The sequence below is a fragment of the Burkholderia sp. BCC0419 genome, assembly GCF_902830285.1.
Lineage (GTDB): Bacteria > Pseudomonadota > Gammaproteobacteria > Burkholderiales > Burkholderiaceae > Burkholderia.
Genome location: NZ_CADESR010000001.1, coordinates 2962080 through 3045727 on the forward strand (window position 1 = coordinate 2962080; position 83648 = coordinate 3045727).

Here is an 83648-nt window from a genome sequence, read left to right on the forward strand (position 1 = left end):
GCTGATCGAGCCGAGATTGATGATCGCGCCGCCGCCCTGCCGCTTCATGTCGTCGATCACCGCCTGCGCGGCGAAGAACTGGTGACGCAGGTTCACCGCGATGCCCGCGTCGAACGACGCGGGCGTCACGTCGCCGATCGCATGGCGCGTGTCGTTCGCCGCATTGTTCACGAGCACCGCGATCGCGCCGATGCGCGCGCGGATCGCGTCGATCGCCCGGCGCAGCGCGTCGATGTCGGTCAGGTCGCACGACAGGAACAGCGGCGCATGGCGCACGTGCGCGAGGCGTTCGGCCAGCGCGGCGCCGGCCGCCGCGTCGAGGTCGACGAACGCGACGCGCGCGCCCTGTTCGGCGAAGTGCTCGACGAACGATGCGCCGATGCCGGTCGCGCCGCCCGTGATCAGCACCGCGCGATCCTCGAGGCTCGGGTAGCGCGCGAAGCGCGCGGCGTGCGCGGCGTGCGGATCGGGCGCGGAAGTGTCGATGGTCATGCGGATCGTCTCCGTGGAAACTGGTCGGTCAGTCGCGTACGCCGCGGTTCTTCAGCTGGTCGAGCAGCACGGCCGCGAGCAGGATCGCGCCGCGCACGAGGTACTGGTAGAACGCGTCGATGTTCAGCAGGTTCATCACGTTCTCGACGGTGCCCATGATCAGCACGCCGATCACGACGCCCGAGATCGTCGCGCGCCCGCCCATCAGCGACACGCCGCCGAGCACGCACGCGGAGATCACGTTCAGCTCGAAACCCTGCGCGGCATTCGGCTGGCCCGACGTGATGCGCGACGCGAGGATCACGCCCGCAAGCGCCGTCACCGCGCCCTGGATCAGGAAGATGTACACGCGCGTGCGTTCGACGTTGATCCCCGCGAGCCGCGACGCTTCCGGATTGCCGCCGATCGCGAGCGTGTTGCGGCCGTAGACGGTCTGGTTCAGCAGCACGCCGAACCCGATGAAGCACAGCAGCGTGACCCAGATCGGCAGCGACACGCCGAACATCGACATCCCGCCGAGCGCGATGAAGGTATCCGACGACACGCCGACCGCCTGCCCCTTCGACACGATGAAGCCGAGCCCGCGCACGATCTCCATCGTCGCGAGCGTCGTGATCAGCGCGTTGATGCGCAGGTACGCGATCACCGCGCCGTTCACGAAGCCGATCGCGGCGCCGGCCGCGACCGCCGCGACGATCGCGACGAACGTGTTGTCGGTCGCGTTCAGCACCATCGCGCACAGCACGCCGGAGAACGCGACGGTCGAGCCGATCGACAGGTCGAAGTCGCGCGACGCGAGGCAGAACATCATCGTGCACGCGACCATGCCGATCTGCGAGATCGACAGCGCGAGGCCGAGCATGTTGTCGATCGAGAAGAAGTGATCGACGGTCAGCGACATCGTGATGAACATCACCGCGAAGATCGCGATCAGGCTGTATTCGGTCAGATGCTGCCACCACTTCTGGCGGTCGCTCTGCTGGGGAACCAGCGCGTCGGCCGATGGCTTCACGGCGGCGCTGGCAAGGTTTTCGTTGACTTGCATGGCGTGTCTCCTGCTCCTGCATCGCGCGGCCCGCGCCGCGCGTGTTCGATTCGAATGTCCCGGGCTTGTCCGGACGTAGCCGGCCGCGTCAGGCCGCCTCGACCGCGCTCGTCTGCGGCAGCGCGAGGTTCAGCACCGCGTGCTCGTTCGCCTCGGCGCGCGGCAGCTCGCCGGCGATCCGGCCTTCGCGCATCACGACGATGCGGTCGGACACGCCGAGCACTTCCGGCAGTTCCGACGACACCATCACGATCGCGCAGCCGCGCTCCGCGAGCCGGTAGATCACGTCGTAGATCTCGTGCTTCGCGCCGACGTCGATGCCGCGCGTCGGCTCGTCGAGGATCACGACCTTCAGGTCGGGCTCCGCGAGCCAGCGCGACAGGATCGCCTTCTGCTGGTTGCCGCCCGACAGGAAGCGGATCTTCTGGCGCCGGTTCGGCGTCTTGATCTTCAGCCGCTGGATGAAGCGGTCGGCCGTTTCGCTTTCGGCCTTGCCGTTGATGAACAGCCCCGCGCGCAGCGAATGGCGACGGCAGCTGATGTTGATGTTCTCGGCGACCGACGCGATCGCGATGATCCCTTCTTCCTTGCGGTCCTCGGGGCACAGCACGATGCCGTGACGGATCGCGTCGCCGGTGCGCTTCACGTCGATGCGCTTGCCGTCGAGCGTCAGCACGCCCGCGCGCCGGCGGTCCGCGCCGTACACGAGCCGCATCAGCTCGCTGCGGCCCGCGCCGACGAGCCCGAAGAAGCCGACGATCTCGCCCGCGCGCACCGAGAAGCTCGCGGGTTCGCGCAATGCCGGGCCGTCGACGCCTTCGGCGGAAAACCGCACGTCGCCGAGCGCGCGCGGCGCGTAATGGTAGATGTCCGCAATCTCGCGCCCGACCATCTCGGCGACGAGCCGCTCGCGCGGCACGTCGGCCAGCGCTTCGTGCGACGCGATCTTGCGCCCGTCGCGGAAAATCGTGCACGCATCGCACAGCCGGTAGATCTCGTCCATCCGGTGCGAGATGTAGATCAGCGCACGGCCCTGCGCACGCAGGTCGTCGACCAGCTTGAACAGCACTTCGGTCTCGCGATGCGACAGCGAGCTCGTCGGTTCGTCGAGCGCGATCACGCGCGCGTTGCGCATCAGCGCCTTGCAGATCTCGACCATCTGCCGCTGCGCGATCGACAGCCGCCCGAGCCGCGCGTCCGGATCGAGATCGACACCCATCTCGGCGAGCCGCTCGCGCACGTAACGCTTCGCCTCGCGCTTCCTCACCCAGCCGAACGCGTTCGGCAGGCGGCCGAGCAGCAGGTTTTCCGCGACCGTCAGGTCGGGCACGTACTGCAATTCCTGGTGAATCACCGCGATGCCGGCCGCGATCGACGCGGCCGCACTCGCGAACTGCACGGGCTGGCCGTCGACCAGCACGCTGCCCGCATCGGGCTGGTATTCGCCGCCGAGAATCTTCAACAGCGTCGACTTGCCCGCGCCGTTCTCGCCCATCAGGCCATGCACCTCGCCCGCATGCACGTCGAACGAAATGCCGTCGAGTGCGCGCACGCCGGGAAATACCTTGCCGATATTGTCAAAACGCAGTGCCGCTGACACGTCGTCTCCCCACTTCCAGATCGATCGACCGCCGGCCGCCGCGTCGCCGCGGCAGCCGGCGGGCCGCTTACTTCGACGCGAGCCCCATCTCCTCGCGCACCTTCGACACGTTGTCGCGCGTCGCGAGCATGCCCGTCGTCAGCGTCAGCGGCGGCGGCGCCTTGCCCTGCGTGATCCACGTGTACATCAGGTCCGAGGTTTCCTCGCCGTGGCGCTTCGGGCTGATGATCACGGTGCCGTAGAAGCCCGTCGGCTGCGGCTTCTTGAATTCATTCAGCGCCGAATCGGAGCCGCCGATGCCGATGCCGATCATGTTGTCGGCCTTGAAGCCGCGCCCTTCGGACGCGCGCACCGCGCCGAGCACGGCCTCGTCGTTCAGGCCGTACGCGACCCAGTGCTTGAACTGCGGGTTCTTCGTGAGCGCGATGTTCGCCGCGTTGAACGCGTTTTCCGTATCGGTCTTCGCCTGCGGCGCCGCGATCACGTTCGCCTTCGGGAAGCCGGCGGCGACCAGCGCGTCGGTCGCGCCGCTCGTGCGGTCGTGCGCGGTCGGCAGCTGCTCGTAGGTGATGTCGATCGCGCCGACGTCCTTCATGTCCCAGCCGCGCTTCTTGATCTCGGCCGCGATGCCGTCGCCGACCTGCTTGCCGATGTTGTACGCGGAGATCCCCATGTGCGGCACCGCGTCGATCGGCTTGCCCGCGCCGTCGACGAGGCGGTCGTCGACCGTCATCATCTTCAGGTTGTGCGACTTCGCCTTCGCGACGATGCCCGGCCCGAGTTTCACGTCGGGCGTGCAGATGATGAAGCCCTGCGCTTTCTGCGCGGACAGGTTGTCGATCGCGCTCATCACCTTCTCGCCGGACGGCGCGCCGATCTTCACGAGCGTGAAGCCCTTCTGCTTCGCGGCGATCTCGGCGAATTTCCATTCGTCCTGGAACCACGGCTCTTCAGGCTGCTTCACCAGGAAGCCGATCTTGACCGGGTCGGACGCGTGCGCAACCGGGCTGCCCATCACCACCGCCGCCGCAGCGGCCAGCGTTACGAACGTTCTGCGTTTCATCTCCAGTGTCTCCTTGTTTTCATCGAACAGGATGCAGCCGCTTGTTGGTTTCGACGCAGCGTGCGCGCGGCCGTCGCACGTGCGGTCTTTCGAATCGTTACGTCAATCGTGTCAGTCGTGATACAGCGCCGCGCGCCCGCCATCGACGGTGATGCACGCGGCATTGATGAACGGCGCCTCGTCGGACGCCAGGAACACGGCCGTCATCGCGACCTCCTCCGGGCGGCCGATCCGCTTCATCGGCTGCAGCGCGAGCGTCTCGGCGCGCGCGGCGGCCGGATCGGGCTGCGCGTCCCACCAGTCGCGCGTCAGCTGCGTCTCGATGTAGCCCGGCGCGATCGCGTTCACACGCACGTTGCGCGCCGCGTATTCGATGCCGAGCGCACGCGTGAGGCCGAGCACGCCGTGCTTCGCGACCGGGTACGGAAAGCAGCCCGGGATGATCCTGAATGCATGCGTCGACGCGATGTTCACGATGCTGCCCCGGCCGCGCTCGACCATGCCCTCCAGCGCCGCGCGGCAGCCGTGCCACACGCCGTCGAGATCGACCGCGAAGCAGCGCCGCCAGTCGTCGTCGGTCATCGTCAACGGATCGGCGAACACGTTGATGCCCGCGTTGTTCACGAGCACGTCGAGCGGGCCGAACGCCGCTTCGGTCTGCTCGATCGCATCACGCACCGCCTGCTGCCGCGCGACATCCGCGTGCAGCGGCAGCACGCGCGCGCCGTCGCATTCATGAGCAATCGCGGCGGCCGTGTGCTGCGCCTGCGGGAAGTCGAGATCGACGAGCGCGACGGCCGCGCCTTCGCGCACGAACGCGCGCGCGATCGCGGCGCCGATGCCGCGGCCCGCGCCCGTCACCATCGCGACCTTGCCCGCGAGGCGGCCCATCATGCGGCTCCGCCGCGCGCGACGCGCAAGCCGGCCTGGAACGCGCGCGCATTCGCCGCGGTCGTGTCGGCCGACTGGCCGGGGCGGTACAGCGCCGAGCCGAGCCCGAAGCCGTTCGCGCCGGCGTCGAGGAACGGCTGCATGTTGTCCGGCGCGATCCCGCCGACCGGAATCAGCGGCACCGCGCGGTCGATCACCGCGCGCCATGCCTTCACGACGATCACGCCGAGCTGCTCGGCCGGGAACATCTTCAGCACGTCGGCGCCGTTCGCCAGCGCCGCGAACGCTTCGGTCGGCGTCGCGACGCCCGGCGCGCTCGCCAGCCCGCGCTCGCGTGCGCGGCGGATCACGGCTGCGTCGCTGTGCGGCATCACGATCAGCGCGCCGCCCGCGTCCTGCACGCGGTCGACGTACTCGGCGCGCAGCACGGTGCCCGCGCCGACGATCGCGTCGTCAGGCAATGCGCGCCGCAGCGCCGCGATGCTGTCGAACGGATCCGGCGAGTTGAGCGGCACCTCGACGATCCGGAAACCGGCTTCGTAGAGCGCGCGGCCGTGATCGGCCGCTTCGGCGGGCGTGATGCCGCGCATGATCGCGATCAGCGGGCACGCATCGAACGCGCGCATCAATGCGGCGTGGGGCGTGTACGGCGCGGGCAAGGTCAGGTCGGACGGCATCGAAGATTCCTCTGCAAGCAGTTCAGTGGTCGGCGCAGACGGGCTCGCCGTCCGCGCGCACGAGCCCGGCGCGCGACGCGATCCGCCACAGGCCGAGTTCGGTCGCATGCGGGGCGACGCGCGCATGCACATGGCCGAATACCCGGAGCGCATCGACGTAGCGCGAACACAAGCCGTCGTCGCCGATCAGCAGCAGCGGCTGGTCCGCGAGCGCGATGCCGCGCTCCGCGAGCATCGCGTCGAGCGCATTGAGCTCATGGCCGATCAGCAAACCGGACAGGTAGTCGCCCTGCGCATCGGGTGCGAGCCGGTCGGTCAGCCCCAGCGTGCGCGTGCTGAAAATCGTCGCGAGCAGGCCCGTGCGCTGCGCGCCGCGTGCGACCGCCACGCCGCGCAAGAACGCGGCGCGATCGGGCGATTCGCCCGCGCGCATCGTGCGGCCGAGGATCGTGTGGTCGCGCAGCACCGCGAACAGCTCGCCGGTCATGAAGGTCTGGAAGCGTTCGATCAGCCCGTCCTTCACCCACGCCCATTTCGCATGCGTGCCCGGCAGGCCGATCAGTACCCCTGAACGATCGGCGCCAAGCGTGGGATCGCTCGCGAGCGCGCCGACGATCTGCGTTTCTTCGCCGCGCATCACGTCGGGCAACTCGCCCGTCGCGATCACGCCCGGCACGATCGAGACCGTCGCGCCGCGCGATGTCGTCACGGTGATGAGGCCCGCGACGAGCGCGTCGGCGCCGGCCGGCACCGCGACGTACGGCGCCTCGCGCCAGCCCTGCGCGCTGCCGACCATCCCGGCGGCGAGCACCGGCAGGCCGGGCGTACGGTCGAGCCAGTCGCCGCACGCTTCCTCGAACACCGCGTCGAACGCACGCGCGCCGCCGCCCGGCACGTGCATCACGCCGGCCGCCCGGCTGCGCGTGTCGATCGGCACGCCGTGCGCGTCGTACAGATACGCGCGCAGCGACGTGGTGCCCCAGTCGAGTGCGATCAGCGACGGGGAGGCGGAACTGGCATCCGGAACAAGCCGGGTCGAAGTCGTCATCGTTTGATCCTGCGGGTACCCTGCGGCGGGCTCCAGCCCAGTTCCGCGGAAATGGCTCGCGCTTCGCGCTGCACGAGCGGAATCAGTTCGTCCATGCGGTCGTGCGGCATGTACGGAATCGTGCTCGCAACCGACACCGCCGCGACGATCGCGCCCGACGCGTCGCGGATCGGTGCGGCCACGCAGCGGATCGACGCCTCGTTTTCCTCGAGATCGAACGTATAGCCGCCGGCCGCGTAATGGGCCATGCGCTGCAGGAACGCGCTCGTCTCGGGCCGGTTGTCGGGCTTGAAATTGACGCCGGCCAGCGCGCGCCGCGCGGCTTCGAACAGCGAGCGCCACAGGTCGGGATCGAGGTCGAGCATCATCGCCTTGCCGATGCCGGTCGACGCGAGCGGCATCCGGTGGCCGACGCGCGAGCGCATCTCGAGGCCGCGCGTGCCGGGAATCTTGTCGATGTACAGCACGTCGTCGCCGTCGCGCACGCCGAGATGGATCGTGTCGAGCGTCGCTTCCGCGAGCGCCTCGAGATGCGGACGCGCCACCGCGGTGAGCGGCATCTGCTCGAGCGCGATCGTGCCGAGCTCGATCAGCTTCGGGCCGAGCAGGTAGCCGCCCTGCACCTGGCGCAGATAGCGCGCCTGCACGAGGCTGCTGACGAGCCGGTGCGTCGTGCTGCGCGTCGTGCCGAGCGCGGCGCCGATCGCACGCATGTCGCGCGCGCCGTTCGCGATCGCCTCGAGGATCGCGAGGCCGCGCAGCAGCGTCTGCGTGCCGGCCTGCTGCGCGGCGAGGTCGAGCGGCGTGCTGGTCGCGCCGATGCTGTCGGTCAGCGACGCATTGACCGGCATCGCGCGCCGGGCGTCGAGGGCAAGGGAGTCTGGCATCTTGGTCATGGGGCGGGGCTTCTTCAACGGAATCGGTGAAGCCGTTCGCGCGGCGCCGGAACTGCGTCCGATGCGGCGGCGTAGCGGCGATCGATGCACCGAGTAAAGCGCCCGGCGAACTTCATGGAAGGTGTCTCCGTGTGCGACGGGCGCCGCGCGATGCGTGGGTCCGAAGCTGTCGATGTGCTTCGGATTGTAGGAGCGCACGCACTCGTCTCCAATATTTGAATGCGTTGTCCAGATAATGAGAATTCAGGCGAAACCGGCTGCGGGCTCGACGCCCCGGTCGCGCGCCATGCGCACGGGGGCGGAACCCGCCGTGTCGCAGGTTCCGCCCCCGTTTGCTCACCGCGACCCGCGCTTACTGCTGGCTCGTGCTGCGCGCCTGCATGTAGCGCTGTACGTCGGCGAACGACACGCGGCCGTTGCCGCCCGCGTCGATCTGCCGGAAGTGGTTCGCGACATAGCCGAGGCCGGCCGCGCGCGCCTGCGACTCGGTGATCGAACCCGTGTTCTGCGTGTCGGCCGCGCTAAACTGCCGCGCGAGCTTGCGCACCACCTGCGCATGCAGCGCGGCGCCGGTGGTCTGCGTACCGGCGGTCGCGTGCCGCGCGGCCGGCGGCACGTACGGATCGCCGAGCTGTGCCTGGCGCGCACGCGCCGGCGCGGCGGCGTCGCTCGCCTGCGCGAACGCGGAGAGGGATGCTGCGGCGCCGACGCATGCGAGCGCCGCGGCAACGACGATGAAACGATTCTTCATGTCAGGCTCCAGTCTGGAATGAGGTCGTCGACGGCCGGCGAGCGGCGCCGCCGGGGCGCCTGTCGCCGGCGTGGCGCAATCAGTGCGCGGCCGCGCTGTAGAAGGTCACGAGGTCGGCTTTCTCCTGCGGACGCGACGTATCGTCGAGATAGACCATGTGCCCGCCCTGATAGTCCTTGATCGTCAGGTTCGGTTGCGTGCCGAGCCGCGCGAGGTCGAGCTCGGTCTGGTAGAACGGCGTCGCGATGTCGTGATAACCGTTCAGCGACAGCACCTTCAGCGCTGGGTTCAGCGTCAGCGCCGCGGCCAGATCGGGGATCGTGTCGGGCATCGCGAGGCCGTCGTGCGTCCAGTCCCACGTGTTGATCGCATTGCTGCTCACCGAGTAGGCCGACTGCGCGGTGTACTTCAGCTCGTTCGGCAGGTAGCTGCCGATCGTGTCGGTGAACGGCTTCGTGATGAACGAGCTGGACGGATCGCCGTCGGCCGCGAGCGGGCTCGATAAGGGGACGTTCACGCGTGCGTCGTAGCGGCCGATCAGCGTGCCCGGCACCAGCGACAACTGGAAGCTGTTGTCGAAGAAGGTCGGGACCACGTTGAAGTCCGCCTTCCACAGCGCCTGCTTCACGCCGGTCGAATTCGCCATCGTCGTGACGAGATTCGGCGGCGGCGGCGTGTGGCTCGCGAGGTACGCGTTCACGGCAGGCGCGTAGCTGCCGGCCGTCAGCAGGCGCATCTGGTCCGCATACTGCGGCAGGTTCGACGGGTTCGGGTTGTCGAGCTGGTAAAACGCGCCGACCGTGCCGTACGACGGCACGAAGCCCGCGCAACTCACCGGGCTCGACCCGTTGTTCGAGTTGCCGACATAGTCGCTCGCCATGTCGCAGTTCGTGTTGTAGTTCAGGATCGACGACTGCAGCACGATGCCGTCGAGCTTCACGCCGGCCGTCTCGAGCAGGTTCGCGAGCACGTCGGTGCGCGGCGTGCCGTACGACTCGCCGAACAGGTATTTCGGCGAATCGTTGCGCTGGTTCACGCTCAGGTAGCGCGTCACGAAATCGCGGAACGCGCCGGCGTCCTGATCGACGCCCCAGAACGTCTGGTTCGTGTTCGGCGCGACCGCTTCCGAGAAGCCGGTGCCGATCGCATCGACGAACACGAGGTCGGTCGTGTCGAGCAGGGTTTCCTGGTTGTCGACGAACGGGAACGTCGACGTGTTCGCGTTCGGGTCGCCGGTCTGGATCCGGCGCGGGCCGAACGAGCCGAGGTGCAGCCACACCGAGGCCGAGCCGGGGCCGCCGTTGTACAGGAACGTGACGGGCCGCTTCGCCGCGGGCGCGTTGTCGGCCGTATAGGCGACGTAGAAGAACGATGCTTCGGGCGCGCCCGTCTGCGGATTGCGTGCGACGAGGTGGCCGGCGGTGGCCGTGTACCGGATCGTCTTGCCGTTCAGCGTGATCTGGTGGTGCGTGACGGCCGCCTTCTCGAGCGCGGCGGATGCGTCGAGCGACGCGGTGGCGCTCGACGAATAACTGTTCGGATCGTTGTACGCGCGGTCGACCTGACCGGCGGGATCGGCTGAATTGGCGGCGCTCCCGGCAGCGGACGACGTCACGTCGTCGTTGCAGGCCGTCAGAATCAGCGAAGAACACACCACTCCCAACAACAGCTTCGCTTTGCTCGCTGGCATCGTTGCGTTCCTTCTCTCGGATGTTTTTTGTGTCGAGCAGCCGGATAAGCCGCCCCCCGCCTCGATTGCGGCCGATAAGCCGAGGCGCTGGCCAATATACGCGAGCCCGTCAGCTTTGAAAAATTTTGAAATATTTGGCGCGCAGGCGGTGCAGCGCACACCTTTCAGGAATGCTTCGATTCGCGAAACGTTGCATTTCACGTCGCTTTCATCGACTTTCGCGTTTACCCGCGACGACTAAAAAAGCACCGATTTCGTGCGATGCCGGCCAATAAAACCGCGCGGTCGCCGGCATTGCTCAGTAAAGCGAAATAGATGGATTCGTCTAAATGATGTGGCCCGAAATGGCGGCGACACGCATGCGCTGCAGCGCAGCAATCGCGCATCAACGGCGGAACGGACAATGCAACGGCGCGGGCGCGCCGCTTACTCGGATTGCGGCAGCTCGGCCGCGCCCATCCGGCGCGCGATGACCGCCGCACGCTGCGCCTGGTAGGCCGAGCCGCGATGCGCATCGAACCAGCGCGGCTTCGGCAGCATCACCGCGAGACGCGCCGACTGCCACGCGCCGAGCCGGCTCGCGGGAATCTTGTAGTAATAGCGCGCAGCCGCTTCGGCGCCGTACACGCCGCGCCCCCATTCGACCGAATTCAGGTAGATCTCGAAGATGCGCTCCTTGTCGAGCACCGTTTCGAGCATCCACGTGATGATCAGCTCCTGCCCCTTGCGGATGTAGCTCTTCTCGCGCGACAGGAACAGGTTGCGGGCGAGCTGCTGCGTGATCGTCGAGCCGCCCGCGACGATCCTGCCGCGCGCCTTGTTCTTCTCCCACGCCTGCAGGATCGCGTCGACGTCGTAGCCGTTGTTGGTCGCGAAGGTCGAATCTTCGGAGGCGATCAGCGCACGCTTCAGGTTGCGCGAGATCTGGTCGTACGGCACCCACTGGTGCCGGATCTGCGCGGGCGGCGTGTCGTGCGACAGCCACCACGCGTCGGTACGCATGAACGCGGTCGAACCGGGATTGATGAACGACCATAGCGCGATCTGCGCGAGATAGAACAGTTGCGTCGCGAGCCATGCGCCCGCGAACACCGATCCCGCGTAGACGATCCAGCGAGCGACGCTCACCGTCCGCGTGCGCTGCGTGCCGCTCACCGCCACCACGTGCCGCGCTCCGTTCAGCTCGCCGCGAGCGCCTGGCGCAGCGCGGCCAGCACCGGTGCGCCGTCCGGCCGCACGCCGCGCCAGATGAAGAACGATTCGGCCGCCTGCTCGACCAGCATCCCGAGCCCGTCGGCCGTGCGCGCGCCGAGCGACGCCGCGTGCTGCATGAACACGGTCGGCTGCGCACCGTACATCATGTCGTACGCGAGCGTGCCCGCGCCGAACGCGGCCGCGTCGCATTCCGGCAGCGCGGCATCGAGGCTGCCGGCCGTCGCATTGATCACCACGTCGTACGGTTCGGCCCGCACGACGCCGGCGCCGCCGCCCGCGAGCGTGCAGCCTGCATCGTGCGCGGCCTGCATGAACTGGCTGACGAGCGCTTCGGCCTTGCTCGCGGTGCGGTTCACGATCGTGATCGACAGCGGCGCGCGGTCGAGCAGCGGCAGCACGACGCCGCGCGCGGCGCCGCCCGCGCCGAGCAGCAGGATGCGCGCCCCCGCGAGCGACACGCCGAGATTCGCTTCGATGTCGCGCACGAGGCCGACGCCGTCGGTGTTGTCGCCGTGGAGGCGGCCGTCGGCGTCGATGCGCAGCGTGTTCACCGCGCCTGCCGCCGCCGCGCGCGGCGACAGCGTGTCGGCAAGCGCATGCGCGTCGAGCTTGAACGGCACCGTCACGTTCGCGCCGCGACCGCCCTCGGCGACGAACGCGCGCACGGCGGCCTCGAAACCGTCGACCGGCGCGAGCCGGTGCGTGTACTCGATCGGCTCGCCGGTCTGCGCGGCGAATTGCGCGTGGATGAACGGCGACTTGCTGTGCGCCACCGGGTTGCCGAACACGACATAGCGGTCGGCGCCGCTCGTCGACGCAGTTGCGTTCATGATGTGCGCCCCTCTTCGCCGTCGTTGCCGCTCGCGGCTTCGCCGCCCTCTGCCGCCGCGTCGCCCGATTCGGCCAGCGCTTCGGCCTCGGCTTGCGCCGACGTGTCTTCCGCGTCGACCAGCGTGTCGTCGCCGCCTTCGGCGTCATCCTCTTCGTCGGCCGCGTCGCCGCTCGTCACGGTCGGCGCGTCGAGCACGTTCAGCAGACGCACCGATGCCTCGATCGTCAGCTCGTCGAGCGACATCACGTCGAGCAGCACGCGCGTGCCGCGCGCATGCACGCCGAGCCCCGGCACGTGCAGCAGCAGCGGGATTTCCTCGAGGCGCACGAGATCGCCCTTCACGACGCTCGCGACGACCTGCTTCTTCTGCTCCTGCGCAAGCCAGCGCAGGCACCAGAAGTACTCCATCCGGCGCTGGTAGTCGGCGTAGGCCGTGTAGGTATCGTCGAAGCCCTGCACGACCGCGTAGAGATCGGCGTCCTTCGGCTTGAACGGCGCGGCGAGCTTCGCGGTGACGCCGTGCTGCACGCACGCGAGCAGTTGCCACTGGTTCACGAGGTCGACGTAGCGACGCAGCGGCGACGTGCTCCACGCGTACTGCGCGACGCCGAGGCCTTCGTGCGGCGCGGCCGTCGTCTGCATCCGCGTGCGCTTCGGGCCCGGCGCGCCGAAGCCGCGCTGCGAGCGATAGATGCCCGGCACCGTGTGGTCGTGCAGGAACGCGCCCCAGGTCGAGTTCGCGAGGATCGCGAGCTCCGACACGATCAGGTCGAGCGGCGAGCCGCGGCGGCGCGGCGTGATCGACACGTGCTCGCCTTCGACGTAGAAGTTGTAGTCGGTGTTGCGCTGCACCTCGCGCTTCAGGCCGTAGCCCGCACGCGCGACCTGGCGCTTCTCGAACAGTGCCTGCGCGAGCGGCCACAGCACGGCGATGTCGTCCTTGTGCGGGTAGTCGCCGGTGCCGGCCGCGAGCGTCTCTTCGTTGACGAGCTCGTCGAGCGTGTTGTGGCGCAGGTTGTTCTTCACGAACACGAGCTCGGCGCGCGTCTCGTTCGCGACGATGTCCTGCGTCTCGCGGTTGACGATGATGTACAGCGACAGCGCCGGGCGGTAATCGCCCTCTTTCAGCGTGAACACGTCGACGACGTCGTCCGGCAGCATCGTGATCTTGTCGCCCGGCATGTAGACGGTCGACAGGCGCGTGCGCGCGATCGCGTCGACCGGATCGCCGCGCACGATGCCGAGCGCCGGCGCCGCGATGTGCACGCCGATCCGCACCCGGCCGTCGGACAGGTGCTCGACCGAAAATGCGTCGTCGATTTCGGTGGTCGTGATGTCGTCAATCGAGAACGCCTCGACGTTCGCGCGCGGCAGGTCGTCCGGCAGCGGGCCGACCGTGACGGGCGGAAAGCCCGTGCCGTGCGGAAAGAATTCCGCGAGGAAGCGCGCTTCGTGCAGCGCACGCGGCGACTCGATGCCGCCGCAGTCGAGCATCAGCCGCGCCGGCGACACGCCGCGCGCGCCGGCCGCCGCTTCCATCGCCTTGTATTCGATCGCGTTCTTGTCCGGCCGCGTCAGCAGCCCGAGCACCTTGCCCGCGAACGCTTCCGGCAGCTTGCCGGCCTTCAGTTCCTCTTCATACTGCACCTGCACGAGCGCCTGCTGGCGCTTGCGCTCGAGCGACGCGAGCGCCATCTTGAGCTGCTCTTCCGGCGCGCGCTGGTACTGGCCGCGCCCCTTGCGGCGGAAATAGACGGGCGAGCCGTGCAGCCGCAGCACGAGCGCCGCGCGCTCGACCGGGCCGTACGCCGCGCCGAAATATTCGGCGGCCAGCGCCGTATAGGCGAACTCGTCGGCCGGCGCGCATTCCCACAGGAAGTCCAGGTCGATCTGCTGCGCGGCCGTGTCGGCCTCCTGCATCAGTTCGCCCGCGGCCGGCTTGTCGAATTCGATCAGCACGTCTTTCGCGCGTACCTTCGCGCGCCGCCCGCCGGGCAACTCGACCTGAAATGCGTCGCCCTGGCGCGACAGCACGCTGCCCGCCTTGAAACTGCCCGATTCCTCGAAGAAAACGTTCACTCAGTACTCTCGTTCAGACTGCCGGACGCCGCGTCGGCGGCGCCGCATGATGATGGGAATTTGATCGGCACACGGCCGGTTTATGACGTCTTTCCGTCGCAAAACGCGAGAACGTCGTCGACATAGTCGGCAAATTCGCTGATTCCGTGATCGCTGCCGTCGATCACGCGGGTTTTCGCACCCGGGTAATGGGCGAGCATCTCGCGATAATCGAGCACTTCGTCGCCGGTCGCCGCGAACAGATAGTAGCGGTCGGCGCGCGTGATCGCCGGCACACGCAGCGCGTCGAGTTCGTGCAGGTGACGGCGCTCGACGAGGATCGTGCCGCCGCCGTGCCACAGCGGCTGTTCGCCCAGATGCTGCTCGAGATCGCGCTGCGGCACGATCGCCGGATTCAGCAGCACGGCTTTCCAGCCATGCTTTTCGGCCAGCCACGTCGCGTAATAACCGCCGAGCGAGCTGCCGATCACGGTCACGTCGCGTGCGCCCGCGACCTCGGCTTCCGCGACCGCGATCGCCTCGAGCGGCGACACCGACAGCGACGGGCACCGCCACTCGCCGGTGCGGCCGAGTTCGGCCATGCGTGCGGCGAGCAGCCGCGACTTCTGCGATTCCGGCGACGACCGGAAGCCGTGCAGATACAGGATCACGTGCGGCTCCCGAGCGCGTCGAGCAGCTTCTGGTGCACGCCGCCGAAGCCGCCGTTGCTCATCACGAGCACGTGGTCGCCCGGACGCGCGGCCTCGACCACCGCCTTCACCAGCAGATGCAGGTCGTCGAATGCGCGGGCATGGTCGCCGAGCGGCGCGAGCGCTTCGGCGAGATTCCAGCCGAGCGCATCGCGCCCGGTCGGCGCGCCGTAGCCGAACACGAGATCGGCATCGGCGAGGCTCGCCGGCAATTGCGACTTCATCACGCCGAGCTTCATCGTGTTCGAGCGCGGCTCGAGCACCGCGAGGATGCGGGCATTCTGGCGGCCGATGCGCGCACGAAGGCCGGCGATCGTGGTGTCGATCGCGGTCGGATGGTGCGCGAAATCGTCGTAGACGGTCACGCCGTCCACGCTACCGCGCACTTCCATGCGGCGCTTCACGTTGCGGAACGATGCGAGCGAAACGGCCGCCTGCGCGGGCGGCACGCCGACGTGGCGTGCGGCGGCGATCGCCGCGAGCGCGTTCATCCGGTTGTGGTCGCCCTGCACCTGCCACGCGACTTCACCGACGCGCTCGGCGTGCGAATACACCGCGAACCGCTCGTCGACCGGCACGCCGTCCTCCGCCGGCAGCGCCTGCCAGCCGCCGTCGACACCGAAGCGCTCGACCTCGCTCCAGCAGCCGCGCGCGAGCACGCGCTCGAGCGCGTCCGAGCGGCCGTTCGTGACGATGCGCCCGACGCCGGGCACGGTGCGCACGAGATGATGGAATTGCGTTTCGATCGCGGCGAGATCGGGGAAGATGTCGGCGTGATCGAATTCGAGGTTGTTCAGCACCGCGGTGCGCGGCCGGTAATGCACGAATTTCGAGCGCTTGTCGAAGAATGCCGTGTCGTACTCGTCGGCCTCGATCACGAAGAAGCTCGAATCGGTGAGCCGCGCGGACACGCCGAAGTTCAGCGGCACGCCGCCGATCAGGAAGCCCGGGTTCAGGCCGGCGTCTTCCAGCAGCCACGCGAGCATCGACGACGTGGTCGTCTTGCCGTGCGTGCCCGCGACCGCGAGCACCCATTTGCCGGCGAGCACGTGCTCGCCGAGCCACTGCGGGCCCGACACGTAAGGCAGGCCGCGATCGAGGATCGCCTCCATCAGCGGATTGCCGCGCGTGACGACGTTGCCGATCACGAACAGGTCCGGTTTCAGGTCGATCTGCTCGGCGCCGTAGCCTTCGATCAGCGTGATGCCCTGCGCCTCGAGCTGCGTGCTCATCGGCGGATAGACGCCCGCGTCGCAACCCGTCACCGTGTGGCCCGCCTCGCGCGCGAGTACGGCGAGACCGCCCATGAAGGTGCCGCAGATGCCAAGAATGTGGATGTGCATAGATGAATGCTTTCGCGCCGCCGGGCGCCGTCGATTCGGAAAGGATGCGTGTTGCGGCGCGCCGGCGAGGCCGTGCGGCCGGCGCCCGGCCAACGACCTGGCCGCGACACAAAGAGCAGTATTGTAACTGACGGCCTGCGATGCCCGGCGGCCCGAACGATGCGCGCGAACGGTGCCGGCACCCTCGGGCGGCAGGCCGCCGCACCCGTGCTCGGGCGCCGCGACGATCGAGTATGATTGCCGGATCATGTCTCGCAAACCTCTTGTCGACCCGCGGCGCGTCCGCGAGGAAATCGCCCAGTCCGCCGCCCGTCTGATCGCGGAGGACGGCCAGGACTATGCCGGCGCGAAGCGCAAGGCCGCGCGCCAGTTGCTGGGCGATTTGCGCGTGGCCGGCGAATGGCTGCCGGATAACGACCAGATCGAGGAAGAACTGCGCGAGTACCTCGCGCTGTTCCAGAGCGACACGCAGCCGGACGAACTGCGCCGCCTGCGCGAGATCGCGCTCGACTGGATGCGCCGGCTCGCCGAGTTCCATCCTTATGTGACGGGCGCCGTGCTGAACGGCACCGCGAACGCGCATTCGGATATCCATTTGCAGGCATTCACCGACAACCCGAAGGACGTCGCGATCTACCTGCTGAACCAGAACGTCCAGTACGACGTGTCGGAGACGCGGCATTTCGCGGGCCGCGGCGACGTCGAGACGCTCAGTTTCCTGTGGCGCCCGCGGCGCGACGTGGACGCGATCGGCATCCATCTCGCGCTCTATGCGAGCGACGACCTGCGCGGCGCGGTCAAGGCCGACGCGCGCGGCCGCGTCGCCCGCGCGGACGCCGCCGCGCTGCGCGCGCTCGTCGAGGCGAGCCAGGCCCCTTCCAAACCGGATTGACGTCCTCCTCCGCCTAAAGGCAGAGGATTCCCACACCTGGCGATGCACGTCCGCATCGGAGAATGTTCAGCGCAGCGTTGGTATCTCGATCATGCTCGACACCACAGTCACTGCAGACCCACTCCCTTATTCTCAGTCCCGCGATACCTTTCGGCCGCGTCGTGCTGTCTTTCGACCCGCACGCCGAGCAGAACTGGGTAGAACCGCTTTCGTCGACTTCCTCGAACAGGGCCCCGTGCGCGATCGCTTTGTAGCGGAGCTTGTTTCGGAAGGACGACCAGGATGCGTCGTAGATGCTCTTCGCCATCCTGGTTCTGGCGAGTTTGACGGCAGATACGTTGCCAACCGCGATGTAATCGAAACGCCGCACCAGATCGAGCGCGAGCTTATGCTGGAAATCGGCACGGGCATTTGCCATCTTGGCGTGCAACTTCGCGATATGCCGCTTGTGCTTGTGCGCACGCTGCGCCTTCGCCAGCTTTTCCGCCGCTCGTCGACCGAACGGGTCATTGGGCAGCTTCTCGCCGGTCGAAAGTGTGGCGAAGGTGATCCTAACCCGTGGAAGAAGCTGCCTGTCAACCCCACTCCTTTCCTTCCCACCATCAATGGCGGGGTTTCTCGGAGCAAATTCTGATGATGAAACGCATGTTGGCGCTCGCGGTGGTCGCGGCCGCCGCCGTCGCCGGCGGGCTCGCCGCCGGCCATTGGTTCCGTGGCACGACCGACGATGGCGTCGCCGTCGCCGCGCCGGCCGCCCACGGCAACCCGGTCGACCAGCTGTGGGCGTCGTCGCTGACTGGCGTCGACGGCAAGCCGGCCACGCTGGCTGCCTTCAAGGGCCAGAAAGTCGTCGTCAATTTCTGGGCGTCGTGGTGCGGCCCGTGCGTCGAGGAGATGCCCGAGCTGGTCGCACTGTCGCACCAGTACAAGCAGAAAGGCATCCGTTTCGTCGGGATCGGGGTCGATTCCGAGCAGAACGTGAAGAACTTCCTGCAGAAGGTGAAGGTCGACTATCCGGTTTTCGTCAGCGGCTATGCGGGCGCCGATCTGGCCCGAAATTTCGGAAATACCGCCGGCGCGCTGCCGTTTACCGTCGTCATCGACGAAACCGGCAAGATCCGCGAGACAAAATTGGGACAAATCCAACCGGCCGAGCTGAAAAAGACGCTCGACGCGCTGTAATCGGCCCGAACGGCGGCCTGCGCGTTGGCGGCGATTTGCAGGTCGATCGCCGCAATTTCGCGTGAATTCGCCGATACTTTGCTCCCGCACCGGTAATTCTTGCAGGGCCGGCGCGCCTGGCCGTTCGGCAAAACTAGACAAATTTCTCTAAATAGCGCTAAAGTTCGCGCAATTCCGCAGAAATAGAAGCGACCATGACACGATTGCTGGTGCTGCACGGCCCCAACCTGAACCTTCTCGGCACCCGGGAACCGGAGGTGTACGGTCGCGTCACGCTCGCGCAGATCGATCAGGCGCTTGCCGCGCGCGCCCGGGAAGCCGGCGCCGAACTGTCGTCGTTCCAGAGCAACCATGAAGGCGCGCTGGTCGACCGCATCCAGGCCGCGCGGGACGAACAGACCGATTTCATCCTGATCAATCCGGCCGCCTATACGCATACGAGCGTTGCGATCCGGGACGCGATCGCCGGCGTTGGCATCCCGTTCGTCGAGGTTCATTTGTCGAACGTGCATCGCCGCGAAGCGTTCAGGCACCACTCCTACTTTTCCGACCAGGCCGAAGGCGTGATCTGCGGGCTCGGCTGGAAAGGTTATCTGTACGCGCTCGAGTACGCGCTGGACAAGCTGCAAGGCGCGTCGCGCGGCTGATTTCGCGATCTAGATTCAGCGCCGGCCCCTAACCGGCGCTTTCACGTATTGAAAGGGGAATTCCCGATGGATCTTCGTAAGCTGAAAACTCTGATCGACCTCGTTTCCGAATCCGGCATCTCCGAGCTGGAAGTGACGGAAGGCGAAGGCAAGGTGCGCATCGTCAAGAACGCGCCGCCGGTCTACGTGCAGCCGACGGCTGGGTATGCCCCGCAAGTCAGCGCGCCGGCTCCGTCGGCCGCGTTGCCGACCGAAGGCGCCGCGCCGGCAGCCGCACCGGCCGTCCCGCAGGGCCACGTCGTGACGTCGCCGATGGTCGGCACGTTCTATCGCGCGCCGTCGCCGGGCGCCGACCCGTTCGTGCAGGCCGGCGACACGGTCAAGGAAGGCCAGACGATCTGCATCATCGAAGCGATGAAGCTGCTCAACGAGATCGAGTCGGACAAGGCCGGCGTGATCAAGGAAATCCTCGTCGAGAACGGCCAGGCCGTCGAATACGGCCAGCCGCTTTTCGTGATCGGCTAAGCCCGCCGCGCGGCCCTGCCGGCCGCGCGCCGCCGATGCTCGCCAGGCGCCGTTCGCGCGCCCCTCGAAGAGACGAATACTCGCTATGTTTGAAAAAATCCTCATTGCCAACCGCGGTGAAATCGCGCTGCGCATCCAGCGCGCGTGCCGCGAACTCGGCGTCAAGACGGTGGTCGTCTACTCGGAAGCCGACAAGGAAGCCAAGTACGTGCGCCTCGCGGACGAAGCCGTCTGTATCGGCCCGGCCCCGTCGAACCTGAGCTACCTGAACATGCCCGCGCTGATCAGCGCCGCGGAAGTCACCGATGCCGAGGCGATCCACCCCGGCTACGGCTTCCTGTCGGAGAACGCCGATTTCGCGGAGCGCGTCGAGCAGTCGGGCTTCACGTTCATCGGCCCGCGTCCGGAAACGATCCGCATGATGGGTGACAAGGTCACCGCGAAGCAGACGATGATCAAGACCGGCGTGCCGTGCGTGCCGGGCTCGGAAGGCGCGTTGCCGGACGATCCGAAGGAGATCGTCAAGATTGCGCGCGCGATCGGCTATCCGGTCATCATCAAGGCGGCGGGCGGCGGCGGCGGGCGCGGGATGCGCGTCGTGCACACCGAGGCCGCGCTCGTCAACGCGGTCAACATGACCCGCGAGGAAGCCGGCCGTGCGTTCGGCAACCCGCAGGTGTACATGGAGAAGTTCCTCGAGAACCCGCGCCACATCGAGATCCAGGTGCTGTCGGACGCGTACAAGAACGCGATCTGGCTCGGCGAGCGCGACTGCTCGATGCAGCGCCGCCACCAGAAGGTGATCGAGGAAGCGCCGGCGCCCGGCATTCCGCGCCGCCTGATCGACCGCATCGGCGACCGCTGCGCGGACGCGTGCAAGAAGATGGGCTACCTCGGCGCGGGCACCTTCGAATTCCTGTACGAAAACGGCGAGTTCTACTTCATCGAGATGAACACGCGCGTGCAGGTCGAACACCCGGTATCGGAACTGATCACCGGCGTCGACATCGTGCAGGAACAGATCCGCATCGCGGCCGGCGAGAAGCTCACGCTGCGCCAGCGCGACATCCAGTTCCGCGGACATGCGATCGAATGCCGGATCAACGCCGAAGATCCGTTCAAGTTCACGCCGTCGCCGGGCCGGATCACGTCGTGGCATACGCCGGGCGGCCCCGGCGTGCGCGTCGACTCGCACGCCTACAATGGCTATTTCGTGCCGCCGAACTATGATTCGATGATCGGCAAGCTGATCACCTACGGCGCGACGCGCGAGCAGGCGATCAGCCGGATGCGCATCGCGCTGTCGGAAATGGTCGTCGAAGGCATCCAGACCAACATCCCGCTGCACCGCGAGCTGATGATCGACGCGAAGTTCGTCGAAGGCGGCACCAGCATCCATTACCTCGAAAACCGGCTCGCGCAGAAGCAGCAGGTCGCACCGGAAGAAGCGTAAGCATGAGTTATCGCGAACTCGTCGTCGAACTGGCCCGCGAGCATGCGGAGGCCCTGTCCGACGCACTGCTCGATCTCGGCGCGCTGTCGGTGTCCGTCGAAGATGCCGACGCCGACACGCCCGACGAACAGCCGCTCTTCGGCGAGCCGGGCCTCGTGCCCGATCGCACCGCGTGGCAGCACTCGCGCGTGGTCGCGCTGCTGTCGGCCGACCATGAGCCGGCCGTGCTGCTCGCGGCGGCCGCGAACGAAATCGGCATCGCCGAGACGCCGAAGTTCGTCGTGCGCGAAGTCGAGGAGCAGGACTGGGTGCGGCTCACGCAGTCGCAGTTCGAGCCGATCCCGATCGGCGAGCGGATCTGGGTCGTGCCGTCGTGGCACGATGCGCCCGATCCTGATGCGCTCGTCCTCGAGCTCGACCCCGGCCTCGCGTTCGGCACCGGCAGCCACCCCACCACCCGTCTGTGCATGGAGTGGCTCGAGCAATCGGTGAAGCCCGGCCAGTCGGTGCTCGACTACGGCTGCGGCTCGGGTATCCTCGCGATCCTCGCGAAGAAATGCGGGGCGAACCCCGTGATCGGCATCGACATCGATCCGCAGGCAGTCGAATCGGCGCGCCAGAACAGCGAACGCAATCGGGCGGAAGTCACGTACGGGCTGCCCGATGCATGCCCGGACGGCGAATTCGACATCGTTGTCGCGAACATCCTGTCGAACCCGCTGAAGCTGATGGCATCGATGCTCGCATCGAAGGTCAAGCCGGGCGGGCGCATCGCGCTGTCGGGCGTGCTCGCGCGCCAGGCGGACGAAGTTGCGGCCGTTTATGCGCGCTACGTCGACATCTCGGTCTGGCGCGAACACGAAGGTTGGGTATGCCTCGCCGGAACCCGCCGCGAAAGCCATTAGAATAGCGCTGTCCTTCACTCTGGCCAGCAGGCCGCCCGGCTCGACATGCTTCTTGCGACGCGCTGCCCTCATTGCGAAACCGTCTTCCGGCTGCAGCAGGAACAGCTCTCGCTGCATCAGGGGCTCGTGCGCTGCGGGCATTGCCACGAAGTCTTCAACGCTTCCGAATCGCTCGTTCCCGAGTATGCGCAGCAGCCCGAGCCGGCCTTGACGGAACCGGCTGCCGCGCCGCATGGCGGCGACGCATACCCGCCGGCCGCCCCGGCTCGGCTGTTCGCCATCGACGCGCCGCCCGAATTGCGGACCGACACCGATTACAAGCCGGAAGGCTGGGACATGTGGGCGCCGTGGCTCGACGCCGGCGTCGATCCGTCGCTGCAGCACAGCGTCGAGACCGTGCGCACCGAGCCGCTGATACCGCTCGCGCTGCCGTCCACGGAAGCCGGCGTCGTCCACCTGTCGGGTACGCCCGCGCCGTTCGCGACCTCTCCGGCCGAGCTCGATTCATCGGCTGCCGTCGAGCAACCGGCCGAACCGCATTCGCCGCAAACGCGGCACGATCTGCACGAAACCGAAGAAGCCGCGCCCGCGCCCGTCGAGCACGACCCGCGCGAGCCCCGCTTCGTCGCCCATCTTCCGGCGGAAACGGAAATCGCCGCCGAACCGGCCGAACCCGTCGGCCACGCGCCCTTCGCCGTGCCGGACGACGAACGCGCACCGCGCGAACCGCGCTTTGCGTTCACGCCCGCACCGGCCGTCACCGACGCCGAAACCGCGTCGGAACCCGATACCTTCGCCCGGCACGACATGGCCCCGGCCGCAGCGGCAACCGATGAACCGGCCGCCCAACCTGCCGTCCAACCGGTCGTCCCGTTCCCCGCCGCCCTGACCGACGACGATCGTCCGCCCTTCGCCGTCACGCGCGAGACGCGCGCGCCGCAGCGACGCGGGATGCTCGGCGGCTTTTTCGGCGGCCTCGTCGCGGCCGCGCTGGTCGGGCTGCTCGTCGTGCAACTGGCGTGGTGGCAGCGCGAGACGCTGATGATCTACTGGCCCGTCACGCAGGGCTGGTTCCGGCAGGCCTGTGCGCCGCTCGGCTGCACGGTCACGCCGCCGCGCGCGATCGACGGGCTGCGGCTCGACGCGACCGACCTGCGCCAGCTCGACGGGCCGCGCGAGCTCGAACTGAAGGTGCCGCTGACGAACCGCTACCGCGTCGCGCTCGCGTACCCGTCGCTCGAACTCACGCTGCTCGACGACACCAATCACGTCACCGTGCGCCGCGTGCTCGCGCCGCGCGACTACGTGCGCCCGGGCACGCCGATCGACGCCGGGCTGCCGCCCGGCACGACGCAGACGATGGTCGTCCGCCTCGAAACGAACGGCACGCCCGCCTCGAATTTCCGCGTCCAGATCTTCTATCCGTGACGCGCCGCGGCGCGCCTACGCGCCGTCTCAACCCGCGCGCCCGAGCGGCGCGCTATTTCGGAGCACGAACATGAGCAAAGTTACGCTGGGTGGCAACCCGATCGATCTCGCCGGCACGTTCCCGGCCGTCGGTGCACAAGCCGCCGATTTCAAGCTGGTCGGCAAGGACCTCGCCGACCTGTCGCTCGCCAGCTTCGCCGGCAAGCGCAAGGTGCTGAACATCGTGCCGAGCCTCGATACGCCGACCTGCGCGACGTCGACCCGCAAGTTCAACGAAGCCGCGTCGTCGCTCGACAACACGGTGGTGGTGGTCGTGTCCGCCGACCTGCCGTTCGCCGCCACGCGCTTCTGCACGACCGAAGGCCTCGAGAACGTGGTGACGGCATCGACGTTCCGCACCGGCCGCGCGTTCGCGAACGCATACGGCGTCGACGTGACGAGCGGCCCGCTGAACGGCCTGACCGCACGCGCTGTGGTCGTGCTGGACGCGCAGGACAAGGTGATCCACGCGGAACTCGTCGGCGAAATCAAGGACGAGCCGAACTACGATGCAGCGCTCGCCGCACTGAAGTAAGCTTTCTTCCGCTTTCCCCTGCCGCGCCGCGCCCTTCGCGCGGCGTTGTCGCGCAGGGCCCCTCATTTCTACAGGAACGCACACCTTGGCTACGCTGATTTGCGGCTCGATCGCCTACGACTCCATCATGACCTTCGAAGGGCGGTTCCGCGAGCACATCCTGCCCGACCAGGTGCACCTCATCAACCTGAGCTTCCTCGTGCCGACGATGCGCCGCGAATTCGGCGGCTGCGCGGGCAACATCGGGTACGCGCTGCACCTGCTCGGCGGCGACGCGCGCATCATGGGCACGATGGGCGCGCTGGATGCGCAGCCGTATCTCGACCGGCTCGACCAGCTCGGCCTGCGCCGCGACCACGTTCGCGTGCTGCCCGATACGTACACCGCGCAGGCGATGATCACGACCGATCTCGACAACAACCAGATCGCGGCGTTCCACCCGGGCGCGATGATGCAATCGCACCTGAACCACGCGGGCGACGCGCCGGACATCAAGCTCGCGATCGTCGGCCCGGACGGCTTCGACGGGATGGTGCAGCACGTGGAAGAGCTCGCCAAGGCCGGTGTGCCGTTCGTGTTCGATCCGGGCCAGGGCCTGCCGCTGTTCGACGGTGCGACGCTGCGCCGCAGCATTGAACTTGCGACCTATGTCGCGGTCAACGACTACGAGGCCAAGCTGGTGAGCGACAAGACGGGATGGTCCGAAGATGAAATCGCCAGCCGGGTCGACGCTCTCGTCATCACGCGTGGCGAGCACGGCGCGACCATCCGCCACAAGCAGGGTGCGGAGCAGATTCCGGTCGTGCCGGCCGAGCGCATCGCCGATCCGACCGGCTGCGGCGACGCCTTCCGGGGCGGCTTGCTGTACGGCATCGAGCATGGCCTCGACTGGGCAACCACCGGCCGCCTCGCAAGCCTGATGGGCTCGCTCAAGATCGCCCATCAAGGGCCCCAGACTTACGTACTGACACGCGCCGAAATCGACGCACGCTTCGAGACTGCATTCGGTTACAGTCTCAAATGAATATTGTGGGAGAGCAAAGATGTTGACGAAAAAAACCCTCACGCTCGCGGCCATGCTGACGGCCACGCTGACCCTCGCCGGCTGCTTCACGGCACCCGGTTCGGCGGATGTCTATAGCGTCGGCCAGGCGCAGCGCGAACAGACGGTCCGCATGGGCACGGTCGAAAGCGTCCGTGCGGTGCGCATCCAGTCCGACGGCGGCGGCAGCGCGATCGGCACGCTCGGCGGCGGCGCACTCGGCGCGGTCGCGGGCAGCGCGATCGGCGGCGGCAAAGGCTCGATCCTGACGGCGATCGCCGGCGGCCTCGTCGGGGCGGTCGCGGGTAACGCGGTCGGCGAAAACCTCAGCACGGCGAACGGTGTCGAAATCACCGTGCGCCTCGACAACGGCGATCTGCGCTCGATCACGCAGGCGGCAAACGGCGAAGCGTTCCGCGCCGGCGAGCGCATACGCCTGCTGTCGAGCGGCGGCGTCACGCGCGTCACGCACTAACCGGTATCCTCAGCACGCGGCGCAAGCCGCAGTCGAACGCATGTGCGAAGCCGCACATGCGTTTTTTTTCGTCCGCCCGTTCTTGTCCGCGCGCGCGTCGGCCAGCCCACCGGCGACCCATACGGACGAAAAAAATCCCGCCACCTGAGCCAGATGGCGGGACTGATTGAGTAGCGCTACTCAACCCACGGACACCACGTGAGTGTCCGGGTGATGCTGCTCAGCCGCGATTACGGACGGCTGCCGGTCGGGAACGGCCATGCTGCTGCCGGGTTGAGCGCGGTCTTCACGCCCGATGCCGGCGCAACCGATGCGGTCGACGCGGTCGTTGCCGGTGCAGCCTTCTTCACGACGGCCTTCTTCGGCGCAGCAGCCTTCTTCGCCGGTGCGGCAGCCTTCTTCGCAGGGGCAGCCTTCTTGGCGGGCGCAGCCTTCTTCGCGGCAGCCTTCTTCGCAGGCGCGGCCTTCTTGGCAGCAGCCTTCTTCGCCGGCGCAGCCTTCTTGGCAGCAGCCTTCTTCGCCGGTGCGGCCTTCTTCGCAGCAACCTTCTTCACTGCGACTTTCTTGGCTGCAACCTTCTTCGCGGCGGCCTTCTTGGCCGGTGCTGCCTTCTTTGCAGCAACCTTCTTCACCGCGACTTTCTTCGCTGCGACCTTCTTGGCTGCAACCTTCTTCGTTGCGACCTTCTTGGCTGCGACCTTCTTTGCAGCGGCCTTCTTCGCCGGTGCTGCCTTCTTCGCGGCAACCTTCTTCACCGCGACCTTCTTCGCAGCAACCTTCTTCACTGCGGCCTTCTTCGCCGGAGCAGCAGCCTTCTTCGCAACGGTCTTCTTGGCAGCAACCTTCTTAGCAGCCGGTTTCTTCTTGGCAGTAGCCATGTTGTTCTCCTTCAGGTTCAGATGAGAGTCAGTTCAAACTACACCCTTCGTCAAAACCCGCTTCCCGCGGACGCTGTTCAGGACGTGCGCTTCGAAGCGGGCTATTCATCGGCGTACGCAGGTACCGCGCGCTTACGCTAATGAATACGGTATGGCGCGCGTGACCGCCCGGCCTCGCGCGCCAAATCAAGTCGGTAGCCGGCGCACCTCGCGCCGCTACCCCTAATCGCTTGATCAAGCGGACCGCCACACGGCCGTCCGCTTTTTCCGGAGGGAAGTTTGCCCATCCCACTGAAGGGTTCGCAAAGTGCCTGTCGTATCGTTGGGCCGTTAAGGCACCGGGCATGCTTTGCATCAGGCGTTCTTGCTCCTAAACCTTGGGCCGGGGCCGAGAGGCGACCGGCTGCTCCATCATGTAACGGGTTCGCTGCTGCGGGTTATTCCCAGGACAGCGCGCCCCCCGTCTGATACTCGATCACACGCGTCTCGAAGAAGTTGCGTTCCTTCTTCAGGTCGATCATCTCGCTCATCCACGGGAACGGGTTTTCCTCGTTCGGATACAGCGGGTCGAGGCCGATCTGCTGGCAACGGCGGTTGCTGATGAAGCGCAGATAGCTCTTGAACATCGACGCGTTCAAACCCAGCACGCCGCGCGGCATCGTGTCTTCGGCGTAGCGGTATTCGAGTTCGACAGCCTGCTTGAACAGCTCGCGGATCTCGGCGCGGAATTCCGCGGTCCAGAGATGCGGGTTCTCGAGCTTGATCTGGTTGATCAGGTCGATGCCGAAGTTGCAGTGCATCGACTCGTCGCGCAGGATGTACTGATATTGCTCTGCAGCACCCGTCATCTTGTTCTGGCGGCCGAGTGCCAGGATCTGCGTAAACCCGACATAGAAGAACAGGCCTTCCATGATGCAGGCGAACACGATCAGCGACTTCAGCAGCTTCTGATCCGCTTCGAGCGTGCCGGTCTTGAAGGCCGGGTCCGTCAGCGTATGAATGAACGGGATCAGGAATTCGTCCTTCGCGCGGATCGACGTGACCTCGTGGTACGCGTTGAAGATCTCGCCTTCGTCGAGACCGAGCGATTCGACAATGTATTGGTACGCGTGCGTGTGGATCGCTTCTTCGAACGCCTGGCGCAGCAGGAACTGCCGGCACTCGGGCGCCGTGATGTGGCGGTACGTGCCGAGCACGATGTTGTTCGCCGCGAGCGAATCGGCCGTCACGAAGAAGCCGAGGTTGCGCTTCACGATGCGGCGCTCGTCCTCGGTCAGACCGTTCGGGTCCTTCCACAGTGCGATGTCGCGGGACATGTTGATTTCCTGCGGCATCCAGTGGTTCGCGCAACCGGCCAGATACTTTTCCCACGCCCACTTGTACTTGAACGGCACCAGCTGATTGACGTCAGTCTGGCCGTTGATGATGCGCTTGTCGGCGACATTGACCCGCGCTTCCGTACCGCCGGCGGGAACAGCCGATGCTTGCGGCGGCACCGCAAGATCGCCTTCGAAAATGTCGCGGACCTGATGGGCGGCAGGCGACGCAGCCTGCATTCCGACAGCCACTCCTGCGGGGGCGCGCATCGCATTGTGCTGCGCTCCGCTCGCGGGAGTTACGGCAGTCTTCTCGTCATCCCAGTTGAGCATAAATTCTCACCATCAATTTAGAACGGTTTGTACCATCTTTTCCTGAGCGATAAAAGGGTTCGCTCACGAAAAATCCTTTTTTCGATTCGCGTTGCGACCTCGATACAACACTTTGAGCAACGCATCGTCGTTCATGCAGCGCGCGATGTGAGTCGCGCTTGTATCGCGAGGTGCGCTCGACGCATCGAACGCTGATCGAAACGCGACGCCGTCGGGGATGTTTCGATCGCTTGTCGCTGCCTGCAACGCAGGTGTCGCGTTACAGATTCCTTATCATTTTTTTAGTTGAGAGCGGCGCACACTTCAACCTCGATCGGTCGTCGTGTGCGCCGCGCGGGCCTGCTTCTCAGGTCAGGCGCGCTGCGTTACTGGCACGCTTCGCATTCGTCGAAGCCGGGATCGCCCGGACGCATCGTGCACACCGGACCGTCTGCTTCGACCGGCGCGAGTGCCGGCGCCGCGTTGAGCGCACCCGACGATGCATCGCCGCCTGCCGCACCGAAGCCGCCCGCTGCGCCTTGCGCGCCGCCGCTGCCCGAGCCGCCGCTGCCTGCACCGCCCGTCGGCACTGCGTTCAGCGCGCCGTGTGCGACCGTCGACTTCTCGACGTGCGTCGCCGCCATCGTGCGGAGATAGTAGGTCGTCTTCAGGCCGCGCAGCCATGCGAGCTTGTAGGTCTCGTCGAGCTTCTTGCCCGACGCGCCGCCCATGTAGATGTTCAGCGACTGCGCCTGGTCGATCCACTTCTGGCGACGCGATGCCGCTTCGACCAGCCACGTCGGGTCGACCTCGAACGCGGTCGCGTAGATCGCGCGCAGGTCGGCCGGGATGCGGTCGATGCGCGACAGCATGCCGTCGAAGTACTTCAGGTCGGCGACCATCACTTCGTCCCACAGGCCGCGTTCCTTCAGGTCGCGGACGAGATACTCGTTCACCACCGTGAATTCGCCCGACAGGTTCGACTTCACGTACAGGTTCTGGAAGGTCGGCTCGATACAGGCCGACACGCCGATGATGTTCGAGATCGTCGCCGTCGGCGCGATCGCGACGCAGTTCGAATTGCGCATGCCGTGCGTGGCGATCCGCGACCGCAGCGTCGTCCAGTCGAGCGATTCCGACGTGTCGACCTCGACGTAGCCGCCACGCGCTTCGGCCAGCAGCTTCAGCGTGTCCTGCGGGAGGATGCCGCGATCCCACAGCGAGCCGCGGTAGCTCGAGTAGCGGCCGCGTTCCTCGGCCAGTTCGGTCGACGCGTGGTACGCGTAGTAGCAGACGGCTTCCATCGAACGGTCGGCGAACTCGACTGCTGCTTCCGACGCGTACGGCGTACGCAGCAGGTGCAGGCAGTCCTGGAAGCCCATGATGCCCATCCCGACCGGGCGGTGCTTCAGGTTCGAGTTACGCGCCTTCGGCACCGCGTAGTAGTTGATGTCGATCACGTTGTCGAGCATGCGCATCGCGACGCTGATCGTGCGCTTCAGCTTGTCGTGGTCGAGCGCGTAGCTGCCGTCGGCCTGCTTCACCAGGTGGGCGACGAGGTTCACCGAACCGAGGTTGCACACCGCGATTTCGGTGTCGCTCGTGTTCAGCGTGATTTCCGTGCACAGGTTCGACGAGTGGACGACGCCGACGTGCTGCTGCGGCGAGCGGATGTTGCACGGATCCTTGAACGTGATCCACGGGTGGCCCGTCTCGAACAGCATGCCGAGCATCTTGCGCCACAGCTGCGCCGCCGGGATCTTCTTGAACAGCTTGATCTCGCCGCGCGCGACCTTGTCTTCGTAAGCCGTGTAAGCCTTCTCGAAATCGGCGCCGAACTTGTCGTGCAGGTCCGGGCAGGTCGACGGCGAGAACAGCGTCCAGTCGGCGCCTTCCATCACGCGCTTCATGAACAGGTCGGGAATCCAGTTCGCCGTGTTCATGTCGTGCGTACGGCGACGGTCGTCACCGGTGTTCTTGCGCAGCTCCAGGAACTCCTCGATGTCGAGGTGCCACGATTCGAGGTACGCGCAGACCGCGCCCTTGCGTTTGCCGCCCTGGTTCACCGCGACGGCCGTGTCGTTCACGACCTTCAGGAACGGGACCACGCCTTGCGACTTGCCGTTCGTGCCCTTGATATGCGAGCCGAGTGCGCGCACGCGGGTCCAGTCGTTGCCGAGGCCGCCGGCGAACTTCGACAGCAGCGCGTTTTCCTTCAGCGCTTCATAGATGCCGTCGAGATCGTCCGCGACCGTCGTCAGGTAGCACGACGACAGCTGCGAGCGGTGCGTGCCCGAGTTGAACAGCGTCGGCGTCGAGCTCATGAAGTCGAAGCTCGACAGCACGTTGTAGAACTCGATCGCGCGCGTTTCGCGGTCGATCTCGTTCAGCGACAGGCCCATCGCGACGCGCATGAAGAATGCCTGCGGCATTTCGATGCGGGCGCCTTCGACGTGCAGGAAGTAGCGGTCGTACAGCGTCTGCAGGCCGAGGTAGCCGAACTGCAGGTCGCGGTTCGCGTCGAGGGCTTCGCCGAGGCGCTTCAGGTCGAACTGCAGCAGCTTGTCGTCGAGCAGGCCGGCGTCGACGCCGCGCTTCAGGAACTGCGGGAAGTATTCGGCGTAGCGGGTCGACATATCGGCCTGCACGACTTCCTCGCCGAGGATCTCGCGACGGATCGTGTGCAGCAGGATGCGGGCCGTGACCTGGCTGTACGCCGGATCCTTTTCGATCATCGTGCGCGCCGCGAGGATCGCCGAGTCGTAGACCTGGCTCATCGGCACGCCGTCGTACAGGTTCTTCACCGTCTCCGCGACGATCGGGTCAGGGTTAACCGCAGCGCCGAGGCCGTCGCACGCCGACACGATCAGCGCGCGCAGCGCGTTCAGGTCGAGCGGGCGCGTGACGCCGTTGTCGACGACGTTGATGCCGGTCGACTCGCCGCCCGCTGCCGCCGCTTCCTCGCCCGCATGCTGGCGCTCGAGGTGACGCTTCTCGCGATACAGCACGTACGCACGCGCGACGTTGTGCTCGCCGCCGCGCATCAGCGCGAGTTCGACCTGGTCCTGGATGTCTTCGATATGGAACGTACCGCCGTTCGGGCGGCTGCGCACGAGCGCGCGCACGACGTTGTGCGTCAGTTGTTCGACCTGCTCGCGTACGCGCGCCGATGCCGCGCCCTGCCCGCCATTGACGGCCAGGAAAGCCTTGGTCACCGCGATCGCGATCTTCGAAGGTTCGAACGACACCACGCTGCCGTTGCGGCGGATCACCTTGTAGTCGGCGAACGTGGCCTGCGGCGCGAGCGCCTTCGCGCCCTGTTCGGTCCCGCCGAGCGGACGGCTCGAGGCGCTCTCGTACTGGGACGTCGCGTTGTCGGTGGTTTGCATGTGCAAAGCTCCTGGTGTTGGATGGTGCGGAGAGAACCGCGGATTAAAACGAACGCTGCGCAATGCGGTGCGCGAGCGGTAAGAGGCGAGCGATGCGCCGGGGAAGCCGGTTCGGTCGATGCGCGACAACCCGGCCGGTCGTGTGCTTCATCATGTATACCCTGCCCCGTCGATGTTCGCTGCGCTGATCGCGACGCCCGGACCGCCCGGCCTGACGCGCCGCCCTGAGAACCCTGTCCGCCGACGTTGCCCGCCGGCCGGTGCCGCTCGGGTTTCCCCTGCGACACACACTATATCTAGTACAGAAATGCTCAGCTGGCACCAAGTATAGTGGACATTCGGAGGACGTCCAAACGGATAATTTGCGATAGAGGTCTTGACATCGCTCACGCGCAGACACGGCAAGGCATTGGTCGGAGAAAAAACTTTCTCCGCTCAAAAAACCCCGCGATCAGTGCTGACGGAAAGGAAAGTATTCGGCGGAAAAACCGGCATCGCTCGCGAAGCGTTGCCAATCGAAGTGCGGGCCCGGGTCGGTCTTGCGGCCCGGCGCGACGTCCGAGTGCCCCGCGAACGCGTCGACCGGATAGCGCGCGGCGAGCGCGCGGGAGAGCGCGGCGAGCACCGCGTATTGCGCATCGTCGAACGGCACGTCGTCCGCGCCTTCGAGCTCGACGCCGATCGAGAAGTCGTTGCAGCGCGTGCGGCCGAAGTACTCGGACGAGCCCGCGTGCCACGCGCGCTCGTCGCACGACACGAACTGCACGAGCTCGCCGCCGCGGCGAATCAGGAAATGGGCGGACACGCGCACGCCGCGCAGGTGGCTCTGGTAATAGGGGTGCGCATCGCAGTCGAGGCGATTCAGGAACAGCGCCTCGATCGCGTCGCCGCCGAATTCGCCGGGCGGCAGGCTGATGTTGTGGACGACCACGAGCGTCGGCACCGCACCCGCGGGCCGCACCTCGAAGTTCGGCGACGGCGCATGGCGCGCTTCGCGCACCCAGCCGTTCGCGTCGACCGACAACACCGGCGCGTCGCTCATCGCGCGTCGCGGCCGTCCACGCGCGCGGCGTGGCGCCGCGCATGCTCGGCGCTGCAGAAGTATTCGCCGCTCGCGGCGACGGCGTCGCCCTTCGGCGCATGCACGCCGCATTCGGCGCAGCGCACCATCGGCTCGGGCAGCGACCGCGCGTCGCCGTTCGGGCGCGCGGCACCCGCGCCCGCACCGGCGCCGGACGCACCGTCGTAACCGGCGCCGCGGCCGGCGCGTGCCTGCGCCTGTTCCTGCGCGTGACGCAGCTTGCGCGCGAGCCACGAACCCGCGAAGAAGAGAAGGATCAGGAGAAGAATCTGTCGCATCGGAAACCTGCGGTCAAACCACGGAGCGGTGCAGCAGCACCTCGAAAACGAACCGGCTGCCGACATACGCGAGCAGCAGCGCGGCGAACGACACGAGCACCCAGCGCGCGGCACCGCGGCCGCGCCAGCCCGACGTCTTGCGGGCCACCAGCAGGCCGCCGAACATCAGCCACGACAGGATCGCGAACACGGTCTTGTGATCGAGCCGCAACGCGCGCGCATCGACCTGCTCGCTGAACAGGATGCCCGACGCGAGCGTCAGCGTCAGCAGCACGAAGCCGGCGCCGATCAGGCGGAACAGCAGCTTCTCGAGCGTGAGCAGCGGCGGCAACGTTTCGAGCCAGCTCGCGATCCAGCCCGTCGAGCCGTCGCGCCCGCCGCTGCGCAGCGACTGCAGGCGCCGCTCGACCATCAGCATCAGGATCGCGTGCAGCGCGGCGATCGCGAACAGCCCGTATGCGATGTTCGCGATCAGGAAATGCAGCTTGAACAGCGGCGCTGCGGCATAAGGAAGCACCCGCACGCCGCCGAACACGAGCGGCAGCAGCGACGCGCCGCACGCGAGCGGCAGCACCAGCAGGCGCAGGCTGTCGAGCGGGAAGAAGAAGCTCTCGATCCAGTAGATGCCGGCGCCGAGCCAGAACATCGCGGACAGCGCGAACGCGAAGCCGAACACCATCGCGTCGTTCGGAAAGATCGTCATGTGGAGCAGCACGCCGTGCGCGAGCAGCGCAGCGAACAGCAGCGCGCGGCCGGCCCCGCTCATCCCGGACGCGGCGGACGCGGGAACCGGCACGGCCGGCACGCTCGCGACGAGCGGCGTCGCGCCCTGACGGTGCGCGCGCCAGCCGGCGACGGCGAGGCCGCCGTACAGGAATGCGGTGAGGGCATACAGTACAATATCCATGTTCGAAGTTTACACTAGGCCCCCTTCCCGCGACGGCTCCCTTTGTTCGGTCCGCCGCGCCTTCGGGCCCCACTGTCCATCGCTCCCCATGCTCGACAATCTCACTCAACGGATGGCGCGCGTCGTCAAGACGCTGCGCGGCGAAGCCCGGCTCACCGAGGCGAACACGCAGGAGATGCTCCGCGAGGTGCGTCTCGCGCTGCTGGAAGCCGACGTGTCGCTGCCGGTCGTCCGCGAATTCATCGCCAAGGTCAAGGAAAAGGCGCTCGGCGAAGAAGTGATCAGCAGCCTGTCGCCGGGCCAGGCGCTCGTCGGCGTGGTCCAGAAGGAACTGACCGCCGTGATCGGCGGCGACTACGAAGGCAAGGCCGCCGAGCTGAACCTCGCGGTCACGCCGCCCGCCGTGATCCTGATGGCCGGCCTGCAGGGCGCGGGCAAGACCACGACCGTCGGCAAGCTCGCGAAGCTGCTGCGCGAGAAGTACAAGAAGAAGGTGCTCACGGTGTCGTGCGACGTGTATCGCCCGGCCGCGATCATGCAGTTGAAAACGGTGAGCGAACAGGTCGGCGCCGACTTCTTCCCGTCCACGCCGGACCAGAAGCCCGTCGACATCGCGGTCGCCGCCGTCGACTGGGCGAAGCGCCACTACCATGACGTGCTGATCGTCGACACGGCCGGCCGCCTCGGCATCGACGAAGCGATGATGCAGGAAATCGCCGCGCTGCACGGCGCGCTGAAGCCGGCCGAAACGCTGTTCGTCGTCGACGCGATGCTCGGCCAGGACGCGGTCAACACCGCGAAGGCGTTCAACGACACGCTGCCGCTCACCGGCGTCGTGCTGACCAAGCTCGACGGCGACTCGCGCGGGGGCGCCGCGCTGTCGGTGCGCCACATCACGGGCAAGCCGATCAAGTTCGTCGGCGTCGCCGAGAAGCTCGACGGCCTCGAGGTGTTCCACCCCGACCGGATGGCGAACCGGATCCTCGGCATGGGCGACATCCTCGCGCTCGTCGAGGAAGCGCAGCGCGGCGTCGATGTCCAGGCCGCGCAGAAGCTCGCCGACAAGGTCAAGAAGGGCGGCGATTTCGACCTGAACGATTTCCGCGCGCAGATCTCGCAGATGAAGAACATGGGCGGCCTGTCGTCGCTGATGGATAAACTTCCCGCGCAGTTCCAGCAGGCGGCGGCCGGCGCCGACATGGGCCAGGCCGAGAAGTCGATCCGCCGGATGGAAGGCATCATCAGCTCGATGACGCCCGCCGAGCGCGCGAAACCCGAAATCATCAAGGCGACGCGCAAGCGCCGCATTGCCGCCGGCGCGGGCGTGCCGGTGCAGGAAGTCAACCGGATGCTGAACCAGTACGACCAGATGCGTACGATGATGAAGAAGCTGAAGGGCGGCAACATGCAGAAGATGATGCGCGGCCTGAAGGGCATGATGCCCGGCATGCGCTGATTCCGCCCGTCGGCCGGCGCGCGGGTTTTTGCCGTAGCGCGCGCCTGCCGTTCTGCCTCATCCTTATTTGTATACCGACTGCCCGCCAGAACACATGAACCGCGAAGAAGCCCTCCACATTTTCGACCACTCCGAAGAGATCGTCTCGGCCGACGCCGTCAACGCGTCGATCTCGAAGATGGCCGACGCGATCCGCGCCGAGATCGGCGACGCGTTCCCGCTCGTTCTCTCGGTGATGGGCGGCGCCGCGGTGTTTACCGGGATGCTGCTGCCGCATCTCGATTTCCCGCTCGAATTCGACTACATCCACCTGACCCGCTACCGCAACACGACGCAGGGCAGCCCGGAGATGCACTGGCGCGTCGCACCGCGCGAATCGGTGAAGGACCGCATCGTGCTCGTACTCGACGACATCCTCGACGAAGGCGAGACGATGGCCGCGATCCGCGACCGCATTCTCGACATGGGCGCGCAGCGCTTCATGTCGGCCGTGCTGTGCGAGAAGACGCTCGCGAAGGCGAAACCGCTGCACCCCGACTTCTGCGGTTTCTCGGTGCCGGACCGCTACGTGTTCGGCTGCGGGATGGACGCGAAGGGCTACTGGCGCAACCTGCCGACGATCCGCGCGCTGACCGCGAACGTCTGATCGCGGCGCTGCCCGCTCTCTACCCGCCATATAAATAGAAAGCGGCGCCCCGGTTTCCCGGAGCGCCGCTTTTTTGTGCGCGCGCCGCCTGCCCTATAACTGGTGCACGAACGCGCGGATGCCCGCCAGCAGCATCTCGACCGAGATCGCGACCAGCACGAGGCCCATCAGCCGCTCGAACGCCGCGACCGTCCGTTCGCCGAGCCACTGCTGGATCCGCTCGGCCAGCACCAGCGTGATCGCGCAGACGATCATCGTGACCGTCAGCGCGCCGACCCACTCGAGCATCTTGCCGGGCGCCTGCGACGTCATCAGCATCACCGTCGCGAGCGCGGACGGCCCGGCCAGCGCCGGAATCGCGAGCGGCACGATGAACGGCTCGCCGCCCGCGCGCGGATCGCTGCCGAGCGCGCCGTCCGGATGCGGGAAGATCATCCGCAGCGCGATCAGGAACAGCACGATCCCGCCGCCGAGCCGCAGCGACAGGTCGGTGAGGCTCATCATCCGCAGGAAGCGGTCGCCGACCAGCATGAAGAACAGCAGGATCACGAACGCGATCCCCACTTCACGCAGGATCAGCTTCACGCGCCGCTCGCGCGGCACATCCCGCATCGCCGTAATGAACAGCGGGATGTTGCCGAGCGGATCCGTGATCAGCACGAGAAGCACGGTGGCCGACAGGAACGTGTATTCCATCGTGTCGCCCGGTCGCCGCGCTTAGTGTGCGAGCGCGGCGCGGATCTTCTCGGCGACCGCCGCCGCGGCCGTGTCGGCCGGCAGCAGCGTCGCTTCGGCATCGCGGCGGCCCTGGTACTCGATCTTGCCTTCCTTCAGGCCGCGCTCGCCGATCACGAGGCGATGCGGCACGCCGATCAGCTCCCAGTCGGCGAACATCACGCCCGGGCGCTCACCGCGATCGTCGAGGATCACGTCGATGCCGGCCGCGACGAGTTCCGCGTACAGCTTGTCGGCCGTCTCGCGCACCATGTCGCTGCGGTCATAGCCCATGGGGCACAGCACGACCTCGAACGGCGCGATCGACTCGGGCCAGATGATGCCGCGGTCGTCGAAATTCTGTTCGATCGCCGCGCCGAGAATACGCGTGATGCCGACGCCGTAGCAGCCCATCAGCATCGGCTGCGGCTTGCCCGACTCGTCGAGGAACGTCGCGCCCATCGCTTCCGAGTACTTGGTGCCGAGCTGGAACACGTGGCCGACTTCGATGCCGCGACAGATGTCGATCGCGCCCTTGCCGTCCGGCGACGGGTCGCCCTTCTTCACGTTGCGCACGTCGGCGACTTCCGGCTCCGGCAGGTCGCGGCCCCAGTTCACGCCGGCGATGTGATAGTCGACCTCGTTCGCGCCGACGACGAAGTCGCTCATGTTCGCGACCGTGCGATCGGCGATCACCTTCACCGGCTTCTTCGTGGCGACCGGGCCGAGGTAGCCCGGCGGCGTGCCGAACCACTCGACGATTTCCTGCTCGGTCGCGAAGCGGTGGTTCTTCAGGCCCGGCAGCTTCGACACCTTGATCTCGTTCAGGTCGTGATCGCCGCGCAGCATCACGAGCCAGATGGTCGGCTCGGCGCCTTCGTTGTCGGTCGCGAGCACGATCGACTTGATCGTGCGCTCGAGCGGGATCGACAGCAGTTCGGCGACGGCCTCGCACTTCGCCTTGCCGGGCGTCGCGACCTTTTCCATCGCTTCGGCCGGCGCCGCGCGCTCGGCAATCAGCGGCAGCGCTTCGGCCGCCTCGACGTTCGCCGCGAATTCCGACGTCGGGCAGTACGCGATCGCGTCCTCGCCGGTATCGGCGATCACGTGGAACTCGTGCGAGAAGTTGCCGCCGATCGAGCCGCTGTCGGCCGCGACCGCGCGGAACTCGAGGCCGAGGCGCGTGAAGATGCGCACGTACGCGTCGTACATCTTGCGGTACGACTCGTTCAGGCCCGCCGCGTCCTTGTCGAACGAGTACGCGTCCTTCATGATGAATTCGCGGCCGCGCATCACGCCGAAGCGCGGACGGATCTCGTCGCGGAACTTCGTCTGGATCTGGTAGAAATTCACCGGCATCTGCCGGTAGCTCTTGATCTGGTTGCGCGCGATGTCGGTGACGACTTCCTCGTGCGTCGGCCCGATCACGAAATCGTTGTCCTTGCGGTCCTTGAAGCGCAGCAGCTCGGGGCCGTACTGCTCCCAGCGGCCCGACTCCTGCCACAGCTCGGCCGGCTGCACGGCCGGCATCAGCAGCTCGATGGCGCCCGCCCGGTTCATTTCCTCGCGCACGATCGCCTCGACCTTGCGAATCGAACGCAGGCCGACCGGCAGGTAGTTGTAGATGCCGCCGGCGACGCGGCGGATCATGCCGGCGCGGACCATCAGCTTGTGGCTGACGATCTCCGCGTCGGCGGGTGCCTCTTTAAGGGTGCCGATAAAGAAACGGGAAGCTTTCATGCGGACGGTTCCAAAAACGGCGCCCCCAGGCGGGGCGCCCGAAAAAGTTTCAAGGTGAAAAAGCGACGCGCCGCGAACGACGATGGCGCAGATGACGTAGCAGACTAATCAGGGACAATTCAGCCGGTGTACCCCGTGCGGATTCGCTCCGTCACGGTGCGCAGCGCCCGTTATCTGTTTATAATCAAAGCAATTTTAAAGGATTCGAAGGTGGTTGTATGCTGGATCGTGAAGGCTTTCGCCCGAACGTCGGCATCATCCTCTTGAACGCGCGCAACGAGGTGTTTTGGGGCAAGCGGCTCCGCGAGCATTCCTGGCAGTTTCCTCAAGGTGGGATCAAGTACGGCGAGACCCCCATGCAGGCGATGTACCGGGAACTGCACGAGGAAACGGGCCTGCATCCGGAACACGTCAAGATAATCGGCCGCACCCGCGACTGGTTGCGTTACGAGGTGCCTGACAAGTTCATCAAACGCGAAGTACGCGGTCATTACCGCGGCCAGAAGCAGATCTGGTTCCTGCTGCGGATGGTTGGACGCGATTGCGACATTTGCTTGCGCGCGACCGACCACCCGGAGTTCGATGCGTGGCGCTGGAACGAGTATTGGGTGCCGCTCGATGCGGTGATCGAGTTCAAGCGGGATGTCTATCAGTTGGCGCTGACGGAACTGTCGCGCTTCCTGCGCCGCCCGGCGCAGCGAGCCGAGAAGCCGCGCGGGCCGCGTGTGTCGCGCTATCCGCGCGTCATTGGCGCACAGGCCCAGACGCTGACGATTGTCGACACATCGGTAGTCTGTTCGGAGATCGAAGTGGAAGCGAGCACGCTCGACGAGATGCCGCCCCACGTGATCGTCGGCAAATGACGAGTCGGACTGCATGACCGGGCGCGACCTTGGTGTCGCGCCCTTTTTTTACGAGGAATGCATATTGAAAGCGATTGCTCTCGCGCTCGCATCGATCGCCGCGATGGCCGCCCTGGCCGGCTGCGCGAACTCGAAAGCGCCGTCCAACAAGGATGACAGCGAGTTCGTGTACCTGCTCGACCGCCAGGGAACCTGGAAGGAAAACGCCGTCGACACGCTGCCGCCGCTGCCGCAAACAGGCGATCTGCTGCCGTTCAACGTGTCGCAGAACACCCCGCTCAAGTTCTTCGTCGATGCGAAGTCGCTCGACGTCGGCAGCGACGGCGTCGTGCGCTACGCAGTCGTCATCACGAGCCCGGCCGGTGCGCGCAACGTGAACTACGAAGGCATCCGCTGCGACACCTACGAATGGCGCCAGTACGCCGGCCTGAACTCGGACCACAACGGCTGGGACCGCACCGTCGAGAACGACTGGCGGCGCATCGAGAACGGCGAGCTGAACGCCTACCACTCCGCGCTCTACCAGGACTACTTCTGTTCGAACAAGATGCCGCAGGGCTCGACCCGGCAGATTCTCGAAAACATCCGGTTCCACCGCACCGCGATGACGCAGTTGCGCTGACGGCACGCGATGCGGGTTGCCCGCATCGTCCCGCGCATGAAAAAGCCCGCATCGCGCGGGCTTTTTCATTTGAACGACAGAACCCGGCCGGCGATCACACCAGCACGAGGTTGTCGCGATGAATCAGTTCGGGCTCCAGCATGTAGCCGAGCACGGTCTCGATCTCGCCGCTCGGCTTGCGGTGAATTAGCTTCGTTTCCGCACTGCTGTAGTTCGTGAGCCCGCGCGCCACCTCGCGCCCGTCCGGGCCGACACACGCGATCACCTCGCCGCGCGCGAACGCGCCGTGCACGTCGATCACGCCGATCGGCAGCAGGCTCTTGCCGCCGGCCGTCAGCTTCTCGACCGCACCCGCGTCGATCACGACATGGCCGCGCACCTGCAGATGGTCGGCCATCCATTGCTTGCGCGCCGCCATCCGCGCGGTCCGTGCGATCAGTTGCGTGCCGATCGCCTCGCCGGCCGCCAGACGCACGAGCACGTCGGACTCCCGGCCGCTCGCGATCACGGTATTCGCGCCGCTGTGCGCCGCACGCTTCGCCGCGAGGATCTTCGTCAGCATCCCGCCGCGACCGAGACTCGAGCCGGCCCCGCCCGCCATCGCCTCGAGCTCCGGTGCGCCCGCATTGGCCTCGCCGACGAGCGTCGCATTCGGGTCCTTGCGCGGATCGGCCGTGAACAGCCCCGACTGGTCGGTGAGGATGATCAGCGCATCGCCTTCGATCAGGTTCGCGACGAGCGCGCCGAGCGTGTCGTTGTCGCCGAACTTGATTTCGTCGGTGACGACCGTGTCGTTTTCGTTGATGATCGGCACGACGCCGAGCCGCAGCAGCGTGAGCAGCGTCGATCGCGCATTCAGGTAGCGCTCGCGGTCAGCCAGATCGGCGTGCGTGAGCAGGATCTGCGCGGTGCGGATGCCATGCTCGGTGAAGCGGCTTTCGTAGACTTGCGCGAGCCCCATCTGGCCGACCGCGGCGGCGGCCTGCAACTCGTCGATTTCCCGCGGCCGCTTGCTCCAGCCGAGCCGCTGCATGCCTTCGGCAATCGCGCCCGAACTGACGAGCACGACTTCCTTGCCCTGCGCACGCAGCGCAGCGATCTGGGCTGCCCAGCGGCCGATTGCAGCATGATCGAGCCCCTTGCCGTCGTTGGTCACGAGGCTGGAGCCCACCTTCACCACCAATCGCTTCGAATCCGCGATGATCGAACGCATCCTGCACTGTCTCCTGTATCTGATGCCTGCCCGGCCGGGCGCGATTGAACGCCAACGCCGGGCGGCACGCCCGGCGCGTTACCGAACACCGTTCAGGCGTCGTCGCCCGGCGCCGCATCGCCCTTCGCCGGCGGCGCATCGCGGAAACGCACGTCCGCCGCGAGATCCTCCGCCTCCGCCGCGCGATGCGCGTCCGAATGTTCGGAGAGATAGTCGTAGATCGCGTAGCACAGCGCTTCGCAGCCCTGGCCCGTCAGCGCCGAGATCTCGAACACGGGACCGTCCCAGCCGAAGCGGTCGAGGAAATCCGCGACGCGCGACGCGCGCTCGTCTTCCGGCACCATGTCCAGCTTGTTGAGCACGAGCCAGCGCGGCTTCTCGTAGAGCGCCTCGTCGTACTTACGCAGCTCGCCGACGATCGCCGTCGCTTCCGCGACCGGATCGACGCTTTCGTCGAACGGCGCGAGATCGACCAGATGCAGCAGCACGCCGGTACGCTGCAGGTGGCGCAGGAATTGATGCCCAAGGCCCGCGCCTTCGGCCGCACCTTCGATCAGCCCCGGGATATCGGCGATCACGAAGCTCTTGCTCGGGCCGACACGCACCACGCCGAGATTCGGCGCAAGCGTCGTGAACGGGTAGTCGGCGATCTTCGGCCTCGCATTCGATACCGACGAGATGAAGGTCGACTTGCCCGCGTTCGGCATGCCGAGCAGGCCGACGTCGGCGAGCACCTTCAGCTCGAGCTTCAGCATGCGCCGCTCGCCCGGCTTGCCGTCCGTCTTCTGGCGCGGCGCGCGGTTCGTGCTCGACTTGAAATGCAGGTTGCCGAGACCGCCGGCGCCGCCCTGCGCGAGCATCACCTGCTGGTCGTGCTCGGTCAGGTCGGCGATCAGCTCGCCCGTATCCATGTCGCTGATGATCGTGCCGACCGGCATGCGCAGCGTGACATCGTCGCCGCCCTTGCCGTAGCAATCCGAGCCGCGGCCGTTCTCGCCGTTGCGCGCGAGGTGCTTCTTCGCGTAACGGTAGTCGATCAGCGTGTTGATGTTGCGGTCGGCGATCGCGTAAACGCTGCCGCCCCGGCCGCCGTCGCCACCGTCCGGCCCGCCGAACGGGACGAATTTCTCGCGGCGCATCGACGCGCTGCCATCGCCTCCGTCGCCGGCGATGACTTCGATTCGTGCTTCGTCAATGAACTTCATTCGTCACTCCGCCCAGTATTTCCGCTATTGTGCCGCGCGCCGGCACGCTTGAACAATCTGCCGTTCGGCCGATCGTACGCCGGTTGCGCGAGGGTCGCCGGGCGCATGTGCGTGCCGGCGACCGAATAAAAAAAGGCCCCGCTAAGACTGCGGGGCCTTTCGGCTACGAAGCCCGTGGGTGCCTGACTTAGGCAGCCGCCGGGACAACGATGACCAGATGCTTCTTGTCCGCGCCCTTCGTCGCGAACTTGACGTGACCGTCGACCAGCGCGAACAGGGTGTGATCCTTGCCCATGCCGACGTTCTCGCCTGCGTGCATGCGCGTACCGCGCTGACGCACGATGATGCCGCCGGCATTGATCGCCTGGCCGCCGTACACTTTCACGCCGAGACGTTTCGACTCGGAGTCGCGGCCGTTCCGGGAAGAGCCGCCTGCCTTTTTGTGTGCCATCTGATTGCTCCTTAACCGAGGCGCTTACGCGTTGATCGCGTCGATGCGCAGCTCAGTGTAGTTCTGGCGGTGGCCGCCATGCTTTTGGTAGTGCTTCCGGCGACGCATCTTGAAGATGGTGACCTTGGCATGACGACCGTGCGACACAACGGTGGCCTTGACGGAAGCCCCACTGACCAGCGGCGCACCGAACTTAATCGATTCGCCTTCGCCCACTGCGAGAACCTGGTCGAGCGTGATTTCAGCGTCAATGTCAGCCGGTATCTGTTCTACTTTGAGTTTTTCGCCAACGGCAACCTTGTACTGCTTGCCGCCGGTTTTTATGACCGCGTACATTGAGAACCTCACTCTGGATCCAATTTTTCCGCACACCACGCGCGGAAAACACGTGATTATACATGGGGTTAGCACCCAAGTCAAAGCCGATCGACAATTGCCGCGCGCGGGCCTCGGCCGGACGGCCAAAATCGCGCCGCGGCGCGTCTGACAGACCGGCATATCGCGGATTCGACTTATAATCCGCGGCATCACCCAATTCCATCATCATGTCGTCGTCCACCGCCTCCCCCACCCTCAGCGCCGCCCACCTGCTCGCCCCGATCACCAGCGACATGGAGCAGGTGAATCGCGTTATCCGGCAAAGCCTCGCGTCCGACGTGCTGCTGATCAACCAGATCGCCGAGTACATCATCGGCGCGGGCGGCAAGCGGCTGCGTCCGGCGTTGCTGCTGCTCGTCGCCGGCGCGCTCGGCGAAACGTCGCATCAGCGGCACGTGCTGGCCGCCGTCGTCGAGTTCATCCACACGGCCACGCTGCTGCATGACGACGTCGTCGACGAATCCGAGCTGCGCCGCGGCCGCCAGACCGCCAATGCGCTGTTCGGCAACGCGGCGAGCGTGCTGGTAGGCGATTACCTCTACTCGCGCTCGTTCGAGATGATGGTCGGCGTCGGCAAGATGCGCGTGATGGAGATCCTGTCCGAAGCAACGACGATCATTTCGGAAGGCGAGGTGCTGCAGCTCCTCAACATGCACGACGCGGACGTCGACGAAGCGCGCTACATGCAGGTGATCCGCTACAAGACGGCGAAGCTGTTCGAGGCGTCGGCGCGCTTGGGCGCGGTACTCGCGGGCGCCGATGCACCGACCGAGGCCGCCGCCGCCGAATACGGCCGCCGGATCGGCACCGCGTTCCAGATCATGGACGACTGGCTCGACTATGCCGGCACCGCCGAGGCGATGGGCAAGAATGCCGGCGACGACCTGCGCGAAGGCAAGCCGACGCTGCCGCTCATCTATCTGATCGAGCGCGGCACGCCCGAACAGTCGGCGCTCGCCCGCGAGGCGATCGAACACGGCGGCACCGATCGCTTCGACACGATTTTCGAAGCGATCACACGCTCGGGCGCGCTCGATCACACGCTCGAATGCGCGCGTCAGGAAGCGCAGGCGGCAGCAGCGGCGATTGCCGCGTTTCCTGATTCGATCTACAAGGAAAGCCTGCTCGGGTTGTGCTCATATTCGACGTCGCGGCAATCGTAAACACGCCGCGAACGGGAAGCGATGCCTTGTCTCAAAAATTTTCTTCATCCAAGTATTCCCTTTTAGAAAAAACATCGTTATAGTTACGTTCTTGCTTGAGACGACGCAACGATCTTCACGAAGACAGCGAAGTCCGAAGAGCAAAAATCGGGGTGTAGCTTAGCCTGGTAGAGCGCTACGTTCGGGACGTAGAGGCCGGAGGTTCGAATCCTCTCACCCCGACCAGATTTAAAAAAACCGTGCACCGCGTGCACGGTTTTTTTTCGTCCGGCCGCCGCGGGCCCCGCGTGTCGCGCGCGACACATCGCGGTCGCCGGCCTCTGCTATATTTCCCCCATCCCTGTCCTTCACTGCCCTTTCCAACGCGTGGACCAAATTCCCTTATGGGCGCAAATCGGCGCCGTCTTCCTGCTTCTCCTCTGTTCCAGCTTCTTTTCCATTTCCGAGACCGCGATGATGGCGCTCAATCGCCATCGGCTGAAGCATCTCGTCGGCCAGGGCGCACTCGGCGCGAAAACCACGCAGGGGCTGCTCACGCGCACTGACTTGCTGCTCAGCGTGATCCTGATCGGCAACAACCTGTTCAACACGATCATCCCGGTCCTCACGACCTCGCTCGCGCTCCATACGTTCGGCCGCAACAACCTCGCGCTGTCGATCGCGACCGGCGTCGTCGCGTTCCTGATCATCGTGTTCGCGGAAATCGCGCCGAAGATCGTCGGCGCGACGTTCCCCGAACGCATCGCGCTGCCCGCGAGCCTCGTGATCGCCCCGCTGATGCGCGTGTTCAAGCCGGTCGTCTGGTTCGTCAATGCGCTCGCGAACGGCGTGCTGTGGGTGCTGCGCATCAACACGAAGAAGGGCCGCGACCAGCGGATGTCGGCCGACGAGCTGCGGGCCATCGTGCTCGAATCGAGCAGTTTCATGCCGACCAAGCACCGCAGCATCCTGCTCAACCTGTTCGACCTCGAGAACATCACGGTCGACGACGTGATGGTGCCGCGCCGCCAGATCGAGTCGCTCAACTTCTACGCGCCGCTCGACGACATCCTGCATCAGCTCGAAACCTGCTATCACAACCGCCTGGTGGTCTACGAAGGCGACATCGACAAGGTGCTCGGCGTGCTGCACGTGCGCAAGACGCTCACCGGGCTGCACAACCAGGATTTCGACCGCGAGACGCTGCGCACGCTGCTCGCCGAACCGTACTACGTGCCGTCGGGCACGCCGGTGGTCCAGCAGCTCCAGTTCTTCCAGGAAACCCGGCAGCGCACCGCGCTCGTCGTCAACGAGTACGGCGAACTCGAAGGGCTCGTCACGCCCGAGGACATCATCGAGGAACTGATCGGTGAATTCACGACGTCGATGCCGCGCAGCGAACGCGCGGGCGGCTGGGACGAGAACGGCGAATGCATCGTCTCGGCCAGCATGCCGCTGCGCGAACTGAACCGCTGGCTGCACCTGAAACTGCCGACCGACGGGCCGAAGACGCTGAACGGACTGGTACTCGAGATCCTCGAGGAAATTCCGGAAGACGACGTGTGCGTGAAAATCGGCGACGTGATGCTCGAAGTGATGCGCAGCGACGATCAGGCAGTACGCACCGTCAAGCTCTTCAAGCCGCGAGGCACGCGCACCGGACGCGCCGCCTCGCGCTAACCGAACGGCCGACTGCCGGCGCCGCCCGCGACGCGCGATCATCAGCGCATCACGGTCAACAGGCGGCCAGCGTGCCGGCTCACATGCATTTCCCTTCCTCCGGGGCGCCTCTGCACACGCAGTCGTCGCCCGCGCATTCCGACGCGCCGCCCGCCGCCGCGCCCCATGCACTCGATGCGGCCCAGCTCGACGATGCCCCCGCCGTACGGCTGCTGACCGACACGCTGCATGCGGCGCGCGTGCGCGACGCGTCGGACATCCACGTCGAGCCGTTCGAAGCCGGCTGGCGCATCCGTCTGCGCATCGACGGCGTGCTGCATGAACAGGCGCGACCGCCGCTGCACCTGCGCGATGCGCTCGTCACGCGGATCAAGGTGCTCTCGCGCATGGACATCGCCGAGCGGCGGCTTCCGCAGGACGGCCGGCTGCGCATCGCGATCGACGGCGGCACGCGCGGCGACTACCGCGTCAGTTCGCTGCCCACGCTGTTCGGCGAAAAGCTCGTGCTGCGGCGGCTCGAAACGCTGCCGCCCGATCTCACACTTGCCAACCTCGGCTTCGACGCGCGGCAGGCCGCCGCGATGGAGGCCGCGATCCGCGCGCCGCATGGCCTCGTGCTCGTCACGGGCCCGACCGGCAGCGGCAAGACGCTGTCGCTCTACTGCGCGCTGCAGATGCTCGATCGCGACGCGCACAACGTCTGCACGGTCGAGGATCCCGCCGAGATCCAGCTCGACGGGATCAACCAGGTCGGGGTCGCCGACAAGGCGGGGCTCACGTTCGCGACGGCGCTGCGCGCGCTGTTGCGGCAGGATCCGGACGTCATCATGGTCGGGGAGATTCGCGATGCGGAGACGGCCGATGTCGCGATCAAGGCCGCGCAGACCGGCCATCTCGTGCTGTCGACGCTGCACACCAACGACGCGCCGGCCGCCGTCGCGCGGCTGCTCGACATCGGCGTCGCGCCGTACAACCTCGCTGCCGCGCTGCACCTCGTCACCGCGCAGCGTCTCGTCCGGCGCCTGTGCGTCGCCTGCCGCGTGCATTCGGACGCATCGGCGCGCGCGCTGCGGGAAGCCGGCTGCGACCCGGCAGCGCTGGCGGCCGGATGGCGGCCGTTCGTCGCGCGCGGCTGTTCCGCCTGTCACGGGATCGGCTATCGCGGCCGCATCGGCCTGCATCAGACGATGCCGGTATCGCCCGCGCTGGCCGAGCGCATCGTCGCGCGGGCGAGCGTCGGCGAACTCGCGCAATGCGTGGCGGCCGAGGGCGTGCGCACCCTGCGCGACGCGGCATTCACGCGCGTCATGGACGGCACGACGAGCATCGCGGAAGCCGTCGCCGCCACACCCGCGGCGTGAACATGCGCACGCCGCCGCGCGAAACCCGCTTTGCATGGCGCGGCCGCCGTCGCGACGGCTCGCCGCGCCGCGGGATCGTCATCGCCTTCGACGCCGCGGCCGCGCGCGCCACGCTCGCGCGCGACGGCATCGCGGTACTGTCGCTCGACGTCCGCGGGCCGGCCCGTCCGCCTGCGGCCGCCGCGCGCGACATCACGCGCTTCACGCGCCAGCTCGCGAGCCTGCTGCAGGCCGGCCTGCCGCTCGCGCCGTCGCTCGAGATGCTCGCGCGCACCCGCACGCGCGACGGCGTGCCGCGCATCGCCGCGGGGCTCGCCCGCGAAATCGTCGGCGGCCGGCGCTTCGCCGATGCGCTCGCACGTTATCCATCGCAGTTCGGCACGCTGTATCGCCAGTTGATCGAGGTCGGCGAGGCGTCCGGTTCGCTCGGCATCGTGCTGACGCGGATCGCGGAACACCGCGAGCGCGCCGATGCGCAATGGCGCAAGCTGCGTGCCGCGCTCGCGTATCCGGCCGCCGTCATCCTGTTCGGGCTCGCGATCTCGGCAGCATTGATGGTATGGGTCGTGCCGACCTTCCGGCAGATCTTCGACGGTTTCGGCGCCGCCCTGCCCGCACCGACCCGCGCACTGCTCGCGCTGTCCGCCGCGCTGTCGGCGTGGGGCGGCGTGCTCCTGGCCGGCGCGGCCGCCACGGCGCTTGCCGCGCGACATGCGCTCCAGCGCTCGGCCGCGCTGCGTCATGCGCTCGCGCGGCGCCTGCTGCGCGCCCCGCTCGCGGGCAGCGCGCTGGAGCGGTTCGCGGCCGCACGCTGGTGCCGCTCGCTGGCGACCCTGCTCGGCGCCGGCGTGCCGCTCGCCGATGCGTTCGCCACGCTCGAGCGCACGGCCGGCCATCCGGTGTTCGCGCACGCCACCGCGCACATCGCCGCACGCGTGTTGCGCGGCGTGCGTCTGGCCGATGCGATGCATTCGGCCGGCTGCTTTCCGGACGACGTCGTGCAACCGATCGCCGTCGCCGAGGAATCCGGTTCCCTCGACACGATGCTCGCCGACATCGCCGCGTTGTGCGAACGCCAGCTCGACGCGCGCCTCGATGCGCTCGCGGCGCTCGGCGAACCGTTGATCGTGATCGTCCTGGGCGCCCTCGTCGGCGGCCTCGTGATCGCGATGTACCTGCCGATCCTTCAACTCGGCAACGTGGTGTAGCATCGCAACCGATTCTGTCGCCTTTTAGTCCGAACCTTGAGCCTCATGACGCCAGCGCCCCTGTCCGCCGTTTCCGATTCGCCCGAGAGCACGCTGCTCGCGCTGGCGATGCTGCCGCCCGCGCTGCAGTATGCGTTCGCGGTCGCCATCGGCCTTTGCATCGGCAGCTTCCTGAACGTGGTCGTGCACCGGTTGCCCGTGATGATGCAGCGCGCGTGGCAGGCCGAGATCGACGAAGCGACGGGCGCCGCGAGCGCCCCGCCCGACGACGGTTATCCGCCGCGCTACGATCTGTGGCGCCCGCGCAGCGCCTGCCCGCACTGCGGCCACGTATTGCGCGCGTGGGAAAACATCCCGCTCGTCAGCTACCTGATGCTGCGCGGGCGCTGCCGGCGCTGCGGCCATGCGATCGGCATCCGCTATGTGCTCGTCGAACTCGCGTGCGCACTGCTCGCCGCCGTCTCGCTCGCTGCGTTCGGCCCGACCGTCGCCGCGCTTGCCGCGTTCGCGCTGTGCGCGGCGCTGCTCGCGATGAGCGCGATCGATATCCGGACCGGCTACCTGCCCGACTCGATGACGCTGCCGCTGCTGTGGGCCGGGCTCGTGCTGAACCTCGGCGGCACCTTCACGTCGCTGCGTTCGGCCGTGATCGGCGCGATGGCCGGCTACCTGTTCCTGTGGTCGATCTACTGGCTGTTCAAATGGCTGCGCGGCATCGAGGGCATCGGTTTCGGCGACCTGAAGCTGCTTGCCGCGCTCGGCGCGTGGATGGGCTGGGCCGCACTGCCGCAGGTCGTGCTGTTCGCAGCGGTGACCGGCGCGCTCGTCGGGCTCGTCGCGACCTGGCGCGGCCGCATGCGCTTCGAGGAGCCGATTCCGTTCGGCCCGTTCCTCGCGGCCGGCGGTGTCGCCACGCTGTTTTTCGGCACACCTTTCTATGCGGCGCTCGGAGGCTGACATGTTTTCAGTAGGACTCACGGGCGGCATCGGCAGCGGCAAGACGACCGTCGCCGACCTGTTCGGCGCCCGTGGCGCATCGCTCGTCGATACCGACCTGATTGCCCACCGCATCACCGCGCCGGGCGGTCTCGCGATGCCGGCGATCGAGCAAGCGTTCGGTCGCGGCTTCGTGGCCGCCGACGGCTCGCTCGATCGCGCGAAGATGCGCACGCTGATCTTCAGCGACGACGACGCGCGCCGGCGCCTCGAAGCGATCACGCACCCGCTGATCCGCGCGGAGACCGATCGCGAGGCGCGTGAAGCACGGGGCCCGTACGTGATGTTCGTCGTGCCGCTGCTCGTCGAGTCGGGCACCTGGAAGGCGCGCAGCGATCGCGTGCTGGTCGTCGACTGCCCGGTCGAAACGCAGATCGCGCGCGTGATGCGGCGCAACGGCTTCACGCGCGAACAGGTCGAAGCGATCATCGCGCGACAGGCGACGCGCGAAGCCCGCCTCGCGGCGGCCGACGACGTGATCGTCAACGACGCGGTCACGCCCGCTGCGCTCGCCGCGCAGGTCGATGCACTGCACCAACGCTATGTCGGATTCGCGGCCGCCGCGCACTAAGCGTCGCGCGCAATCGTGATGGTGTACGAAATTGGCGCGTTGCTAGGGTAGAGAGGGGGCATTAGAATGTCCTTCATTGTTTCAATCCCTACCCAAGAGGCGAGCGCGCTTGATTCTTTACGAGTATCCGTTCAACGAGCGAATTCGCACGCTGTTGCGTCTCGAAGATCTGTTCGAGCGCTTCGCGTTCTTTTTGGCTCAGGAGGACCCGCGTGAACACCACGTCGCGCTGACGACGCTGTTCGAAATCGCCGAGGTAACGGGCCGCGCGGACCTGAAATCGGATCTGATGAAGGAGCTCGAACGTCAACGCCAGACGCTCGCCCCCTTTCGCGGCAATCCGGGCATCGAGCAGAACGCGCTCGAAGCCGTGCTCGGTGAAATCGAGCAGACGCTCGCGAATCTCGCGCAGATGCAGGGCAAGACCGGCCAGCACCTCGTCGACAACGAGTGGCTCGCCAGCATCCGCAGCCGCGCGGTAATTCCGGGCGGGACGTGCAAGTTCGACCTGCCGTCGTACTACGCGTGGCAGCAGTGGCCCGCCGAGCAGCGGCGCCAGGACATCGCGAAGTGGATCCTGCCGATGCTGCCGTTGCGTGACGCCGCGGCGATCGTGCTGCGGCTCGCGCGCGAATCGGGTCAGGCGTCGAAGGTCATGGCGATGCAGGGCAGCTACCAGCAGATGCTGTCCGGCCGCAGCTACCAGCTGATGCAGGTACGGGTGCCGCCGGAGTTGCGCGTCATTCCCGAAGCGAGCGCCAACAAATACATGTTGTGGGTGCGGTTCACCATGCAGGACGGCGATGTGCGGCCGCGCGCGGTGGACATCGACGTGCCGTTCCATCTGACACTGTGTAATCTGTAACGGCCGCGTGCCGGATCGATGCTTTCGTATGACTACCGTCGTGAAATGTCCGTCGTGCGGCGCCCAAGTGCGCTGGACGCCTGAAAATCAGTTCCGCCCGTTTTGTTCGGCCCGCTGCAAGCAGCTCGACCTCGGCGCATGGGCCGCGGAAAAGTACCGGATCGGAGGCGCCTCCGACGAGGGCCCGTCGTCGGAAGAAGACGGCACGGACGGCCGTCGCGACAGCTGACCGGCGCAACGCCGGCCACCCGCGATATGGCCCGCCTTTCCGGCAGGCCGCTGCGGCGTCAGTGCGACGCCGCTTCCTTCTCGAGCAGTTCGAGCACCGGCAGCGCCGCCGGCAGCAACGGCGCGACCTCGACCGGCAGTTGCTGCCACACGAACGCCTGCCCTTCCTTGCTGTGCGGCTCGCCCGTCCAGCCGGTCACCTTGCAGAAATAGAGCCGCACATATGCGTGCGGATAATCGTGCTCGAGCATGTGCCAGCGGTGGCTGGCCGTGACTTCGATGCCGAGTTCCTCGTGCAGCTCGCGCGCCAGCGCGTCCTCGACGCTTTCGCCGGCCTCCAGCTTGCCGCCCGGAAACTCCCAGTAACCTTCATACGGCTTGCCCTGCAGGCGTTGCGCGAGCAGATACCTGCCGTCCGGCTGCACCATCACGCCGACCGCGACTTCCGTCACCTTGCGGCCGTCCGGCGCCCGTACGGCGCCCTGTGCCCGATCCGCGCTCATGCCTGCTCCTTGCGACCCGACCAGTCACGCGCGAACTGCCATGCGACGCGGCCCGAGCGCGAACCGCGCTCGAGCGCCCACACCAGCGCGTCGCCGCGTGCCGTCTCGATCTCCGCATCCGGGCAGCCGAAGTGACGCAGCCAGTGCGCGACGATGTCGAGGTAGTCGTCCTGCTTGAACGGATAGAAGCTGACCCACAGGCCGAAGCGCTCCGACAGCGAGATCTTCTCCTCGACGACTTCGCCGGGGTGAATCTCGCCGTCCGGGAGATGCTTGTACGACTCGTTGTCGCTCATGTACTCGGGCAGCAGATGGCGGCGGTTCGACGTCGCGTAGATCAGCACGTTGTCCGACTGCGCGGCGATCGACCCGTCGAGCGCGACCTTCAGCGCCTTGTAGCCCGATTCGCCATCCTCGAACGACAGGTCGTCGCAAAACACGATGAACCGCTCCGGACGCTGCGAGATCAGGTCGACGATGTCGCCGAGATCGTGCAGGTCGTCCTTGTCGACTTCGATCAGGCGCAGCCCGTCGTTCGCGTACGCATTCAGGCACGCCTTGATCAGCGACGACTTGCCGGTACCGCGTGCGCCGGTCAACAGCACGTTGTTGGCCGGCTTGCACTGCACGAACTGCCGCGTGTTCTGGTCGATCAGCGCTTTCTGGCGATCGATGTTGTGCAGGTCGTCGAGCGTGATCGACGACACGGCCGGCACCGGCTGCAGGTAACCGCGCCCCTGGCGCTTGCGCCAGCGGAACGCGTGGGCCGCGTTCCAGTCGATGGCCGCCGGTGCGGGCGGCAGCATCCCTTCGAGACGGCCGAGCAGCGCTTCCGCGCGCGTCAGAAACTGTTCAAGCTTGTCCATGTCGTTCGAGCGCTCCCGATCAGGAGCGGTAGTCCGCGTTGATGCTCACGTAATCGTGCGACAGGTCGCACGTCCAGACGGTCGCCTGCGCGTCGCCACGGCCGAGCAGCACGCGGATCGTGATCTCGCTCTGCTTCATCACGCGCTGGCCGTCCTCTTCCTGGTAGGCGGGGTTGCGGCCGCCGGCCTTCGCGACGAGCACGTCGTCGAGATAGAGGTCGATCTTGCCGACGTCGAGATCCGCGACGCCCGCATAGCCGATCGCCGCGAGAATTCGGCCAAGGTTGGGGTCGGATGCGTAGAAGGCCGTCTTCACGAGCGGCGAATGGCCGATCGCGTACGCGATCTGGCGGCATTCGGCGACACTCTTGCCGCCTTCGACCTGCACCGTCATGAATTTCGTCGCGCCTTCGCCGTCGCGCACGATCAGCTGCGACAGCGCCTGCGCGACTTCCGTCACCGCGTCGCGCAGCGCCGCATAGGCCGGCGAATCGGTCGACGTGATCGCGGGCAGCGTGCTCTTGCCCGACGCGATCAGGATGAACGAGTCGTTCGTCGACGTGTCGCCGTCGATCGTGATGCAGTTGAACGAGCGGTCGGCGACTTCCTTCACGAGCGTGTCGAGCACCGGCTGCGCGACGTTCGCATCGAACGCGAGGAAGCCGAGCATCGTCGCCATGTTCGGCTTGATCATGCCCGCGCCCTTGCTGATGCCCGTCAGCGTGACCGTGTGACCGTCGATCGTCACCTGGCGCGAGGTGGCCTTAGGCAGCGTGTCGGTCGTCATGATCGCCTGCGCGGCGTCGAACCAGTTCGCGGCCTTGCGGTTCGCGAGCGCGGCCGGCAAGCCGGCCTTCAGGCGGTCGATCGGCAGCGGCTCGAGGATCACGCCGGTCGAGAACGGCAGCACCTGCGCCGGCTCGATGCCCGCGAGACGCGCGAGTTCCGTGCAGGTCTCGCGGGCGTTCACGAGGCCCGGCTCGCCGGTGCCCGCGTTCGCATTGCCCGTATTCACGACCAGCGCGCGGATGCCCGCGCCGCCCGCACGCACCTTCGCCAGATGCTCGCGGCAGACGGTGACCGGCGCCGCGCAGAAACGGTTTTCGGTGAACACGCCCGCGACCGTCGCGCCTTCGTCGACGGAGATGACCAGCACGTCCTTGCGATTCGGCTTGCGGATGTTCGCTTCCGCCCAGCCGAGCGTGACGCCGGCGACGGGATGCAGTTGGGCGGGATCGATCGACGGAAAATTGACAGCCATGGGGCACACCTGCCGGATGGAAAATGCCGGCATGGGCCGGCATCGATTGGAAGAACCGGCGGCCGCACGCGCGGGCCGCCACAACTCACATCACTGACTCGAAGCGATGAACGACGCGGCACGCGTGACGCGTGCCGCCGCCGATCATGACAGCTTCCCGTGACATTGCTTGTACTTCTTGCCGCTGCCGCACGGGCACGGGTCGTTGCGGCCGACCTTCGGCATTTCGCCGCCGGGGCCGCTGTGCGTCATCGCGCTGCCGACCATGTCGGCCGTCGCCGCGGCCGCCGCGGCTGCCGTGACGTTCGCCACCGGCGCGCCGGCGTCCGCGTAGTCGGCGTGCTGGTATTCGACGTTCTCGAGATGGCCGCTACGCTCCTCGATCTGCTCGGCCGCTTCCTCGAGCTGTTCCGGCGACTGGATCTGCACGTTCATCACGATGCGCGTGACTTCCTGCTTGATCGCGTCGAGCATCGCGGCGAACAGCTCGAACGCCTCGCGCTTGTACTCCTGCTTCGGGTTCTTCTGCGCATAGCCGCGCAGATGGATGCCCTGGCGCAGGTGGTCGAGCGCCGCGAGGTGTTCGCGCCACAGGCGGTCGACCGTCTGCAGCATCACCGAGCGCTCGAACGCGCTGAACGATTCGCGGCCGACCATCGCGACCTTCGCCTCGTACTGCTCGTCGGCGGCCGTCATCACGGCGTCGAGGATCTCGTCGGTCGTGATCGACGACGACTCGTTCACCATTTCCTGGATCGCGAGGTCGAGCTGCCAGTCGTTGCGCAACGCTTCCTCGAGCTCCGGCACGTCCCACTGCTCCTCGATGCTGCCTTCCGGCACGAACTGGCGGACGACTTCGGTGATCACGCCGTGACGCATCGCGGTGATCGTCTCGGTGATGTCGTGCGCTTCGAGCAGTTCATTGCGCTGCTGGTAGATCACCTTGCGCTGGTCGTTCGACACGTCGTCGTATTCGAGCAGCTGCTTGCGGATGTCGAAGTTGCGCGCTTCGACCTTGCGCTGCGCCGATTCGATCGACCGCGTGACGATGCCCGCTTCGATCGCCTCGCCTTCCGGCATCTTCAGGCGATCCATGATCGAGCGCACGCGATCGCCCGCGAAGATGCGCAGCAGCGGATCGTCGAGCGACAGGTAGAAGCGCGACGAGCCCGGATCGCCCTGACGGCCCGCACGGCCGCGCAGCTGGTTGTCGATCCGGCGCGATTCGTGGCGCTCGGTGCCGATGATGTGCAGGCCGCCCGCGGCCTTCACCTGCTCGTGCAGCGTTTCCCACTCGTCGTGCAGCTTCTGGATGCGGCGCGCCTTTTCGTCGGCCGGGATCGCATCGTCGGCCTCGATGAACGCAGCCTGCTTCTCGGCGTTGCCGCCGAGCACGATGTCGGTACCGCGACCGGCCATGTTGGTCGCGATCGTCACGCGGTTCGGACGGCCGGCTTCCGCGACGATCGCCGCTTCACGCTCGTGCTGCTTCGCGTTCAGCACTTCGTGCGGCAGCCCGGCCTGCTTCAGCAGGTGCGACAGCAGTTCGGAGTTCTCGATCGACGTCGTGCCGACCAGCACCGGCTGGCCGCGCTCGTAGCAGTCGCGGATGTCGCGGATCACCGCGTCGTAGCGCTCCTTGGCCGTCTTGTAGATCTGGTCCTGCTTGTCGATCCGCTTCGGCGGGCGGTTGGTCGGGATCACGACCGTCTCGAGGCCGTAGATCTCGTTGAATTCGTACGCTTCCGTGTCCGCGGTACCGGTCATGCCGGCCAGCTTCGCGTACATCCGGAAGTAGTTCTGGAACGTGATCGACGCGAGCGTCTGGTTCTCGCTCTGGATCTTCACGTGCTCCTTCGCCTCGACCGCCTGGTGCAGGCCGTCGGACCAGCGGCGGCCCGCCATCAGGCGGCCCGTGAATTCGTCGACGATGACCACTTCGCCGTTCTGCACGACGTAGTGCTGATCCTTGTGGAACAGCGTGTGGGCGCGCAGCGCCGCGTACACGTGGTGCATCAGCGTGATGTTCTGCGGCGCGTACAGGCTCTCGCCCTCGCCGATCAGGCCCCATTCGGCGAGCAGGCGCTCGGCCTTCTCGTGGCCCGATTCCGTCAGGAACACCTGGCGCGCCTTCTCGTCGAGCGTGTAGTCGCCCGGCTTCTCGACGCCCGTGCCGTCAGCCTTCTCTTCGCCGATCTGGCGCTCGAGCAGCGGCGGCAGTGCGTTCATCCGCACGTACAGCTCGGTGTGATCCTCGGCCTGGCCCGAAATGATCAGCGGTGTCCGCGCTTCGTCGATCAGGATCGAGTCCACTTCGTCGACGACCGCGAAGTTCAGCGCCCGCTGCACGCGCGCGTCGGTCTCGTAGACCATGTTGTCGCGCAGGTAGTCGAAGCCGAATTCGTTGTTCGTGCCGTACGTGATATCCGCCGCGTAGGCCTGCTGCTTCTGGTCGTGCTCCATGCCGGACAGGTTGATGCCGACCGACAGACCGAGGAAGTTGTAGAGGCGCGCCATCCATTCGGCGTCGCGCTGCGCGAGGTAATCGTTGACGGTCACGACGTGCACGCCGCGGCCGGCCAGCGCATTCAGGTACACGGGCAGCGTCGCGACGAGCGTCTTGCCCTCGCCGGTGCGCATTTCCGCGATCTTGCCGTAGTGGAGCACCATGCCGCCGATCATCTGCACGTCGAAGTGCCGCATCTTCAGCACGCGGCGGCTCGCCTCGCGACAGACCGCGAAGGCCTCGGGCAACAGCTTGTCGAGCGACTCGCCGGCCGCGACCCGCTGGCGGAATTCATCCGTCTTGCCGCGCAACTGGTCGTCCGTCAGCTTCTCGATCTGCGTTTCGAGCGCATTGATCGTCGCGACGGTCTTTTGGTATTGCTTGACGAGCCGCTGGTTGCGGCTGCCAAAAATTTTCTGGAGAAAACCGGTTGTCATCGGATCGGATCCTGCGTCGCAGCACCGGCGCCCGGCGCGTGTTGCGCGCCCCGGCGCCCGAGCCTCGGCGGCTTAGCGAATTAGTGGACTCAAACGTTGAATTTTAGCACGCGGGAACGCGTGCGCCTGCGTCCCGGCCGGACGGGCATTGCGTGCCTAGGCCGGGCGGACAGGGGCGAAAGCCGCCCGTACGCGGGCCGGCGCGGGTACAATCGGCCGCAACGTCCGCGCGCGTGCGCGCTCGAAGAAAGCCTCGATGAACCGATTTTCCAAGCGTTTCGGCCCGCTCGCCGCCTATCGCCCGCAACCCGTGTCCGAAGTGCTCGGTCGTACCGACGCATTCGCGGCGCTGCGCGCCGGCGTCGAGCAGATCGCGTCGCTGCAGCGCGACCTCGGCGCATGCCTGCCCGACTATCTGGCGAATCACGTCGAACCGGGTTTCATCAAGGACGGCACCCTGACCCTCTTTGCCGCGCACAATGCGCTGGCCGCACGGCTGCGACAGGTCGAAGTGCGGCTGCTCGGCGATCTCCAGAAGCGCGGCTGGCCCGTGACCACGCTGCGCGTGCGCGTGCGGCCGAAGGACGCGCCGGAGCCGCCGCACGTGAAGCAGGCGCGGATGACCTCGGCCGGCGCCGCCGCGCTGCGCGACCTCGCCGATCACCTCGAACCGTCGCCGCTGCAGGCCGCGCTCGCGCGGATGGCGGCACGGCACGGCGCGAAGCCGCGTTGACCGCACCGGCCGCCGGCGGCGGCCAACCAACAAAAAAGCGACCCGAGGGTCGCTTTTTTATCGCTTGCGGTAACGAACGCCGGTCACGCGAAGGCCGTCTGCGCGTCGAACGCAAACCCTTTCGGCGCAGCCTGCGGATCGTCGAACGTCACGATCTCGTACGCGTCTTCGTGCGCGAGCAGCTCGCGCAGCAACGCGTTGTTCAGGCCGTGGCCCGACTTGTACGCGGTGTACGACGCCAGCAGCGGGTGGCCGATCACGTACAGATCGCCGATCGCGTCGAGCATCTTGTGCTTCACGAACTCGTCGTCGTAGCGCAGCCCGTCGTTGTTCAGGATCCGGTACTCGTCGAGCACGATCGCGTTGTCCATGCTGCCGCCGCGCGCCAGGCCGATCTCGCGCAGCATCTCGGCTTCGTGCGCGAAGCCGAACGTGCGCGCACGCGCGATCTCGCGCACGTACGACGTGGTCGCGAAATCGACTTCGAGCTCCTGGCCCGTCTTGTCGACGGCCGGGTGGCGGAAGTCGATCGAGAACTTCAGCTTGAAGCCGAAATACGGATCGAGACGCGCGAACTTGTCGCCGTCGCGGATCTCGACCGGCTTCGTCACCTTGATGAAGCGCTTCGGCGCGTTCTGCTCCTCGATGCCGGCGGACTGGATCAGGAACACGAACGTGGCCGCGCTGCCGTCCATGATCGGGATTTCCTCGGCCGTCACGTCGACATACAGGTTGTCGATGCCGAGACCCGCACACGCGGACATCAGGTGCTCGACCGTCGACACGCGCACGCCATCCTTCTGCAGCACCGATGCGAGCCGCGTGTCGCCGATCGACATCGCCGATGCGGGAATGTCGACCGGCGTGGGCAGGTCGACGCGTGAAAAGACGATGCCCGTGCCGGGCGCGGCGGGACGGAGCGTCAGCTCGATCTTGCGGCCCGAGTGGACACCGATACCCACGGTCTTCACGATGGATTTGATGGTGCGCTGCTTCAACATGGTCTTCTTCGTCTTGATTGAAGATATCAATCAGGAGTTATATTCGATAGGCGGGATTATAGCGTAATTCCCTATTCGCCGCTGTCTGAAACTGCGTATCAATCTGTTTCGACAGTTTACCCGCGCCGATACGGGACGGGCCGATGCCCGGAACGGAGGCGTTTCCGGTCATCAGCCCGTGTTACAACTGCCCTGAGGCCGGTGAGCAGCGTTGCCGGAAGGCAACGGCACACCGCACGATCAGGACGTCAACGTCGCGAGAACACTCGCCGCATCGCTCACTTCGAATTTGCCCGGCGCCTCGACGGCCAGCGTCTTGACCACACCGCCGTCGATCACCATCGCGTAGCGCAGGGAACGAATTCCCATGCCACGCGCGGACAAATCCTGCGTCAGCCCCAGCGCATGAGTGAAAGCCGCGCTGCCGTCCGCCATCATGCGCACCTTGCCCGCGGTGTGCAGATCACGTCCCCATGCGCCCATCACGAATGCGTCGTTGACGGACACGCACCAGATCTCGTCGATCCCCGCCGCGCGCAGTTGCTCGGCGTGCTCGACGTAGCCCGGCACATGCTGCGCGGAGCAGGTCGGCGTGAACGCGCCCGGCAATCCGAAGATCACCACCCGCTTTCCCGCAACCTGGTCGCGCACGCTGTAGGCGTTCGGCCCCAGCGTGCACCCTTCGCGCGCGTCGTCGATGAACTCGAACAATTGCGCGTCGGGCAGCGCGTCGCCCACTTGAATCATGGCTGGTCCCTCATAGCGATACGGTTTTTCAGCGTGTTGCGGACAGCACGGCCCATCCCGCTCCGCTCACGCGAAGAGGGCACCTTTCCCGGCCCGGCGTCGCATCCGACGCGGCCTGTCGTGGTCCGTAGCATCCGTCACGCCGGCGATACCGCGGCAGTTTCGCCGCGGCTTCGCCTGTGTTTGCGTCAGTCAGCCTGCTTGCGCAGGAAAGCCGGGATGTCGTACGTGTCGACACCCTTCTCCTGCAGCGCCTGCACGTGCGATGCCGCGGTTTCGCGCGAATTGCGCCACACCGCCGGCGTATCGAGCGCGCCGTAGTCGGCCGTGCTGACGTGATGCGGCTGCGCATAGCCGTGCGACACCGCGCTGACCGGCTGGTTGTCCGTACCGGTGCGCAGCAGCGTCATCGGAGCCGACTGCTGCTTCTTCGCCGCACGGCCCAGACCCGTCGCCACGACCGTCACGCGCAGCGCATCGCCCATCGCGTCGTCGTACACCGCACCGAAGATCACCGTCGCATCTTCCGCCGCGTAGCTCTTGATCGTGTTCATCACTTCGCGCGTTTCCGACAGGCGCAGCGAACGGCTCGACGTGATGTTGACCAGCACGCCGCGCGCACCCGACAGATCGACGCCTTCGAGCAGCGGGCTCGCCACGGCCTGTTCCGCCGCGAGGCGTGCGCGATCGACACCGGCGACCGTCGCCGTGCCCATCATCGCCTTGCCCTGCTCGCCCATCACCGTCTTCACGTCTTCGAAGTCGACGTTCACGAGGCCGTCGACGTTGATGATTTCCGCGATACCCGCCACCGCGTTGTTCAACACGTCGTCCGCGCACTGGAAGCACTTGTCCATCTCGGCGTCGTCGCCCATCACGTCGAACAGCTTGTCGTTCAGCACGACGATCAGCGAGTCGACGTGATCCTCCAGTTGCTGCGAGCCTGCTTCGGCGACACGCATGCGCTTGCCGCCTTCGAACTCGAACGGCTTGCTGACGACACCGACCGTCAGGATGCCCATCTCCTTCGCGATCTGCGCGACCACCGGTGCCGCGCCCGTGCCCGTGCCACCACCCATGCCGGCCGTGATGAACACCATGTGCGCGCCGCGCAGTGCGTCGGCGATGCGCTCACGTGCTTCTTCCGCTGCCGCACGGCCCATTTCCGGCTTCGCACCGGCGCCAAGACCCGTGTTGCCGAGCTGGATCACCGACGATGCGCGCGAACGCGACAGCGCCTGGGCGTCCGTGTTCATCACGATGAAGTCGACGCCCTGCACGCCGCGGTTGATCATGTGCTGGACGGCATTGCCGCCAGCGCCGCCAACGCCGACCACCTTAATGATGGTGCCGTTGGTTTCGGTTTCCAGCATTTCGAATTCCATTGTTGCCTCCGTCAAGAGAATGACTGCTACTCGGCCGTTATTCGGCAGGAGATCGGGCAACCCCCTGTCGCGCGCCAGCCGCCGGCACCAGCGCGAATTTCGATTCGTTACGTCACCAAGAAAACGCCGGGCCGCCCCAAGTTTTCTTGGCCCCCTCGGGGGGCAGGCTCGGCATGCCGAGCCGTGGGGGTACTTAAAAATTGCTCAGGAACCATTCCTTCATCCGCGAGAACACCTGCCCCGCGTTGCCGGACTGCACGGCGACCTTGCGGCCGCGCATGCGCTGCGCACTGCCTTCGACGAGCAGCCCCATCGCCGTCGAGTAGCGCGGATTGCGCACGACGTCGGAGAGGCCGCCTGCATATTCCGGCGCGCCGATGCGCACCGGTTTCAGGAAAATGTCTTCGCCGAGCTCGACCATGCCCGGCATCATCGAAGCGCCGCCGGTAATGACCACGCCGGAGCTCAGGAGTTCTTCGTAACCCGATTCGCGCACGACCTGCTGCACGAGCGAGAACAGTTCCTCGACGCGCGGCTCGATCACGGCCGCGAGCGCCTGGCGCGACAGCGTGCGCGGGCCGCGTTCGCCGAGGCCCGGCACTTCCACCATTTCGTCCGGATCGGCGAGCGCCTGCTTCGCGATCCCGTAGCCGACCTTGATGTCCTCCGCATCCGGCGTCGGCGTGCGCAGCGCCATCGCGATGTCGCTCGTGATCTGGTCGCCGGCGATCGGGATCACCGCCGTGTGGCGGATCGCGCCTTCGGCGAAGATCGCGATGTCCGTCGTGCCGCCGCCGATGTCGACCAGCACCACGCCGAGATCCTTCTCGTCTTCCGTCAGCACCGCCAGCGACGACGCGAGCGGCTGCAGGATCAGGTCGTTCACTTCCAGCCCGCAGCGGCGCACGCACTTGACGATGTTCTGCGCGGCGCTCACCGCGCCCGTCACGATGTGCACCTTCACTTCCAGCCGGATGCCGCTCATCCCGATCGGCTCGCGCACGTCTTCCTGGCCGTCGATGATGAATTCCTGCGTGAGGATGTGCAGCACCTGCTGGTCGGTCGGGATGTTGATCGCCTTCGCGGTCTCGATCACGCGCGCGACGTCCGTCTGCGTGACTTCCTTGTCCTTGATCGCGACCATCCCGCTCGAGTTGAAGCTGCGGATGTGGCTGCCCGCGATCCCCGTGAACACGTTGGTGATCTTGCAGTCGGCCATCAGCTCGGCTTCCTCGAGCGCGCGCTGGATCGACTGCACGGTGGCCTCGATGTTGACCACCACACCTTTCTTCAGACCCTTCGACTCGCTCTGGCCGAGACCGATCACCTCGTAGTGACCCTCGCCCTTCAGCTCGGCGACGATGGCCACCACCTTCGACGTGCCGATGTCGAGGGAAACCAGCAGATCCTTGTAGTCTTTGCTCATAAAGTGCTCTTGCGTGTGATCTCTCGTTACTTCTTGCGCTTGTCGGTATCGGTCAGGAACCGCATGCCTGCCGCGCGAATCGCGAATCCGTTCGGATAACGCAGGTCCGCGTACTCGATGTCGTTGCCCCAACGCTCCGTGACGGCCGGCCACGCAGCGACCAGACGCTGGCTCCGGTCGTGCAACGTGTCGCTGTTGCGCTCCTTGCCCAGCTCGACCTGCATGCCGTTCGACAGCTTCACCGTCCACGCGTACCGCGCCGACAGCGTCACTTCTTCCGGCGCCGCCTTCAGCGGCGCAAACCATTTCCCGAAGTCGCGATACCGCGTGACGACTTCCTTCGCACTGCCTTCCGGGCCGTCGAACGCCGGCAGCTCCTGCTCCAGCTCGCCCTGGTTCGCGGTGAACAGCTCGCCGTCCACGCTCACCAGTTGATCGCTGCCCCAGGTCCCGAGCGGTTTGTACTCCTCGAGCGTGACAGCCAGCGCATTCGGCCATACCCGGCGCACGCTCGCGTGACGCACCCACGGCATCTGCTCGAACGCCGCGCGCGCCGTATCGAGATCGACCGTGAAGAAATTGCCCTTCAGCCGGCCGACCACGCCCGCGCGCACCGTCGGCGAATTGATGTGCTCGGTGTCGCCGTCGATCCGGATTTCCCGCAGCGCGAACGTCGGGCGCTGGATCAGCCAGTAGCAGCCGGCCGCCGCCAACACGAGCAGCAGCAGCGCGTACAGCGCGCTGGCGGCAAGGTTGAGTTGGCGAACGTTGTTCCACATACGTCGTTTCCGTTCCTGCGTCAGTCGTTGAGCGTGAGCGACAGCACCTTCACGACCAGCTCCGAATAGCCGATGCCGACCGCGCGCGCGGCCTTCGGCGGCAGCGAGTGGTCGGTCATCCCGGGGGCCGTGTTCACTTCCAGGAAATACGCATTGCCGGCCGCGTCGAGCATGAAATCCGCGCGGCCCCAGTCGGTGCAGCCGAGCACGTCGAACGCGCGGCGCGCGATGCGCTTCAGTTCCGCTTCCTGTTCCGCCGGCAGGCCGCACGGGATCAGGTACTGCGTATCGTCGGCGACGTACTTCGCGTGGTAGTCGTAGAACTCGCCGGCCGGCACGATCTTGATCAGCGGCAGGTCGAGATCGCCGGCGATGCACGCGGTGTATTCGCCGCCGCCTTCGATGCTCTTCTCGACGATCACGATCTTGTCGTGCGTCGCGGCTTCCGCGAGCGCGGCCGGCAGCGCGTCGGCCGTCTTCACCTTCAGCACCGCGACGCTCGAGCCTTCGCTCGCCGGCTTCACGAACAGCGGCAGGCCGAGCTTCGCGACGATGTCGGCCGCGCGCGCGGCCAGGTCGTCGCCGCGCATCACCGTCTCGAACGGCGGCGTCGGCACGCCCGTCTGCTGCCACACGAGCTTCGTGCGGAACTTGTCGAGGCCGAGCGCCGAGCCGAGCACGCCGCTGCCCGTGTAGCGGATCCCGTAGAAATCGAGCGCGCCCTGAATCTGGCCGTTCTCGCCGTAGCCGCCGTGCAGCGCGTTGAACGCGCGCACGAAGCCTTCGTCCTTCAGCGCCGACAGCGGCCGCTCGGCCGGGTCGAACGGATGCGCGTCGACGCCCGCGTCACGCAGGCCCTGCAGCACGAGGCGGCCCGAGGTCAGCGACACCTCGCGCTCGGCGGATTCGCCGCCGAACAACACCGCCACCTTGCCGAAACGTTTCGGATCGATCCCGCTCATGTCATGCCTTCTGTTGAATGTGTTGCACGAGCTTCGCCGGCACGCCGCCGATCGAACCCGCGCCCATCGTGATCACCACGTCGCCGTTCTGCGCGACCTTCGCCAATGCGTCCGGCACGTCGTCGACCGTCGCGACGAACACCGGGTCAACCTTGCCCGCCGCGCGCAGCGCACGCGACAGCGCGTCGCCGCTGGCCGTCGGGATCGCGGCCTCGCCGGCCGCGTAGACCTCCGTCAGCACCAGTGCATCGACCGTCGACAGCACGTTGACGAAATCGTCGAAGCAGTCGCGCGTGCGCGTGTAGCGGTGCGGCTGGAACGCCAGCACGAGGCGGCGGCCCGGGAACGCGCCGCGCGCGGCCGCGATCGTCGCCGCCATCTCGACCGGATGGTGACCGTAGTCGTCGATCAGCGTGTACTGGCCGCCGTCCGCGCTCGGCACTTCGCCGTAACGCTGGAAGCGCCGGCCGACGCCGTTGAATTCCGCCAGCGCCAGCTGGATCGCGTCGTCCGACACGCCGAGATCGGTCGCGATCGCGATCGCCGCGAGCGCGTTCTGCACGTTGTGCAGGCCCGGCATGTTCAGCACGACCGCGAGCGGCGCGCGCCCTTCGCGGATCACCGTGAAATGCATCCGGCCGTCGCGCGCGTCGATGTCTTCCGCGCGCACCTGCGCGTCCGGCGACAGCCCGTAGCGCACGACCGGCTTCGAGATGAACGGGATGATCTGCCGCACGTTCGGATCGTCGACGCACACGACCGCGCTGCCGTAGAACGGCAGGCGCTGCGTGAATTCGATGAACGCCTGCTTGAGCCGCGCGAAATCGTGGCCGTAGGTGTCCATGTGGTCGGCGTCGATGTTCGTGATAACTTCGATCACCGGATACAGGTTCAGGAACGACGCGTCCGACTCGTCGGCCTCGGCGACGATGAAGTCGCCCGTGCCGAGCCGCGCGTTCGCGCCGGCGCTGATCAGCCGGCCGCCGATCACGAAAGTCGGGTCCAGCCCGCCCGCCGCGAGCACGCTCGCGACGAGGCTCGTCGTCGTGGTCTTGCCGTGCGTGCCGGCGATCGCGATGCCCTGCTTCAGGCGCATCAGCTCCGCGAGCATCACCGCGCGCTGCACGATCGGCACGCCCTGATGACGCGCGGCCAGCACTTCCGGGTTGTCCGAGCGCACGGCCGTCGACACGACGACCGCGTTCGCGCCCGCGATGTTCGCCGCGTCGTGGCCGATCGCGATCCGCGCGCCGAGCGCCTGGAGACGGTCGGTCACCGCGTTGCGCGACAGGTCCGAGCCGCTGACCTCGTAGCCGAGGTTGACGAGCACTTCGGCGATGCCGCTCATGCCCGCGCCGCCGATCCCGACGAAATGAATGTGTTTGACGATGTGTTTCATTGCAGTGTTTCCAGGTTCGCGCCGGCCGCCTTCGCGCAGACACGCGCGACTTCGTCGGTGGCCTCGGGCTTCGCGAGCGAGCGCGAACGTTCCGCCATCGCCGCGAGCGATGCCCGCGACTGGCCGCGCAGCCAGTCGGCGAGCAGTTCCGCCGACAGGTCGCGTTGTTGCACCAGCACGGCCGCGCCCGCATCGGCGAGGAACGCCGCGTTGGTCGTCTGGTGATCGTCGACCGCGTACGGGAACGGCACGAACAGCGCCGCCACGCCCACCGCCGCGATCTCCGACACCGTCATCGCGCCCGACCGGCAGATCACCAGATCCGCCGCCGCATACGCGGCCGCCATGTCGTCGATGAACGGCACGAGCCGCACGTCTTCGCCGGCCGCGAAACCGGCCGCTTCGTAATTCGTCTTCAGTGCCTCGATGTGCTTCACGCCGGCCTGGTGCACGACGCGCGGGCGCTCGCCCGGCGCCAGCAGCGCCAGCGCGCGCGGCACGACTTCGTTCAGCGCGGCCGCCCCGAGGCTGCCGCCGACGACCAGCACGTTCAGCGGGCCGCTGCGTGACGCATAGCGTGCTTGGGGCGGCTCCGTGTGCGCAAGTTCCGCGCGAATCGGGTTACCGGTCCATTCCGCATGCGGCAGCGCGCCGGGGAACGCGACGAGCACGCGCTTCGCGAGTTTCGCGAGCACCTTGTTCGTCAGGCCCGCGATCGAATTCTGTTCATGCAGTACGAGCGGGCGCCCCGACAACGCGGTCATCACGCCCGCCGGGAACGTGATGTAGCCGCCCATCCCGAGCACGACGTCCGGCCGCACGCGGCGCAGCGCCCCGAGGCTCTGCCAGCATGCGCGCAGCAGATTGACCGGCAGCGTCAGCTTGGTCTTCAGGCCCTTGCCGCGCAGCCCGCCGAACCGCACGTACTCCATCGGAATGCCGTGCTTCGGCACGAGCGTCGCTTCCATCCCGGCCGGATTGCCGAGCCATACGACGCGCCAGCCCGCCGCCTCCATCCGGTGCGCGACCGCGAGCCCGGGGAACACGTGGCCCCCGGTGCCGCCTGCCATCACCATCAGCGTGCGTTGCGACGCGGTCATACCTTCCCTCCGCGCATCAGCACCCGGTTCTCGTAGTCGACCCGCAGCAACACCGCGAGCGCGACGCAGTTCAGCAGGATGCCGGAGCCGCCGTAGCTCACGAGCGGCAGCGTCAGCCCCTTGGTCGGCAGCAGCCCGAGGTTCACGCCCATGTTGATGAACGTCTGCGCGCCGAACCAGATGCCGATGCCCTTCGCCGTCAGGCCCGCGAACGTGCGGTCGAGCGCGAGCGCCTGGCGGCCGATCTCGAACGCGCGGCGCACGATCCAGTAGAACAGCAGGATCACGACCAGCACGCCGACGAAGCCGAGTTCCTCGCCGATCACCGCGAGGATGAAGTCGGTATGCGCTTCCGGCAGGTAATTCAGCTTCTCGACGCTACCGCCGAGGCCGACGCCGAACCACTCGCCGCGGCCGAAGGCGATCAGCGAGTGCGTGAGCTGGTAAGCCTTGCCCTGCGCGTAGCGCTCGTCCCACGGATCGAGATACGCGAAGATCCGCTCGCGACGCCACGGCGACAGCCACACGAGCATCGTGAACGTGCCGACCGCCGTCGCGACGAGGCCGCCGAACAGCTTGCCGTTCACGCCGCCGAGGAACAGCACGCCCATCGCGATCGCGGCGACCACCATGAACGCGCCCATGTCGGGCTCGAGCAGCAGCAGCGCGCCGACCAGGCCGACCGCGAACGCCATCGGCAGGAAGCCCTTCGCGAAACTCTGCATGTACTCCTGCTTGCGCACCGTGTAGTTCGCCGCGTAGATCGTCACCGCGAGCTTCATGATTTCCGACGGCTGCATGTTCGTGATGCCGAGCGGAATCCACCGGCGCGCACCGTTCACGCCCTTGCCGACGTGCGGGATCAGCACGATCACGAGGCCGACCAGCGCGATCAGGAAGAGATGCGGCGCGTATTTGTCCCAGGTCGACACCGGCACGCGGAACGCGATCACCGCCGCGATGAACGCGACGGTGAGCGACACGCAGTGGCGCATCAGGAACGCGTAATCGTGATACGACGCGTATTTCGGCGAATCGGGCATCGCGATCGACGCCGAATACACCATCACGACACCGAGCCCGAGCAGCGCGATCGCGACCCACAGCAGCGAATAGTCGAAATCGAGCATCCGCGAACGGCTCGGGCGCACGCCGTTGACGACGCTGGCGAGGCCGCCGGTCGCGGCGCGCGTGGCCGATGCGACGCGGCCGCCCGCGGCATTGCCGCCGGTGTCGCGCCGGTCGTTGAAACGGGAGACGAGGCGATCGGACCAGCTCATGGCGTCGCTCCTTTGTCGATGGCGATTTCGTCGACCGCCGCGCGGAACACTTCCGCGCGATGGGCGTAGTTCCGGAACATGTCGAGGCTCGCGCACGCGGGCGACAGCAGCACCGCATCGCCCGGCTCGGCCAGGTCGGCCGCCGCATGCACCGCGCCTTCGAGGGTCGGGTGGTCGGCGAGCGGCACGCCCGTTTCGGCAAGCGTGTCGCGGAGCGCCGGCGCGTCGCGGCCGATCAGCATCACCGCGCGGCACCAGCGCGCGACCGGCGCGACCAGCGGCGCGAAATCCTGCCCCTTGCCGTCGCCGCCCGCGATCAGCACGATCTTCTGCGCGAGCCCGTCGAGCGCGGCCACCGTCGCGCCGACGTTCGTACCCTTGCTGTCGTCCACGTAATCCACGTCGTCGATCGTCGCGATCACTTCGACGCGATGCGCTTCGCCGCGGTATTCGCGCAGCGCGTGCAGCAGCGGCGCTGCGGCCAAGTCGATCGCACGCGCGAGCGCGAACGCAGCCAGCGCGTTCGCCGCGTTGTGCAGCCCGCGGATGCGCAGCGCGTCGGCCGGCATCAGGCGCTTCTGCGCGATGTCGGGCGTATGCGCGTCGCGCTTGCGCCGGCGGGTCGTCGTCGCTTCATCCGGCGCGTCGCGATCGACGGCTTCCACCAGCCAGGCGATGCCGTTGTCGCGCGACAGCCCGTAGTCGCCGTCCTGCGTCGGTTCGTTCAGGCCGAACGTGACCGTGCGCGGCGCGTCGGCCGCGCCGGCTGCGGGCGCGAACTTCATCACGGCCGCGTCGTCGCGGTTCAGCACGCGCGTCGTCGTCGCGCCGAAGATCCGGCCCTTTGCCTGCGCATACGCGTCGAAGCTGCCGTGCCAGTCGAGGTGGTCCTGCGTGATGTTGAGGATCGCGGCCGCATCGGGCGCAAACGTGCGCGCGGTCTCGAGCTGGAAGCTCGACAGTTCGAGCACCCATACGTCGGGCAGCGCGGTTTCGTCGATCGCGCTCGCGAGCCGGTCGAGCATCGCCGGGCTGATGTTGCCCGCGACGGCGACCTTCTTGCCCGAGCGCTGGCACAGCAGGCCCGTGAGGCTCGTCGTCGTGGTCTTGCCGTTGGTGCCGGTAATCGCGAGCACCTTCGGCTGGTAGCCGCTCGTGCCGAGCGCGCGCAGCGCCTGCGCGAAGAATTCCAGTTCGCCCCACACCGCGATACCGCGCTCGTTCGCGGCCGCGACCAGCGCCGCGAGTGCCGGCTCCAGCGGCGACAGCCCGGGGCTCAGCCCGACGATCTCGATACCGCCGTCGAGCAGCGCGGGCGTGAACGCACCGCCGACGAATTCCGCATCGATGCCTTCGGCCTGCAGCGCGGCAAGGTTCGGCGGCGCCTCGCGGGTATCGGCAATGCGCAGCCGGCACCCGTGCCTCGCGCACCATCGCGCGATCGCGAGACCCGATTCCCCGAGCCCCAGTACGAGCACCATCGGCCGTTGCCGATCTCCAAACATCTCGCCAGACATCCTTGTTACCTTTCCTTTACCGCAGCTTGAGGGTGGTCAGACCGAACAGGCACAGCATCAGCGTGATGATCCAGAAACGCACGACCACCTGCGTTTCCTTCCAGCCGGACAATTCGAAATGGTGATGCAGCGGCGCCATCTTCAGCAGGCGCCGCCCTTCGCCGTAACGCTTCTTCGTGTACTTGAACCACGAAACCTGCAGCATCACCGACAGCGTTTCCGCGACGAAGATGCCGCCCATGATGAACAGCACGATTTCCTGGCGCACGATCACCGCGACCGTACCGAGCGCGCCGCCCAACGCCAGCGCGCCGACGTCGCCCATGAACACCTGCGCGGGGTGCGTGTTGTACCAGAGGAACGCGAGCCCTGCCCCGCCCATCGCGGAACAGAAGATCAGCAGTTCGCCCGCGCCCGGGATGTGCGGGAACAGCAGGTATTTTGAATAGACCGCGCTGCCCATCACGTACGCGAACACACCGAGCGACGCGCCAACCAGCACGACCGGCATGATCACGAGGCCGTCGAGGCCGTCGGTCAGGTTCACCGCGTTGCTCGCGCCGACGATCACGAAGTAGGTCAGCACGATGAAGCCCCAGACGCCGAGCGGGTAGCTGATCGACTTCAGGAACGGCAGCATCAGGTCGGCACGCGCCGGCAGCCCCATCGACAGGCCGCTCCTCACCCACGCCATGAACAGGTCGAACACGCGCACGTTGTTCGCCTCGGACACGCTGAACGCGAGATAGACGGCCGCGAACAGCCCGATCACCGACTGCCAGAAATACTTTTCGCGCGACGACATCCCGCGCGGGTCCTTGTGGACGACCTTGCGGTAATCGTCGACCCAGCCGATCACGCCGAAACCGAACGTGACGAGCATCACGATCCAGATGAAACGGTTCGTCAGGTCGCCCCACAGCAACGTCGCGACCGCGATGCCGATCAGGATCAGCACGCCGCCCATCGTCGGCGTGCCGGACTTGACGAGGTGGGTCTGCGGGCCGTCCTTGCGCACGGCCTGCCCGACCTTCATTTGCGTCAGCTTGCGGATCACCCACGGTCCGCACACGAGCCCGATCCCGAGCGCGGTGATGGTGGCCATCACCGCCCGGAACGTGAGGTACGTGAACAAGCGCAAAAAGCTTGCGTCGCCTTGCAGCCATTGCGCCAGCGCCAGCAGCATGCTTCCTTCCTTCTACTCAGTGTGCGGCGGGCACGGTGCCCGCCGCGGATTGGTTCGTCAGCGCGTCGACCACGCGCTCCATCTTCATGTACCGCGAGCCCTTCACGAGCACCGTCGCCTGCGCGCCGTAACCGGCCACGAGCAGCGCCGCCACCAGCGCGCCGACGTCGCCGAAATGGCGTGCCGTGTCGCCGTATGCCGTGCACGCGTCGCGCGATGCGTCGCCGAGCGCGAACAGCGCGTCGATCCCGCGTTCGCGCGCGTACGCGCCGATCTCGCGGTGGAATGCCGGCCCTTCGTCGCCGACTTCGCCCATGTCGCCGATCACCAGCACGCGCGGCGCCGGATGCGCGGCGAGCACGTCGATCGCCGCACGCATCGAATCCGGGTTCGCGTTGTACGTATCGTCGACGACCGTCGCGCCCGCGAGGCTGCCGACGCTCGCCTGCTTCACCTGCAGCCGGCCCTTGACCGGTTCGAACGATTCGAGCCCCTGCCGGATCGCCGACAGCGCGACGCCGGCACCGAGCGCCGCGGCCGTCGCGGCCAGCGCGTTACGCGCGTTGTGCTCGCCGAGCGCACGCAGCCGCACCGTGACGGCGCCGACCGGCGTGTCGATCGCGAGTTCGCCGCCGTGCACGCGGCCGACGACCTGCGCGGCGTTCTGCCGTTCGGCGTCGTGCAGCGCGAAATCGAGGATCCGGTTGCCGGTCGCCGCGACGCGCCAGATGCCCGCGTACGCGTCGTCGGCCGGGAACACCGCGACGCCGTCCGGCGGCAGCGCGTGAATCACGGCCGCGTGTTCGAGCGCGACGGCCTCGACCGTCGCCATGAATTCCTGGTGCTCGCGCTGCGCGTTGTTGACGAGCGCGACCGTCGGCGCGGTGAGGCGCGCGAGGACTTCGGTTTCGCCCGGGTGGTTCATGCCGATCTCGATGACCGCGAGACGATGCGCGGCCGACAGGCGCAGCAGCGTCAGCGGCAGGCCGACATCGTTGTTCAGGTTGCCGGCCGTCGCGAGCCGCGCGTCGGTGCCGACCGCCGCCGCGAAGATCGACGCGATCATTTCCTTGACGGTCGTCTTGCCGTTGCTGCCCGTCACCGCGACGAGCGGCAGCGGGAATCGCATCCGCCAGCCGTGCGCGAGCGCGCCGAGCGCGGCACGCGTTTCGCCGCCTTCGATCATCGGCAGCGCGACATCCGCCGGCGCATGCGCGACGAGCGCCGCGGCAGCCCCGCGCGCGGCGACGTCGCCGAGGAAGTCGTGCGCGTCGAAGCGCTCGCCCTTCAGCGCGACGAACAGGTCGCCCGGGCCAGCCGTGCGGCTATCGGTCGACACGCGGTCGAACGTGACGCCCGCGTCGCCGCGGACGGTGGCGCCGGAAATCAGGCGGGCGGCTTCGCCGAGACTGAGCATCGTCATTCGGCGCCTCCCTTGCCGTGCGTCGCGCGCGCTGCGAGCGCGAGCCGCGCGTGATCCTGGTCGGAGAACGCGCGCTTCTTGCCCATGATTTCCTGCGTGGCCTCGTGGCCCTTGCCGGCCAGCACGACGACGTCCTCGCGTACGGCGCCGCGCACCGCCTGCAGGATCGCGCTCGCGCGATCCTCGATACGGCGTGCGCGATCGGGCGCGGTCATGCCCGCGACGACCTGATCGATGATGTGCTGCGGATCTTCGCTGCGCGGGTTGTCGCTCGTGACGACGACTTCGTCGGCGAGCCGCTCCGCGATCGCGCCCATCAGCGGACGCTTCGTCGCATCGCGATCGCCGCCGCAGCCGAACATGCAGACGAGCCGGCCGCCGCGTGCGGCGGCGATCGGGCGCAGCGCGTCGAGCGTCTTTTCGAGCGCGTCGGGCGTATGCGCGTAGTCGATCACGACGAGCGGTTCGTCGTTCTGCAGCCGGCCGCCGAGCCGCTGCATCCGGCCGTTGACCGACTCGAGCCGTTCGATCTCGGCGAGGGCCGCCGCGAACGGCACGTCGGCCGCGAGCAGCGAGCCGAGCACGGCGAGCAGGTTGCTGACGTTGAACGTGCCGAGCGTGCCGACCTCGACGTCCGCGTCGCCCCACGACGAATGCAGGCGGAAGGCGGTACCCGTCGCGGTCGCGCGCACGTCGAGCGCGACCAGTTCGCGATCGGCGTCGGGCGCCGGTGCGTCGCCGATCCCGTACGTGATCGTGCGTACGCGGCCGGCCAGCTTCTCGAGCAGGCGGCGGCCTGCTGCGTCGTCGCGGTTGATCACCGCCGCGCGCAGGCCACGCCACGCGAACAGCTTCGCCTTCGCGCCCTCGTACGCGTCGAACGTGCCGTGATAGTCGAGGTGATCCTGCGTGAGGTTCGTGAACACCGCGATGTCGAACGCCGTCCCGTTCACACGCCCCTGGTGCAGCGCGTGCGACGATACCTCCATCGCCACGGCCTGCGCGCCCGCGTCGCGCAATTGCGCGAGGCTGCGCTGAAGCTGCGGCGCGTCGGGCGTCGTGAAGCCGGTCGGCACGAGCTGGCCCGGCATCCCGCTGCCGAGCGTGCCGATCACCGCGCACGGCTGGTGCAGCGCCGTCAGCGCGGCGGCGATCCACTGCGTGCACGACGTCTTGCCGTTCGTACCCGTGACACCGATCGCGAGCAGGCTGTCGCTCGGATCGCCGTACCAGCCGCTGGCGATCTCGCCGGCGAGCTGGTCGAGCGCCGGCACTGCGAGCGCGACGGGTACGGTCGGCGCGGCCGGTGCGTCGGTCAGCCCTTCCGGCTGATACAGCACGGCGGCCGCACCGCGTGCGACGGCGTCGGCCATGAAAGCGCGGTTATCTGCCCCGTCGACCGCATATGCGACGAACACGTCGCCAGCCTTGAGGCTGCGCGTGTCGGCATGCAGTTGCGCCGCGGGGGTCACATGCTGACGCAGCCACGCGAGCGCGGCTGCGATCTGCTGATGCGCCGGATGGGAACTGCGGGCGGCGCTCATCGAACAACTCCTGGTGAATTACGCGTCGTGCTGGACACGATCATATGCTTCGCACCGCCACCTGCGGCCAGCTTTTGCGGGCCCTTTGCGGCAGCGGATTCCGGCGAATCGTCGGACACGACGAGCTGCTTGATCGGCATGTTCGGCGGGACGTTCAGCGCACGCATCGTGTCGCCGGCGATCGCCGAGAATACGGGGCCGGACACCTGGCCGCCGAAGTGGCTGCCGGCGGTCGGCTCGTCGACCGACACCGCGACGACGATGCGCGGATTCGGCATCGGCGCCATCCCGACGAACGACGCGCGGTACTTGCGCGTGTAGCCGTGACCTTCGTGCTTGTATGCGGTACCGCTCTTGCCGCCGACGCGGTAGCCCGGCACGGCCGCATCCGGCGACGTGCCGCCCGGCGCGACCACCGTCTCGAGCATCGCGCGTACTTCGCGCGCGGTGGTCGGGTTGAATACCTGCGTGCCCGCGATCGGCTGATTGGGGTCGGTCTTGAAAATGGTCACGGGCATCAGCTCGCCGTCGTGCGCGATCGCCGTGTACGCCCGCGCGAGCTGGAACAGCGACACCGACAGGCCGTAGCCGTACGACATCGTGGCCTGCTCGATGCGGCGCCAGCTCTTCCACGGACGCAGGCGGCCGGCCACCGCGCCCGGGAATCCGACCTTCGGCGCCTGGCCGAGGCCGATGCTCGTATACATATTCCACATTTCCTCGGGCCGCATCGTCATCGCGATCTTCGTCGCGCCGATGTTGCTCGACTTCTGGATCACGCCGCCGACCGTCAGCGTGCCGAAACCCGCGTCATCGGTGATCGGCGCGCCGTCGAGCACGAAATGCCCGTTGCCCGTCTCGACGAGCGTGTTCGGCGTCACGCGGTGCAGATCGAGCGCGAGCGATACCGTAAACGGCTTCATGATCGAGCCCGGCTCGAACACGTCGGTCATGATCCGGTTGCGCAACTGCTCGCCCGTCATGCGCGAACGGTCGTTCGGGTTGTACGTCGGGTAGTTGACGAGCGCGAGCACTTCGCCGGTACGTACGTCGACGACCATCGCCGCGCCGGCCTTCGCCTTGAACTTCTCGACGGCGGCCTTCAGGTTCGCGTACGCGATGTACTGGATCTTGCTGTCGATCGACAGGTCGACGTCGGCGCCGTTGTGCGGCGGGATCTGCTCGGCGACGTCCTCGACGATGTGCCCCATCCGGTCCTTGATCACGCGACGCATGCCCGACGTGCCGGACAGCATCTTCTGGTCGCCCAGTTCGACGCCTTCCTGCCCTTCGTCCTCGACGTTCGTGAAGCCGATCAGGTGAGCGGTGATCTCGCCTTCCGGATAGAAGCGCTTGTATTCGTTGCGCTGATAGATGCCGGGAATATCGAGCGCGGCGACCTTGTCCGCGACGTCGATCGGCACCTGGCGCTTCACGTAGACGAAACCCTTGTCTTGCGACAGCTTCACGCGCAGTTCCTTCGACGTCATGCCGAGGAGCTTGCCGAGCTGGTTGATCTTGTCGGCATCGAGATCGTCGGGCACCGCGTCCGGAATCGCCCAGATCGCGCGCACCGGCAGGCTCGTCGCGAGCACGAGCCCGTTACGGTCGAGGATCTTGCCGCGCGTGGCCGGCAGCTCCAGCGTGCGCTGGTAGCGGCTTTCGCCCTGCTTCTGATAGAACGCGTTGCCGGGCCCCTGGATCCAGAACGCCCGACCGGCCAGCGCGACGAACGCCATGAACAGCAGGAACACGACGAGCTTCGAGCGCCACATCGGCAAATGAACGCCCAGCACGGGGCTCGACGAGAACTTCACGTTCTGGCGCTTCGGGGACGGCTTCATCGCGCGCCCCCCTTGCCCTTGCCGGCCGTGTCGGCCGATGCCGCGATCGGCGCGTCGATCGCCTTCGCGGCGCCCGGCGGCAGCGTCAGGTATTGCGTGCGGCCGGTCGAGATCGGCTGCATTTTCAGCGAATCGTTCGCGAGCTGCTCGATGCGCGACGTCTTCGACAGCGCGCTCTGCTGATATTGAAGCTGCGCGTAGTCCTGCTGGAGCTGACGCTCCTGCGACTGCGCGCGCTGCAGCTGGATGAAGATCTGGCGCTGCTGGTTCGTCGAATTGACGACCGACAGCGCGCAACCCATCACGATGATCAGCAGGAAGATGTTGAGGCGGCTCATGGCGTGACGCGCTCCGCAATGCGCATCACGGCCGAGCGGGCGCGCGGATTCGCGGCGACTTCCGCTTCGCTCGGAAACTGGCGGCCGATGATCTTGAGCGGCGGGCTCGGGAGGTCGACGGCGCGGATCGGCAGGCGACGATCGACCGCAGGCGCACTCGCGTGCGCCTGCATGAATCGCTTGACGATCCGGTCCTCGAGTGAATGAAAGCTGATGACCACCAGCCGCCCCCCTTGCTCCAGCAGCGACAGTGCCGCGCCTAGTACGACTTGCAGGTCCGCAAGCTCTTGATTGACGTGAATCCGTATAGCCTGAAAGGTGCGGGTTGCCGGATCCTTGCCCTTCTCACGGGTTTTGACGACGTGACCCACGATTTGGGCAAGCTCGCCCGTGGTGTCGAGAGGCCCAAGACGGTCGGACTCTGCCCGGCGAGCAACAAGCGCCTTTGCAATCTGAAAAGCAAACCGTTCTTCCCCATAATCCCGTATCACCTCCGTCAATTCCTGCACCGAAGCCCGCGCGAGCCATTCGGCCGCCGACTCGCCACGCGTCGGATCCATTCGCATGTCCAGCGGACCATCGGCGCGGAAGCTGAAGCCGCGCGCCGGATCGTCCACCTGCGGCGAGGACACGCCCAGGTCCAGCAACACCCCCGACACCTTCTCGATGCCGCGCGCCGCAAGCGCGTCGCGCATCGATGCAAAGCTGTCATGCACGATCGAGAAGCGCGCATCCTCGATGCCCTGCGCCGTCTCGATCGCCCTCGGATCCTTGTCGAACGCGATCAGCCGCCCGGCCGACGCCAGCCGCGCGAGCACCGCGCGGCTGTGGCCGCCGCGCCCGAATGTGCCGTCGACATACACGCCGTCCGGCCGCGTCACGAGCGACTCGACCGCTTCATCCAACAGCACCGTTCGATGCCGCAATTCATTTCCCATCGCGGGCGTCTCCGTCACCGCAATCAGAACGTGAAATTCTTCAGCGCGTCGGGCATGCCCTGCGCCATCGCTGCCTGCTCCTTCGCGTTGTAGGTCTGCGAATCCCACAGCTCGAAGTGACTACCCATTCCCAACAACATGACTTCCTTTTCCAGTCCGGCTGCCATGCGCAGCTCGGGCGATACAAGAATCCGGCCCGCGCTGTCGAGATCGACATCCATCGCATTGCCGAGAAAAATTCGCCGCCACCAGTGCGCGTCCATCGGCAGCGCGGCGATCTTGGCGCGGAACACTTCCCATTCGGGGCGCGGAAACAGCAACAGGCAGCCGTCCGGGTGCTTGGTCACAGTCACCCGTCCTTCTGCCTGTCCTTGCAGCGCTTCGCGATAGCGAGCCGGCACCGACATCCGCCCTTTCGCATCGAGCGTCAGCGCCGACGCCCCTTGGAACACTTTCCGCTCTCCCGTTCAGGGCACCGAAGCACCCGCTCAATGCTGAGAATTTAGCCGGAACAGCCTGCTAAATCACACAAAAATACACTTTCTCACACTGTCTCCCACTTTAGAGGAAGGGTGTGGCACGGTCAAGGGAGCGGCCCGCTTTTTTGACGAATTTTGTTAGTTAGAACAAGGACTTACGCGCACATGCTCATACGACCCCTCATTCTAAAAACCGTTATAAATGAATGAGCTAGTGCAACTTGTGAAGGTGATACGTGAGAAAGATGGGCCAGACGGGCGTACGGACGGGGCTTTCGGGGGCGGGAAAACGAGGAGTAAGCGGGCGGTATCGGGGGCGGCGAACCGGGGCGGCGTCCCACGCCACCCCGGCGCAAATCTCAGAGATAGTACGCAGTGCTCGTCATGACTTTCGACGCGGCACGCATCAGCATCCGTGCAGGCAGCGGCAGCTCGATTCCGCCGGCGTCGGTCGCGGCCTTGCCGTGCTTCACTTCGTCGATCCGCATCTGGTCGACGATCGCGCGCGACGCGGTGTCGGTCGCCGGCAGCTCGGACATGTGGCCTTCGAGGTGGTTCTCGACCTGCCGCTCCGTCTCGGCCATGAAGCCGAGGCTGACCTTGTCGCCGAGCGTGCCGGCCGCCACGCCGATCGCGAGCGCGCCGGCATACCACAGCGGGTTCAGCAGGCTCGGGCGCGAATCGAGTTCCTTCAGGCGGTGCGCGGTCCACGCGAGGTGATCCTCCTCCTCGCGCGCGGCCTCCTCGAACATCGCCTTCGCCGATGCCGTGCGCGCGGTGAGCTTCTGCGCCTGGTAGAGCGCCTGCGCACAGACCTCGCCGACGTGATTCACGCGCATCAGGCCGGCCGCGTGCGTGCGCTCGGCGGGCGTCAGTTCGACGTCCGGCGTATCGGCCGGCACGGGCACCGGCCGGCTCATCCGGCTAATGCCGGTCAGCGATCGCAGGCCGCGATCGAATTCGCTGATCAGTTCATCCAACACCATCCTGTTCTCCTGGCTGCAGGTGCCGCTGCGCGCGGCAAGGGCACGAGTCCGCTGCGTAACCGACTTGATTATTCAGCGGAAATTGCGGTTAACCCGTGATTTTAACCATTGTTGCATAAAGGAAACATGGCGGCGTTGAGCTGCAGCATTTCGCTTTGTGGCAAAAACCGGCTTTGCTACATTACGTGCGACTTCTTGCGAAGTTGAAGGGGCCCGTCAACAGAACATAACTATCCGCCCCGCCAAAAAAATTCAGTGATTCTTGGAGATCCGTTAATGAAAAAGTCGCTTCTCGCGCTCGTCGCGCTGGGCGCGTTCGCTGGCGCTGCCCAGGCGCAAAGCAGCGTGACGCTTTACGGCATCATCGATGAAGGCTTCCTCTTCAACAACAACGCAGGCGGCAAGCATCTGTACGGCCTGGCCAGCGGCGTGATGCAAGGCAGCCGCTTCGGCCTGCGCGGCACCGAGGACCTCGGTGGCGGCCTGAAGGCGATCTTCACCCTCGAAAACGGTTTCGACGTGAACAGCGGCAGGCTCGGTCAGGGCGGCCTGATGTTCGGTCGTCAAGCTTACGTCGGCCTGTCGAGCCCGTACGGTACGGTCACGCTGGGTCGCCAGTACGACTCCGTCGTCGACTTCGTCGGCCCGCTCGAGGCAGGCGACCAGTGGGGCGGCTACATCGCCGCTCACCCGGGCGACCTCGACAACTTCAACAACGCGTATCGCGTGAACAACGCGGTCAAGTTCACGAGCGCGAACTACGGCGGCCTCACGTTTGGCGGCTTGTACAGCTTCGGCGGTCAAGCAGGCCAGTTCTCGAAGAACCAGGTCTGGTCGCTCGGCGCAGGCTACAACAACGGCCCGCTCGTCCTCGGCGTCGGTTACTTGAACGCACGTACGCCGAACCAGTTCGGCGGCATGTTCAACAACGGGTCGGCATCGTCGTCGGTCTCGTCGCCGGTCTACGGCGCGTACGCGAACAACGCGAACACGTACCAGGTCATCGGTGCGGGCGGTGCGTACACGTTCGGCGCAGCGACGATCGGCGCGACGTACTCGAACACGAAGTTCAAGGGCTTCTCGGCAGGCCCGTTCGTGAACCAGACCGCGACGTTCAACAACGGCGAAATCAACTTCAAGTACCAGTTGACCCCGGCGTTGATCCTCGGCGCGGCGTACGACTACACGCAAGGCAGCAAGATCGACGGCAACTCGGCAGCCAAGTACCACCAGGGCTCGCTGGGCGTCGACTACTTCCTGTCGAAGCGCACCGACGTCTACGCGATCGGCGTGTACCAGCACGCATCGGGCAACGTGCTCGATTCGAACGGCAACGTCCTGAAGGCAACGGCAGCGATCAACGGCCTGGCCGGGTCGAGCACCAGCAACCAGGTCGCGGCACGCGTCGGTATCCGTCACAAGTTCTAATCAGCTTGCCTGACGAGCCGCAGTATATTGAAGGCGCCTTCGGGCGCCTTTTTCTTTTCTGGTGGGGCGGGGATGTTGGCGGGTGGTGGGTCGGTGGGTGATGGATCGGCGGTCTGTGGGTCGGCAGTCGGTGGATCTATGGGTCCGCTGGTAGCAGTAGACGCACGTCGCCTGTGCCGTCCCGAGTCGTCAACTCGAAACAAGGCTTGCCGCCGCTTCCCGCGCGAAACAAGCGCTTCCGGTCATCCACCCGCAGCCGCAAACAAAAAAACCCGGCACGGGCCGGGCTTTTCGTTCAACCGTATCGTTGTGCGCGTTACGCGCGTCCGTCGCGCAGTTCACGCCGCAGGATCTTGCCGACGTTCGTCTTCGGCAACTCCGTGCGGAACTCGACCAGCTTCGGCCGCTTGTACCCGGTGAGCCGCTCCTTGCAGTAAGCAAGGATGTCCTTGTCGGTCAGCGCCGGATCCTTTTTCACGACGAACAGCTTCACGGCTTCGCCGGAATGCTCGTCCGGCACGCCGACCGCCGCCACCTCGAACACGCCCGGATGCGACGCCACCACGTCCTCGACTTCGTTCGGATACACGTTGAAGCCGGACACGAGAATCATGTCCTTCTTGCGATCGACGATCTTCACGTAGCCGCGCGCATCCATCACGCCGACGTCACCCGTCTTGAAGAAGCCGTCCGCGAACATGACCTTTGCGGTCTCGTCCGGCCGGTTCCAGTAGCCGGCCATCACCTGCGGCCCGCGGATGCAGATCTCGCCGGGCTCGCCGAGCGCGACGTCGTTGCCGGCATCGTCGCGGATCGCGACTTCGGTCGACGGCAGCGGCAGGCCGATCGTGCCGCTGTATTCGGTCGCCGTCACCGGGTTGCAGGTCGCCACCGGCGACGTTTCGGACAGCCCGTATCCTTCGATGATCGCGGTATGGGTCTTTTCATACCACCGCTTCGCGACGCCTTCCTGGATCGCCATGCCGCCGCCGTTGGCGATCACGAGCTTCGACAGGTCGAGCTGACCGAATTCGGGATGGTTCAGCAGCGCGTTGTACAGCGTGTTGACGGCCGGAATCGTCGAGATCTGGTAGCCCTTCAGTTCCTTGATCATGCCGGCGATGTCGCGCGGGTTCGGGATCAGGATGCCCATGCCGCCCGTGCGCATCGTCAGGAAACCGCAGACGGTCAGCGCGAACACGTGATACAGCGGCAGCGCGACAACCGTCACGAACTGTTTCACCTCCGGGTACTTATCGTGAGCCGGCTGATGCCAGGCGCCGGCCTGCAGCACGTTCGACACGATGTTCCGGTGCAGCAGCGTCGCGCCCTTCGCCACGCCGGTCGTACCGCCCGTGTACTGCAGGAACGCGACGTCGTCGGGGCCGATCTTCTGCGGCTTGAACGCCTGGCGCGCACCCTCCGACAGCGCGGCCTTGAAGCGCGTGAACGACGGCAGTTGCCACGCAGGCACCATCTTCTTCACGTTGCGCACGACGTAATTGACGAGCCCCCCCTTGATGCCCAGCAGGTCGCCCATCGATGCGACGACCACGTGCTTGACGGCCGTATTGGCGATGACGGCCTGCAGCGTCGACGCGAAATTCTCCAGGATGACGATCGCCTCCGCACCGCTGTCTTTCAGCTGATGCTCGAGCTCGCGCGGCGTATAGAGCGGGTTGACGTTGACGACGGTGTAGCCGGCGCGCAGGACCGCGGCAATCGTCACCGGGTACTGCAGCACGTTCGGCATCATGATCGCGACGCGCGCCCCGCGAGCCAGGCCGCGGGATTGCAGCCACGCGCCGAACTGGCGCGACAGCTTGTCGAGTTCGCCGTACGTGATGCCCTTGCCCATGCAGACGAACGCGGTACGGTCGCGGTACTGCCGGAAACTCTCGTCGAGCAGGTCCGGGACGGACGGATACGGAGAGGAGTCGATTTCGGCTGGAACGCCGGGTGGGTACGATTTCAGCCAAATTTTATCCATACCGCGCGTCTCCTCACAGATTTTCGAATGGTCGTGCTAAAACGCATCGTAACGGCTCCCCCGCCCCGAGACAACAGGGTTAGATGTCCACTTCGAACTTGCGCATCAATTTCGTCTGATCATACGGTGGTATTCGATCAAATGCGCTCAACTTCCACAAGACAATCGTAAAACGTCGCCGAATTGCCCAGATCGGTCAGCGCCTGGCTCGTCACCTCGTTCGCGTTCCTGCCGTCCGGCGACAGTTTCTTCCACCAGATCGACAACCCGACGACGAGTCCGGCACGCGCGCGATCGGTAATTCGCGCGAGCGCCTGCATCGAGCCACGGTCGTTGAAGATGCGGACGACGTCGCCCTCTGCGATGCCGCGCGCGCTGGCGTCGGACGGATGCATGTCGAGGTGCGGCTCGCCTTCCGTCGAACGCAGGCTGTCGACGTTCACGAACGTGCTGTTCAGGAAGTGGCGGGCCGGCGGCGAAATCATCGCCAATGGATAGCGTGCGGCGAGCTCGGGTGCGGCTTCGGCCGATTCGAACGGCGGCAGGTAGTCGGGGACGGGGTCCATGCCCATCTGCTCGAGCCGCGGACTGTAGAACTCGCACTTGCCGGAGGGCGTGCGGAAACCGCCATTCGCGAACGGGGCCTCCGGCAGCTTGAGCTTCAGCCAGCCGGCCCGCTTCAGTGTGTCCCAGTCGCTGTCGAGCGCCGGATCGTCCCAGCGAAGCGCCGCGCGCGCGACCTCTTCGTCGCTGTGATAGAGCGCGGGCTCGTCGAGTCCCATGCTGCGCGCGATCCCGCGAAAGATCTCCGTGTTCGGCCGCGCGTCTCCCACCGGCGGAATCGCCGGCAGGTTCGCCATCACGTAGGTATGGCCGTACGACTTATGGACATCCAGATGTTCGAGCTGCGTGGTCGCCGGCAATACAATGTCGGCGAAATCGACTGTATCTGTCTTGAAGTGCTCGAGAACGACCGTGAACAGATCGTCGCGCGCGAAGCCCGCAGCGACCTTCGACGAGTCGGGCGCAACCGCCACCGGATTCGAGTTGTACACGATCACTGCTTCGACTTTCGGCCCGAACGTCGCGTCGCCCGGATGCAGCAGCGCGTCGCCGATCGCATTCATGTTGATGATGCGCGGCAGCTTGTGCGGCCAACCCGGCATCAGGTCCGGACGCAGCAGCGCCGCCTGATTGACGGGGGCCGATTCCGACGACGAAAGCAGCAGACCGCCCGCCCGATCGCGCCACGCCCCCGTCAGCGCCGGCAGGCTGGCAATCGCGCGCACGGCATTGCCGCCGCCGCGAACACGCTGCATGCCGTAGTTGAGGCGAATCGATGCCTTGCGGGTGGCGCCGTAGCGACGCGCAAGATCGACCAGCTCCGACGCATCGATGCCGCAGATCCGCGCCACGCGTTCCGGCGGATAGGACATTGCGCGCGCCTTGAGCGCGTCGAAGCCGAGCGTATGGTCGGCGATGTAATCGCGATCGAGCAGGTTTTCGGTAATCAGCACATGCATCATGCCGAGCGCAAACGCGCCATCGGTACCGGGCTTCAGTGCGATGTGCTGATGGGATTTCTCCGCGGTCAGCGAACGATACGGGTCGATCGCGACAAGACGCGCGCCACGGCGCTTCGCTTCCTGCGCGCGAGTCCAGAAGTGCAGGCTCGATGCAATCGGATTCGCGCCCCATATCAGAATCAGTTCGCTTTCCTCGAAGTACTCGAGGTGCATGCCGACACTGCCGCCGTACGTGTATCGCAGCCCCGCTGCGCCGGCCGCCGCGCAGATCGCGCGCTCCAGCCGCGAGGCGCCGAGCTTGTGAAAGAAGCGCTGGGCGATGCCCTCGCCTTGCACGAGCCCCATCGTTCCCGCATAGCTGTACGGCACGATCGCTTCCGGCGCGCGCGCAGCGATTTCACCGAGGCGGCGTCCGATCTCGTCGAACGCCTCGCTCCAGCTGATCGGCACGAAGCGCCCTTCCCCCTTCGCGCCGACACGCTTGAGCGGGACAGTGAGGCGATCGGGATGATGAACGCGATCCGCGTATCGGCTGACCTTCGTACACAACACGCCCTGCGTCGGCGGATGGTCGGGATCGCCCGCGACCTTGATTGCCTTGCCGTTCTCGACGGTCACCCGCATTGCGCACGTGTCCGGACAATCATGCGGGCAAACGGCCCGGGCTACCTGGGTGGCGGCGTTCATCGTTTTGAATGCAGAGATGGGGATTCGCAAATTTTACGTGGACACGCCGAATAAAGCGTTCATTTCGCAGCGGTTTTGGATTATCTGACCGAAGACGGGACGAGGTGGCGGGCTGCGGGAAGCGGAAAGCTGGTCGCACAATCGCGCAATTGCGGTCGCACTTGATCGAAGATACGATCAATAATCGATTGAATCGCTGGAGATGGAAGCGATTGAGGGAATTTGATGCTTCAATCGATTGCGTTGGTGGGGGAGTGGGGTGTTAACGAACGCAGATAGCCTTGGTAACGCTTTTCCGCCCGCACGCACATTTCCGCCGCGCCAATGCAAAAACCCCCGCCTTTCGGGCGGGGGTTTCTGGCTTAGGGAGCCTGACGATTACCTACTTTCACACGGGAATCCGCACTATCATCGGCGTAGAGTCGTTTCACGGTCCTGTTCGG

At 66.6% G+C, this 83648-nt stretch carries 76 protein-coding genes, 1 tRNA gene and 1 pseudogene (1 of these 78 only partly in view); 25 read left to right on the plus strand and 53 right to left on the minus strand.

The window, feature by feature from the left end; translation table 11 throughout:
- The 15 genes from HWW87_RS13330 to mpl all read right to left on the minus strand — a co-directional run.
- Nucleotides 1-492, minus strand: the 5' portion of a protein-coding gene (locus tag HWW87_RS13330) for an SDR family oxidoreductase (RefSeq protein ID WP_174429946.1). Its footprint begins 315 nt before the window's first position; 492 of the gene's 807 nt are visible here — the first part of the coding sequence; it begins with the start codon at nt 490-492; the stop codon falls past the left edge of the window.
- A gap of 28 nt (nt 493-520) precedes the next feature.
- The gene (gene araH / locus HWW87_RS13335; RefSeq protein WP_006491027.1) at nt 521-1537 is read right to left on the minus strand and encodes an L-arabinose ABC transporter permease AraH; all 1017 of its coding nucleotides are present in this window, start codon (nt 1535-1537) and stop codon (nt 521-523) included.
- An 88-nt stretch (nt 1538-1625) separates the two neighbouring features.
- Entirely contained in the window at nt 1626-3137 is a 1512-nt protein-coding gene (gene araG / locus HWW87_RS13340) for an L-arabinose ABC transporter ATP-binding protein AraG (protein WP_174386116.1), read from the minus strand.
- A 67-nt stretch (nt 3138-3204) separates the two neighbouring features.
- Complete coding sequence (locus HWW87_RS13345; RefSeq protein WP_175820591.1) at nt 3205-4200, minus strand: arabinose ABC transporter substrate-binding protein; 996 nt, start codon at nt 4198-4200, stop codon at nt 3205-3207.
- A gap of 111 nt (nt 4201-4311) precedes the next feature.
- The gene (locus HWW87_RS13350; RefSeq protein ID WP_175820726.1) at nt 4312-5091 is read right to left on the minus strand and encodes an SDR family oxidoreductase; all 780 of its coding nucleotides are present in this window, start codon (nt 5089-5091) and stop codon (nt 4312-4314) included.
- Entirely contained in the window at nt 5091-5768 is a 678-nt protein-coding gene (locus tag HWW87_RS13355) for a 2-dehydro-3-deoxy-6-phosphogalactonate aldolase (RefSeq protein ID WP_175820592.1), read from the minus strand. Before HWW87_RS13355 ends, HWW87_RS13350 begins: the two co-directional genes overlap by 1 nt.
- Before the next feature lie 22 nt (nt 5769-5790).
- A complete protein-coding gene (locus HWW87_RS13360) occupies nt 5791-6816 on the minus strand; it encodes a 2-dehydro-3-deoxygalactonokinase (RefSeq protein ID WP_175820593.1) in 1026 nt (341 codons plus the stop codon).
- Nucleotides 6813-7712, minus strand: a complete 900-nt coding sequence (locus HWW87_RS13365) for an IclR family transcriptional regulator (RefSeq protein ID WP_034206368.1) — start codon at nt 7710-7712, stop codon at nt 6813-6815. The genes HWW87_RS13360 and HWW87_RS13365 overlap by 4 nt, the downstream gene beginning before the upstream one ends.
- Before the next feature lie 352 nt (nt 7713-8064).
- A complete protein-coding gene (locus tag HWW87_RS13370; protein ID WP_175820594.1) occupies nt 8065-8463 on the minus strand; it encodes an EF-hand domain-containing protein in 399 nt (132 codons plus the stop codon).
- A gap of 79 nt (nt 8464-8542) precedes the next feature.
- Nucleotides 8543-10153, minus strand: coding sequence for a peptidase S10 (locus HWW87_RS13375; RefSeq protein WP_175820595.1), 1611 nt, complete (start codon nt 10151-10153; stop codon nt 8543-8545).
- 426 nt (nt 10154-10579) lie between these two features.
- A complete protein-coding gene (mtgA, locus tag HWW87_RS13380; protein ID WP_175820596.1) occupies nt 10580-11317 on the minus strand; it encodes a monofunctional biosynthetic peptidoglycan transglycosylase in 738 nt (245 codons plus the stop codon).
- Between the two features lie 14 nt (nt 11318-11331).
- Complete coding sequence (gene aroE / locus HWW87_RS13385) at nt 11332-12198, minus strand: shikimate dehydrogenase (protein ID WP_175820597.1); 867 nt, start codon at nt 12196-12198, stop codon at nt 11332-11334.
- Nucleotides 12195-14279, minus strand: a complete 2085-nt coding sequence (locus tag HWW87_RS13390; RefSeq protein WP_175820598.1) for an RNB domain-containing ribonuclease — start codon at nt 14277-14279, stop codon at nt 12195-12197. The genes aroE and HWW87_RS13390 overlap by 4 nt, the downstream gene beginning before the upstream one ends.
- A gap of 80 nt (nt 14280-14359) precedes the next feature.
- Nucleotides 14360-14929, minus strand: coding sequence for a YqiA/YcfP family alpha/beta fold hydrolase (locus HWW87_RS13395; RefSeq protein WP_175820599.1), 570 nt, complete (start codon nt 14927-14929; stop codon nt 14360-14362).
- Complete coding sequence (gene mpl, locus HWW87_RS13400) at nt 14926-16311, minus strand: UDP-N-acetylmuramate:L-alanyl-gamma-D-glutamyl-meso-diaminopimelate ligase (RefSeq protein WP_175820600.1); 1386 nt, start codon at nt 16309-16311, stop codon at nt 14926-14928. The genes HWW87_RS13395 and mpl overlap by 4 nt, the downstream gene beginning before the upstream one ends.
- Before the next feature lie 247 nt (nt 16312-16558).
- Between mpl and HWW87_RS13405 the strand changes: the two genes are divergently transcribed.
- Nucleotides 16559-17203, plus strand: coding sequence for a UDP-N-acetylmuramate--alanine ligase (locus HWW87_RS13405; RefSeq protein ID WP_175820601.1), 645 nt, complete (start codon nt 16559-16561; stop codon nt 17201-17203).
- A 13-nt stretch (nt 17204-17216) separates the two neighbouring features.
- Here the strand turns inward: HWW87_RS13405 and HWW87_RS13410 are convergent.
- Nucleotides 17217-17747, minus strand: a pseudogene (locus tag HWW87_RS13410) (RNA-guided endonuclease TnpB family protein); the annotation flags it as partial.
- Between the two features lie 86 nt (nt 17748-17833).
- On the opposite strand from HWW87_RS13410, the gene HWW87_RS13415 reads away from it, so the two are divergent.
- From HWW87_RS13415 to HWW87_RS13455, 9 genes are all read left to right on the plus strand, one after another.
- On the plus strand, nt 17834-18385 hold the full coding sequence (locus tag HWW87_RS13415) for a TlpA disulfide reductase family protein (protein WP_175820727.1): 552 nt from the start codon (nt 17834-17836) through the stop codon (nt 18383-18385).
- Nucleotides 18386-18579: 194 nt separating this feature from the next.
- Nucleotides 18580-19032: a type II 3-dehydroquinate dehydratase gene (gene aroQ / locus HWW87_RS13420; protein ID WP_175820602.1), complete on the plus strand. Its 453-nt coding sequence runs from the start codon at nt 18580-18582 to the stop codon at nt 19030-19032.
- A 66-nt stretch (nt 19033-19098) separates the two neighbouring features.
- Nucleotides 19099-19557 (plus strand): acetyl-CoA carboxylase biotin carboxyl carrier protein, encoded by a 459-nt coding sequence (gene accB / locus HWW87_RS13425; RefSeq protein WP_175820603.1) that lies wholly within the window; start codon nt 19099-19101, stop codon nt 19555-19557.
- A gap of 85 nt (nt 19558-19642) precedes the next feature.
- A complete protein-coding gene (gene accC / locus HWW87_RS13430; RefSeq protein ID WP_174429958.1) occupies nt 19643-21010 on the plus strand; it encodes an acetyl-CoA carboxylase biotin carboxylase subunit in 1368 nt (455 codons plus the stop codon).
- 2 nt (nt 21011-21012) lie between these two features.
- On the plus strand, nt 21013-21915 hold the full coding sequence (gene prmA / locus HWW87_RS13435; protein ID WP_034186386.1) for a 50S ribosomal protein L11 methyltransferase: 903 nt from the start codon (nt 21013-21015) through the stop codon (nt 21913-21915).
- A 45-nt stretch (nt 21916-21960) separates the two neighbouring features.
- Nucleotides 21961-23343, plus strand: coding sequence for a zinc-ribbon and DUF3426 domain-containing protein (locus HWW87_RS13440; protein ID WP_175820604.1), 1383 nt, complete (start codon nt 21961-21963; stop codon nt 23341-23343).
- A gap of 70 nt (nt 23344-23413) precedes the next feature.
- Nucleotides 23414-23917, plus strand: a complete 504-nt coding sequence (gene tpx, locus HWW87_RS13445) for a thiol peroxidase (protein ID WP_027783488.1) — start codon at nt 23414-23416, stop codon at nt 23915-23917.
- Nucleotides 23918-24002: 85 nt separating this feature from the next.
- On the plus strand, nt 24003-24941 hold the full coding sequence (locus HWW87_RS13450) for a carbohydrate kinase family protein (protein WP_006490717.1): 939 nt from the start codon (nt 24003-24005) through the stop codon (nt 24939-24941).
- 19 nt (nt 24942-24960) lie between these two features.
- Nucleotides 24961-25434 (plus strand): glycine zipper 2TM domain-containing protein, encoded by a 474-nt coding sequence (locus tag HWW87_RS13455; protein ID WP_174386130.1) that lies wholly within the window; start codon nt 24961-24963, stop codon nt 25432-25434.
- 230 nt (nt 25435-25664) lie between these two features.
- Here the strand turns inward: HWW87_RS13455 and HWW87_RS13460 are convergent, their stop codons facing one another.
- The 7 genes from HWW87_RS13460 to ccsA form a co-directional block, all read right to left on the minus strand.
- The gene (locus HWW87_RS13460; protein WP_011544526.1) at nt 25665-26312 is read right to left on the minus strand and encodes a histone H1-like DNA-binding protein; all 648 of its coding nucleotides are present in this window, start codon (nt 26310-26312) and stop codon (nt 25665-25667) included.
- Nucleotides 26313-26340: 28 nt separating this feature from the next.
- Complete coding sequence (locus HWW87_RS13465; protein ID WP_084044093.1) at nt 26341-26667, minus strand: hypothetical protein; 327 nt, start codon at nt 26665-26667, stop codon at nt 26341-26343.
- Nucleotides 26668-26749: 82 nt separating this feature from the next.
- A complete protein-coding gene (locus HWW87_RS13470) occupies nt 26750-27961 on the minus strand; it encodes a ribonucleotide-diphosphate reductase subunit beta (protein ID WP_089499592.1) in 1212 nt (403 codons plus the stop codon).
- Between the two features lie 365 nt (nt 27962-28326).
- On the minus strand, nt 28327-31329 hold the full coding sequence (locus tag HWW87_RS13475) for a ribonucleoside-diphosphate reductase subunit alpha (RefSeq protein WP_175820605.1): 3003 nt from the start codon (nt 31327-31329) through the stop codon (nt 28327-28329).
- A 451-nt stretch (nt 31330-31780) separates the two neighbouring features.
- The gene (ampD, locus tag HWW87_RS13480; protein ID WP_175820606.1) at nt 31781-32371 is read right to left on the minus strand and encodes a 1,6-anhydro-N-acetylmuramyl-L-alanine amidase AmpD; all 591 of its coding nucleotides are present in this window, start codon (nt 32369-32371) and stop codon (nt 31781-31783) included.
- Nucleotides 32368-32688, minus strand: a complete 321-nt coding sequence (locus HWW87_RS13485) for a PP0621 family protein (RefSeq protein ID WP_175820607.1) — start codon at nt 32686-32688, stop codon at nt 32368-32370. The genes ampD and HWW87_RS13485 overlap by 4 nt, the downstream gene beginning before the upstream one ends.
- 13 nt (nt 32689-32701) lie before the next feature.
- Entirely contained in the window at nt 32702-33595 is an 894-nt protein-coding gene (gene ccsA / locus HWW87_RS13490; protein WP_174429966.1) for a cytochrome c biogenesis protein CcsA, read from the minus strand.
- Nucleotides 33596-33683: 88 nt separating this feature from the next.
- Here ccsA and ffh point away from each other — a divergent pair, with 88 nt between their 5' ends.
- Both ffh and HWW87_RS13500 read left to right on the plus strand, forming a co-directional pair.
- Entirely contained in the window at nt 33684-35051 is a 1368-nt protein-coding gene (gene ffh / locus HWW87_RS13495) for a signal recognition particle protein (RefSeq protein WP_175820608.1), read from the plus strand.
- Between the two features lie 94 nt (nt 35052-35145).
- A complete protein-coding gene (locus HWW87_RS13500) occupies nt 35146-35697 on the plus strand; it encodes a hypoxanthine-guanine phosphoribosyltransferase (RefSeq protein WP_006489240.1) in 552 nt (183 codons plus the stop codon).
- A 93-nt stretch (nt 35698-35790) separates the two neighbouring features.
- Here the strand turns inward: HWW87_RS13500 and HWW87_RS13505 are convergent, their stop codons facing one another.
- Both HWW87_RS13505 and HWW87_RS13510 read right to left on the minus strand, forming a co-directional pair.
- Complete coding sequence (locus tag HWW87_RS13505) at nt 35791-36393, minus strand: MarC family protein (RefSeq protein ID WP_089466621.1); 603 nt, start codon at nt 36391-36393, stop codon at nt 35791-35793.
- 21 nt (nt 36394-36414) lie between these two features.
- Complete coding sequence (locus HWW87_RS13510; RefSeq protein ID WP_175820609.1) at nt 36415-38151, minus strand: proline--tRNA ligase; 1737 nt, start codon at nt 38149-38151, stop codon at nt 36415-36417.
- Between the two features lie 218 nt (nt 38152-38369).
- Here HWW87_RS13510 and HWW87_RS13515 point away from each other — a divergent pair, with 218 nt between their 5' ends.
- Together HWW87_RS13515 and HWW87_RS13520 are read left to right on the plus strand one after the other, a co-directional pair.
- On the plus strand, nt 38370-39014 hold the full coding sequence (locus HWW87_RS13515) for an RNA pyrophosphohydrolase (RefSeq protein WP_006476994.1): 645 nt from the start codon (nt 38370-38372) through the stop codon (nt 39012-39014).
- Nucleotides 39015-39027: 13 nt separating this feature from the next.
- Complete coding sequence (locus HWW87_RS13520) at nt 39028-39636, plus strand: CNP1-like family protein (protein WP_175820610.1); 609 nt, start codon at nt 39028-39030, stop codon at nt 39634-39636.
- A gap of 94 nt (nt 39637-39730) precedes the next feature.
- On the opposite strand, the gene proB is transcribed toward HWW87_RS13520, so the two are convergent.
- From proB to rplU, 4 genes are all read right to left on the minus strand, one after another.
- Complete coding sequence (gene proB / locus HWW87_RS13525; RefSeq protein WP_175820611.1) at nt 39731-40849, minus strand: glutamate 5-kinase; 1119 nt, start codon at nt 40847-40849, stop codon at nt 39731-39733.
- A 92-nt stretch (nt 40850-40941) separates the two neighbouring features.
- Entirely contained in the window at nt 40942-42054 is a 1113-nt protein-coding gene (gene obgE, locus HWW87_RS13530) for a GTPase ObgE (RefSeq protein ID WP_175820612.1), read from the minus strand.
- Between the two features lie 187 nt (nt 42055-42241).
- A complete protein-coding gene (rpmA, locus tag HWW87_RS13535; RefSeq protein WP_006476999.1) occupies nt 42242-42505 on the minus strand; it encodes a 50S ribosomal protein L27 in 264 nt (87 codons plus the stop codon).
- A gap of 24 nt (nt 42506-42529) precedes the next feature.
- The gene (gene rplU, locus HWW87_RS13540; protein ID WP_027783472.1) at nt 42530-42841 is read right to left on the minus strand and encodes a 50S ribosomal protein L21; all 312 of its coding nucleotides are present in this window, start codon (nt 42839-42841) and stop codon (nt 42530-42532) included.
- A gap of 209 nt (nt 42842-43050) precedes the next feature.
- On the opposite strand from rplU, the gene HWW87_RS13545 reads away from it, so the two are divergent.
- The 9 genes from HWW87_RS13545 (at nt 43051) to HWW87_RS13585 (ending at nt 50935) form a co-directional block, all read left to right on the plus strand.
- Nucleotides 43051-44046 (plus strand): polyprenyl synthetase family protein, encoded by a 996-nt coding sequence (locus tag HWW87_RS13545; protein ID WP_175820613.1) that lies wholly within the window; start codon nt 43051-43053, stop codon nt 44044-44046.
- 148 nt (nt 44047-44194) lie between these two features.
- A tRNA-Pro gene (locus tag HWW87_RS13550) sits at nt 44195-44271 on the plus strand.
- Nucleotides 44272-44412: 141 nt separating this feature from the next.
- The gene (locus tag HWW87_RS13555; RefSeq protein ID WP_175820614.1) at nt 44413-45705 is read left to right on the plus strand and encodes an HlyC/CorC family transporter; all 1293 of its coding nucleotides are present in this window, start codon (nt 44413-44415) and stop codon (nt 45703-45705) included.
- 83 nt (nt 45706-45788) lie between these two features.
- A complete protein-coding gene (locus tag HWW87_RS13560) occupies nt 45789-47066 on the plus strand; it encodes an ATPase, T2SS/T4P/T4SS family (protein WP_175820615.1) in 1278 nt (425 codons plus the stop codon).
- 2 nt (nt 47067-47068) lie between these two features.
- Complete coding sequence (locus HWW87_RS13565; protein ID WP_175820616.1) at nt 47069-48274, plus strand: type II secretion system F family protein; 1206 nt, start codon at nt 47069-47071, stop codon at nt 48272-48274.
- Nucleotides 48275-48319: 45 nt separating this feature from the next.
- The gene (locus HWW87_RS13570; RefSeq protein WP_175820617.1) at nt 48320-49231 is read left to right on the plus strand and encodes an A24 family peptidase; all 912 of its coding nucleotides are present in this window, start codon (nt 48320-48322) and stop codon (nt 49229-49231) included.
- A 1-nt stretch (nt 49232) separates the two neighbouring features.
- Nucleotides 49233-49841 (plus strand): dephospho-CoA kinase, encoded by a 609-nt coding sequence (coaE, locus tag HWW87_RS13575; protein WP_175820618.1) that lies wholly within the window; start codon nt 49233-49235, stop codon nt 49839-49841.
- 109 nt (nt 49842-49950) lie between these two features.
- Entirely contained in the window at nt 49951-50706 is a 756-nt protein-coding gene (gene zapD / locus HWW87_RS13580) for a cell division protein ZapD (RefSeq protein ID WP_012327858.1), read from the plus strand.
- A 28-nt stretch (nt 50707-50734) separates the two neighbouring features.
- Complete coding sequence (locus HWW87_RS13585) at nt 50735-50935, plus strand: DNA gyrase inhibitor YacG (protein ID WP_174429978.1); 201 nt, start codon at nt 50735-50737, stop codon at nt 50933-50935.
- Nucleotides 50936-50993: 58 nt separating this feature from the next.
- Here the strand turns inward: HWW87_RS13585 and HWW87_RS13590 are convergent, their stop codons facing one another.
- The 4 genes from HWW87_RS13590 to secA all read right to left on the minus strand — a co-directional run bounded on the left by HWW87_RS13590 (nt 50994) and on the right by secA (nt 56507).
- Nucleotides 50994-51437 carry an NUDIX domain-containing protein gene (locus HWW87_RS13590; RefSeq protein WP_175820619.1) on the minus strand — a complete coding sequence of 148 codons (444 nt, stop codon included), beginning with the start codon at nt 51435-51437 and terminating at the stop codon, nt 50994-50996.
- Nucleotides 51434-52303: an ATP-binding protein gene (locus HWW87_RS13595; protein WP_175820620.1), complete on the minus strand. Its 870-nt coding sequence runs from the start codon at nt 52301-52303 to the stop codon at nt 51434-51436. The genes HWW87_RS13590 and HWW87_RS13595 overlap by 4 nt, the downstream gene beginning before the upstream one ends.
- A gap of 19 nt (nt 52304-52322) precedes the next feature.
- Nucleotides 52323-53564 (minus strand): bifunctional glutamate N-acetyltransferase/amino-acid acetyltransferase ArgJ, encoded by a 1242-nt coding sequence (gene argJ / locus HWW87_RS13600; RefSeq protein WP_175820621.1) that lies wholly within the window; start codon nt 53562-53564, stop codon nt 52323-52325.
- A gap of 144 nt (nt 53565-53708) precedes the next feature.
- Nucleotides 53709-56507, minus strand: coding sequence for a preprotein translocase subunit SecA (secA, locus tag HWW87_RS13605; RefSeq protein ID WP_174386151.1), 2799 nt, complete (start codon nt 56505-56507; stop codon nt 53709-53711).
- A gap of 256 nt (nt 56508-56763) precedes the next feature.
- Here secA and HWW87_RS13610 point away from each other — a divergent pair, with 256 nt between their 5' ends.
- Nucleotides 56764-57240 carry a DUF721 domain-containing protein gene (locus tag HWW87_RS13610; protein ID WP_006487136.1) on the plus strand — a complete coding sequence of 159 codons (477 nt, stop codon included), beginning with the start codon at nt 56764-56766 and terminating at the stop codon, nt 57238-57240.
- Nucleotides 57241-57323: 83 nt separating this feature from the next.
- Here the strand turns inward: HWW87_RS13610 and lpxC are convergent, their stop codons facing one another.
- The 18 genes from lpxC to coq7 all read right to left on the minus strand — a co-directional run bounded on the left by lpxC (nt 57324) and on the right by coq7 (nt 77574).
- A complete protein-coding gene (lpxC, locus tag HWW87_RS13615) occupies nt 57324-58241 on the minus strand; it encodes a UDP-3-O-acyl-N-acetylglucosamine deacetylase (protein WP_011544505.1) in 918 nt (305 codons plus the stop codon).
- A 240-nt stretch (nt 58242-58481) separates the two neighbouring features.
- A complete protein-coding gene (locus tag HWW87_RS13620) occupies nt 58482-58988 on the minus strand; it encodes a peroxiredoxin (RefSeq protein ID WP_011544504.1) in 507 nt (168 codons plus the stop codon).
- 188 nt (nt 58989-59176) lie between these two features.
- On the minus strand, nt 59177-60373 hold the full coding sequence (gene ftsZ / locus HWW87_RS13625; RefSeq protein ID WP_006477012.1) for a cell division protein FtsZ: 1197 nt from the start codon (nt 60371-60373) through the stop codon (nt 59177-59179).
- Between the two features lie 193 nt (nt 60374-60566).
- A complete protein-coding gene (gene ftsA / locus HWW87_RS13630; protein ID WP_006487138.1) occupies nt 60567-61799 on the minus strand; it encodes a cell division protein FtsA in 1233 nt (410 codons plus the stop codon).
- 26 nt (nt 61800-61825) lie between these two features.
- Nucleotides 61826-62578 carry a cell division protein FtsQ/DivIB gene (locus HWW87_RS13635; protein WP_006477014.1) on the minus strand — a complete coding sequence of 251 codons (753 nt, stop codon included), beginning with the start codon at nt 62576-62578 and terminating at the stop codon, nt 61826-61828.
- A 20-nt stretch (nt 62579-62598) separates the two neighbouring features.
- On the minus strand, nt 62599-63540 hold the full coding sequence (locus tag HWW87_RS13640; protein WP_175820622.1) for a D-alanine--D-alanine ligase: 942 nt from the start codon (nt 63538-63540) through the stop codon (nt 62599-62601).
- Nucleotide 63541: 1 nt separating this feature from the next.
- Complete coding sequence (murC, locus tag HWW87_RS13645; protein ID WP_175820623.1) at nt 63542-64939, minus strand: UDP-N-acetylmuramate--L-alanine ligase; 1398 nt, start codon at nt 64937-64939, stop codon at nt 63542-63544.
- Entirely contained in the window at nt 64936-66039 is a 1104-nt protein-coding gene (murG, locus tag HWW87_RS13650; protein WP_175820624.1) for an undecaprenyldiphospho-muramoylpentapeptide beta-N-acetylglucosaminyltransferase, read from the minus strand. The genes murC and murG overlap by 4 nt, the downstream gene beginning before the upstream one ends.
- Complete coding sequence (ftsW, locus tag HWW87_RS13655; protein WP_175820625.1) at nt 66036-67319, minus strand: putative lipid II flippase FtsW; 1284 nt, start codon at nt 67317-67319, stop codon at nt 66036-66038. Before ftsW ends, murG begins: the two co-directional genes overlap by 4 nt.
- Nucleotides 67316-68824 carry a UDP-N-acetylmuramoyl-L-alanine--D-glutamate ligase gene (gene murD / locus HWW87_RS13660; protein WP_175820626.1) on the minus strand — a complete coding sequence of 503 codons (1509 nt, stop codon included), beginning with the start codon at nt 68822-68824 and terminating at the stop codon, nt 67316-67318. Before murD ends, ftsW begins: the two co-directional genes overlap by 4 nt.
- Before the next feature lie 28 nt (nt 68825-68852).
- Nucleotides 68853-70022: a phospho-N-acetylmuramoyl-pentapeptide-transferase gene (gene mraY, locus HWW87_RS13665; protein ID WP_006477019.1), complete on the minus strand. Its 1170-nt coding sequence runs from the start codon at nt 70020-70022 to the stop codon at nt 68853-68855.
- 16 nt (nt 70023-70038) lie between these two features.
- Complete coding sequence (gene murF, locus HWW87_RS13670) at nt 70039-71445, minus strand: UDP-N-acetylmuramoyl-tripeptide--D-alanyl-D-alanine ligase (protein ID WP_175820627.1); 1407 nt, start codon at nt 71443-71445, stop codon at nt 70039-70041.
- Complete coding sequence (locus tag HWW87_RS13675; protein ID WP_175820628.1) at nt 71442-72989, minus strand: UDP-N-acetylmuramoyl-L-alanyl-D-glutamate--2,6-diaminopimelate ligase; 1548 nt, start codon at nt 72987-72989, stop codon at nt 71442-71444. Before HWW87_RS13675 ends, murF begins: the two co-directional genes overlap by 4 nt.
- Nucleotides 72986-74833 carry a penicillin-binding protein 2 gene (locus HWW87_RS13680; RefSeq protein WP_175820629.1) on the minus strand — a complete coding sequence of 616 codons (1848 nt, stop codon included), beginning with the start codon at nt 74831-74833 and terminating at the stop codon, nt 72986-72988. Before HWW87_RS13680 ends, HWW87_RS13675 begins: the two co-directional genes overlap by 4 nt.
- Entirely contained in the window at nt 74830-75171 is a 342-nt protein-coding gene (gene ftsL, locus HWW87_RS13685) for a cell division protein FtsL (RefSeq protein ID WP_089434496.1), read from the minus strand. The genes HWW87_RS13680 and ftsL overlap by 4 nt, the downstream gene beginning before the upstream one ends.
- Nucleotides 75168-76109: a 16S rRNA (cytosine(1402)-N(4))-methyltransferase RsmH gene (gene rsmH, locus HWW87_RS13690; protein ID WP_175820630.1), complete on the minus strand. Its 942-nt coding sequence runs from the start codon at nt 76107-76109 to the stop codon at nt 75168-75170. The genes ftsL and rsmH overlap by 4 nt, the downstream gene beginning before the upstream one ends.
- A gap of 23 nt (nt 76110-76132) precedes the next feature.
- The gene (gene mraZ, locus HWW87_RS13695; RefSeq protein ID WP_006487094.1) at nt 76133-76561 is read right to left on the minus strand and encodes a division/cell wall cluster transcriptional repressor MraZ; all 429 of its coding nucleotides are present in this window, start codon (nt 76559-76561) and stop codon (nt 76133-76135) included.
- Between the two features lie 386 nt (nt 76562-76947).
- Nucleotides 76948-77574, minus strand: a complete 627-nt coding sequence (gene coq7 / locus HWW87_RS13700; RefSeq protein ID WP_174386163.1) for a 2-polyprenyl-3-methyl-6-methoxy-1,4-benzoquinone monooxygenase — start codon at nt 77572-77574, stop codon at nt 76948-76950.
- A 276-nt stretch (nt 77575-77850) separates the two neighbouring features.
- On the opposite strand from coq7, the gene HWW87_RS13705 reads away from it, so the two are divergent.
- On the plus strand, nt 77851-79002 hold the full coding sequence (locus HWW87_RS13705) for a porin (protein WP_175820631.1): 1152 nt from the start codon (nt 77851-77853) through the stop codon (nt 79000-79002).
- 316 nt (nt 79003-79318) lie between these two features.
- Here HWW87_RS13705 and HWW87_RS13710 read toward each other — a convergent pair whose 3' ends face one another.
- Both HWW87_RS13710 and HWW87_RS13715 read right to left on the minus strand, forming a co-directional pair.
- A complete protein-coding gene (locus tag HWW87_RS13710; RefSeq protein ID WP_175820632.1) occupies nt 79319-80992 on the minus strand; it encodes a long-chain fatty acid--CoA ligase in 1674 nt (557 codons plus the stop codon).
- A 137-nt stretch (nt 80993-81129) separates the two neighbouring features.
- The gene (locus HWW87_RS13715) at nt 81130-83205 is read right to left on the minus strand and encodes a molybdopterin oxidoreductase family protein (RefSeq protein WP_175820633.1); all 2076 of its coding nucleotides are present in this window, start codon (nt 83203-83205) and stop codon (nt 81130-81132) included.
- Nucleotides 83206-83648 lie beyond the last annotated feature (443 nt).

Bases quoted from the DNA above. Each gene is read 5' to 3' on its own strand.
- HWW87_RS13485 (WP_175820607.1), bottom strand. From the start codon at position 32,688: ATGCGACAGATTCTTCTCCTGATCCTTCTCTTCTTCGCGGGTTCGTGG.
- HWW87_RS13595 (WP_175820620.1), bottom strand. From the start codon at position 52,303: ATGGACAAGCTTGAACAGTTTCTGACGCGCGCGGAAGCGCTGCTCGGC.
- ampD (WP_175820606.1), bottom strand. From the start codon at position 32,371: ATGAGCGACGCGCCGGTGTTGTCGGTCGACGCGAACGGCTGGGTGCGC.
- HWW87_RS13515 (WP_006476994.1), top strand. From the start codon at position 38,370: ATGCTGGATCGTGAAGGCTTTCGCCCGAACGTCGGCATCATCCTCTTG.
- HWW87_RS13565 (WP_175820616.1), top strand. From the start codon at position 47,069: ATGCGCACGCCGCCGCGCGAAACCCGCTTTGCATGGCGCGGCCGCCGT.
- HWW87_RS13365 (WP_034206368.1), bottom strand. From the start codon at position 7,712: ATGACCAAGATGCCAGACTCCCTTGCCCTCGACGCCCGGCGCGCGATG.
- HWW87_RS13545 (WP_175820613.1), top strand. From the start codon at position 43,051: ATGTCGTCGTCCACCGCCTCCCCCACCCTCAGCGCCGCCCACCTGCTC.
- HWW87_RS13640 (WP_175820622.1), bottom strand. From the start codon at position 63,540: ATGAGCGGGATCGATCCGAAACGTTTCGGCAAGGTGGCGGTGTTGTTC.
- rsmH (WP_175820630.1), bottom strand. From the start codon at position 76,109: ATGGGAAATGAATTGCGGCATCGAACGGTGCTGTTGGATGAAGCGGTC.
- aroQ (WP_175820602.1), top strand. From the start codon at position 18,580: ATGACACGATTGCTGGTGCTGCACGGCCCCAACCTGAACCTTCTCGGC.
- HWW87_RS13405 (WP_175820601.1), top strand. From the start codon at position 16,559: ATGTCTCGCAAACCTCTTGTCGACCCGCGGCGCGTCCGCGAGGAAATC.
- HWW87_RS13370 (WP_175820594.1), bottom strand. From the start codon at position 8,463: ATGAAGAATCGTTTCATCGTCGTTGCCGCGGCGCTCGCATGCGTCGGC.
- HWW87_RS13475 (WP_175820605.1), bottom strand. From the start codon at position 31,329: ATGCAAACCACCGACAACGCGACGTCCCAGTACGAGAGCGCCTCGAGC.
- HWW87_RS13675 (WP_175820628.1), bottom strand. From the start codon at position 72,989: ATGAGCGCCGCCCGCAGTTCCCATCCGGCGCATCAGCAGATCGCAGCC.
- HWW87_RS13710 (WP_175820632.1), bottom strand. From the start codon at position 80,992: ATGGATAAAATTTGGCTGAAATCGTACCCACCCGGCGTTCCAGCCGAA.
- HWW87_RS13360 (WP_175820593.1), bottom strand. From the start codon at position 6,816: ATGACGACTTCGACCCGGCTTGTTCCGGATGCCAGTTCCGCCTCCCCG.
- HWW87_RS13590 (WP_175820619.1), bottom strand. From the start codon at position 51,437: ATGAGCGCGGATCGGGCACAGGGCGCCGTACGGGCGCCGGACGGCCGC.
- secA (WP_174386151.1), bottom strand. From the start codon at position 56,507: ATGACAACCGGTTTTCTCCAGAAAATTTTTGGCAGCCGCAACCAGCGG.
- accC (WP_174429958.1), top strand. From the start codon at position 19,643: ATGTTTGAAAAAATCCTCATTGCCAACCGCGGTGAAATCGCGCTGCGC.
- ftsA (WP_006487138.1), bottom strand. From the start codon at position 61,799: ATGAGCAAAGACTACAAGGATCTGCTGGTTTCCCTCGACATCGGCACG.
- HWW87_RS13585 (WP_174429978.1), top strand. From the start codon at position 50,735: ATGACTACCGTCGTGAAATGTCCGTCGTGCGGCGCCCAAGTGCGCTGG.
- ftsW (WP_175820625.1), bottom strand. From the start codon at position 67,319: ATGAGCTGGTCCGATCGCCTCGTCTCCCGTTTCAACGACCGGCGCGAC.
- coq7 (WP_174386163.1), bottom strand. From the start codon at position 77,574: ATGGTGTTGGATGAACTGATCAGCGAATTCGATCGCGGCCTGCGATCG.
- coaE (WP_175820618.1), top strand. From the start codon at position 49,233: ATGTTTTCAGTAGGACTCACGGGCGGCATCGGCAGCGGCAAGACGACC.
- ccsA (WP_174429966.1), bottom strand. From the start codon at position 33,595: ATGGATATTGTACTGTATGCCCTCACCGCATTCCTGTACGGCGGCCTC.
- HWW87_RS13705 (WP_175820631.1), top strand. From the start codon at position 77,851: ATGAAAAAGTCGCTTCTCGCGCTCGTCGCGCTGGGCGCGTTCGCTGGC.
- HWW87_RS13680 (WP_175820629.1), bottom strand. From the start codon at position 74,833: ATGAAGCCGTCCCCGAAGCGCCAGAACGTGAAGTTCTCGTCGAGCCCC.
- murC (WP_175820623.1), bottom strand. From the start codon at position 64,939: ATGAAACACATCGTCAAACACATTCATTTCGTCGGGATCGGCGGCGCG.
- HWW87_RS13460 (WP_011544526.1), bottom strand. From the start codon at position 26,312: ATGGCTACTGCCAAGAAGAAACCGGCTGCTAAGAAGGTTGCTGCCAAG.
- mraY (WP_006477019.1), bottom strand. From the start codon at position 70,022: ATGCTGCTGGCGCTGGCGCAATGGCTGCAAGGCGACGCAAGCTTTTTG.
- murG (WP_175820624.1), bottom strand. From the start codon at position 66,039: ATGACCGCGTCGCAACGCACGCTGATGGTGATGGCAGGCGGCACCGGG.
- accB (WP_175820603.1), top strand. From the start codon at position 19,099: ATGGATCTTCGTAAGCTGAAAACTCTGATCGACCTCGTTTCCGAATCC.
- obgE (WP_175820612.1), bottom strand. From the start codon at position 42,054: ATGAAGTTCATTGACGAAGCACGAATCGAAGTCATCGCCGGCGACGGA.
- mpl (WP_175820600.1), bottom strand. From the start codon at position 16,311: ATGCACATCCACATTCTTGGCATCTGCGGCACCTTCATGGGCGGTCTC.
- lpxC (WP_011544505.1), bottom strand. From the start codon at position 58,241: ATGTTGAAGCAGCGCACCATCAAATCCATCGTGAAGACCGTGGGTATC.
- HWW87_RS13570 (WP_175820617.1), top strand. From the start codon at position 48,320: ATGACGCCAGCGCCCCTGTCCGCCGTTTCCGATTCGCCCGAGAGCACG.
- HWW87_RS13510 (WP_175820609.1), bottom strand. From the start codon at position 38,151: ATGAAAGCTTCCCGTTTCTTTATCGGCACCCTTAAAGAGGCACCCGCC.
- HWW87_RS13500 (WP_006489240.1), top strand. From the start codon at position 35,146: ATGAACCGCGAAGAAGCCCTCCACATTTTCGACCACTCCGAAGAGATC.
- murD (WP_175820626.1), bottom strand. From the start codon at position 68,824: ATGTTTGGAGATCGGCAACGGCCGATGGTGCTCGTACTGGGGCTCGGG.
- HWW87_RS13350 (WP_175820726.1), bottom strand. From the start codon at position 5,091: ATGGGCCGCCTCGCGGGCAAGGTCGCGATGGTGACGGGCGCGGGCCGC.
- proB (WP_175820611.1), bottom strand. From the start codon at position 40,849: ATGCGTTCGATCATCGCGGATTCGAAGCGATTGGTGGTGAAGGTGGGC.
- rplU (WP_027783472.1), bottom strand. From the start codon at position 42,841: ATGTACGCGGTCATAAAAACCGGCGGCAAGCAGTACAAGGTTGCCGTT.
- HWW87_RS13620 (WP_011544504.1), bottom strand. From the start codon at position 58,988: ATGATTCAAGTGGGCGACGCGCTGCCCGACGCGCAATTGTTCGAGTTC.
- aroE (WP_175820597.1), bottom strand. From the start codon at position 12,198: ATGAACGCAACTGCGTCGACGAGCGGCGCCGACCGCTATGTCGTGTTC.
- HWW87_RS13440 (WP_175820604.1), top strand. From the start codon at position 21,961: ATGCTTCTTGCGACGCGCTGCCCTCATTGCGAAACCGTCTTCCGGCTG.
- HWW87_RS13455 (WP_174386130.1), top strand. From the start codon at position 24,961: ATGTTGACGAAAAAAACCCTCACGCTCGCGGCCATGCTGACGGCCACG.
- HWW87_RS13505 (WP_089466621.1), bottom strand. From the start codon at position 36,393: ATGGAATACACGTTCCTGTCGGCCACCGTGCTTCTCGTGCTGATCACG.
- ftsL (WP_089434496.1), bottom strand. From the start codon at position 75,171: ATGAGCCGCCTCAACATCTTCCTGCTGATCATCGTGATGGGTTGCGCG.
- HWW87_RS13355 (WP_175820592.1), bottom strand. From the start codon at position 5,768: ATGCCGTCCGACCTGACCTTGCCCGCGCCGTACACGCCCCACGCCGCA.
- tpx (WP_027783488.1), top strand. From the start codon at position 23,414: ATGAGCAAAGTTACGCTGGGTGGCAACCCGATCGATCTCGCCGGCACG.
- HWW87_RS13465 (WP_084044093.1), bottom strand. From the start codon at position 26,667: ATGCAAAGCATGCCCGGTGCCTTAACGGCCCAACGATACGACAGGCAC.
- argJ (WP_175820621.1), bottom strand. From the start codon at position 53,564: ATGGCTGTCAATTTTCCGTCGATCGATCCCGCCCAACTGCATCCCGTC.
- HWW87_RS13470 (WP_089499592.1), bottom strand. From the start codon at position 27,961: ATGCTCAACTGGGATGACGAGAAGACTGCCGTAACTCCCGCGAGCGGA.
- araH (WP_006491027.1), bottom strand. From the start codon at position 1,537: ATGCAAGTCAACGAAAACCTTGCCAGCGCCGCCGTGAAGCCATCGGCC.
- ftsZ (WP_006477012.1), bottom strand. From the start codon at position 60,373: ATGGAATTCGAAATGCTGGAAACCGAAACCAACGGCACCATCATTAAG.
- ffh (WP_175820608.1), top strand. From the start codon at position 33,684: ATGCTCGACAATCTCACTCAACGGATGGCGCGCGTCGTCAAGACGCTG.
- HWW87_RS13610 (WP_006487136.1), top strand. From the start codon at position 56,764: ATGAACCGATTTTCCAAGCGTTTCGGCCCGCTCGCCGCCTATCGCCCG.
- HWW87_RS13520 (WP_175820610.1), top strand. From the start codon at position 39,028: ATGACCGGGCGCGACCTTGGTGTCGCGCCCTTTTTTTACGAGGAATGC.
- HWW87_RS13345 (WP_175820591.1), bottom strand. From the start codon at position 4,200: ATGAAACGCAGAACGTTCGTAACGCTGGCCGCTGCGGCGGCGGTGGTG.
- murF (WP_175820627.1), bottom strand. From the start codon at position 71,445: ATGACGATGCTCAGTCTCGGCGAAGCCGCCCGCCTGATTTCCGGCGCC.
- HWW87_RS13375 (WP_175820595.1), bottom strand. From the start codon at position 10,153: ATGCCAGCGAGCAAAGCGAAGCTGTTGTTGGGAGTGGTGTGTTCTTCG.
- prmA (WP_034186386.1), top strand. From the start codon at position 21,013: ATGAGTTATCGCGAACTCGTCGTCGAACTGGCCCGCGAGCATGCGGAG.
- HWW87_RS13715 (WP_175820633.1), bottom strand. From the start codon at position 83,205: ATGAACGCCGCCACCCAGGTAGCCCGGGCCGTTTGCCCGCATGATTGT.
- rpmA (WP_006476999.1), bottom strand. From the start codon at position 42,505: ATGGCACACAAAAAGGCAGGCGGCTCTTCCCGGAACGGCCGCGACTCC.
- HWW87_RS13560 (WP_175820615.1), top strand. From the start codon at position 45,789: ATGCATTTCCCTTCCTCCGGGGCGCCTCTGCACACGCAGTCGTCGCCC.
- HWW87_RS13635 (WP_006477014.1), bottom strand. From the start codon at position 62,578: ATGTGGAACAACGTTCGCCAACTCAACCTTGCCGCCAGCGCGCTGTAC.